Source organism: Enterococcus sp. MMGLQ5-1, from assembly GCF_013155265.1.
Taxonomy (GTDB): domain Bacteria; phylum Bacillota; class Bacilli; order Lactobacillales; family Streptococcaceae; genus MMGLQ5-1.
Window position 1 is genome coordinate 403,700 of record NZ_JABJXU010000001.1, and the last position, 84,444, is coordinate 488,143.

Annotated in this window: 66 protein-coding genes and 3 pseudogenes (1 of these 69 running past the window's edge); 58 read left to right on the forward strand and 11 right to left on the reverse strand. The window is 36.4% G+C overall.

Translation table 11 applies throughout. The features are described 5' to 3' along the window. The 6 genes and pseudogenes from HOY35_RS01810 to HOY35_RS01835 form a co-directional block, all read left to right on the forward strand. Positions 1–502: the 3' portion of a glycosyltransferase gene (locus HOY35_RS01810; protein WP_172210302.1), read on the forward strand. 482 nt of this gene lie to the left of the window's left edge; 502 of the gene's 984 nt are visible here — the last part of the coding sequence; its start codon lies off the left edge, out of view; its stop codon occupies positions 500–502. Beyond that, the gene (locus HOY35_RS01815; protein WP_172210303.1) at positions 489–2,597 is read left to right on the forward strand and encodes a hypothetical protein; all 2,109 of its coding nucleotides are present in this window, start codon (positions 489–491) and stop codon (positions 2,595–2,597) included. The genes HOY35_RS01810 and HOY35_RS01815 overlap by 14 nt, the downstream gene beginning before the upstream one ends. A 284-nt stretch (positions 2,598–2,881) precedes the next feature. Then, positions 2,882–4,195, forward strand: coding sequence for a histidine--tRNA ligase (gene hisS, locus HOY35_RS01820; RefSeq protein ID WP_172210304.1), 1,314 nt, complete (start codon positions 2,882–2,884; stop codon positions 4,193–4,195). Between the two features lie 21 nt (positions 4,196–4,216). Next, positions 4,217–5,989 carry an aspartate--tRNA ligase gene (aspS, locus tag HOY35_RS01825; RefSeq protein ID WP_172210305.1) on the forward strand — a complete coding sequence of 591 codons (1,773 nt, stop codon included), beginning with the start codon at positions 4,217–4,219 and terminating at the stop codon, positions 5,987–5,989. A 37-nt stretch (positions 5,990–6,026) separates the two neighbouring features. Further along, positions 6,027–6,881 (forward strand): annotated as a pseudogene (locus HOY35_RS01830) (YitT family protein); the annotation flags it as partial. A 348-nt stretch (positions 6,882–7,229) separates the two neighbouring features. Continuing rightward, complete coding sequence (locus HOY35_RS01835; protein WP_249641447.1) at positions 7,230–8,339, forward strand: 3D domain-containing protein; 1,110 nt, start codon at positions 7,230–7,232, stop codon at positions 8,337–8,339. A gap of 48 nt (positions 8,340–8,387) precedes the next feature. On the opposite strand, the gene HOY35_RS01840 is transcribed toward HOY35_RS01835, so the two are convergent. Further along, entirely contained in the window at positions 8,388–9,341 is a 954-nt protein-coding gene (locus HOY35_RS01840; RefSeq protein ID WP_172210308.1) for an AEC family transporter, read from the reverse strand. 269 nt (positions 9,342–9,610) lie between these two features. Here HOY35_RS01840 and HOY35_RS01845 point away from each other — a divergent pair, with 269 nt between their 5' ends. From HOY35_RS01845 to HOY35_RS01865, 5 genes are all read left to right on the forward strand, one after another. Next, the gene (locus tag HOY35_RS01845; RefSeq protein ID WP_172210309.1) at positions 9,611–11,053 is read left to right on the forward strand and encodes an NCS2 family permease; all 1,443 of its coding nucleotides are present in this window, start codon (positions 9,611–9,613) and stop codon (positions 11,051–11,053) included. 180 nt (positions 11,054–11,233) lie between these two features. After that, positions 11,234–11,977 (forward strand): trans-aconitate 2-methyltransferase, encoded by a 744-nt coding sequence (locus HOY35_RS01850; RefSeq protein WP_172210310.1) that lies wholly within the window; start codon positions 11,234–11,236, stop codon positions 11,975–11,977. 258 nt (positions 11,978–12,235) lie between these two features. Next, complete coding sequence (locus tag HOY35_RS01855; protein ID WP_172210311.1) at positions 12,236–12,715, forward strand: ribonuclease H; 480 nt, start codon at positions 12,236–12,238, stop codon at positions 12,713–12,715. A 33-nt stretch (positions 12,716–12,748) separates the two neighbouring features. After that, entirely contained in the window at positions 12,749–13,444 is a 696-nt protein-coding gene (locus tag HOY35_RS01860) for a metallophosphoesterase family protein (RefSeq protein WP_172210312.1), read from the forward strand. Positions 13,445–13,772: 328 nt separating this feature from the next. Further along, entirely contained in the window at positions 13,773–14,255 is a 483-nt protein-coding gene (locus HOY35_RS01865) for a PRC-barrel domain-containing protein (protein ID WP_172210313.1), read from the forward strand. Between the two features lie 1,290 nt (positions 14,256–15,545). Here the strand turns inward: HOY35_RS01865 and HOY35_RS01870 are convergent. Both HOY35_RS01870 and proB read right to left on the reverse strand, forming a co-directional pair. Beyond that, positions 15,546–16,793: a glutamate-5-semialdehyde dehydrogenase gene (locus HOY35_RS01870; protein ID WP_172210314.1), complete on the reverse strand. Its 1,248-nt coding sequence runs from the start codon at positions 16,791–16,793 to the stop codon at positions 15,546–15,548. Between the two features lie 26 nt (positions 16,794–16,819). Continuing rightward, positions 16,820–17,623: a glutamate 5-kinase gene (gene proB / locus HOY35_RS01875; protein ID WP_301538799.1), complete on the reverse strand. Its 804-nt coding sequence runs from the start codon at positions 17,621–17,623 to the stop codon at positions 16,820–16,822. Positions 17,624–17,786: 163 nt separating this feature from the next. On the opposite strand from proB, the gene HOY35_RS01880 reads away from it, so the two are divergent. The 8 genes from HOY35_RS01880 (at position 17,787) to HOY35_RS01915 (ending at position 25,325) form a co-directional block, all read left to right on the forward strand. Then, positions 17,787–18,149: a DUF3397 domain-containing protein gene (locus tag HOY35_RS01880; protein ID WP_172210316.1), complete on the forward strand. Its 363-nt coding sequence runs from the start codon at positions 17,787–17,789 to the stop codon at positions 18,147–18,149. Between the two features lie 150 nt (positions 18,150–18,299). Continuing rightward, a complete protein-coding gene (gene rpoE, locus HOY35_RS01885; RefSeq protein WP_172210317.1) occupies positions 18,300–18,899 on the forward strand; it encodes a DNA-directed RNA polymerase subunit delta in 600 nt (199 codons plus the stop codon). Positions 18,900–19,199: 300 nt separating this feature from the next. Next, complete coding sequence (locus HOY35_RS01890) at positions 19,200–20,804, forward strand: CTP synthase (RefSeq protein ID WP_172210318.1); 1,605 nt, start codon at positions 19,200–19,202, stop codon at positions 20,802–20,804. A 176-nt stretch (positions 20,805–20,980) separates the two neighbouring features. Further along, positions 20,981–21,202, forward strand: coding sequence for a hypothetical protein (locus HOY35_RS01895; protein WP_172210319.1), 222 nt, complete (start codon positions 20,981–20,983; stop codon positions 21,200–21,202). A gap of 1,056 nt (positions 21,203–22,258) precedes the next feature. Then, positions 22,259–23,035 carry a TatD family hydrolase gene (locus HOY35_RS01900; RefSeq protein ID WP_172210320.1) on the forward strand — a complete coding sequence of 259 codons (777 nt, stop codon included), beginning with the start codon at positions 22,259–22,261 and terminating at the stop codon, positions 23,033–23,035. 33 nt (positions 23,036–23,068) lie between these two features. Continuing rightward, positions 23,069–23,647, forward strand: coding sequence for a ribonuclease M5 (gene rnmV, locus HOY35_RS01905; RefSeq protein WP_172210321.1), 579 nt, complete (start codon positions 23,069–23,071; stop codon positions 23,645–23,647). Further along, positions 23,647–24,540, forward strand: a complete 894-nt coding sequence (gene rsmA / locus HOY35_RS01910) for a 16S rRNA (adenine(1518)-N(6)/adenine(1519)-N(6))-dimethyltransferase RsmA (protein ID WP_172210322.1) — start codon at positions 23,647–23,649, stop codon at positions 24,538–24,540. The genes rnmV and rsmA overlap by 1 nt, the downstream gene beginning before the upstream one ends. Before the next feature lie 203 nt (positions 24,541–24,743). Further along, positions 24,744–25,325 (forward strand): hypothetical protein, encoded by a 582-nt coding sequence (locus HOY35_RS01915; RefSeq protein ID WP_172210323.1) that lies wholly within the window; start codon positions 24,744–24,746, stop codon positions 25,323–25,325. Between the two features lie 99 nt (positions 25,326–25,424). Here HOY35_RS01915 and HOY35_RS01920 read toward each other — a convergent pair whose 3' ends face one another. After that, positions 25,425–25,700, reverse strand: coding sequence for an acylphosphatase (locus HOY35_RS01920; RefSeq protein WP_172210324.1), 276 nt, complete (start codon positions 25,698–25,700; stop codon positions 25,425–25,427). A 172-nt stretch (positions 25,701–25,872) separates the two neighbouring features. Here HOY35_RS01920 and rnc point away from each other — a divergent pair, with 172 nt between their 5' ends. From rnc to ftsY, 4 genes are all read left to right on the forward strand, one after another. Then, a complete protein-coding gene (gene rnc, locus HOY35_RS01925) occupies positions 25,873–26,565 on the forward strand; it encodes a ribonuclease III (protein ID WP_172210325.1) in 693 nt (230 codons plus the stop codon). Positions 26,566–26,631: 66 nt separating this feature from the next. Further along, complete coding sequence (gene smc / locus HOY35_RS01930; protein ID WP_172210326.1) at positions 26,632–30,183, forward strand: chromosome segregation protein SMC; 3,552 nt, start codon at positions 26,632–26,634, stop codon at positions 30,181–30,183. A 28-nt stretch (positions 30,184–30,211) separates the two neighbouring features. Continuing rightward, positions 30,212–31,012: a Cof-type HAD-IIB family hydrolase gene (locus HOY35_RS01935; RefSeq protein WP_172210327.1), complete on the forward strand. Its 801-nt coding sequence runs from the start codon at positions 30,212–30,214 to the stop codon at positions 31,010–31,012. Between the two features lie 22 nt (positions 31,013–31,034). After that, positions 31,035–32,294, forward strand: coding sequence for a signal recognition particle-docking protein FtsY (gene ftsY / locus HOY35_RS01940; protein WP_172210328.1), 1,260 nt, complete (start codon positions 31,035–31,037; stop codon positions 32,292–32,294). A gap of 51 nt (positions 32,295–32,345) precedes the next feature. Here the strand turns inward: ftsY and HOY35_RS01945 are convergent, their stop codons facing one another. Further along, positions 32,346–33,359, reverse strand: a complete 1,014-nt coding sequence (locus tag HOY35_RS01945) for a lactonase family protein (protein ID WP_172210329.1) — start codon at positions 33,357–33,359, stop codon at positions 32,346–32,348. A gap of 217 nt (positions 33,360–33,576) precedes the next feature. Between HOY35_RS01945 and HOY35_RS01950 the strand changes: the two genes are divergently transcribed. From HOY35_RS01950 to gyrB, 9 genes are all read left to right on the forward strand, one after another. Next, the gene (locus HOY35_RS01950) at positions 33,577–34,758 is read left to right on the forward strand and encodes an AI-2E family transporter (RefSeq protein WP_172210330.1); all 1,182 of its coding nucleotides are present in this window, start codon (positions 33,577–33,579) and stop codon (positions 34,756–34,758) included. After that, complete coding sequence (locus tag HOY35_RS01955) at positions 34,748–35,725, forward strand: hypothetical protein (RefSeq protein WP_172210331.1); 978 nt, start codon at positions 34,748–34,750, stop codon at positions 35,723–35,725. The genes HOY35_RS01950 and HOY35_RS01955 overlap by 11 nt, the downstream gene beginning before the upstream one ends. After that, positions 35,718–36,974: a tetratricopeptide repeat protein gene (locus tag HOY35_RS01960; protein ID WP_172210332.1), complete on the forward strand. Its 1,257-nt coding sequence runs from the start codon at positions 35,718–35,720 to the stop codon at positions 36,972–36,974. The genes HOY35_RS01955 and HOY35_RS01960 overlap by 8 nt, the downstream gene beginning before the upstream one ends. 24 nt (positions 36,975–36,998) lie before the next feature. Beyond that, positions 36,999–37,397 (forward strand): IDEAL domain-containing protein, encoded by a 399-nt coding sequence (locus tag HOY35_RS01965; protein ID WP_172210333.1) that lies wholly within the window; start codon positions 36,999–37,001, stop codon positions 37,395–37,397. 208 nt (positions 37,398–37,605) lie between these two features. Further along, the gene (gene alsS / locus HOY35_RS01970) at positions 37,606–39,267 is read left to right on the forward strand and encodes an acetolactate synthase AlsS (RefSeq protein ID WP_172210334.1); all 1,662 of its coding nucleotides are present in this window, start codon (positions 37,606–37,608) and stop codon (positions 39,265–39,267) included. A 25-nt stretch (positions 39,268–39,292) separates the two neighbouring features. Next, positions 39,293–40,009: an acetolactate decarboxylase gene (gene budA / locus HOY35_RS01975; RefSeq protein WP_172210335.1), complete on the forward strand. Its 717-nt coding sequence runs from the start codon at positions 39,293–39,295 to the stop codon at positions 40,007–40,009. A 128-nt stretch (positions 40,010–40,137) separates the two neighbouring features. Beyond that, complete coding sequence (gene dnaG, locus HOY35_RS01980) at positions 40,138–41,928, forward strand: DNA primase (protein WP_172210336.1); 1,791 nt, start codon at positions 40,138–40,140, stop codon at positions 41,926–41,928. A 13-nt stretch (positions 41,929–41,941) separates the two neighbouring features. Then, entirely contained in the window at positions 41,942–43,054 is a 1,113-nt protein-coding gene (gene rpoD, locus HOY35_RS01985; protein WP_172210337.1) for an RNA polymerase sigma factor RpoD, read from the forward strand. 214 nt (positions 43,055–43,268) lie between these two features. Then, positions 43,269–45,215, forward strand: a complete 1,947-nt coding sequence (gyrB, locus tag HOY35_RS01990) for a DNA topoisomerase (ATP-hydrolyzing) subunit B (protein WP_172210338.1) — start codon at positions 43,269–43,271, stop codon at positions 45,213–45,215. A gap of 51 nt (positions 45,216–45,266) precedes the next feature. Here gyrB and HOY35_RS01995 read toward each other — a convergent pair whose 3' ends face one another. From HOY35_RS01995 to HOY35_RS02005, 3 genes are all read right to left on the reverse strand, one after another. Continuing rightward, entirely contained in the window at positions 45,267–46,121 is an 855-nt protein-coding gene (locus tag HOY35_RS01995) for a DUF368 domain-containing protein (RefSeq protein WP_172210545.1), read from the reverse strand. Positions 46,122–46,230: 109 nt separating this feature from the next. Then, positions 46,231–47,196, reverse strand: coding sequence for a LacI family DNA-binding transcriptional regulator (locus HOY35_RS02000; protein WP_172210339.1), 966 nt, complete (start codon positions 47,194–47,196; stop codon positions 46,231–46,233). Next, the gene (locus HOY35_RS02005) at positions 47,197–48,639 is read right to left on the reverse strand and encodes a sucrose-6-phosphate hydrolase (protein ID WP_172210340.1); all 1,443 of its coding nucleotides are present in this window, start codon (positions 48,637–48,639) and stop codon (positions 47,197–47,199) included. It abuts the gene before it with no gap. A 217-nt stretch (positions 48,640–48,856) separates the two neighbouring features. Between HOY35_RS02005 and HOY35_RS02010 the strand changes: the two genes are divergently transcribed. From HOY35_RS02010 to rpsD, 3 genes are all read left to right on the forward strand, one after another. Further along, complete coding sequence (locus tag HOY35_RS02010) at positions 48,857–49,768, forward strand: LysR family transcriptional regulator (protein ID WP_172210341.1); 912 nt, start codon at positions 48,857–48,859, stop codon at positions 49,766–49,768. Positions 49,769–49,965: 197 nt separating this feature from the next. After that, entirely contained in the window at positions 49,966–51,246 is a 1,281-nt protein-coding gene (locus HOY35_RS02015) for an O-acetylhomoserine aminocarboxypropyltransferase/cysteine synthase family protein (protein WP_172210342.1), read from the forward strand. Positions 51,247–51,520: 274 nt separating this feature from the next. Continuing rightward, positions 51,521–52,132, forward strand: a complete 612-nt coding sequence (gene rpsD / locus HOY35_RS02020; protein WP_172210343.1) for a 30S ribosomal protein S4 — start codon at positions 51,521–51,523, stop codon at positions 52,130–52,132. A gap of 219 nt (positions 52,133–52,351) precedes the next feature. Here the strand turns inward: rpsD and HOY35_RS02025 are convergent. Further along, positions 52,352–52,489, reverse strand: a pseudogene (locus HOY35_RS02025) (site-specific integrase); the annotation flags it as partial. A gap of 146 nt (positions 52,490–52,635) precedes the next feature. Between HOY35_RS02025 and HOY35_RS02030 the strand changes: the two are divergent. The 11 genes from HOY35_RS02030 (at position 52,636) to HOY35_RS02080 (ending at position 61,515) form a co-directional block, all read left to right on the forward strand. Further along, positions 52,636–53,100, forward strand: coding sequence for a GNAT family N-acetyltransferase (locus HOY35_RS02030; protein ID WP_172210345.1), 465 nt, complete (start codon positions 52,636–52,638; stop codon positions 53,098–53,100). 1,487 nt (positions 53,101–54,587) lie between these two features. After that, positions 54,588–54,857, forward strand: coding sequence for a hypothetical protein (locus tag HOY35_RS02035; protein WP_172210346.1), 270 nt, complete (start codon positions 54,588–54,590; stop codon positions 54,855–54,857). Between the two features lies 1 nt (position 54,858). After that, positions 54,859–55,218 (forward strand): hypothetical protein, encoded by a 360-nt coding sequence (locus tag HOY35_RS02040; protein WP_172210347.1) that lies wholly within the window; start codon positions 54,859–54,861, stop codon positions 55,216–55,218. Next, a complete protein-coding gene (locus HOY35_RS02045; RefSeq protein WP_172210348.1) occupies positions 55,209–56,753 on the forward strand; it encodes a T7SS effector LXG polymorphic toxin in 1,545 nt (514 codons plus the stop codon). The genes HOY35_RS02040 and HOY35_RS02045 overlap by 10 nt, the downstream gene beginning before the upstream one ends. Further along, on the forward strand, positions 56,753–57,718 hold the full coding sequence (locus tag HOY35_RS02050) for a hypothetical protein (RefSeq protein WP_172210349.1): 966 nt from the start codon (positions 56,753–56,755) through the stop codon (positions 57,716–57,718). The genes HOY35_RS02045 and HOY35_RS02050 overlap by 1 nt, the downstream gene beginning before the upstream one ends. Positions 57,719–57,730: 12 nt before the next feature. After that, a complete protein-coding gene (locus HOY35_RS02055; RefSeq protein WP_172210350.1) occupies positions 57,731–58,171 on the forward strand; it encodes a hypothetical protein in 441 nt (146 codons plus the stop codon). 2 nt (positions 58,172–58,173) lie between these two features. Next, on the forward strand, positions 58,174–58,692 hold the full coding sequence (locus tag HOY35_RS02060) for a DUF5085 family protein (protein ID WP_172210546.1): 519 nt from the start codon (positions 58,174–58,176) through the stop codon (positions 58,690–58,692). Between the two features lie 352 nt (positions 58,693–59,044). Next, a complete protein-coding gene (locus HOY35_RS02065; protein WP_172210351.1) occupies positions 59,045–59,698 on the forward strand; it encodes a hypothetical protein in 654 nt (217 codons plus the stop codon). Positions 59,699–59,722: 24 nt separating this feature from the next. Then, positions 59,723–59,995 carry a DUF4176 domain-containing protein gene (locus HOY35_RS02070; protein WP_172210352.1) on the forward strand — a complete coding sequence of 91 codons (273 nt, stop codon included), beginning with the start codon at positions 59,723–59,725 and terminating at the stop codon, positions 59,993–59,995. Between the two features lie 53 nt (positions 59,996–60,048). Continuing rightward, a complete protein-coding gene (locus tag HOY35_RS02075; RefSeq protein WP_172210353.1) occupies positions 60,049–60,348 on the forward strand; it encodes a hypothetical protein in 300 nt (99 codons plus the stop codon). 663 nt (positions 60,349–61,011) lie between these two features. Next, complete coding sequence (locus tag HOY35_RS02080; protein WP_172210354.1) at positions 61,012–61,515, forward strand: isochorismatase family protein; 504 nt, start codon at positions 61,012–61,014, stop codon at positions 61,513–61,515. A 139-nt stretch (positions 61,516–61,654) separates the two neighbouring features. Here HOY35_RS02080 and HOY35_RS02085 read toward each other — a convergent pair whose 3' ends face one another. Next, the gene (locus tag HOY35_RS02085) at positions 61,655–62,014 is read right to left on the reverse strand and encodes a MerR family transcriptional regulator (protein ID WP_172210355.1); all 360 of its coding nucleotides are present in this window, start codon (positions 62,012–62,014) and stop codon (positions 61,655–61,657) included. Positions 62,015–62,128: 114 nt separating this feature from the next. Here HOY35_RS02085 and HOY35_RS02090 point away from each other — a divergent pair, with 114 nt between their 5' ends. The 12 genes and pseudogenes from HOY35_RS02090 to HOY35_RS13575 form a co-directional block, all read left to right on the forward strand. Then, a complete protein-coding gene (locus HOY35_RS02090) occupies positions 62,129–62,506 on the forward strand; it encodes a carboxymuconolactone decarboxylase family protein (protein ID WP_172210547.1) in 378 nt (125 codons plus the stop codon). A gap of 873 nt (positions 62,507–63,379) precedes the next feature. Further along, the gene (locus HOY35_RS02095) at positions 63,380–63,826 is read left to right on the forward strand and encodes a DUF523 domain-containing protein (protein ID WP_172210356.1); all 447 of its coding nucleotides are present in this window, start codon (positions 63,380–63,382) and stop codon (positions 63,824–63,826) included. 104 nt (positions 63,827–63,930) lie between these two features. Beyond that, positions 63,931–64,554, forward strand: a complete 624-nt coding sequence (locus tag HOY35_RS02100) for a sugar O-acetyltransferase (RefSeq protein WP_213173235.1) — start codon at positions 63,931–63,933, stop codon at positions 64,552–64,554. A gap of 187 nt (positions 64,555–64,741) precedes the next feature. Next, on the forward strand, positions 64,742–65,593 hold the full coding sequence (locus HOY35_RS02105) for a sulfite exporter TauE/SafE family protein (protein ID WP_172210549.1): 852 nt from the start codon (positions 64,742–64,744) through the stop codon (positions 65,591–65,593). Beyond that, positions 65,593–65,958: a DUF1634 domain-containing protein gene (locus HOY35_RS02110; RefSeq protein ID WP_172210357.1), complete on the forward strand. Its 366-nt coding sequence runs from the start codon at positions 65,593–65,595 to the stop codon at positions 65,956–65,958. Before HOY35_RS02105 ends, HOY35_RS02110 begins: the two co-directional genes overlap by 1 nt. A 238-nt stretch (positions 65,959–66,196) precedes the next feature. Next, on the forward strand, positions 66,197–67,897 hold the full coding sequence (ilvD, locus tag HOY35_RS02115) for a dihydroxy-acid dehydratase (RefSeq protein WP_172210358.1): 1,701 nt from the start codon (positions 66,197–66,199) through the stop codon (positions 67,895–67,897). A gap of 74 nt (positions 67,898–67,971) precedes the next feature. Next, positions 67,972–69,663 (forward strand): acetolactate synthase large subunit, encoded by a 1,692-nt coding sequence (locus tag HOY35_RS02120; RefSeq protein WP_172210359.1) that lies wholly within the window; start codon positions 67,972–67,974, stop codon positions 69,661–69,663. Continuing rightward, positions 69,664–70,140: an acetolactate synthase small subunit gene (ilvN, locus tag HOY35_RS02125; protein ID WP_172210360.1), complete on the forward strand. Its 477-nt coding sequence runs from the start codon at positions 69,664–69,666 to the stop codon at positions 70,138–70,140. It abuts the gene before it with no gap. Between the two features lie 188 nt (positions 70,141–70,328). Continuing rightward, positions 70,329–71,324: a ketol-acid reductoisomerase gene (ilvC, locus tag HOY35_RS02130; RefSeq protein ID WP_249641448.1), complete on the forward strand. Its 996-nt coding sequence runs from the start codon at positions 70,329–70,331 to the stop codon at positions 71,322–71,324. A 354-nt stretch (positions 71,325–71,678) separates the two neighbouring features. Then, positions 71,679–72,929, forward strand: coding sequence for a threonine ammonia-lyase IlvA (ilvA, locus tag HOY35_RS02135; protein ID WP_172210361.1), 1,251 nt, complete (start codon positions 71,679–71,681; stop codon positions 72,927–72,929). A 536-nt stretch (positions 72,930–73,465) separates the two neighbouring features. Further along, the gene (locus tag HOY35_RS02140; RefSeq protein ID WP_172210362.1) at positions 73,466–75,040 is read left to right on the forward strand and encodes a hypothetical protein; all 1,575 of its coding nucleotides are present in this window, start codon (positions 73,466–73,468) and stop codon (positions 75,038–75,040) included. Between the two features lie 29 nt (positions 75,041–75,069). Continuing rightward, positions 75,070–75,204, forward strand: a pseudogene (locus HOY35_RS13575) (KxYKxGKxW signal peptide domain-containing protein); the annotation flags it as partial. A gap of 2,804 nt (positions 75,205–78,008) precedes the next feature. On the opposite strand, the gene HOY35_RS13425 reads toward HOY35_RS13575, so the two are convergent. Continuing rightward, the coding region (locus HOY35_RS13425; protein WP_249666047.1) for a hypothetical protein at positions 78,009–84,444 on the reverse strand (6,436 nt) is incomplete at its 5' end.

The following is an 84,444-nucleotide window of genomic DNA, read 5'->3' on the forward strand; positions in this document are numbered from 1 at the left end:
TCAGAGTATCTATGTGCCAAAGAGTGCCAATAGAAAAACACGTAACGGTCTGTGTGAGGTTGTTTATTTTGGTAGTATTCTGCCGATGCAGGGTGTTGAGATTATTTTGGAGGCAGCGAATTTGTTACGGTCACAGAATAAATATCAGTTCACGATTGTTGGACCTGTTTTAAAAAAGATGAAGATTAGTCCTGCAAACTATCCGAATGTTAATTTTATAACATATCTACCTCAAGCTGAGCTGGCAATCTTACTGAATCATAGTGATTTAGCACTTGGTGGTCATTTTAATGGTAGCTTTGACAAAGCAAATCGTGTGATTCCCGGAAAAGTTTTTATTTATCAACTGATGCAATTACCGATTATTTTAGGGGATTCTACAGGAAATAGGGAATTATTTCCGAATGAAACAACATTTCTACATTATGTTGAACGTGGTAATGCGCAAGCACTAGCAAATAAAATTATAGAAATTGCGGAGAAGAAGCTTGAAAATAACTAAACAAATAAAGGTGCTACTAGCTACAGTTATTTTGCTTTTAGCTTTGGTTGTTGTGCTAATTAAAAAGCAGACACCAATTAACATTGCAATTACAGGTGATTTCACAGAGTCAGCAACGCTCATGGTAACCACATCAGATGCTCAAAATAAAAAAGCGCAGTTTACCTATCCTGCTCTTAAAGTTTCAAAGCAAATATATTTTATGGTGATGCCTTTTGATTTGACACATTTAACGGCTAACTCGGTTGACTTGATGACCACCAAAAAGTTGGTTGATGATCGTGTTCAAATTGGCTACCTTATCGAAAATAAAAATAGTGATCGAAATCCAGTTTTTCACGCTCAAAAATCACTTCGAATTAAGTACAAGTCTCAGCTGAATCAGCAGTTTATTTACCATATTTCTGAAAAACAGCTGAAAATGATTAGTCACTTAGTACAAAAGCAGTCATATTTAATCAAAATGCAACTTATTTTCATTTTCATGCTTTATTTTAGTTATTTATTTTCCTTAATCGGCTTTGCCAAAGGTAAAAAGGGATTATTATTGCTCTATGTTTTATTAGTCTATTTAGTGATGACCTTGGCTTTAACGAGTCAGATTTTACTGGGCTATTCAGTGATTATTCTATCATTAGCAACTCTAATGCTGTTTGTGGCTAGTTCAAGTTTAATCATTGCGCGGGTAAAAAATCGACAGTTTTTAGCCGTCTTGATATACGGGGCAGCAATCTTGATTGGTATTTTAAAATTTAATGTACTGAATCAAAATTATACCTATTATTATGATGAGCCGGCTCATCTTGGCTATGTCGATTACTTGGTTCAAAACAATTCTAATCCATTATTGCCTGATTATTCAAAAATGAAGACAGTTAATGAATTTGGTTTTATCTTTAATCATGATGAAAAAGAGATTGTAATTACTCAAAAAGAACGTGATAAAGGAGTTGTTAATTATTTAGGACATCCACCACTTTACTATCAAATTATGAAAATGATTGGTGCTCAAAAGCTTTCAGAAAATCGAACACAATTTGATTATCAAAAAATGTATTTATTTTCGATGCTATTTGTCTTTTCAGGCTTTCTAATTTATATCTATCTTGCAATCACACGACTTAAGCCAATTCTACCATTACATTTTTTTATTGCGACAGGTTTTGTCTCTCCGACCTTAATGCAGGCAGCGTTTAGTGGTATTAACAATGATACTCTAGCATTTTTGTCAACGGCAATTTTTGCTTTAGCTGCTTTTAGAGTGATTGAGGAAAAATATTCTTTTTCGACCTTTTTATTGCTCTTTATGAGTATCTCACTGGCTGTTTTAACAAAACTGACGGCTGGCTTAATGGTTGTTTCAGTTGCTATTTTATTGATGATAGTTAGCCTATTCCAAAAAAGAGAGCTGTCTTTTTTAAAATCTTGGATTTTTTGGGTTAATTCAATTTGGTTAGGTCCAGCTTTACTTTTTTACGGTAGTATTTATGCGAGATACCAAACTTTTTTCCCCACGATTGCTCAAACTAATCCGCTAGGCTATCGAAAGTTTATTCCGATTATTGCGGATGTAGTAAATGAACCTTTTCATACGATTGTTTTTTTTGTTAGCTCAGTCGCAAAACTTTTAATTGGTGAAGCGTCAGGGGATAGATATTTACTTTATGCCAAGGGATATTTGAGTGAAAGTTCTATTTTCCCAAATGTTTTTTATTCAATTTTAGTATTACTAGCCTTTGCAAGTATGCTTTTAATGTTAAAAAAGAGAATCAGGGTTGCTTTCAATGAGTGTTGCTTAATGGCAATTTACGCAGCATCATTTTTAGGCTCAGTGATTATTTTAATCTTTCAAATTTACGCATCTTCTTTTGCAACGGGTTATCTCACTGGCTATAATGCGAGATATTTATATCCTTATCTGCCAATTGCTTTTATTTCATTTGGATTAATTTATCAAATATTTATACAGCAGTCAGCACTTTGGTTTAATGATGAGTCAATTGAAAAAACGGTTGTGACAACGATATCAACAATTCTCTTAATGTTATCATTTGTCGTATTAATTGATCAATCAATTATCCGTTTTTTATCATAGATTGCTTGATAACCCCAAGCCTTACAGATAAATTTTCTAGCATTTCACAGCCAATTACGATATAATATCAATCGTGAGTAATCATTTTAAGCGAGATTGGATAGTGTGAGCAATCAATGATTTTTAGTGATGCTATTTCGTGAGATGAGCGTTAATCATAAAAGTGGAGGATACCTTGGTATCTTCAATTAAGGTGGCACCGCGCATAGGCGTCCTTAAGTTATGGCTTAGGGATGGTCTATGCTTTTTTGTTCATGATTAAAGATAATAATAAAGGAGTCTATATGAAGCTACAGAGACCAAAGGGCACGAATGATATTTTACCAATTCAGACCAATGAAAAGGATCAATTTAAGTCGAGCGACTGGCAATTTATTGAGGAAACAGCACGCTTAGTTTTTAATGATTATCAATATCAAGAAATTAGAACACCAATTTTCGAAAATTACGAGGTAATTTCGCGTTCAGTCGGCGACACGACAGACATTGTGACTAAGGAAATGTATGATTTTTATGACAAGGGTAATCGTCATATCACGTTAAGACCTGAAGGCACAGCACCCGTTGTCCGTGCTTATGTCGAGCATAAGCTTTTTGCGCCAGAGCATTTAAATCCAATCAAGCTTTTTTATCAAGGACCAATGTTTCGTTACGAAAGACCACAAGCAGGACGGCTGAGACAGTTTCATCAAATTGGTGCCGAATGCTTTGGCTCAAAAAATCCTGCCACTGATGCTGAGACAATGGCAATGGCAATGGCTTTCTTTGAGCAGCTTGGCTTGACGAATATCCGTCTGGTGATTAATTCACTTGGCGATAAGTCAAGTCGTTTGGCATATCGTCAAGCGTTAATAGACTATTTAGAGCCTTTGCAGGATCAGCTTTCTGAGGATTCTAAGCGTCGCTTACATGAAAATCCGCTTCGTGTACTTGACAGCAAGGATCGTCAGGACAAGCTGGTAGTTGCCAATGCGCCATCAATTTTGGATTATCTTAATGAGGACAGTCGTAGTCATTTTGAAACGGTCAAGGCAATGCTTGAAGCACTTGGTATTGAATATCAAATTGACAGTAATATGGTACGGGGTCTAGATTACTATAATCATACGATTTTTGAAATTATGAGCGATGCAACTGCCAATGCCCAAACCACCATTTGTGCGGGTGGTCGCTATGATGGGCTAGTTGAATATTTTGATGGTCCACAAACAGCTGGCTTTGGCTTTGCCCTTGGCATTGAGAGAGTACTTTTGACACTCAAAGCAGAAGGCGTTGAATTGCCAGCTAATCAGCCGATTAATGCCTATGTTGTTGTGCTTGGTGAACCGGCAAATCTGGAAGCGTTAAAGGTCGTACAAGCCATTCGTAGCCAAGGCTTTTCAGCAGAACGTGATATGCTTAATCGTAAGGCAAAGGCACAATTTAAAACCGCCGATAAGCTTAACAGCGAGCTAATCATTACAATTGGTGAAAACGAGCTTGAGGCGCAAAAAGTAAAAATTAAAAATGCAGCAACACGAGCAGAAAAAGAGTTTGAATTAAGTCAGCTTTATGCTAATTTTGCTAAAATATATGATGAATTAATAATTAATAATTAACAGATAAAGGATGTCTAAATTATGAAACGTTCAAATTACGCGGGTCGGGTTACTGAAGCGCTTTTAGGTGAAACAGTTGTTTTAAAAGGTTGGGTGGCCAAGCGTCGTAATCTTGGTGGTCTAATTTTTATTGATTTAAGAGATAGAGAAGGTATTGTTCAGCTAGTGATTAATCCAGAAAAGGCTGCTAAAGAGGTGGTCTCACTTGCTGAATCCTTACGTAGTGAATACGTCATTGAGGTAAAAGGTCAGGTCGTTGAAAGGGAAGTTGCTAATTCAAAAATGGTAACTGGTCAAATTGAAATAGAGGTTACAGCGCTTGTGCTTTTAAATAGCGCTAAAACACCACCCTTTGAAATTTCAGATGAACTGAATGCGAGTGACGATACACGTCTAAAATACCGCTATTTAGATTTACGTCGGTCATCAATGCTTAATAATTTTAAGCTACGCCACCAAGTGACTAAAAGTATCCGTCATTATTTAGATGATTTAGAGTTTATTGATGTTGAAACGCCCTATTTGGCAAAATCAACACCAGAGGGTGCTCGTGATTACTTAGTGCCAAGTCGGGTTTCTCAAGGTCATTTTTATGCCTTGCCCCAGTCACCTCAAATTACCAAGCAATTATTGATGAATGCTGGCTTTGATCGCTATTATCAAATTGTTAAATGCTTTCGTGATGAGGATTTACGTGGCGATCGTCAGCCAGAGTTTACGCAGGTTGACTTAGAAACCTCATTTTTAGATGAGCATGAAATTCAAGAAATTACCGAAGGTATGATTGCCAAAGTGATGAAGGAAGCGAAAGGGATTGAGGTAGCTTTACCGTTTCCTCGTATCAGCTATGATGAAGCGATGTCACGTTTTGGCTCAGATAAGCCGGATACCCGTTTTGCTATGGAGCTAATTGATTTATCTGAATTAGTAGCGAAGGTACCTTTTAAGGTTTTTGAGGGCGCTTTAGCGTCAGGCGGTCAGGTTAAGGCGATTAATGTTAAAGGTGCTGCCAATGCCTATTCACGTAAAAAATTGGATGAGCTAACGAAGTATGTCGAACAATTTGGTGCGAAGGGCTTAGCATGGCTCAAGGTGACTGCTGAAGGCTTTACAGGTCCAATTGCTAAATTTATAACAGAAATCGAAGGCGATTTAGCTACTGCTTTAGCGGCTGAGAGTGGTGATTTAATTCTTTTTGCAGCTGATCAAAAGGAGGTTGTGGCAGCAACATTGGGCGCTTTAAGAATGCGACTTGCTAAGGCGCTTGGTTTGATTGATGAGTCGAAATTTAACTTCCTCTGGGTCGTGGACTGGCCACTCTTTGAATATTCTGAAGAAGAAGGTCGCTATATGTCTGCGCACCATCCGTTCACTTTACCAACCGCTGAAACGCAAGATTTATTATTAAGCGCACCTGCTGATGTCCGTGCGGTCGCTTATGATATTGTGCTAAATGGTTATGAGCTGGGCGGTGGTAGCCTTAGGATTAATCACCGTGATTTACAGGAAAAAATGTTTGAAGCGCTTGGTTTTACGCCAGAGGCTGCTGATGAACAATTTGGTTTTTTATTGGAAGCAATGGATTATGGCTTTCCACCACATGGGGGAATTGCTCTAGGGCTAGATCGCTTTGTAATGCTGCTTGCAGGCAAGGACAATATTCGTGAAGTGATTGCCTTTCCAAAAAATGGGAAAGCAGCAGATCCAATGACTGAAGCTCCGAGCTTAGTTAGCAATCAACAGCTTTTTGAATTGTCACTTAAGATTAAGCCAAAAGAGGAAGGTAATGATTAATAAGGTAATAGACTTTTTTTCTAAGTCGTTCTCATTTCAAAAATTTTCACAAAAATTTACGGCAGCCTTAATCTATGCCTTTATGTCTAGCGTTGCCTTGAATCTATTTTTTCAGCCAGGGCACGTTTATTCAAGTGGGATTACAGGGTTAGCTCAAATTTTTACTACGCTTAGCGGACGCTGGTTTGGTTTTACCATTCCTGTATCTGCAACCTTGTATCTCTTAAATCTTCCATTATTTATAATTGCGTGGCGATATATTGGAAAAAGATTTACGGTTTATACTATTTTGACGGTCACCCTGAGCTCATTATTTATTCACTTTATGCCAGAAGTAACCTTGACAAGTGATCCAATCATGAATGCAATTTTTGGTGGGGTAGTTAATGGTGCAGGTATCGGCTATGCCCTGCGTAATAATATTTCAAGCGGTGGGACAGATATCATCTCAATTTCTGTTAGAAAGCAAACAGGTCATTCTGTTGGATCGATTTCACTAATTTTTAATGGCTGTATTATGATAATTGCCGGCTTGCTCTTTGGCTGGCAGTATATGTTTTATTCAATGCTAACTATTTTTATGAGCAGTCGGGTGACAGATGCTATTTTTACCAAGCAAAAGAAAATGCAGGTGATGATTGTTACCAAAAATCCTGAATTGGTGATAAGAGAGGTTCAATATGTCCTTCATCGAGGCGTGACAATTATCAACGAGGCAGAAGGTGGATATAGTCATGAGAAAAAGACGATTCTTTTTACAATTATTACCCGTTTTGAATATGCAGAATTTAAGCACATCATGGAAACGGTAGACCCCTCGGCATTTGTCTCAATCTCAGAAAATGTCAAAATTTTAGGTAATTTTTATAAAGAGCCAGGTGAGTTGAGCTAGTCAACTCGTTTCGCTGAAAGATGAATGTGAAAAATAATTTATGAGCTACGATAATTCATAAAGTTATTTCACATTTGTCTTTTTTTTATTGTAATTGTAATGTTTGTCATGAAATTGTCATCATTTTGTTTTGAATCTGTTCTTTTTAGCTTATAACAACAGATAAATATCGGCTATTTTGGGGCAATTTTTACTTCAATCCTTGAAATTTATGATTAATTTTTTTCGATTTAAAGTAATTGTTAAGTAATTTTAATATAATGCTTTGCTTTTTTTGATAAACTGTTGAAGGTGAACACGCAAATATAATGAATGATGTATTTATCGATAAAATTTGGGAGGGTTCTATTGAAATTTAAAAGTGGACTGATGATTGTATTAGCCTCTTTATTGGTTTCTCCAGCTTCAGCTTTTGCTGAATCAGTGGAAGATATAAATCAAAAAACGCAAGAAGTTCAAAGTGAAAATGCTGAATTATCAAATAATTTAAATGCTGTCTTTGATGAAGTAAACAATACTTATCAGCAGGTTGAATCCATTAAAGCTGAGCTTGAAACAGCAACAGCTCAACAGGAGAAAAATAAGCAGGCAATTGAGCAAACTCAAAATGATATTAAAAATCGGAAGGCATTAATGAATGAACAGCTAAGGGAGCTACAGGTCTCTCAGACTGCTGGAAATTCTTTTAGCTCATTGTTAAATTCTGCTAATCTTTCGGATTTTATTCGTCGTACAGTAGCATTGTCAACATTGAGGGAAGCCCAAAATGACAAAGTGGAGGAATTAAATCAATCTGAGGCAAAATTAAAAACATTAATTGCGCAGCAAGATGCACTTCAAGCGACCTTGCTAAAATCACAAGCCGAGTATGAAACGCAGGCGGTTAATTTAAATCAGCAGGTTGAAAATTTAACGGCAAAGGTATCAGAAAATGATGCTTTGATTAGCTCACTGGCTTCATCAAAGGCCGCTGAGGAGAAGCTAGCTGCCGACCAAGCCAAACAAGTAGCATTAGCTGCTCAGGCAAGTCAGTCATCTGAAAGCAGTAGCTCAGTGGCTGGAGGCACAGCTAGTCAGTCTAGTGAACCAGCAAGCAGTTCATCTGCTAATCATGCAGCTAATAATGAAGAGCAGACAAATACTGATAACGGTTCAGGTGGCTCAAATTCCTCTGGCGCGGCATTACAAATGTCATCAACAGCCTATTCTTATGCGCAACCAGGTATGGGCTATATTACAGCGACTGGTATCAATCTTAAAGACAATCCAAACGTGATTGCTGTTGATCCATCAGTTATTCCTCTAGGCTCTCTAGTTCAGGTCTCTGGCTATGGCTACGCTATTGCGGGTGATACAGGTGGTGCGATTAAAGGTAATATTATTGATGTTCATTTTCCAACAGAAGCACAATGTACTAGCTGGGGCAGAAAATCAGTGACTGTTACAATTTTAAGTTAAAAAAACTTTTAAAAGACTTTAAGTCTTTTAAAAGTTTTTTTTATAGCACTAGATATACGGTAAAATGGCTAATAGAATTGGGACAACTGCCAGATAGCTAAGGACGGTATAGCCTAAGGTAGAGGTAGCAAATTCTACGTCAGCATCATACATTCTTGCTAAGATTGGAACTGAATTTTGAATCGGCATTGAGGATTGGATAAAGAAGACCTTGGCCATCATGCTAGGTATCGGAATGATTCTTGTTAATAAAATAATAATGAGTGGTGAAATAATAAATCGTCCCACTAAAACAGCTACGATTGCTTTATTCAATTTAAGTGTTCTGACACCTAGATAGTAAACGGTAATCCCAATGATGAACATTGATAACGGTGTCGTTAGGTTGCCAAGATAATTAGCAAAGTTGGTAAATGAAATAGGAACCTTGATACCAGTTAGTAACCAAATAATACCAAATGAGAAGCCGAGTATTGCTGGATTCAAGATTTTTTTTAGACCGCTTTTAAAATCGTAATGAATTTTGGAATCATCACCACCAATAGCATTTGAGTCAGTCGCAATTTTATAGACACCCCAGGTCCAGAAAAAGGTTGTATTGGCAATGTAATAAATAAGTGCGTAGGGAATCGATTTTTCACCAAATATAGCAATATTAATTGGTAGACCAATAAAAATCGTGTTGGAGCAGGTAAACATAGTTGAGAAGGTTCCAAGCTGTCCTTGCTTTAGACCAATTAGCTGACCAACTAATTTTGAAATCCAGTAGGCAATAATCATTGAGAGAACTGGTACGATGATACTACCGATTAAATGGATAAATTCTGCTTTGGAAAATTTTTCAGTAATCGTGATAAACATCCCAAATGGCAATGAAATATTAAGTACCATTTTTGAAAAAACATCAGCGGTATGGTTGGTAAACCATTTTTTATAGCTTAGAAAATAGCCCACGAACATCAGGGCAAAAATTGCAAAAATATTTAAATATGCTAAGACCAATAGTCTGCCTCCTAGTTATTTTACTTAAAATGAATCGTATGCTATTTAGTTTAAACTTTTTTATTATATTTTTCTAGTGACTATAAGACGGTTGATAGCGCTGACCTATTATAAACTCAATTATCAAAATCCGAACTTTTGAATAAAAAAACTAAGGTTCTGTCGGATTAACGTGCATTATTTTTGGGATTTAGATAAAATTTTATAGGGATAGATTATAATTTTTTTATATTTTTAATTTATCAATAAAACATAAAGGAGATTATTAGGTGGAAAACTTTTTTAAATTGAAGAAAAATGGGACAACTGTTTCACGGGAATTATTTGCAGGATTAACAACCTTTTTTGCAATGAGCTATATTTTATTCGTTAATCCAACGATTCTTTCACAGACAGGTATGCCATTTCAAGGCGTCTTTTTAGCAACAATTATTGCTTCGGTTACTGGTACTTTAATCATGGGCTTATTTGCCAATGTGCCTTATGCCCAAGCACCAGGAATGGGTTTAAATGCTTTCTTTACTTATACAGTTGTTTTTTCTCTAGGCTATTCTTGGCAAGAGGCTCTAGCGATGGTATTTATTTGTGGGATTGTTAATATTATTATTACGGTAACTAAGCTTCGTAAAGCCATTATTCAGTCTATTCCACTAAGTGTTCAGCATGCAATCGGTGGTGGTATCGGTATTTTCGTTGCCTACGTTGGAATTAAATCGGCGGGCTTTTTGAAGTTTACCGCTGATCCGGGCACTTATTCAGTTTTAGGTGAGGGTGCAGATAAGGGTAAGGCAACCATTGAGGTAGGTGGTTCAATTGTACCTGCGCTTGCTAACTTTAATAATGCACCAATTATCTTGGCACTAATTGGGTTGATTTTAACAGCAATTTTGGTAATTAAAAATGTTAAGGGCGCCTTCTTTATCGGTATTATTATCACTACTATTATTGGTATTCCAATGGGTGTTGTTGATCTGTCTAGTGTTAATTTAGAGCAGAGCTCCTTAAGTGCCTCATTTAAGGATTTAGGCTCAATCTTTGGCGCTGCATTTTCTAGCGAAGGAATGGGTAGTCTTTTTTCAGATATTCATAAGTTGCCGCTTGCTTTAATGACGATTCTAGCCTTTAGCTTGTCAGATACCTTTGATACAATCGGTACATTTATTGGTACAGGTAAGAAAACAGGTATTTTTTCAGCAGAAGATGAAAAAGCGTTTAAAGAAGGTAAAACTGGCTTTAAATCAAAAATGGATAAGGCTTTGTTCGCAGATGCAATTGCGACTTCGATCGGTGCAGTCTTTGGTACGAGTAATACAACAACCTATGTTGAAAGCGCCGCAGGTATTGCTGCTGGTGGGCGTACAGGCTTAACTTCAGTTTTTGTTGCTATTTTCTTCTTATTAGCAACATTCTTTTCACCAATTATTGGTATCGTACCTTCACAAGCAACTGCACCTGCACTAATTATTGTTGGTATTATGATGCTCTCTTCATTTGCTGATATTAATTGGAGTAAATTAGAAGACGCCATTCCAGCCTTCTTTACTTCAATCTTTATGGGCTTATGTTATTCAATCTCATACGGTATCGCTGCAGGCTTTATCTTCTATACGATTACTAAAATCGTTACTGGTAAAATCAAAGAGGTCCATATTATTCTATGGGTAGTAGATATTTTATTTATTATTAACTTTATTATTTTAGCGGTATTATAGTATTGATTAAGCTAGGCTTATCACCTTATATATGATACTAAAAAGCACTTTTGTTTAATTCTTGAAGTAGCCTAAAGATTAGATTATTCATCTAATCTTTAACGGTTGCTTTAAATTAAAAGTGCTTTTTTGCTGTTGCTGATATATAATTTATTAAATTAGATGCAATGGAGGTATGCTATGAAATGGAATTCTAAGCTATATGATAGTAAACACGATTTTGTTTCGGAATATGGGAAAGGCTTATTAGAATTTATTCCTAATGATAAAAATCAGAAAATATTAGATTTAGGCTGTGGCACTGGTACATTAACGAATGAAATAGCTAGTTACTGTCAGTATGTTTTAGGTGTTGACGGTTCAAAAGAGATGATCGAGCAGGCAAAAATTACTTATCCAGAACTGGAATTTGAAGTTGGAAATGCTTTAAAAATGAGTTATGAAAGTCAGTGGGATATTGTTTTTTCAAATGCGGTTTTCCATTGGATTTTTGACCACAATCTGCTATTAGCGAATATTAAATCATCACTTAGAGGCTCCGGGCAGTTGATTTGTGAGTTTGGTGGGCACGGTAATATTGGAACTATTGAAACTGGCTTTAAAAATGTACTTAATTCTATGGGCTATGACTATATTTCAAAATTTAATTTTTCAACGACAGAAAAATTTGAAGCACTTTTAGAAAAAAATGGATTCACCATTGATGAATTGTTTATTTATGAACGCCCGACGATTCTAAAGGACGGTGAAAAAGGGTTATCGAATTGGGCAAAACAATTTTTTGCGTCTGATTTAGCTAATTTTAATAAAGCTGAACAGGAAAAAATATTACTTGAATTAGAAAAACAGGTCAAAAATATGCTCTGGGATGGTAGTAATTGGGTTGCCGACTATAAAAGATTAAGAGCAATTGCTCATATTTAAGTCTCGCTTAAGCTTTTGGCTTTATGATTAGTCTATCCCAAATAATAATCTTTTTCATAAATGCTTGCCACTATCAGATATGATGGTGGTTTTTAGTTTTTCTTAAAATATAAAGTTAATTTATTAATTGATAAATTGATTATAAGTTTATTTACGGTGATTGAAGGCCTTTCAATAATAATTATTTTTCTTTTTCCAATTTTTTTCGCTATAATATAAACGGAAAGCATTTAATAAGTAAGAGAAGCTGGAGTTGAAATGTCAGAAATAGTAGTATATACAGATGGTGGTTCTAGAAATACAGGTAATGTTAAAGGTGGGCAGGTTAAAGCTACAGACAAGGCTGCGTGGGCTTATTTGATCGAGTTGGACAACCAAAAAATCAGCGATTCAAAAGGCTTTTTGGGTGCAACCAATAATCAAATGGAGCTGACAGCTGTACTAGAAGCCTTAAGGCAACTTTATCGCTTAGGCTTAAATCAAGAAAGGATTATCTTGATTAGTGATTCTCAATACGTTTTAAAGGGTATTCAAGAATGGCTGGCAGGCTGGAAGGCGAAGGGCTGGCGGACTTCTAATAAAAAGCCAGTTAAAAATCTTGAATTGTGGCAGGCGATGGATCGTGCCTTACAGTATTTCCCGAATATTGATTATCGTTGGACAAAGGGGCATGCCGGTGATAGTGGCAATGAATTTGTCGATGAACTATTAAACCAAACAATGGATCAATTAAAATGAGATGACGGAGCTCAAGAAATGGAGTGAGGGCTTGTGAGTTATTTTGTAGTGAGTGATATTCACGGTAAAATTTTACTATTGGAGCAGCTCATAAAATTTAAACCTGATGATGCACAAATGATATTTTTAGGTGATTATGTGGATCGTGGCGAGGATAGTAAGGCGGTTTTGCAGTTTGTTAAATATTGGGTTGAAAATAAATCTGCTATTGCACTGAAAGGGAATCATGAGCAGTTATTAATTCAATTTCTTTATTTTCCAAATAAGCATTATCCAGCTTATTATTTAAATGGTGGTAAAGAAACAATTGAAAGTTTTCTGTATTATGGTGTAACCGATGAATTAAGTCCTTCAGAAATTGCCACCCGGATTTTAGAACAGTATGGTGAGTTAATTTCCTTTATCAATCAATTACCACTATATTACGAGACAAGGCATCATATTTTTGTGCATGCTGGTGTTGATTTGTCATTAGATGACTGGCATCAAACTGTTCCACATGATTTTATGTGGATTCGTGAAGGCTTCCATGAAGTCTATAATGGTACTGGTAAACAAATTATTTTTGGTCATACGCCAACACCTTATTTACACGGCGATGAAAATAACTTTGAATTGTGGCTTAAAGATAACAAGGTTGGGATTGATGGTGGAGCGGTCTATGGCGGTGTTTTACATGGCATTTTAATTGATGGCTCAAAGATTATTGATACAAAGCTTAAAGGCTAGAATGAGGATTAGACGGGGCAGAGATGCGCCGTCTTTTTTTATGACAATCGCTCTCAGGCATTGCGTGGCAGAAAAGTCTGCGTAGCTGGAAACAAGCTGCGCTAATCAACCAGTAAATATATTGGCACAAAATAGAAGAAATACCAAATATTTACCCAAAAATATTACTGACACTTCAGCTTATTCACCACCTCCTATAATGATAAAATAATTAAAGATAAATTATAAAATAATTTGACGAGCATTAGGTGGGTTTGGTATAATAGTAGTAACCCTTGTCGTAATAAATAACTAATTGTATTTAACTTTACATGAGATTGGAGAGAAGATGACGCTGATTAGTGAATTGAAAGAATTACCGGTTTTAAGTATTAAAGAAGCTGAGATTATTTCAAAAATTTCTAATGTTTATATAGATAAGACGACTAAAACAATTGCCTATTTAGTATTTGATAGAATTAATCAAAAAAGCATTCCGAATGCAATTAATTATGAGCTTATTTCTGAAATTGGTGATCATTTTATTATGATTCTAAACAAGAGTGACATTGAACAATTTATTCATAAAAAATCACTTAATCTAGAAGAAATGGTTGAGCCATTTGATTCAACGGTCATTCTTGATAAGGGGCATGAAATAGGGCGTGTAATAGATTTGGAATTTTCGGTAGAATCAGGGGAAATGACTAAATTGATTTTAGATACCAATAAGACCTTTACAAGTAAGCAGATTCTTGCAATTTCTGATCAGCATATTATTGTTACAAATCATCCCAAAGAGTATACCTTAGATACTGCTGAGGATGGTTAGTCAGCTATTAAAGCATTTTTCAACTTTGGCATTAAAAAATAGTAAATTAAGGCGTAATATCAAATTGGCTTGCTTTGACTAAAAGCGTAAAATAGATGTTTGGCAGCACCTTATGTGCTGCCTTTTGCCATTGCCACTTACCCTCTGACTTTTTTTGTGACTTTCGAAAAAGGAGGCAGTTATTTTAAAAGCTAAAATAGCTTGACCGACTCCGCTCTTGCGCTTTGCAAATCTAGCTTCAATGCCTAGAAAGTTTCACATAAGTACACTCTGCGCTCGGGCAAAGTCTGCCTGAGTAAATTAACGCAGAGTTAGCTTATGTTTCAACTTTCTGAGCAAGGCATTTCAGCATTTTAGATAAGCTCGCATACGCCTTTTTCCTAAATTTCTACAACAACAAGGTGTTAAATCAAATCTCTCAGAAAAGTGCAAGACGTACTTGTATCGCTACTTTTCTAGTTGATTTAACCCATTCATGCTAAACGGTCCTTTCAGCTTTTTAGCCAATCTAGCTTCAATGACCAGCGTTTAGGAAATTAGAGAAAAAGTACGCACAAACTGAAGTTTGTTTACGCCTTTTTCCTAAATTTCTACAACGCTAAACGGTCCTTTCAGCTTTTTAGCCAATCTAGCTTCAACGACCAGCGTTTAGGAAATTAGAGAAAAAGTACGCACAAACTGAAGTTTGTTTACGCCTTTTTCCTAAATTTCTACAACGCTAAACGGTCCTTTCAGCTTTTTAGCCAATCTAGCTTCAACGACCAGCGTTTAGGAAATTAGAGAAAAAGTACGCACAAACTGAAGTTTGTTTACGCCTTTTTCCTAAATTTCTACAACGCTAAACGGTCCTTTCAGCTTTTTAGATAATCTAGCTTCAACGGCTTGAAAGTATCGGCATAAGCTGAAAAAATAATTCGTGGCAACAATTGAACTAAACTTTTAAAGCTCTCCTTGGTCGCTTATAAAAGTAAGTTCAATTGCATACCTTGCCGACTAACTGCCTCAAATTTCATTCTGAAATTCTCGGAGAGTAAGTCGTCATGGCAAAGAACGCCTTTACTATTTTCCAGTCTTGTGCTCAACTTTCAAAGCAAGCCGTTTCAGCTTTTAAAAAAATATTCGGAAATTTGTCTATTTTCCTATGGCATTGGAGTTGTCGCTTTAGTGACTTACTGAAAAGCTAGTGGTAACATGCCTTAGCGGATTTTCCGCTTAGTCGTTGGCGCATTTTCCCCCGTAAATTACGGATAATACGAAAGGAGTTAGGACTTTTGTCCCAACTCCTATTGTTTACTTTCTGATTTGGCCATTACCGCGAATAACATATTTAGTAGTAGTTAATGCCTTTAAGCCCATTGGTCCGCGCGCATGTAATTTTTGCGTTGAGATACCAATTTCTGCACCAAAGCCAAACATAAAGCCATCGGTGAAGCGAGTAGAAGCATTGACGTAAACCGCCGCAGAATCAATTTCATTTAAGAATTTTTCAGAATTAGAATAGCTTTCAGTGATAATGGCATCCGAATGATGTGTACTGTTTTGATTAATGTGCGTAATCGCTTCATCTAAATAATCGACAGTTTTAATTGAAAGCTTGTAGTCTAAAAACTCGGCTGCAAAATCCTCATCAGTTGCTAAGGTTGCTGCTGTTAAGAACTGTGCAGCCCGTTCATCCGCAAGAAATTCGACCTGCCATGGTGCAAGCGCCTTTTCAGCTAAGGGTAAGAATTTTTCGGCAATTGCTGAATGAACAACAATACTTTCAACAGCATTGCAAACAGAAGGGCGTTGCGTTTTAGCGTTGACGAGTATTTCGACGGCTTCATCTAACTTAGCGCTTTCATCAATAAATAGGTGGCAATTTCCTGTGCCTGTCTCAATAATTGGTACGGTCGAGTTTTCTTTAACAGCATTGATAAGACCTGCACCACCACGAGGGATTAAGACATCTAAATATTGATTTAGTCGCATCATATCAGAAGCAGACTGTCTTGTTGTATCTGTAACTAGCTGAATCGCTTCTTTTGGTATTTTACGCTCCTCCAGGGCCTCTTGCATCACCTGAACTAGCGCAAAATTGGAATTAAAGGCTTCTTTACCACCACGTAAAATAATCGCATTTCCCGTTTTAAGCGCTAATGAAGCAGCATCGACAGTGACATTTGGACGGCTTTCATAAATCATGCCAATTATGCCAAGCGGTACCCGCTTTTGGTCAATTGAAAGGCTGTCCTCGGTAATAAAGCCAGTAATTACCTCACCAATTGGATCTTCTAGCTGTGCAACGCCGATCAATGAGTCAGCTAAAAATTGAAGTCGCGCTTCATTTAGCTCCAATCGATCAATCATTACCTCGTCAATCCCGTTGGCCTTGGCATTTTCAATATCCTTTTGGTTTTCAGCGATGATGAACTCGTTTTTTTCGATAATTTTATTAGCAATTGCTTGCAATGCCATATTTTTTTCAGGTGTAGTGAGGCGTGCGATTTGGTTGATCACTTGCTTTGCATTTTGACCTAATTGTGTTAATTCATTCATGTTCTGACCTCCGTTTGATAGGTAATTTATTTTGGACTGAAGAAGGTACCAATTTTTTTACCTTCTAGAATTTCAAAGATGATGTCTGGATTTTGACCGCTTGTTAAAACCATGCTTTGACCATCAGCAAATAGATGCTCGGCAGCCTTTAGCTTGCTGGTCATGCCTCCAGTGCCGAATTTTGAGCCAGCCCCGCCAGCTACTTTCATAATTTCTGGTGTAATCTCATGTAATTCAGAAATAATCTCAGCATCCTCATAGATATTTGGATTTTTATTATATAGCCCGTCAATATCAGACAGCATAATCAATAAGTCTGCCTCAACGAGCTGAGCAACAATTGCTGACAATTTGTCATTATCACCAAAGCGTGTTGCGTGGTCTAGCTCATCGACAGCAACAGAATCATTTTCATTAATGATTGGAATAATATTCATTTCAATTAAAGCGTTAATGGCATTGATTACATTTCGCCGGCTTTCAGGGAAGCTAGTGACATCCTGTGTTAGCAAGAGCTGTGCTGTGATTTGAGCGTAACGCTTGAACTGATGAACATAGAGATTCATCAATTGAACCTGACCAACACTGGCAATTGCTTGTTGCTTTGGAATTTCTTTCGGTCGTTCATTTAAGCCAAGCTCATTTAGTCCTACCCCGATAGCACCGCTTGAAACAAGAATCATTTCATAGCCACGATTATTGAGATCGCTTAAAACAAAGGCCAGACGATCAATGCATTTTAAGTTGAGCTTACCATTTGGCAAAAGTAGAGTTGAGGTGCCTACCTTTACAACAATTCGTTTTGCTTTCGTTACGTTTTTTCTCATCAAACATTTTCCTTACTAACATAATTGCCAAAATTGGCTTACAGATTTAAAAATATTCTAACATAATTTATGAAATAATAATATTATTGAAGGTTTCATGTTAAGATAAATAGTAGCTAAAGTGAAAAAAATGGTTATAAAAATAAATAAATAAAGGATTTTAGTGATGATTAAGATATTAACAATATTATTTTGGCTAATTTTCCCGATAATTGTCTTGGTTGCAAGTCAATTTCTGATTAAATTTTCGGGAATTAAAAAATACTTGTCAATAAATGCTGCTGATTTAGGCACCTTTTTTTTAATCTATGGCATTTTTGAGATGACAAGCAGACTTTTTACCAACTCAATTTTACCTAATTTTTGCTTATCGCTCCTTTTTATTGCCTTGACGGTGATTGGTTTTCAGATTTATCGCTATCAGGAATTTTATTATGGTAAATTTTTTAAGATGTTTTGGCGGTTAACCTTTTTATTTTCGATTTTTATTTACTTTGTTTGTTGGTTAGTACTTGTTGTCAGTATTTAATAGTTATTTTAAGCGTAATATAATAAAAAATTTTGACTAAATCTGCTTCTATCTCTATAATGGTAAAAGGACTGTAGCAGACAGATTGAATCGTTTTGTAAACGTGCCACTTTGAACTGATAAATGAAAATAGATGAAGGAGTGCCTTACTTGAAAATTAACGTATTTGAAGGACAAAACAGAGCAGAACTATCAATGATTGAGGTTGCCCATGCTTTATTAGAACAAAAAAATGAAGAGATGTATTTTAACGATCTCGTCAATGCTATTCAAGAATATTTAGGGAAAGCTGATACCGAGATAAAAGAAACATTATCACGTTTTTATACGGATTTGAATATTGATGGTAGTTTTATTTCTCTTGGAGATAATAAATGGGGCCTCCGTTCTTGGTACGCGATTGATGAAATCGATGAAGCAGTGACTCATTTAGAAGAGGATGATGAGGAAGAAACTGTTAAGCGTAAAAAGCGCAATGGTAAGGTAAACGCCTTTATTAATTCGCCAGATGACGATGTGATTGATTATAATGATGATGATCCAGAAGATGATGACGAATTTAATGATGAGGATGAGGATATCTCCGATAAGGCAATTGATGATGACGATGATGAAGAGATTGTCGCATATGATAGTGATTTAAAAGAAATCGTTGTAGATGCTGACGAAGAAGATGTTGAAATTGACGAAGAAGACGATGACGACGATGATTTAGACGATTTGGATGATGACGAAGAAGATGAAAATTAAGGGTTGACTATTCTTATTTTTTTCAGTAGTATAGTTTTCGGGCACCATGAACGGTTAAATCAAAGCTCCCTATCTTAGATAGGGGGCTTTCTTAATTTATAGCTATTCCCCTTGGTAATGTTGGTAATAATGGGTAGTAAGTTGGCTGATACAATTGGCTAAATTGAGTAAAACTGCTAAATAGATTAATTCTTTCTTTGTCTAGCTATGATTTAAATGGATGAATACAGAACGAGTCTATTTTCAATTTTCTGGCAATTCAGCTTAGATTTATCCCTAATTTTTTTAAAGGAGATTTGGATGACGAAGTATATTTTTGTAACAGGTGGCGTTGTTTCATCAATCGGTAAAGGGATTGTTGCGGCATCTCTTGGACGTTTATTAAAAAATAGAGGGTTAAAAGTAACAATTCAAAAATTCGATCCATACATTAATGTTGATCCCGGGACAATGAGTCCATATCAACATGGTGAAGTCTTCGTGACAGATGATGGTGCAGAAACAGATTTAGACTTAGGACATTATGAACGGTTTATTGATATTAATTTAAATAAATATTCAAACGTAACGACTGGTAAAATATATTCAGAAGTGATTCGTAAGGAACGTAAGGGTGAATATTTAGGTGCAACAGTCCAAGTGATTCCCCATATTACTAATGCTCTAAAGGAAAAAATTACCCGTGCAGCGACAACAACGGATAGTGACGTGATTATTACCGAAGTTGGAGGAACCGTTGGCGATATTGAATCATTACCATTTTTAGAGGCGCTTCGTCAAATGAAGGCAGATGTGGGTAGTGATAATGTGATGTATATCCATACAACCTTATTACCATACTTAAAAGCTGCTGGTGAAATGAAAACTAAACCAACCCAGCATTCCGTTAAGGAGCTCCGTGGCTTAGGGATACAACCAAATATGCTAGTGATTAGAACTGAACAGCCGGTTGAACAAGGCATTAAAAATAAATTGGCTCAATTTTGTGATGTGGCACCAGAAGCAGTTATTGAGTCATTAGATGTTGAGCATTTATACCAAATCCCTTTAAATTTGCAGGCTCAAAATATGGATCAAATTGTTTGTGATCATTTAAAAATTGATGGCCCTGCTGCTGATATGTCTGAATGGACAGCGATGGTTGATAAGGTCATGAATTTGAAAAAGACGGTTAAAATTGCCTTAGTTGGTAAGTATGTAGAATTACCAGATGCCTATTTATCAGTGGTTGAAGCCTTGAAGCACGCGGGCTATTCCAATGATGCTGAAATTGATTTGAAATGGGTTAACGCCAACGAGGTCAACGATCATAATGTTGCTGATTTAATGACCGATATTGATGGCATTATTGTGCCAGGCGGCTTTGGTCCACGTGGTACAGAAGGTAAGATTGCAGCCATTCGCTATGCCAGAGAAAATGATGTACCAATGCTTGGTATTTGCTTAGGTATGCAGTTAACCTGTGTTGAATTTGCCCGTAATGTCGCTGGTTTGAAAGGTGCCAATTCAGCAGAATTAAATCCTGAAACACCTTTTAACGTGATTGACTTGATGGCTGACCAACAAGATGTTGAAGATATGGGTGGTACCTTGCGTTTAGGACTATATCCTGCTAAGCTTAAAAAAGGTACGATTACAGCAGAGGCTTATGATAATGCTGAGGTTGTACAAAAACGTCATCGCCATCGTTATGAGTTTAATAATAAATTTAGAAAAGAATTTGAAGACTTAGGCTTAGTCTTTTCAGGTGTTTCACCAGACAATCGTTTGGTTGAAATAGTTGAGCTTTCTAATCATAAATTCTTTGTCGCTTGTCAGTATCACCCAGAATTAACTAGCCGACCAAATCGTTCTGAGGGTCTGTATACAGCGTTTATCAAAGCATCGGTTGAAAATAGTAAATAGTTTAAGAAAGCGGTCCAGATTTTTTATTCAAGGTTAAATCGGACTGATTTTACTAAAACGAGCAATATGATTGTTAGGCAGCCGTCTTCGGACGACTGCCCTTTTGCCATTGTCACTTACTCTCCGAAAATTGCTTGCAATTTGAGGCAGTTAGTGACAAAGGTATGCATTTGAACTTGTTTTTAGAAGCGACCAAAGGAAGCTTTAAAAACTTAGTTCAAAGGCTCAAAGAACACTTACTCTCCGAAAATTGCTTGCAATTTGAGGCAGTTAGTGACAAAGGTATGCATTTGAACTTGTTTTTAGAAGCGACCAAAGGAAGCTTTAAAAACTTAGTTCAAAGGCTCAAAGAACACTTACTCTCCGAAAATTGCTTGCAATTTGAGGCAGTTATCTAAGAAGCTGAAACGATTGTTTAGCATTGTAGAAATTTAGGAAAAAGGCGTAAGCGAGCGTCTGCTCGTGCGCACTTTTTATCTAATTTCCTAAATGCTGTTCGTTGAAGCTAGATTAGTGACAAAGGCTCAAAGAACACTTATCTTCCTCAAATAGCGCTTGCTTTGAATGTTGCTGTTTGCATGCGAAAACGGAATTGTTTCCGAGAAACAATCCCAAATTCACGCATCTTGTGCTGTTTATATGCGAAAACGGAATTGTTTCCGAGAAACAATCCCAAATTCACGCATCTTGCGCTGTTTACATGCGAAAACGGAATTGTTTCCGAGCAACAATCCCAAATTCACGCATCTTGCGCTGTTTATATGTGAAAACGGAATTGTTTCCGAGAAACAATCCCAAATTCACGCATCTTGCACTGTTTATATGCGAAAACGGAATTGTTTCCGAGAAACAATTCCAAATTCACGCATCTTGCGCTGTTTATATGTGAAAACGGAATTGTTTCCGAGCAACAATCCCAAATTCACGCATCTTGCGCTGTTTATATGTGAAAACGGAATTGTTTCCGAGAAACAATTCCAAATTCACGCATCTTGCGCTGTTTATATGTGAAAACGGAATTGTTTCCGAGAAACAATCCCAAATTCACGCATCTTGCGCTGTTTATATGTGAAAACGGAATTGTTTCCGAGCAACAATCCCAAATTCACGCATCTTGCACTGTTTATATGCGAAAACGGAATTGTTTCCGAGAAACAATCCCAAATTCACGCATCTTGCACTGTTTGCATGCGAAAACGGAATTGTTTCCGAGAAACAATCCCAAATTCACGCATCTTGCACTGTTTATGTGTGAAAACGGAATTGTTTCCGAGAAACAACCCAAAATTCACGCATCTTGCGCTGTTTTGGACAGATTTCCCGATGTTTCCCGGAAAGATTGGATTATGTGTAAATAAAAGTGGAATTTGCGGTAAATTTCTTACTGGTCGCAAATCATCATTTGCTCTATAATATAAGGATAAGTAGTAATTGGAAGGCGGTAGAGTTGAAGCATGCTATTTGATACACATACGCATTTAAACGTTGAACAATTTGCAGGGATTGAGGCAGAAAAAATTGAGAATGCCAAGGCACTAGAGGTGACTGAAATGGCAATCGTTGGCTTTGATCAGGCAACGATTGAAAAAAGCTTAGCATTATCAGAGCGCTTTACGAATTTGTATAGTATTATTGGCTGGCATCCGACGGAAGCTGGTAGCTACAGTGAAGCGGTAGAAACATATTTAATCCGTCACCTCAAGGATCAAAAGGTTGTGGCACTTGGTGAAATTGGCTTAGATTATCACTGGATGACGGCAAGTGAGCAAATTCAAGAGCAGGTGTTTCGCCGACAAATTCAGTTAGCGAAGCAGTTTGATTTGCCAATTGTCATTCATACGCGCGATGCTATAGAGGATACCTATCGAATTTTAAAGAGCGAAGGCTTACCTAAGGCAGGCGGGATTATGCACAGCTTTTCTGGTGATATTGAAGCTGCGCAAAAATTTCTTGATTTGGATATGTATCTTTCATTTAGCGGTGTTGTAACGTTTAAAAATGCACCTGAGCTGAGAGAGGTTGCCAAAATGGTTCCGCTGAATCGAATTTTAGTGGAAACGGATGCGCCCTATTTGGCGCCAATGCCTTATCGTGGTAAGCAAAATGAGCCTGCTTATACATATTATACGGCGAAGCGAATTGCTGAAGAACGCGCGATGAATTTTGAGCTATTTGCGAAGCAAACAACAGAAAATGCGCATCGCATTTTTAAAATTGAAAATGATTCATAATAAATATCTAAATTTTGACTGGAAAAGGAGCATATGGACAAAATAAAAATTGACGAGGTGGTTGTTGTGGAGGGTCATGATGATACTGTCCGTTTAAAGCAATTTTTTGATTTAAATACAATCCAAACGGGCGGCTCTGGTGTTAGTCTAGCGACGATTGAACAGATTAGGCGTGCTAATGCGCTTCACGGTGTGATTGTCTTTACTGATCCAGATGCTTCTGGAGAACAAATCCGCCGTGAAATCACAAGACAGGTACCTGATGTGCGCCATGCATTTTTAACGAGAGCAGAAGCGACACCTCGCTCTAAATCAAAGGGAAAATCTCTTGGCATTGAGCACGCCGATTTCAAAGCTCTAAAATCTGCTTTGGCAAAGGTTTATACAATTAGTAAGACAAATCCGACAAATTTTGAAGTTGATCAGCAGCTTTTAAATCGTTTAGGCTTAACGCTTGGAGCAGATGCCAAGCAGCGCCGAATCTTCTTGGGGGATCGAATGAGAATAGGCTATGTTAATGCAAAGCAGCTTAAAAAGCGTCTTGCCTTATTCCAAATTACTTCTGCCGAGCTTGAAAGTATCATGAAAGATTATGAGGAAAAAAATAAATAATGAGAATTGCAAATCCAACACGTACGCAGGCAATTTTAAAAAAACACGGCTTTACCTTTAAAAAAAGCTTTGGGCAAAATTTTCTACAAGATAGCAATGTCTTAGCTAAAATAGTAGCCACCGCTAAGCTTGATAAAACAGTCAATGTCATTGAAATTGGGCCGGGTATTGGCGCCTTAACTGAATTTTTAGCTGAAGCGGCAGCCGAAGTCAAGGCCTTTGAGATTGATCGCCGTTTAATACCAATTCTTGCAGATACCTTAAGTGATTTTGATAATATTGAGATTATTAATCAGGATATTTTAAAGGCAGATTTAAAAGCGGTGATTCAAACATTTAGCAATCCAAAGCTACCCTTAAAGGTTGTTGCTAATTTACCCTATTACATCACGACGCCGATTATTATGTCCTTGCTTGAGACAGATATCCCGATTGCCGAATTTGTGGTAATGATGCAAAAGGAGGTTGCTGACCGAATCTCTGCTAAGCCGTCAACTAAAAATTATGGCTCATTATCGATTGCAGCGCAATATTATACGGAGGCAAAGGTGGCTTTTATCGTACCTAGAACCGTTTTTGTACCTCAGCCTAATGTTGATTCTGCAATTTTACAATTAATTCGATTGAATCAGCCTCGTGCACAGGTCCAAGACGAAAAATTTTTCTTTGAATGTACACGAGCTGCCTTTGTACATCGCCGTAAAACACTTTGGAATAATTATGTTTCACATTTTGGTAAAACTGTTGAAGCTAAAGCTTGGCTAGAAGCAGGTTTTCAAAAAGCAGCACTTGCTCAAAATAGACGTGGCGAAAGCTTAAGCATTGAAGAATTTGCTAATCTAGCCAATCAGCTGTTTGAAACAAAATCAACTTTTAATGAACTAAATAATTGATTTATAATTTATTGATAACTAAAAAACGTTATTCTTAATTGGATAACGTTTTTTACTATTTATAAATAGTGCTTAGCTCAAATATAAAAAAAATTCATTATAGGGTTGACGAAACCTTAAAAGTATTATAGCTTTTGAAATCAAAGGTGCTAGGCAATCAATGCTAGTAATTCAGCCTTCATGATGAATAGGAGATGTTTAAATTGAAACAGACAGTCAATTTACAAAAATTAACAATTACTGCAATTTTAATTGCACTAGGTATTTTAATTCCGATGATTATGCCTAAAATTACCATTCCACCTGCTTCATTTACTTTAGCCTCACACGTACCTGTTATGATTGCGATGTTTATTTCGCCTGTAGTCGCTATTTTAGTTGCACTAGGCACTAGTTTGGGATTTTTTCTTACTGGTTTACCTGTTGTTATTGCCTTACGTGCTTTATCACATGTCATTTTTGCTTTTATTGGTGCTATTTATATTCAAAAACACGGCAATCAGCTTGAACCAGGTAAAAAAATTTTTCCAAATTGGCGTTTTCAATTTTTTAATTTCTGGATTGGCTTGATCCATGCTGGTGTTGAGAGTATCGTCGTTTTAGTGTTTTACCTAGGACAGCCTAATCCAGTCGATGTGAATTTTTATTATTATGTTTTTGTTCTAATCGGTGGCGGTGGCTTAATTCATAGTTTAGTTGACTTTAACATTGCCTATTTCGTGGTTATTAAGCTGAAACAAATTATGCCAAATTCGGTATTTGTCAAGCTAAAAAAAGAAGCATAGCTTAATATAATAAAAAAGTGATTAAGATATAGAGAATTACCGTTAGAGTAATAGCTTTAATTCTGATCACTTTTTTATTGTAAAAATACCTGAATAAAATCAATTTCTAATTTCAAAGCTATTAACCTCTAAAATTTTTGGATTGGTGGTAATTTTTAATTCATCTACCTTTCCCCATGGCGCTGGTGATTGCTTTAAGACCTCCAAAAAGGTTGCCATTGGTTCATTTTCACCAATTGCTTCAACGCCAACAGAGCCATCCTCACAATTCCAGACGCCACCACGGATGCCGAGCTTATCAGCAGCCATCTTTGTTGAATAGCGAAAACCAACACCCTGAACTCTACCAGTTACTTTTATGGTCAATTTTTTCATTTATTTTCCTTTCGTCAATGCTAATAATATCAATAATTAAACAAATAGCCATATGGTTGACTGACCTTAACACTCCAAAGATATTATAGCTGAAATTCAGCATAAATGCCTTAATTTAGTGTATAATAATGAATAGCTGAATTTTATATAATATAGCATTTGGGGGGCTAAGATGAATCAAAGTCTAATTTATGAATTAAAGGATCATTTTAATATTATTTTTTCAGATATTACTACTCTAGAAACAGCATTTACACATTCTAGCTATGTCAATGAGCATCGTTTCTTAAACATTTCAGATAATGAACGTTTGGAATTTTTAGGTGACGCTGTCTTACAACTGATTATTTCTCGCTACCTTTTTGAAAAATATCCGGCTGAACCAGAGGGTGTTTTATCCAGAAAAAGAAGCTCGATTGTCCGTGAAGAAAGTCTTGCGGGCTTTACAAGGGATTGTCATTTTGATCAGTATGTGAAATTAGGCAAGGGAGAAGAGGCGACAGGTGGTCGAACTAGAAATTCGCTTTTGTGTGATTTATTTGAATCGTTTTTAGGCGCGCTCCTAATTGATCAGGGCTATGAAAAGGTTGAACAATTTATTAATCAGGTGATGATACCAAAAGTAGAAAACGATGCTTATGAACGAGTGATTGATTACAAAACACAGCTTCAAGAAGTTTTGCAGCAAAATGGTGAAATCATCATTCAATATCAGGAAGAACGGCAGATTGGTCCGGCGCATGAACGCATTTTTGAAATGAGTGTTTCGGCAGATGGTCAGATAATCGGTATTGGCTCTGGCAAATCCAAGAAAACAGCAGAACAAAGTGCTGCTAAAAATGCACTAGACAAGTTGATGCAATAAACAGGTAATTGTTAATTATTAATTGCTAATTATTAATTGTTAATTGTTAATTGTTAAAGGAGTATTATGTATTTAAAAAAAATTGAAATTAATGGTTTTAAATCCTTTGCAAATCAAACTCAAATTGATTTAGAAATGGGAGTCACTGGCATAGTAGGTCCGAATGGCTCTGGCAAAAGTAATATTACAGAAAGTCTACGCTGGGTTTTGGGGGAACAGTCTGCTAAGAGTTTAAGAGGGGCTAAAATGCCTGATATTATTTTTGCTGGTAGCGGTACGCGTAAACCACTGGGGATGGCAGAGGTTACCTTAACCTTGGAAAATTCAGATCGATATTTAGCAATTGACCATGATGAAATTGTAATTACTAGACGCCTATTTAAAACAGGTGATTCAGAATTTTTAATTAATCAAAAAAAGGTACGCTTGAAGGATATTCAAGGTCTTTTTATGGATACAGGCTTGGGAAGAGATTCTTTTTCAATCATTTCGCAGGGCAAGGTTGAAGCTATTTTTAATTCAAAGCCAGAGGAAAGACGTGGTATCTTTGAAGAAGCGGCTGGTGTTTTGAAATATAAGGTTCGGAAAAAGGAAGCTGCTCAAAAAATATTAGAAACGAACGAAAACATTGATCGTTTGGCTGATATTATTTATGAATTAAATCAGCAATTGGCACCTCTGAAAGTGCAAAGTGAGAAGGCACAACGTTATTTGACATTATTTGAACAGTTTAAGACAAAGGATATTCAATTAAATATTCAACTAATTCACCAATATAAATCAAGCCTTGAGCATAAAAGGGAACTGGTCAATGAATTGAACGCTGAATTACTGGCGCTTAGCACACAATTTGAGCAAAATGATCAGCATTTTTTAGAATTAAAGCAGAGCCGTCGTCAATTAGAGACTGTGATAGAGGAAAATCAAAATCAGCTTTTAATCACTTCTCAGCTAATTTCAGAGCTTGAAAATCAAATTCAGCTGACTGAGGCAAGTAAAAATTTTAATTTACAGAATTTATCGGAAAAAGAAGACCAAAGGGCTGAAAAAATGGCTGAAAAAGCGCAGCTTGAGCTCGAATTAGGGGCTAGCCTTGAGTCAGAAAAGATTTTTAAAGCACAGCTTGAGCGAATAAAAAGTGATTTGACACAAATAGAAGCTGAGATGACTCAGTTTGCGCAAACACCAGAGGCGATTTTGAAGACACTTCGTGCTGATTATTTAAAGACTGTTCAAGAGGAGGCTGAGCTAGGCAACCAAAGATCATTATTAGAGCAAAAACTGACCACGGCAGAAAAAGAACAAGGTGTACAGGCTGAAAAAATGCAGGCTTTAAGCCAGAATCAAAATTCCATTGAGCTTGAGTCTAAAGCCTTGGTTCATGAAATTGCAGCACAAAATCAGCTTTTGCAAGCTTCAATTAAAAGCTATCAGTCAGCTGAGAAAAGTCTTTCCGATGAAAAGGTACATTTTTCAGAGATACAAACAGCATATTTTAAAAAATTAGATGAAAAGCGCATAACGCAATCAAAGCTAGAAAGCTTAAAGTCAATTCAAGACAATCATTCTAATTATTATCGAGGCGTAAAGGAATTATTGAATCGTAAATCAACGATTGACGGTTTGATTGGAACAGTTGCAGACCTAATTGATTTTGATTCTAAAATTGAGCTTGCAGTCGAGGTAGCGATTGGTGGCGTTGCTCAACAGCTAGTTGTTAATGATGAAAAAGTTGCTGCAAAGTGTATTCAATTTCTGAAGGATAACAAGCTTGGTCGTGCGACCTTTCTACCTCTAACTACGATTAAACCGAGAAGCCTAAATCCTGCAACGCAGGCTCAGCTAGAAAAAGTCGAGGGCTTTATCGGAATTTTGTCTGAAATGATTCATTATGATGCCAAATTAAGCCCTGTTTTTGCTAATTTAGTAGGTACAACGGTGCTTGCTAAGGATTTTAAGACAGCGAATCAATTGGCAAAAATTGCTCGCTTTCAAGTAAGAATTGTGACCTTAACAGGTGAATTGATTGCGCCAGGTGGTTCAATGTCTGGTGGTTCACGAAATAAACAGACTAATTTCTTTACAAAGAATGAAATTGCAGGACTGTCACAAAAAGTAAAAGAAAATGAATCACAAATTGCAGCGTTTGAGCTTGACTTAAAGGCTATTCAGACTAAAATCGAACAAATGACTGCCAAGCTTGAAGCTAAGCGTAATCAAGGGGAAAAGGCCCGGCTTAAGCAAAGTGAGCTGCAGTTTCAAGCAGCTCAGCTTCAAACACAGCTTGAGCATTTGGCTAACGAGCGCTTAATATTAAATGGTGCAATTGAGGCCATTGATTTAACCAATATTGAAGCTAAAATTCAAGGCATTTCAGAGTCGATTAATCTAATTTCAACTAAAAAAGAAGCTATTGATAAAGAGGTAACTGCGATTTCTGCTTCACAAGAGGCAGTTGCTCAAAAACGGCAAGCAATTGAGCAGCGCTTTCATCAAGCTAAATCTGATTTGCAGGTGACGGAAATTAAGTTAAATCAGGCGACGCAATTAATTGAGACGAACAGGAAAAAAATTGCAGACGTTGAGCAAGCGATTGACCAATTTGATAGTCTTAAGCGTTCTCTTGAGCATTCGGAGCTTGAGAAGACAAGCTCAATTCAGGACTTATCGGGTGAGCTTTCTGTTGCAACAGAAAAGCGTGAGGAGCTGGAAACAAAGCAAATTCAATTGAAATTTCAGCGTGAGGATTTTGAAGCACAGCAGGATGAATTGTCACAAGTGATTAATCAAGTCCGACAAGCAATTCAAAAACAGGAAACGGCAAAGACTAAACTAGAGCTAGAAATAAAGCAGATTCAGTCCAAGCTTAATGAACAATTAGTTTATTTAGCAGAGGAATATCAGCTTAATAATCAGCAATTAGAGCGCATGACAATCGATGATCAGACCGATTTCGCTGAATTGAAGCAGTCGGTTAGTCAATTACGTCAACAAATCAAAGGCTTAGGACCAGTTAATTTAGAAGCAATCGAGCAGTTTGAGACAATCAATCAGCGCTATGAATTTTTAACACAACAAAGAGAAGATTTAGAACGGGCGAAGGCCTTGCTTGAAACAACGATTAACGAAATGGATGGGGAGGTCAAGGCCCGCTTTTTATCAACCTTTGAGGCAATTAGACTAGCGTTTAAGCAAACCTTTCCTCAAATGTTTAATGGTGGTGTTGCTGAGTTAATCCTAACCAATCCTGAGGATTTGCTAAATACTGGAATTGAAATTGAGGTGGAACCACCGGGAAAAAAAATTCAGAGCTTAAATTTGATGAGTGGGGGCGAAAAAGCTTTAACTGCTCTTGCCCTTCTTTTTGCGATTATTAAAGTGCGCACGATACCTTTTGTCGTCTTAGATGAGGTGGAGGCGGCTTTAGATGAAGCTAATGTGGCTCGCTTTGGGAATTATTTGCAAACCTTTGAGAACAAAAATCAATTTATTGTGGTGACACATCGAAAAGGGACGATGGAGGCCTGTGATGTGCTTTATGGTGTCACGATGCATGAGTCAGGCGTTTCCAAATTAGTTTCGGTGAAGCTAAAAAAGGCTGAGGCCTTAGTCAAATAAGAATTAATAATAGAAAAATGAGGTAGTGATGATTAAGCTAATCGGAATCGATTTAGATGGTACTTTATTGGATGATAAAAAGACAATTTCAGATCGTAATTTTCAAGCAATCGCACAAGCTAAAGCTAAAGGGGTTAAGGTAGTGATTACAACCGGTCGTCCCTTAAAAGCGATTGAGCATCTGTTAGAAGCGCTTGATTTATATGATGATGAAGATTTTAGCATTACTTTTAATGGTGGCTTAGTTCAAAAAAATCAAACAGGTGATATTTTAGCTAAAACACCGATGAAATTTGAGCAGCTAGAAGTGCTAAATAATTTAACAAAGGCGTTAGGTATTCCGCTTGATGTAATCAGTGATGGTACTGTCTACCAAATTCAAGGCAATCATCAATCATGGTATCAGCGCGCTAATCCAATTTTAAGCTTTACCCCAATTACTTTTGAACAGCTAGACCAAAATTTAGTATACAATAAAGCAATTTCAGCCTATGATGCTAAAATTTTAGATCAAAGTATTGCAAAAATTTCAGATTTTTATTACGAGCATTTTGAGATTATTAAATCAAGAGATATTTTACTTGAATTTATGCCTAAGGACGTAACGAAGGCAAGCGGCTTAGCTCAGCTAGCAGATTTACTGAACATCAAGCAAGATGAAGTGATGACAATTGGTGATGAAGAGAATGATTTATCAATGATTGAATGGGCTGGCTTGGGCGTTGCAATGGGCAACGCGGTTGAACTGATTCGCTCGGCAAGTAATGTAACAACTTTAGATAATAACCACGATGGTGTTGCCTTGGCAATTGAAAAATATGTTTTATGACTGCAATTAGAGGAGTACAATAATGGGATTATTTGATAAATTAAAAAAAGCTTTTACTAAACCGGATGACTATGTTGCGCCGCTAGATTCTACCGAAGCACCGCTTAGTGAAGCTCATTCTGAGGTTGAGGTAACTGAAAAGAACGCGGCCGAGCTTGATTTACCGCTTGACGAGGTTACTGAGGGTGAACAGGAGGGCGTTATCGATGACGAGGCTGCTGAAGAAGCGAGTGATGAAACAACAATAACTTTGAGTGAGCCTAAATCGGCTGATTTAGATACTAAGCAGGCTGAGATAGTCATTGAAGCGCAGGCTTCTGCTTCGTTAGTGCCTGAAACGAAATCGATTATTCAAGAAAAATACGAGAAGGGGCTCAAAAAGACACGAAAAACCTTCGGAGAGCGCCTAAATGAATTATTTGCCAATTTTCGTAGTGTTGATGAGGATTTCTTTGAAGAGCTTGAAGAAGCCTTGATTGGCGCCGACGTCGGTTTTGAAGTCTCATTAAAGATTTCTGAAGCTCTACGTCAGGAAGTTAAGCTAAAAAATGCTAAAAATAAAGCACAAATTCGCAATACGATTATTGAGAAAATGGTTTCTCTTTATGAGGCAGATGGTATTGATGAAAATAATGATTTAAATCTGCAATCTGGCTTAACAGTTATGCTCTTTGTTGGTGTTAATGGTGTGGGCAAAACAACGTCAATTGGCAAATTAGCGCATACCTTTAAACAGCAAGGTAAAAAGGTGATGCTAGCCGCAGCAGATACTTTTCGTGCCGGCGCCATTAATCAATTAGTTGAATGGGGTAATCGGGCTGATGTTGAGGTTGTCCGTGGTCCAGAGGGGGGGGATCCTGCCGCAGTAGTTTTTGACGCTATTGAGAGCGCTAAGGCTGAACAGGTGGATATTCTATTAATTGATACTGCTGGACGTTTACAAAATAAGGTTAACCTCATGAAAGAGCTGGAAAAAATTAATCGCGTAATTCAACGTGAGTTGCCAGATGCGCCTCATGAAACGCTTTTAGTTTTAGATGCCACAACTGGACAAAATGCGATTGAGCAAGCGAAGCAATTTAAAGAGGTCACTGGTTTGACTGGACTAGTATTATCTAAATTAGACGGTACAGCAAAGGGTGGGATTGTCTTAGCGATTCGTAGCTCGCTTCATTTACCTGTTAAGTTAGTTGGACTAGGTGAAGGTATTAATGATTTAGAAGCCTTTAATCCAGAAAACTTTATTATTGGGTTATTTAAAGATTTATTGGTTGTTGAATAATAAAAAAACATTATTGATAAGCTAAAAAGTTATCAATAATGTTTTTTATTTTTAATCGATTTTTGGTAGGACACAAACAGCTTCAGGCACAAAAATATCTTTTTGTAGAAGCTCAAGTAGACCGGTGTGTGAGTCACGTGCAAATAAGGTAACATTATCACTATCTTGGTTTGCAACGATGAGATAGGCTTCATCTGTACTAAAGTTAAAATCACGTGGGATTCGACCCTCAGTACTGACATATTCTACTAAGCTGAGCTTGCCTACAGCATCCGTTTTGAAAATTGCAATTGAGTCGTGACCACGATTAGAGGCATAAACATATTTGCCATCACTAGAAATACGAATGGCCGCACCACCATTAAAATCAGTATGTTCAGCAGGAATTGTACTAATTTTTTGGAAGAGCTCAAAATCACCATAGCCATCATAAATTAAAACCTCGATTGTTGAATCTAATTCGCAAAATAGATAAGCAATTTTCATATTAGGACTAAAAACGAGATGGCGAGGGCCTGCTCCAGCAGTCGCATGGTAATTACCAATTTTTATTAATTTATTATTTTGAATATCATAAGTTGTCACATTATCAGTACCTAGATCGCATGAAACTAAGTATTTATCTGGTGTCAAATCAGTGAAATGGACATGAGGCGCCGCTTGATTCTCGTGTGGTCCACTACCTTGGTGGCGGACCTTATCTACCAAATTAAGACTGCCGTCACCTTGTCTTTGATAAACTAGTATTTCACCCTTATGATAATTAGCGCCATAGACTAGGTCTCGCTTTTCATCAACAGCTAGATAGCATAGTGGCGCACCATCTTCAACAACATGATTGATTAGATTAAAGCTAGCATCGTAGGCCGCAATACCACCCTTTTTGTCAATTGAGCCAACGGTATAAAGATGGTTACTTGAATCAAAGGCAAGATAGGTTGGACTTGGTTCCTTAACGATCAATTCTAAATTTTCAAGCTGATTTGTTTCTGTATTTAGTTCGAGACTGTAAATCCCCTCACTCACACGTCTTGTATAAGTTCCAAAAAATATTTTTTCGCTCATTAATGTTTCATTCCCTTCACACACTTAATACACAAATATTCAAAATACAACATAGCATAAAATCCTTAAAAATTAAAATAAAAAGGCTTACAATTATTAATTATTAATTATTTCAGTTTGCTGTCTAAATACATAATTAAGAAATGTTTAGATAGTAGCTGATTAATTATACATTATTATTTTTATGATATAATTAAAGGCGTTATGGGAGGCGTTTATGATAAAAAAAAATATTAATGAAAACAGTACAAAATCTAATAAAACTTGGTTTTATCGTTTGATTTTTGATAGTAAGGCAGTTACTAGTCTATTTATCATTCTTTTATTTCTTTTGATTATTTTAGTATTAACAAAAGTAGCTTATATTTTTCAACCAATTGGTCAATTTTTGACTGTAATTGGTTTACCTGTCATTATGGCTGCTGTATTTTATTATTTACTGAAACCAATTGTTGATTTTGCAGATAAAAAGGGTGTACCGCGAATGGTTTCAACAATTGTCCTTTTTATTGTTTTGGTCGCATTAATGGCATGGGGCTTAATTGTACTAATTCCAAATATTGAAAAGCAAATTACAAGCTTCATGAATAATGTGCCGAATTATGTCAATATTATTGATGAAAAAGTTCAGGATTTCTTAACGAATCCAATGTATGACTCATTGCGTCCACAGGTTGATGAATTTACGAATAATATCAATCAAAAAATTGTTGAATATGCCAAGGATTTTTCAACCAATGCCTTTGTTGGTGTAAGCTCCTTTGTTGGCAAAATTACGAGTGTTTTAGTTGGTATCATTACGATGCCCTTTATCCTGTATTATCTTCTAACAGATGGTGAAAAGCTAGTGCCCTATGTTGTTAGCTTCTTACCAGTCAAATGGCGTAAGCAAACAGCTACAGTTTTAAAAGAGGTTGATTCTCAAATTTCTTCATACATCAGAGGACAGATTATCGTTGCAATTTGTGTTGCTATTTTATTTATTATTGGCTTTAATATCATAGGTTTAGATTATGCGATTACATTAGGTATTGTCGCTGGTATATTAAATATGATTCCTTATCTGGGTTCATTTTTAGCAATGGTGCCCGCAATTATTTTAGGGATTGTGGCAGGACCTGTGATGCTAGTCAAGGTAATTGTTGTTTTTGTGATTGAACAGACGTTAGAGGGTCGTGTTATTTCACCACAGGTATTGGGTTCACAGCTTAAAATTCATCCAATAACGATTATTTTCGTATTGCTAACCAGTGGCAAATTATTTGGTGTGTTAGGTGTCATCATCGGTATTCCGGTTTACGCTTCGGCCAAAGTAGTTATTTCACATTTCTTCAATTGGTATCGAAATATTTCTGGCTTGTATGAAAATGAGCACGATGAGGTAAATGATGAAGGCTAATCATCAGTCAGTCAATTTTTACTATGGCGAAACAATCTATCAGCGTCTTTTTGAGCTTCAAGATCAAGCAGTTTTAATATATAGTGAATTGTCGATTTATGAGCAATTTCAGACGAAGCTTGATAGTAGCTTGAAGGCTGAGTGGCTGCTGGCAGCAGAATCGCTTGATGATTGGACGCTTTTAAAAGAATTGAGTGTTTGGTTAGCGTCAAGAAATTGTCGATACCTATTAATCATTGGTAATCAAAAAGTGATGAATATTGGCTTATTTGTGGCTGCTAATACTGATTTAGAGGCAGTTTACCTTTTCCCAACAGAATTTGAAATGCTTAATCACTTGACAATGGGGGTAGGGCAAATTTTTGAGGGCTATCATCCAGTGTTGAAAGGGCACGCTCAAGTGACTTGGACGTCCTTTGATTTTACCTTTTTTGAACAAGGCTCACCGGATATTTTAGAGGTCTTTGAAACATTGGTTGAATACTATTATTTTCAGGAAGATAAAAATTTAAATTTTTTATATTTGGATTTCAGAGGTCGTGAATTGATTAATCATCATAACCTTTATCCATTTGCCTCAGAAGTTGCTTTTTTTTCGGATTATCCAGAGGACTATTTTCGTTTGAAACGTTTTTTGCTGGAATATTTTAGTCGTGTGATGTCAGTAAAGGATATTAAAATGACTGCTTTTTTACTTTATCTATTCTTATCGCAGAAATACTATCAGACGGAGCTTAAGCTAGATAATTTAGTAAAATGGCTTACTTATTTAGGGTATCGTCTTGAGATGCCAGATAATTTGAGCTTAACACGCTTAATTGATCAGTTAAGCGTGGCATTTAATAATCAAATTGAACTTTGGTCAATGACTGATGGGCAATCAAAACTGATTAGAATTGAAAAGCTAGAAATGTTAACGATTTTTAATCAGTATAAAGAGTTAGTTCAAGGAGTAATCGATGAATAGTCAAAAGGTGATTGATGAGATTTTAAAACAGGATTTAGCTTCAGCTGAAATTAGCTTAGAATTAGCATTGCAGGCTGATTCAATTGATTCAATTGAAGAATTGGGAGATGCCCTAATGCGTTTAGGTTTTATTCAATGGGCGCAGCGCGTGTATGAAAAAATCCTAGAAATTGATAGTAAAAATAGTCATGTTAAGCTATCCTTGGCAGAAATTGCCATTGAGGACGGACAGTCAGAAAAGGCACTTGACTATTTACTGGCTGTCCCTGAGACAGATGAGGCGTATGCCACAGCGCTGATGCTACAAGCGGATTTATATCAGGCGGAAGGACTGTTAGATGTTGCCGAATTAAAAATAGCTGCTGCGGTCAAATTGACCGATGAGCCATTAGTTAAATTGGGCTTGGCAGAAATTTTATTTGAAGCAGGCAAGTTTTCACAAGCGATTAAAAATTATGCTACCTTAGATGCAACCGAAATATTAGAAGAAACAAGGATTTCCATCTTTGAGCGAATCGGTACTTGTTATGCTTACTTGGGCAAATATGAACACGCCATTTCTTTTTTTGAAAAGGCGCTCGAGATTGAGATGACTGGTCAGTCCTTATGGGAATTAGCAAATCTATATTATTCGCTTGCCGAATATGATAAGGCAAATATTTATTTTAATCAATTAGCGATGTTTGAACCAGATTTTGAGGACTATCAATACTTGTACGCTAAATCCTTAATGGCTGAGGAGCTATTGCCAGAAGCGGCGGCAGTTATCAAGGATGGTCTCAGTAGAAATCAGTACCAGCCAAAATTGTTGCATTTGGCCTCTGAAAATAGCTATCGTTTACATCAATTTGATTTAGCTGAGAGCTATTTATGGGAAGCATTAAAGCTACCTGAATTAAATGACGAAACTGTTCGACGTTTAGCAAATTTATTAATTGAACGCAATCAATTTGCGACTGTCAAACAGCTATTGACAGAAAATCGAAAAATTAATGAGCTAGATTCAATCAGTCTTTGGAATTTAGCAAAGGCCTATCAAGGCTTAGATGAGATTTCTTCTGCTGTGGAAATTTATCAATTAGCGAGTGAAGCCTTGCAGGCTGATCCAGAATTTTTAAAGGACTATGCGCTTTTCGCTAGAGAAAATGCCCTCTCTCTTCTAAAGCCACTTCAGCTGCTTGAGGCATATTTAGAAAATTATCCAAACGATAGTGCGATGTTTGATTTATTTTCAAGCTTTAATGACTAATTATAATTTTAAAGAGGTGATTAAATGATTCGAGAACAATTACTTGAGGTTAGACGAGAGTTTAACTTTCATAAGCGTGAAATTTATTTTATTATTGATTATTTAATTGATCACCCAGCAATTTTAGAGCATGCTATGCCAGCTAGTGAAAATTTAACAAAACCATATCTCTTGATTCAAGAGGCACTACCACAGATTGTTTATGAGAATGAGCAAGAGAGGATAGTTGAAGATATTCGAATGATTTGGCGTTTACAAAAACATTTTAATCAGCCTTTTGATTTGGTAATTGTCAATGAAGCCTATCAACAAATGCAGGAAAAGACTTTGAATCATTTAATGCAAGAGATTAATCAGGCAATCGATCAGCAAGACGAGCGGTTATTTAATGAACTTACAGAAAAAATTCACAAACTTATTTGATAAATACGTTTAATCACAAGGCTCTATATATTTTAAGCAATATATTTCACAAAATAAAATAACAGTGTTATGATAATAGCTATAAGAAAGTCCCGCATCGCTCTAAGGATTCATGTAAATGAATTCACCTAGTAGTTTGGTGCGGGTTAAAATCGCCTAAAAATGCGAAGGCGAATAGTGAAATGACTAAATATTAAGGGTGGAAAAAATGGCTGAAGAATATTTTACTGGTGCGGATTTGATTGTAGAAAGCTTAGTTAATCACCATGTTGACTATGTTTTTGGAATTCCAGGGGCTAAAATAGATCGTGTTTTTGATAGTTTGTCTGATAAGGGACCTGAGTTAATTGTGGCGCGCCACGAGCAAAATGCTGCTTTTATGGCACAAGGAATTGGGAGAATTACTGGTGTACCTGGTGTTGTCATTGCAACCAGTGGTCCAGGAGCATCAAATTTGGCAACTGGCTTAGTAACAGCAACCGCTGAAGGTGATCCAGTCGTCGCAATTGGTGGTCAGGTCAAACGAAGTGATTTATTAAAGCGGACACACCAAAGTATGAATAATGCTGCTCTATTTGAACCAATCACTAAATATTCTGTCGAGGTTCAGGATGGCGAGATTCTTTCAGAAATTATTGCCAATGCATTTAGGCAGGCGAAATCAGGCAAATCGGGTGCAAGTTTTATATCAGTACCGCAGGACGTAGTTGACTCAAATGTTACTAAAAAGGCAATTCAGCCATTAAATGATCCCAAATTGGGTTCGGCATCAATTCCAGATATTAACTATTTAGCACAGGCGATTCGCAATGCCCAATTACCAGTTTTATTATTAGGTAATGGTGCTTCTAGTGCGCGTGTTACAAAAGCAATTCGCAGTCTATTGACTCATGTCAGCTTGCCTGTTGTGGAAACATTCCAAGGTGCTGGCATTGTTTCTCGTAAATTAGAGCATACCTTCTTTGGTAGAGTTGGTCTTTTCCGCAATCAGCCGGGTGATATGCTTTTGAAGCGTGCTGATTTAGTCGTCGCAATTGGTTATGATCCAATTGAATACGAAGCACGAAACTGGAACGCTGAAATCGATGCAAGAGTCATTGTGATTGATAATACGCCTGCCGAGATAGATACCTATTTCCAACCTGAAAGGGAGCTAATTGGTGACATCGCTGAAACGCTAGAAAGTTTGCTACCAGCAGTGCATGGCTATCGTTTGTCGGAGTCATCCATTGAATATTTAGATGGTTTGCGCGAAAAATTACAGGCATCAGATGATTTGCCAGCTTCCAAAGAAGGTCTATTGCACCCTTTAGAAGTGATTCAGGCTTTACAGAATAATGTCACAGATGAGATGACGGTAACAGTTGATGTGGGCTCACACTACATCTGGATGGCTCGAAATTTCAGAAGCTATGAGCCGCGTCATTTATTATTTTCTAATGGGATGCAAACCTTGGGTGTTGCTTTACCTTGGGCAATATCAGCTAGTCTTGTTCGACCAAATACCAAGATAATTTCTGTTTCAGGCGACGGTGGCTTCTTATTTTCCTCACAGGAGCTTGAAACTGCCGTCCGCTTAAATTTACCAATTATTCACCTAATTTGGAATGATGGTCATTATAATATGGTAGAATTTCAAGAGGAGATGAAATATGGTCGAAGTAGTGGCGTTGATTTCGGACCAGTTGATTTTGTGAAATATGCAGAAAGCTTTGGCGCCAAAGGCTACCGTGTTTCTAATGCTTCTGAGCTAGCAACCACTTTTAAGAAGGCGCTGACTGAGAGTGGTCCAGTAATTATTGATATTCCTATTGACTATAAAGACAATATTAAGTTAGGGCAAACGATTTTACCAGACGAATTTTACTAATGGCAAAGAATGAGAGGGATGTACTGTGACACAGGTTGTTAAATTATTTCAGCATAATACACTAGGTGCATTGATGGCGGGCCTTTATGAGGGCTCAATTACGATAGGTGAATTATTAAAGCATGGTGATTTGGGGATTGGGACACTAGACGATCTTGATGGGGAGTTGGTTGTTTTAGATGGTAAGGCATATCAAGCGCGCCAAGATAAAAAAATAATCGAATTGGATGATGACGTGCGGATTCCTTATGGTGCAGTTGTGCCACATCAGGCAGAGGTTGTTTTTCGCCAAAGATATGAGGTGACTGACGAAGAGCTTAAAAAAAGAATGGAATCCTACTACGATGGTGAAAATTTATTCCGTTCAGTTAAAATACATGGTCTTTTCAAGCGTGTTCATGTCAGAATGGTACCTAAACAGACACGTCCATACGATAAATCCTTTGCAGAAGTGGCAGCTAATCAACCAGAATATATTGAAGAGCATGTTTATGGTACGATTGTTGGTATTTGGACACCAGAAATGTTTCATGGCGTATCGGTTGCAGGCTATCATTTACATTTTATCAGCGATGATCATACGTTTGGTGGTCATGTGATTGATTTTATTATCACTGAGGGTGTGATTGAGGTTGGTGCTGTTGACCAGCTAGACCAGCATTTTCCAGTTCAGGATCGTAAATATTTATTTGCAAAGCTAGACATGGAAACATTAAAGGATGATATTTCAAAAAGTGAATAATTTTACAGAATTATCTTTTAAAACAAACAGAATGTTGTGAATCGTGTTATAATATTATTAAATGAAATAGCTAGTGTTTACTGGCTATTTTTTCATCGTTTAGTTATTTTAAAAAGGAGGTGTTTCAAATGGCAAGAAGATTGACTGAAGAAGAGCTAGAGCAGATTAAAGGCTCTGTCGATTTGGTTGAATTGATTGGTCAAGATATCGCCTTAACTAAGCGTGGCAAAAATTATTTAGGGCTATGCCCCTTCCATAATGAAAAAACACCTTCGTTTAATGTCAGTCCTGACAAGCAGTTTTTCCATTGCTTTGGCTGTGGCAAATCAGGAACAGTTTTTAATTATTTAATGTTTCAGAAAAATATTGACTTTATGTCAGCAGTTAAGGAAATTGCTGAAATTGGGAATGTCAAAATTGATGGACTTGAAGAAGAAAGAACATTTGAAAAGCCGCACCAGCGACTTTATGATATCCATCATGAAGCAGCAACCTTTTTTCACCATCTTTTAGTCAATACAGAATATGGTAGAGAACCCTTGGCGTATTTAAAAGAACGAGGTATCGATGAGCAAATTATTGAACATTTTAAGATTGGCTTGAGTCCTAAGGGACAGGAAAGCTTATTACATAAATTATTAATTGGCAAGGGCTATCAGGAAAATGAGCTCGTTGAATCAGGACTGTTTGTCCGAAATGAGCAAGGTAATCTCCGAGCAACTTTTTTCAATCGAATTATTTTTCCATTAACTGATGAGTATAATCATGTCATTGCTTTCTCAGGTCGGACAATGGATGCCCATCATCCAGCTAAATATTTAAATTCGCCTCAAACCAAGCTCTTTAATAAAAGTCATGAGCTGTTTCATTTGGCAGAAGCGAAACCGGTCATTCGTAAAACCAAAGAGGTTTTTGTGATGGAAGGTTTTATGGATGTGATTGCAGCCTATCGTGTTGGTATTTTAAATACTGTTGCTTCAATGGGAACTAGCTTAACAGGCGATCATCTTGATCGATTATCAAAATTGTCCAAAAAAATTATTTTTGCCTTTGATGGCGATTCGGCAGGCCAGAATGCAATCTATAAGGCTTTACAATTAGTTAATCAAGCGATTCAAACTGAGGTTGTTATTTTTCCAGAAAAATTAGATCCAGATGATTATTTAAAAAAATATGGTAATGAAGCCTTAGAAAATTTAATGCAGCATGCTCGTAGCTCGCAGGTAAGCTTCCTGATTGATTTTACAAAATCACAATATAATTTATCAAATGAAGCAGAGCAGCTTGACTTTGTTCAAAAAATGTTACCAGTGATTAGTAAGGTTAAGAGTATCGTTGCCCAAGATGTTTACCTAACACAGCTGACTAAGCTTGCACCTTTAGTTTCTAAAGAAGCTTTAATTCAAGAATTAAGTCAAAGACAGCCTCTAAATAATAATGGAATTGTTCCAAAGCCACAGCAAAGGCAACAAACGGGACAAAAAAATTTAATTCGATTATCACAACTGGAGCATGCTGAGCGCCAATTATTAGCAAGAGCGATTGAAAAACCAGCTGTTTTGCAGGAATTAATTGATAATCAAAAATTTAATTTTAAGCATCCAATCTATCAAAAAATATATGTTCAAATTATCGCATATTTTTTGAGACATGATATAATAAAGGTTACAGATATTTTGGCATCGCTAGAAAATGAAGAACGTTCTGTTCTATTTGAAATTAGCAGTCTAGAGCTTGATGATGAAATAACTGATGGAGAAATCAAAGATTTAGTTGCAATAATTGAAAAGCAATCCCTAGTAGATCAGCTGAATGACCTAATTCAGCGTCAAAGAGAGGCGAAGGTGAATGGCAATTTTGAAGCAGAGCTAAATTTAGGTTTAGAAATCATTCAACTACAGCAAGAAATTCAGAAATAAAGAGGAGTAAAATATGCCAAACACACAAAAGGATGTAACAACATTTGATGTTGCCGTTGCGGATTATATTAGAGCCAATAAGGCGAACGGACAAGTGGTAATTGATGATTTAACAGATAAGCTTGTCACTCCTTTTACTTTAGATGCAACTGGAATGGAAAAATTATACCAAAAGGTTCAGGATGCTGGCATTAGCATCGTAGACAAAGAAGGTAATCCGAGCGCAGAGGTCTTAAAGCTAGACGAAGCAAATGAGAAAAAAGCCAATGTTGAGGATCTGTCTGCCCCGACAGGCGTCAAGATTAACGATCCAGTAAGGATGTATTTAAAAGAAATTGGACGTGTCCCATTGTTAAATGGTGATGAAGAAGTAGAGCTTGCAATTGCAATCACAGAGGGTGATGAAATCGCTAAGCAAAGATTGGCTGAGGCCAACTTACGTCTGGTAGTTAGTATTGCAAAACGCTATGTTGGGCGTGGCATGATGTTTCTTGATTTAATCCAAGAAGGCAATATGGGCTTAATGAAAGCCGTTGAAAAATTTGATCATACCAAGGGCTTTAAATTTTCTACCTATGCAACCTGGTGGATTCGTCAAGCAATCACGCGTGCGATTGCTGACCAAGCAAGAACAATTCGTATTCCAGTACATATGGTTGAAACGATCAATAAATTAATTCGGATTCAACGCCAATTATTGCAAGACTTAGGACGCGAACCTACGCCAGAAGAGATTGGTGAAGAGATGGATTTGCCAGTTGAAAAAGTGCGAGAAATTTTAAAAATCGCACAAGAGCCTGTTTCACTAGAAACACCAATTGGTGAAGAGGATGATTCACACTTAGGTGATTTTATTGAGGATGATAATGCAACGAGTCCAGCTGATCATGCGACCTATCAAATGTTAAAGGAACAGCTCGAAGAAGTTTTAGATACCCTAACAGATCGGGAAGAAAACGTACTTCGTCTACGCTTTGGCTTAGACGATGGTCGAACACGCACGCTCGAAGAGGTTGGTAAAGTCTTTAATGTAACACGTGAACGGATTCGTCAAATCGAGGCGAAGGCCTTACGCAAATTAAGACACCCTAGTCGTTCAAAACAATTAAAGGATTTTCTCGAATAATTTTATCATCATAGCTAGCTATCCGAGTGGTAGCTAGCTTTTTTTCTGCTCAATTATTATTACGTAAAAATGCTTCAAAAAGTGTAATAGGTTTATAAAATTTATCCATATAAAATTGAGTGACAGACTTGATTTATAAGTAAGTTGACATCGCAAATCTGCTAATAAAATGGTATAATATTAATTATGTGAAACCGTTTAAGGAGGAATCATTTTGTCTGAAGATAAAAAAACGCAAAAGGAATTAGCTCAGGAATATAATGCGAGTCAGATTCAGGTTCTGGAAGGACTTGAGGCTGTTAGAATGCGTCCCGGGATGTATATTGGTTCGACGAGTAGTGAGGGGTTACATCACCTTGTTTGGGAAATTGTGGATAATTCAATTGATGAGGCATTGGCAGGCTTTGCAACTCATATTGAAGTTTTTATTGAACCAGACAATTCAATCACAGTTGTTGATGATGGTCGTGGAATTCCAGTCGATATTCAAGAAAAAACGGGTCGTCCAGCGGTTGAAACTGTCTTTACTGTTTTGCATGCCGGTGGTAAATTTGGCGGTGGCGGCTATAAGGTATCTGGTGGTCTGCATGGTGTTGGTTCATCGGTCGTTAATGCTTTATCAACAAGCCTGAAAGTTAATGTTTACAAGGATGGTACAGAGTATTATCAAGAATATCGCCGTGGTATCGTGGTAGATGATTTAAAGACAATTGGTAAGACTGAAAAGCATGGCACGAAGGTTCAATTTGTACCCGATACAGAAATTTTTACTGAAACAACGACTTTTGATTTTGATAAGCTGGCTAAACGGGTGAGAGAGCTTGCCTTTTTAAACCGAGGCCTTCGCATTTCAATCACTGATTTACGTGAGGAAACGGCTAAGGAACTTCATTACCATTATGAAGGTGGGATTCAAAGCTACGTTGAATTTATCAATGAAAAGAAAACAGTTCTCTTTGAGCCAGCCATTTATACAGACGGTGAAATGGAAGATATCATTGTTGAAGTTGCGATGCAGTATACGAATGATTATCATAATACTGTTTTGAGTTTTGCAAATAACATCAATACGCATGAAGGTGGTACGCACGAACAAGGCTTTCGGACGGCATTAACTCGTGTCATTAATGATTACGCCAAGAAGAATAAAATCCTTAAGGAAAACGAAGAAAATTTAACAGGTGATGACGTTAGAGAGGGCTTGACGGCAGTTATTTCAGTTAAGCATCCTAATCCACAGTTTGAGGGACAAACCAAAACCAAGCTTGGTAACTCAGAGGTTGTCAGGATCACTAACCGCTTGTTTAGCGATGCTTTTACCAAATTTTTATTGGAAAATCCAAAAACAGCACGTAAAATTGTTGAAAAGGGTATTTTAGCAAGTAAAGCTCGGATTGCTGCTAAAAAAGCACGTGAGGTGACACGTAAAAAATCAGGTCTTGAGATTTCTAATTTACCCGGTAAATTAGCGGATTGCTCAAGCAATGATCCATCACAAACGGAACTATTTGTCGTCGAAGGCGATTCGGCGGGAGGGTCTGCCAAATCAGGTCGTAATCGGGAATTTCAGGCAATCCTGCCGATTCGCGGTAAAATTTTAAATGTCGAAAAGGCAACCATGGATAAAATTTTAGCGAACGAAGAAATTAGATCGCTCTTTACGGCAATGGGCACTGGCTTTGGCGCTGATTTTGATGTTTCAAAGGCACGTTACCATAAATTAGTCATCATGACAGATGCCGATGTTGATGGTGCGCATATCCGAACACTCTTACTCACCCTCTTTTATCGCTATATGAGACCGCTTGTTGAAGCAGGCTACGTTTACATTGCACAACCACCAATTTATGGTGTAAAGCAAGGTAAAAATATTACTTATATTCAGCCAGGTGATAAGCAAGAGGAAGCATTGAAAGAAGTTTTAAGTTCATTAGCAAATAATCCCAAGCCAACGGTACAACGATATAAAGGACTTGGTGAGATGGATGATCATCAGCTCTGGGATACAACAATGGATCCTGAGCATCGGACAATGGCAAGAGTGCACGTAGAAGACGCGAAGGAAGCAAATGATATCTTTGAAATGTTGATGGGGGATCGGGTCGAACCACGACGAGACTTTATTGAGGCTAACGCGAAATATTCAACAATTGATATTTAGTTAAATCAAAAAACTTTTAAAAGACTAATAGCTTTTAAAAGTTTTTTGATATTATTTATATTTTTCTTCTAATTTACTCATCCACAGGCCAAGCCAAGTACCAAGGCCAAAAAAGATTAGGCTAATAATGACAGTAATTGGTGTTGCTCCTGAATAAGAGATACTTTCCGAGCCAGCAGGATTCGGAATTAAGATTAGTAATGTCGATGCAATCACTAGGCCAATAATGAAGTGATAGACTCTGGAATGCTGCGTGTTTAGTAAATATTCCATCGCTTTAGAAAAGATCAGCATTGCTGCTAAGCCACCAATCGCAATTGGTAAGAAGACACCAAGTAAATCAAAATTTTTGAAGCCAATGAGCATCGGGGAATACAGCCCTAGGATTAATAATAAATTGGACGGACTTAGGCCGGGGACTAATACACCAAGTGCAATTAAAGCACCAGCTAAGATAAAGGTCCCAAAGTTAGCAGGAATCGTACCGAAAATTTTAGGTAAGAAATATAAGAACAAGCCACCGATAATTAAAGTGCCAACTAACCAAGTAATATCAATACCATCACGTTTCTTTTTTTGCTCGGATTCTTTAAACAGGGCAGGCAGTGTTCCAATGATAGCACCCGCAAATGCCCAAAGTACAATAATCTGAAAATGTTTTAGTAAATATTCAAGTGGTGCTGATAATAAACCAATCCCAACAACCCCACCAATGCCGACAGGTAGAAAATAAAGTATATTTTCCTTGAAATTCTTCGATAGATGGGCCATAAAGCTGAGCATTCTTTCGTATAGACCGAAAATTGCTGCTAATACCCCACCAGAAACACCCGGTAAAATAAAGCCTAAACCTATGACAGCACCTTTAATAAAGCGTAGAAACCAATCATTTTTTTTCGCCAAAATAAACTCCTTTAATCAAAATTATCCCTCATGCCTCGAAAAGCAGAAGTTAACATCTGTAAAATTCTACCAAAAAAAAGAACTCAAGGGAAGCCTTTAAGGTAAAGCTTAATTATTCTTTACCTTGTAGCAATTGAACAGGTAAAATGATATTTTGATCTAAAAATTCATCTGGCTGCTTAATTCTTGTAATTAAGCAGTCAATTAATACTTCGGCAATCTCATCGATTGGTTGAATAATTGTTGTCAAATTTGGAAAAATTCTTTGGGCAAGCTTTGTGCCATCGTAACCGACGACCTTGAAATTAGGTTTATTGAGCGAGTGGGCAACCTTAAGTACCAAATCCGCAGTTAAATCATCACTAGCAAAAATCGCCTCTAAATGCTCATCTAAAATAAACTTTTTTATTTTATTGATTTTTAAATTATGAGTTGTATCCCGAGGTAATAATAGTGTATGGGGTGTAAGTCCTTTGTCCTTAATCACCTCTAGATAGCCTTGATTTCTAAGATTAGTTGGTGAGCTTGAACTCAAGCTACCAGAAATCATCCCAATTTGCTGGCAGCCATTCATAATTAGATGATTTGTTGCAATCTTGCCGCCTGAAAAGTTATCCGAGGAAACGATTGTAATATTCGGGCTCAATGCACGGTCAAAAGAAATAATGGGTAAATCGATATTTTCATATTCAACGATGCCTAAATTATGGCTACCGGCAATTATGCCATCGACTTGGTTGGCTGCCAACATTTTTAAGTAAGCTCTCTCTTTTTCCGAATCATGCTCAGCATTGCAAAGAATTGTTTTATAGCCTCGCTCGAAAAGCTTCCGTTCAATTGTTTCAATCAACTCGCCAAAAAAGGGGTCTGAAACGGATGGAAAAATCAGACCAATGAGATTAGTTTTTTTACCCTGCAAAGAACGTGCTAAATTATTTGGTTGATAATTTAGTGTTTCCATTGCCTCATGTACCTTGCGTATTGTTTTCTCACTAAGGTAGCCGTAATTATTAATGACTCGACTAACTGTAGTAGGTGAAACACCAGCTAGCTTTGCGACATCTGTTAATTTTACCATTTAAAGTCCTAACTTATAGATTGTTTTTGTCTGAATACCTTTGAATTCAAGACCGGTTTGGTCCTCTGCTGGAAAGACGCGAGCAGTTAATACTTTTTCACCATTATTAATAAAAATTTCAATCACTGATTGATCAACAAAGGCGTTAATAATTATTTCTTTATTTGCATTAACCTGAACGCTTCTAGTGGTGCCAAAGGCTTCCGCAAAAGTTTGTCCAGCTCGACTGCGGTCTAATGTTATTATACCATTATTTGTAATTGAAAGCTTAAGCCCATTTGTTTTTGAAGCGTAAAAATTAATTTCAGCGCTCTGATTCGCTGCAATTTTAAATTCGGCCTCATAGCTGTTATTTTTAGGTGTCTCAATAATTTCCTGACGACAGCTTAGCATTTCTTTAACTGGGTATTGGTGCAATTTACCATCTACTAGTGTCAATTCCTTGACTAAGCTTAATGTACTTGCCCAGCCTTCAGCATCAGTCGGATAACTGATATCTGGTAAACCAATCCAGCTGACTGATAGTACGCGACCATCAGGTGCATTAAAGGCTTGTGTGGCATAAACATCAAACCCTTCGTCTAAATCATAAATTTCAGATGGATTAACTAATTCCGCTTTTTCAGGATTGAAGCTTTCAGCCGTCACATAGGTATTAGGAAAAATATTTTGATAGCTCAAATCATTTTTTGAAAGACCCTGCGGGCAAAAGAGCAAGACTGGTTTTTGATTAATAAAGACCAGATTCGGACATTCAACCATAAAGCCAAGTGCTTTATCGGTAAATTTTAATTGATTAAGCAATTTGAATTGCTTAATATCCTTATTTTCCGCTTTGTAAAGTAAAACGTGACCATTTTCAGCCAAATCCTGCGCACCAATGACCATATAAAGTTCGCTTTGATATTCAAAAATCATTGGATCTCTAAAATGATCTGTATAGCCGGCAGGGTGGTCAATTAAAGGCTGCTCTAATTTGGTGATTTCGCCATCTTTTGACAACCAAGCGCCATTTTGAAAGGCAAAACGCTCCCAGTTTTCATTTCTTACATTACCTGTGTAAAATAAAAATAATTGGTCATCAATTTCTAACGCACTGCCTGAATAGACACCATGTGAGTCTAGTGGAGAGTCTGGTAATAAGGTCAAGCCTTCATATTGCCAATGAACTAGGTCATCAGAGGTCGCTTTTGCCCAAGATTTTAGACCATGACTTGCACCATAAGGAAACGCTTGGTAAAAAAGATGCCACTTGCCATTAAAATAGGAAAAGCCATTTGGATCGTTCAGCAGACCGGTTTCTGGGTCTAAGTGAAAATGATTCCGCCATTTTGACCCTTTAACGGTTTTTTTTAATAATTTAATGTAATCCTTGTCGCTTTCCCATTCTTGATATGGTCGATAGCGTTCTTCTCTTGTCCAATCGGTAATTATTTCTGTCATGATTTCAATTCAATCCTTTATTATAAATTTTGAAAGCCTATTCAACACTATTTTATCAGTAATCGAATATATGTCAAACGATTATCATATTTTGTTGAATTTTCAATGCAATCCCTAAAATAACGACGTATTTAGTGTTGTTTAAGTGTATAATTTGAATAAAATTGTATTATTAATCACTCAAAGTATCCGTAGTGATACTCAAAAGGAGTTTATGATGAATTTTCAACAGTTTAAATATATTGATGCGATTGAAAAAACAGGCTCAATTAACGCTGCTGCGCAATCTTTATTTGTAACAGCCTCAACCATCTCTAGTGCTCTAAAAGGCTTAGAGGCGGAGCTTGGGCTTCAGATTTTTACGCGTTCAAAGAAGGGAATGGTAGCAACCCATCTAGGTGCTGATTTTATAAGGAGTATACGTGGCGTACTCTCTCAAATGACGGAAATTGAAGCTGCCTACCTGAATCATTCGAGCCATAAAAAAGTTTTATCAATCACAAGTCAGCATTACGACTTTGCCTCGGTTGCCTTTGCCAACTTAATTCAAACAATTGATACCGAAAGCTATACGTTCCGTTTTTTAGAAACGGATACAAAGCAGGTGATATCTGATGTTAAGCATAATATTAGTCAAATTGGTCTAATCTACTTAAGTGCCTTTAATTCAAAGATATTAAATCGCGTTTTGGAGCAGGAAGGTCTTTCCTTTCATCCATTATTCAGCTTCCAGCCTCATGTCTTTTTAGGGAAAACACATCCCCTAGCACAGCAAGATGAAATAAGCTATGACCAATTGGATAAATATCCTGCGATTACTTTTGAACAGGCAGAGGATTCCCCTATTTATTTTTCAGAGGAGCCTCAAATGAGTCAAAATTCGGCTAAAAAAATTATTGTTGGCGATCGTGCGAGTGCGATTAATATTTTGATTCATTCGGAGAGCTATTTAATTGGTTCAGGCATTATGAGTAGCAATATTACCAAAAATGAATTGATAGTTATTCCAATAGCGACACCATTTCAAGATACGATTGGGTGGCTACAAAATAAGGATAGTCAGCTATTACCAGAAATTGCCACCTTTTTGCAATTTTTACGGGCAGAAATCACAGATCGACTAATATAGTAATTATTTAGCTTAATCATTCGTTTTTTTCGATGATATGTGTTCAAATTTTTTCGCTAGCTGCTGTCTTTTTTTAATGTTAAGATAATTTCACTATCATTGTAGTAGTTGACGGTAGTTTAGAAAATAGCGTAATAAATATTTATAAGAGTATTAACAATTAATAATTAATAGTATAAACATTGAGGAGGGATTTTATGACTAATCACAATTTAGGCTTTGATACGTTGCAGGTACATGCAGGTCAGGTACCTGATCCGACAACTGGGGCTAGAGCAGTGCCAATTTATCAAACAACATCATATGTTTTTAAGGATACCGAGGAAGCGGAAGGTCGGTTTGCTTTAACAAATGCAGGAAATATCTATAGTCGACTGACTAACCCAACAACTGATGTTTTTGAACAAAGAATTGCTGCATTAGAAGGTGGGACAGCGGCACTTGCTGTTGCTTCTGGCTCTGCTGCGGTAACCTATGCCATTTTAAATATTGCCAATGCAGGTGATAACATTGTTTCTGCAAGCACTCTATATGGTGGTACTTATAGTTTATTTGCTAACACATTACCAAAGTATGGCATTAAGGCTCATTTTGTCAATCCAGATCAGCCAGCCAATTTTGAGGCAGCTATTGATGAAAAAACGAAAGCCATATACTATGAAACGCTTGGTAATCCTAGTAACAGCATTATTGATTACGATGAGGTTGCTAAGATTGCTCAAAAGCATCATTTACCGATTATTGTCGATGCAACCTTTTCAACACCTTATTTATTTAAACCATTTGAGCATGGCGCAAATGTTATTGTTCATTCGGCAACCAAGTTTATTGGCGGGCATGGGACTTCAATTGGTGGGGTAATTGTTGAAGGTGGCAATTTTGATTGGACTAATGGTAAGTTTCCCGGCTTCACTGAGCCAGATGAATCATATCATGGCATCAAATTTGCAGATTTAGGTGGCGCAGCCTTTGCGACTAAGATTCGTGCACAGCTATTACGTGATACTGGCGCAGCCTTATCACCATTTCATTCATGGTTATTTATCCAGGGCTTAGAGACTTTATCTTTGCGGGTGCAACGTCATGTTGATAATACTGAGAAAATTGTTGATTTTTTATTGCAGCATCCGAAGGTTGGCAAGGTTGATCATCCTTATGCCAAAACAAGCCCATATCATCAATTAGCAGAAAAATATTATCCTAAAGGCGCAGGCTCAATTTTTACCTTTTCTCTAAAGGATCAATCTGTTCAAAAGAGTCGTGATTTAATTGATGCCTTGGAAATCTTTTCTCAATTAGCCAATGTTGCCGATACCAAGTCTTTAGTGATTCATCCAGCAACAACCACGCATCAACAGCTATCACCTGAGGAACAAATTGCCGCTGGCTTTGGTCCAGAGGTGATTCGTCTGTCCATAGGCTTAGAGGATGTGAATGATTTAATTGCTGATTTAACACAGGCACTTAATAAGATTTAGTGAAAGCAATTTTTGTTAGAGGTTGAGTCATTAATCGTTTAATTATGTGAAAAGTTCTTGACAGACTAACTTACTTTCAGTATGATGGTAGGAGTGTAAAATACGTGCAGCATAGTTGTAGAGGTCACGTCAACAGTTTTGAACATGGAGCTAGTAACCGCGGCTGCAAAGGTGAACGTTAGTCAAAACTGCACGTCCTCGGGCAATTTAAGTCACTATTTTACTCCAAAATAGGTCGATTAGACCAAACTTATTATATTGGAGGAATTTATTAATGTCTCGTTACACAGGACCATCATGGAAAGTATCACGTCGTTTAGGTATTTCATTAACTGGATCAGGCAAGGAATTAGCTCGCCGTCCATACGTTCCCGGTCAACATGGACCAAACAATCGTGGTAAGCTTTCAGAATACGGTTTACAATTAGCTGAAAAGCAAAAATTACGTCATACTTATGGCTTAAATGAACGTCAATTCCGTAATTTATTTGTGCAAGCTTCAAAAATTAAAGAAGGTACACTTGGTTTCAACTTCATGGTGTTATTAGAACGTCGTTTAGACAATGTTGTTTTCCGTTTAGGTCTTGCAACTACTCGTCGTCAAGCACGTCAATTTGTTAACCATGGTCATATTTTAGTTGACGGCAAACGTGTGGATATCCCTTCATACCGTGTTGAAGTAGGTCAAGTAATTACTGTTCGTGAAAAATCTCAAAATGTACCAGCTATCAAAGAAGCTGTTGAAGCAATCTTAGGTCGTCCAGCATTTGTTACTTTTGATACTGAAAAATTAGAAGGTTCATTAACTCGTTTACCAGAGCGTGATGAAATTAACCCAGAAATCAACGAAGCACTTATCGTTGAATACTATAACAAACAAATGTAATCGAAGTCGTAAAGACAATTTATTTTCTTTACAGCGGAGTGTCGTTTGTTTGAGGGCACTTTGTTGTTTGCGTAGCAAACCATGCTAAGCATTTTTGGGATTTATCCAAAAGACAAAGTGCCAGTCAAACAAATGTAATCTTACAAGCCTTGTATCCCTTGTTTATCAAGTGGTTCAAGGCTTTTTCTTTGCCTAAAATAGTGAAAAATAGCAAAAATATCAGAAACTTAGATTATTCGGCTTATCAACTAAGTCATTTTTCATATTTTTAGTAACGTGAGTATAGACAGATATTGTCATTCTTTCTTCTGCATGTCCGACACGATCCGCAATCACTTTTATCGGAATATTGTTTTCTAGTGCCCACTCCATGAGACTGAATCAAATGTCAGTGGCGAAATGAAGCTGAGCCTACCAAATGAATAAGAGCGTTACGATTAATTTCGTAGCGAATTTTTATTGAAAATGGTATAATGACGTAATTTAAATGAATGGGTGGTTAAATGGAAATTAAACAAGTCTCAAATAATTATATTGATTTTGTAAATCTAACCCAACAATTGGATAAACATTTACATGAACTTGGCGCAGAAGAAGCTGAAGATGAGCGTGAAAAATACGATGCACTTAATCAAGTAGACAATATTTCGTGGGCATTAATTGCTTATGATGATAATTTGGCAATTGGTTGTGCAGCAATAAAGCGATTTGATGATAAAACTGTGGAGGTTAAAAGAGTTTTTGTTGATGATAAATATCGCGGTAGAGGGATAGCTAGAAAACTGATTCATGAACTAGAAGAAAAAGTTAAGAGCGAAGGTTATCAAGAATTAGTTTTGGAAACGGGAAAAAATAATTTGGCAGCAATTACAATGTATCAAAAATTCAATTACCAATTCATCGATAATTATCCACCTTATGAGAATATGTCAGATTCAGTTTGCATGAAAAAAATCTTATTTGTTTGATTATCAACTCAAATTAATCCCAGACGTTTTTGATTTTTAAAGTCCAATTAAAGATTGCCGTTTTATGATTAGCTCATCCCAAATAAATAGATTATGAGTAAAATTGAACTTGTTGGTTGGGTAAATGTAATTTTATTATTATTTGGTGTGCTTAAATGCATTTTCGCTAATATAAAATGACATAATTGTCATTTGCTTAATATAATCGGAGCGATGACTATTGCTTTTCTTCTTTTAGGAAAAAGATTTTCAGTCTGTTATCCTTAATTTTATTTGGCCATCGTAGGTTTTTTAAGTATCGTATTAGCCTATATTTAAAATTCACCTCAGGGTTTTAGTGGATTAATAATTATAAATTTAGTAGACCCTAATAAGTTAGCCTCGACATTATTTCGAGCAGGAAAGTTTTAACCTGCTAATAGTGAGCGGGTTAATGTTAGGAGGAAATATCATGCAAATGAATAAATTATGGAATCCGGTTGTAAAACCTCAATATTTTAATCTTATAACGAAATTCCTTCGGGGATGGATTCAGGGACTGAAGAAATGCTCCCACTATATCATTATAGCGAGCTAAATCCTTAAGAAAATCTTGCCATTAATTTATATATTATTGGCGAAACTGACTAGTGGGATAAAAATATTAACAATATTCAACCAGTATTTTCATGGTATGAATTTTCAATTTTTGACTATGTTTTAAATAAAGTCGCTGTATTGCATGATTTGCTAAATTCAAAAGATGATTATCAAGAACGTGATTTTTACACTCCTGAACTATTGAACTTTGCAATGCTAAAAACTGAATAGGATATTCTTGCTCTCATAATCGATAGGCGCATTTTTATATAAGATTTTTTTATTTTAAGAGGTTATTGCATGTTAATAATGATTAGAACAGTTTTTTTTAGGATATAATTGATTTTCAAAAATGGCTATATCTCAGGGTTTAATAGAGCTTCTATCATTAATAGGTAGCGCTGGCAATGAAACTTTAGATATTGTGATTAAAAGCTTAAACTCAAAATAAAAAGGATGACACTAAATTTAGTGTAATTGATATAAAATAAGTTAATAAACTCACTCTTAGTTTTTCATTTAATTATTGAGTGAGTTTTTTATGTAGGAATAATATTTTGAATAGTGTTCATGATATAATTGCAGCTAAGAGATTGATAACTTGCGGTGTAGTTAAGCGTAAAAACCTTATCTCATTCTTGCAGTTGCAATCTGAAGTAAATAATAGTATAAGTATAAAACGCAATGTCATTATAACGTAGATACAGCATAATATTTCATATAGAATGTAACTATACTGACGATACGAAAGCGAAATTAGCTATTTACTAAAGTTGAGCTCAAAATTGGTTTTCAGTGCTGTTATTTCTTATAAATTACTTGTCTTTAAAAAAATGCTGTGATAATCTTATTATAAATTATTAAAAATGTTATTTATTAAATTTATTAATAGATTTGAGGGATTATTAATGGCTAAAGTTGCATCTGATTATGGTGTCGCCGTAGGCGCTGCTGCTGGCATTGCGGGCGTTCAAGCAGATACGAGTAAAAAAACAGTTACGCTAAGTGAAAGTAACATCCAAAGTATGAAGGACGGCGCGAGTGTTAACAATCAGCTTTTGTCTGATTTGAGTCAATTAGTGAGCTGTGTTCAAGCACAGGCAGACAAGTTTCCACAGTTAGCTGAAAAAATTGCCTTGCGTGATAGTCAGGCTAGCTTTAATGCTGGGGGCAATTAAATTGAAAGATATTAATGGCAATGAACGTTTATTATACAATCAAAAAATTACGGAAAAAGAGCGGGAAATGGAAGAAATTTCCGCTCAAAAGCGCCAAATTGAGCAGGTGTTATTTAACCTAGAAGAAGATCTGGCGAATCATCATCAACAGCTAATCAATCTCAATGATGAGCTGGTTGTTAAAGGTGCTGATGATTATCGGCTGAATCAGGAAAATGAAACCATTCAGCACTATCAATTTAAGCGCATTATCAGCGCGCAATCCGAACAATTAAATCACGCATTTAAACAATCAATTAACGAATTAGAAAATGAGCGTGAGGCACTTTATCGGGAAAGGAATGAGTTAGCTTGGGATTAAAATATGCAAGTGGTGAATCGTCAGAATTAATTTCTGGTTTGACCACCAATTTAGAAAGTGCGCATTCAACGATTGAGTCGCTAAAGTCAGGCTGTCAGCAGCTGACTGCCGCTGTTGATGGCAATACCTTATCTGGTGCTGCCTATACAGCAGGTAAAGGTCTGTTTCAAGAATTAATTATACCAACGATTACGCGAGTCACCGAGGCAACGGATGATGTCAAAGCCGATTTATCTAAATACAGTTCAGCCAATGATATCGTATCGGATGAATCGCTATTAGATGAGGCTAACTTAAAGCAACAAATTGCGATTAAAAAAGCTTCAAAGGCTGTGGTAGACGCAGCAAGCTATTCAATTCGCTTACAAGCCATTTCTAATCCGCTTGTTAAGCTCGCAGATGCCTTATTCGATGCTCAAAATCGATTAAATGGGATTTCTGACGATTTACAGGATGGCATTGATAAATTACAAAAGAAGCTAGATAAACTACAGGCATTTTCAAGTGCAGTCAGTGGTTTATTTAGCGATAGCTTAAATAATTTCAAGATTGCGATGCAAGGCGTTACTGTTTTAAACGATACGACGGTTAATAGTGATGGTACTTATTCATTACCAGAAGGCACTGATAAGAGCTGGTTTACGGATTTTAAGAAAAAAACAGTTAATGAATCAGCGATGGAAGCAGAGTTAAAAAATATGCCTGATAACCTAACTGAAGAAGAAACAGAATTATGGTTTAGTAAAAATATTTCAAAATACGGCATAGATTTTTTAAAAACAGCTAAAACTTGGGTATCTAGAGGTTATAAAGGGTTAGATGCATATATTAAATATAAAAATGGAAAAGTCTTTTTTAAGGGCGTAGCGATTACGCAAGATGCAGCTGGCGTTTTAAAGTGGGGTAATAAATTTTTATATGATCCAACCAAAGGCTTGGGTGCAACTACGAAAAATTTATTTAAACCTAATAAATTTGATGGTACTTTTAGAACAGGAAAAGAATTTAAAGATGCAAGCAAAATTGATTTAGCGAAATATAATTATGCTAAGTTACCAAATGGGAAAATAGATGTTAAAGCATTGACTCGTGCTGGAGTTAGTAAATTTAAAGAATCAGTAAATCCAGCCAATGACTTCAAGGGCTGGAAAGATGCCGGTAAATTAGGCAAATTCGGTAAGGGATTAGGTCTTTTCTCTACTGGAATGACGATTACCACTAATTTTAGTAAATATGTCGACTTAAGTGATGGTTTACAAACTGAGGAAGCTACAAACTTTGTGGTCGATACTACAGTAGATGTTGGGAGTGCTGCAGCCGCTTCTGCCACAGGTGCAGCGTTTGGCTCATTATTTTTACCGCCTTTAGGAACTGTAGTTGGGGCTGCAGCAGGAATAGGAGTTAGCATGGTAATAAATCATAAATATGGTAATCCTCCAAAAAGTGCAGTGGATCATGTTAAAGATGGTGCTAAAAAAGTTGTAAATGGAATAGGTAATGCAATAGGAAAAGGATTAAAATCTGTGTTTGGATAATGGTTAATTTAAATAAAATTAAAACAACTCAAGAATTAAATGAGCAATATTTTTTAGCATTATCAGTTACTAGAGGTTCACTTAGTATGTTGAAAACAAGTTTTTTTGGTGTTTTCTTGTCATTGATATGTTTGTATCCATCATATATTATAGAAAAAACAGTAAACCAGTCTAATCCATGGGTGATACCAATTAATCTTTTACTAGTATCTATATTAATTTTTATGAGTATATTAGCATTTATTACTTTAACAACGGATATTTCATATAAATATCAAAAAGTGTTTTCAATACTTTTAGTTATATATATACTATTATTAGCTAATATTTTAGTCTATTTAGGATATATTATTTCAGTTTATACGGAAACTAATTTAAATTGGAATTCTAATTCATCAAATTTATTTATAATGACTGTAATAATTATGTGGCTCGTTACAATTTCCTATAATATACACTGGTTACAAAAAAATCTTAAACACGGTTTTTCAGAAAACAGAGCTAAATTAAATTATAAAGCCAAAGCAAGCGTCTATAACTCTAAAACATTATGGATTATATTTGGACTAACTTTTCTAGGTGGGATAGTTACTCAAAAAATTAATTTTATATTTGGATTAGGGTTAGCAATTTTGATGATAGTAGCTTTTTCCAGACTAATAATTGAACTTGCATATCTAGCATTTCTAAAAATAAAAGATAAAAAATATTGGGAATTAGTTCCTGAAAAAGAGGAATTAACTAACAAAGAGAAACAAATAAAATATAAAAAAATATTCAAATGGGTGAATGTTAGTTTAAGTATATTATTTTTATGTATAATTCCTCAGATAATTGAAAAATATCATATATTAGGTAAGTTAAACATAGTATTAACGACAGTTTTTTGGTTAAGTTTACTAAATTTAATTATTATAATGTTGATAAAACTTGTTTCTAAAATAAGAAATAAGTGGTTTAAGTAAGGGGAGAGAAAAATGGAATTTAAAAAAAGAGAACTTAGTCTAAATAATTTGATAGGCTTAACAGCTCCACTTAATTCTGACGATGATGTTTTCAATCAAGTTGAAAGAATTGGTCAAGAATTGAAAAGACAGCTTATTGAAAATGAATATTATACAAATGGTCCAATAATTTTTAAATATAACCCTTTTAAAGATCAAGAAATATCTATTTTTACTACTATAGGTAATCAAGTAAACATTATTGGAGAAAATGAGCTCTCTATAGAATTTTTTCAACATTTTGATTTAGAAACGAACTATTACTACAGACATTATGATGAAACTGAAGCAATTCCGTATAGTGAAATAAAAAATAAAATTAATGAATCAGGTAAAATTCTTAAAACGATTTATCATGTGATTTTAGATTTTTATAATGAAACTATACTAGATTTATACTGTGAGGTAGAGTGACAATGGTTAGTACTGTGATACCTGTTGAAAAAATTAGTTATCAAAATGTCGTAAGTCGTCGAAAGAAAATATATTATGAAGATTTAGATAAATTCTATATTGAATTTGTGCAGGATATATTGGATGCAAATTATACTTTAAGAGGACCGTTTTTTTATAGTTTAAATAATGTCCCTAAGGATGAAATAATAGATATAGAGCTATTTTTTCCAATATATGAAAATCAATTTACTAAAGAAAACTATAAATTTTCGAGTTATTTTTTAGTAGATAATTTATTGAAAACTGTGGTATTTAATAAATATAATGTTTTGACAGAAAAAGCATATAGTGATTTATTGTTAACATTGGAAAATAGTGAGTTAGAAATAAATACTCCTTTTTTTCATATAATGCCAATGACTACTTATGATTATGTGGAGATATTAATAGGATATAAAGATGTTGACCAACAATTAAACAAATATGAGGAATCCGCTATAGAGCATGATGACTTGGATACACAAGGTTTTATTTTTTAATCAATCAAAATAATATTTAAGAGGCTGGGACATAAGTCATAAATCAGGACCTATTTTGCTCAATCTGAAAAACAAAATGCATAATACCAATGTTTGTATCCATCGCTATTATGCGTTTTTTGCGTTATTTAGACTTATGTCCCAAGCTTGTCTATTTTTGATGTTAAAATAGGAATAAAAAGCACTTTTCGCCAAGTAAAAGTGTGGTTTTTAATGTTGGATATCTACTCATAGTGATACAAGGTAATATGCACGAATTCAAATGTTCATATTTTGGAGAGATATTCAAGATTGATGAAGCTAGTTGTGCCGATATTTTAAATCCAATGGCTGTTTTTAAGGGAGCTTTTGGATGGTAGAAAAAAAATATGACCGATATGTAATAGAAAAATTAAATCGAATAAATACGAGATATTTTTTTGCAAAAATTCATGAAAGGTCGTATATAATTGATTATTTTAATATTTTAGATTTTAGAAATTATTTTCCATTTCGTATGTTTAGTTCTAATAGAAAAAAATCTTGGAAAATATATGATGTTACTGGTAAAGAATTAATTTATAAAACCACCTCTTTAAATCAAATCTCATTTTCTTATTGGTTTATTGTGTCTATGCCATTAATGAATCTCATTTTTTCTTTTCTTACTAGTGAGCATCATTATTTTGTATTATTTCTACTATTATTCAGTTATATAACGATGTTAATTACACTTTTTAATATTTTTAATAAACAAAAATACTCTTTTAATAAGTTTAAAACATTAAAATTGGAAATCATAAAAAATAAAATATCTAGAACATTTGAAGAAAAATTGGAGACATTATGGCAAACTTTAATTAAAATTTTATGGTTCGTTGTATTTCTATTTTTAATCTATTTATCATTACAAGGATTAGCAAATTTTTTTAATGCATTATTTTATATATCATTATTTTCGGCAATAGGTAATGTTTATGGTAATCGCAGTTTAGACCAGATGTCTCAAAAAAATATCAAATTTTAAAAGGAGAATAGATTATGTTACTAATTGGAAGTATCGTTTATTTATCCAGAGGGATTAGATCCAGAACAAGTATATTATTTTAATGATAATGATATTGATGAAGTAATTTTTAAAGGTTATATAGATGACGATGAAAAGCGTTTTATTGAACTATTTACTCAATGGAAAGAAAAAAATTCTGAAATCGTACCTAAGGGTGACGTCGACATCAATGATGAAAAAATAATAACTAATCTTTTCATAAACGCCTTGTCACTGTCAGAGATGATGGTGGCTTTTGTTTGTTATATTATCTAATTAAGAATACAATCTACAGTAAGTATGACTAATCAAAAAGAGGTGTGTTTAAAATGAATAAAAATAATATTGAAATTACAATAATAGAATTGCTAAAAAAATCAATCGAAAAAGCCAAGCAGTTAAGCTACAATCAATTGGAACTGTTATTGTCTAATTCATTAACTCAGATTAAAAATTCGGATGTAAAAAACGTTGTTCCTGAATTAAATGAAACATTAATGCTGTACTTAGCAGCTCATCCAAGTCATGGTTTTAATGAAATTAGTCAACTCATTAAAATACTTGGAAGTTATTCAGGCTCAATAAATTATGGTAAATGGTCTGGACTGGGACAACTGGGTTATCATTAGTCATCAGCAACTCTCACGGGATGGAAATTGTTCTCTGTGTTATAATATCAATCAATTTTATTGTAATTTGATAAGGCTCTCTTGTTTTCAAGTGACACTTTGTTGTTGGCATCTCAAACAATGTCGACTTTTTTTGAATTTATCAAAAGGCAAACTGCCAGTCAAACTAATGTCATTTCATAAGCCTTATTTCCCTTGTCTACAAGTGATAAAAGGCTTTTTGTTTGTGTAGAAAAGTGAAAAGTAGCAAGAACGGGGGAGAGATATTTAAAAAGCTATTTTTCTAATTTGCTTAATAATTTATTTCTCATATTTAAACTGAATATGTTTATAGTGATGTTAATTTTGTAAAAGTATAATTGAAAAAGTTTAAAAAATAATTTATTTTTTTTTAGATAAGAAAAGGGTGCTTAGCAAAATTAATAAACTAATGCCAAAAATAATATTATCTGTAAGGATACCGAAAATGATACTTGCGAATATAGTGGCGATAATATAAAAAATGTGTTTTCTCGAATTATTCAAAAAATCAATCCTTTCTATTAATTTAAGCGTAACATTTTAAAAATTGAGATTAAAGAAAATCGCTTATTCAAAATTAATGATTTTTGATGTGATATGATATAAAAAAATATGTAATCTAAAATTGAAAAGAGTAGAAAAATGGCAGAGACGTCAGATGCCTTAGTAATTATTGACCTTCAAAATGGTGTGTGTAAGTCTGAAGAATTGATTTATAATTTTCACGAACTCGTGCGCTTAGTTAATCATCGAGTTGCGCAATACCAGAAAGATAATAAAGCAATTATTATCATCCAGCATTGTGATGAGACTTTATTACAAGGGAGCTATGAGTGGGAAGTTGTGCCTGAATTAAATATACCAACAAATGTTCATAAAGTTATAAAAACACATGCCGATTCATTTTTTAAAACCAATTTTCAAAGTTTATTAAAAAAATTAAAAGTTACTGAAATGGAAATTTGTGGAGCACAAACCGAATATTGCATTGATACAACAATAAAAGTGGCTCATGCTTTAGGTTATCATATTCAAATGCAGCATGGAGCGACTACAACCTATGATAATCCTTATATGCATGCTCAAGCCACAATTAATTTTTATGAAGGTATCTGGCATCAAAGATTTGTAACATTTATTAATTGATATTGTTATTATTTTAAATAAAATAGATATATTTTTGATTTGTGACGTAAAATTGATTCTATAAAATATATCTCTTGTTATGAAGACAAGTCAGAAATTATACAAGGGATTATTGAATATATAAAAATGATTTTAAAAGCTATAAAGTCATTTTTTTATAAATTTCAATCTTATCTTCAATAAATTCAATATTTTGAGAAATCTCAGTTTGCTTTACTTTTAATATTTCTAATTGTTCAAAGAGTAATTTTAAGCGATTTGAAATGGTTGAATCACCTTGATATCTTAATTTGGCGTACTCTTTAATATTTTTGATTGTCATACCAGTTTTTTTGAGTCTCAAAATAAAAAGTAACCATTCATAATCTGCCTCAAGATAATATCTTCTGTTATTTGAGTCCCGTTGACTAAAAATAATCGCTTCTTTTTCGTAATAGCGCAGAGTATCGATTGATAAACCAGATTTTTTCGCGAATTGTCCAATTGAATATTGTGTCATTTTTAATCTCCTTTTTAAAATAAGTGCTTGATATGGAGTTAACTCTAGCATGTAGAATAAATAGTGTCAAAGTGATTTGAATAATTAAAATTTTAAAACGGAGGCATTAAAATGATGAAAGAAAAAAGTCGATACCAAAGTGGTTTTGAAAAATTAAAAGAAATTGATGGTCAGGCAGGAGAAAATGTAATTGAATCATTAGCTGGAATGACAGAGGATATCGGTAAATATATTCTTGAATTTGCTTTTGGAGATATCTACAATCGAAAGGGTTTAGATATTAGGCAAAGAGAATTAATTACGCTGGCGAGTTTGATTTCGCAAGGTGATACTGGTCCTCAGTTAGAAGTTCATTTTAAAGCATCATTAAATGTCGGGATTACGCAAGAAGAAATTGTAGAGACATTGATTCAATGTATTCCTTATGTTGGCTTTCCAAGAGTATTAAATGCGACTTTTATTGCCAAAAAAATCTTCTCGAATGAACAATGAGACTAACAAGAAAGAAATGCTTTAAGATAATTTTAGATAGTATGAATTAAGTTTATTATAAGCTTTAACGAATCTGGTGTGGAGAATAGCCTAGCGATATGTCGAATAGTGCTAGAGTAGGAGCAGAAGGTATAAAAATTTATTTATTTCTGAAAGTGGTGAATCGTATTAATTTTAAAATGAGGCAATCAGCCTCTTTTTTTTGTGATTGTCACTTACCTCCCGAAAATTGCTTGCAATTTGAGGCGGTTATTTAAAAAGCTGAAATGACCGATTAGCAACGTACAAACTTAGAAAAATGATGTAAGCGAGCTATCGCTCGTGCGTACTTTTTCACTAGTTTGCTAGGTGCTGGTCAATGAAGCTAGATTATCTAAAAAGTTGAAATAGCTTGGTCTGACAACTGCGAACGGTAGGCGAAATTTGAAAGTGTCGTTCTCAGACCCGTCAAATTTTGACTCGAAAGCATGTTGTCAAGCCGTTGAAGCTAGATTAGTGGCATCATCGAAAGTAATTTCGCTCACCAGAATTAGAGGTATTATCAATTTATCGCTAAAGTATGGTCGAAAATTGTTAGCGTTGTAATAATTAATTATTTAAAAGGTCTTCTAATTCTTTATTTACTACGCTCTTTCGCCTCTTCTCACAAAGATGATGTTTGGCAAAAATCGCCAAATTTTTCATTTTTGTAAGGACTTTAATTCAAGCAACTAAAGGGCGCTTTAAAACCTTAGTTCAAAGGATCAAATCCGAAAGTTATTAATTTATTTATCTATAAAAATTATTATTAATATTAAAAGCTTTCAAAAATTTGTTAAGCTTAGTTTGAGCTAATAAATTATAAAAATTGAATCAATAAACTAAGGAGCGTTGATGAAAGTAATCGTAAGCAGTTGTATATTAGGTAAATATTGTAGATATAACGGTAGTAATGCCATTAATCCTTCGGTTATTGAATGGCTAAAGGATCACGAAGCTGTTTCGCTTTGCCCAGAAGTATTGGCAGGCTTAGGAACACCAAGACCAAGTGCCGAATTAAATAATGGTAGGGTCAAGGAAGTGACTGGTGATGATGTGACAGAGCTTTATCAGAAAGGTGTCCAGTTAGCGATGTCTGACATTAATGAATCAGAAATTGATTTGGCAATTTTACAATCCAGAAGTCCGACCTGTGGCGTTAACCAAATCTATAATGGCAATTTTGATGGGCAATTGATTGAAGGTCAGGGTATCTTTGCTCAGTATTTAATAAGCAAGGGTATCAGGGTAATTGATGTCGCGGATTTTGACCGAATGATTTTAAAGCATCACCTTGAATAAAATAATAACAATTTAAATATTTATATCTTTTTTTCTATGAATGATCAATTATCAGTGTGATAAAATAATAGTAATTGAAATATAAAGAAAGGAATTACTAGACTGTGAAAACACAAAAAGAAAGAATGCTTAATGGGGAATTATATTTGGCCAGCGATGAAACGCTTCGCAAAGAGTCTCAGCGTGCTAAAAAGCTACTCCGTCAAATTAATCAGGCAACTGATGAAGAAGTTTTGCAACGTACAGAGCTATTTAAGAAACTATTAGGTCAAACAGCAGAGAGCTTTTACATTGAGCCACCATTTTATTGCGATTATGGCTCCAATATTCAACTGGGAGCCAATTTTTATGCTAATACTGATAGCGTCATGCTAGATGTTGCAAAAATTGTGATTGGTGACAATGTGATGTTTGGGCCAAGGGTGAGTTTGTTTACTGCAAGTCACCCAATCGATCCTTTAACAAGAATTAGCGGTCCAGAATTAGGTTACGAAATTTTGGTTGGTGACAATGTTTGGATAGGTGGTGGATCAATTATTAATCCAGGCATCACAATCGGAAAAAATACGATAATCGGCTCAGGTTCAGTAGTGACTAAGGATATGCCAGCTAATGTAATTGCAGCGGGTAATCCTTGCCGAGTAATTCGACCAATAACAACTGAGGATAAGGAAAAATGGCGTGGTTTACATCGCCAATTAATTGCTGAGATGACTGAAAATAATTAATGTCGCAAGGGCTATTAAATTATAATTCAGGTAATCATATGGAACGGATAGGATGGCTTTTTCTGTTGCTGTGCCTGTCCGTTTTTTTGAAGCTGAGGCAGGGGTGTTTTAAAAATTCAAGAAATAAATTAAATTTTGTTTTATACTTAATAACAGCGTTTTCTAAGGAGTGGAAAAAATGTATGGAATGGATTTATCATTGTTTATTTTTATAATGCTAATCACTGGTGTGCTGGCGGGCTTTATTGGCTCAATTTTAGGTCTTGGTGGTGGCTTAGTTGTGACCCCAATTTTAACTTTAATTTTCGGAGTTGATATTAAAATTGCAATAGGTACTAGTATTGTTGCTGTTATTGCGACAAGTACAGGTGGCACAATTGCTTATTTAAAGGATGATTTACTCAATTTAAGGCTGGCAATGTTTTTAGAAATTTTCACGGCAATAGGTGGTCTAATCGGTGCTTTATTAGCTGGCTTATTTAATGCAACCTTCCTTTTTTTCTTGTTTGGTGGTCTGCTTATTTTTCAATCTTGGAATATGTATCGCAAGCTAAAGCAGGGTGAGCAAATAATTACTACTGGTAAAGAGGATAAAATTGCGCATCAGCTAAAACTAAATTCAAGCTATTATGATAAGGCCTTGGCGCAAAGAATTCATTATCAGGTTGAAAAGGTGCCATTAGGTGCCAGTATTATGCTAGGTGCTGGTGTTGCTTCAGGACTTCTAGGTATCGGTAGTGGTGCATTTAAGGTGATGGCAATGGACTCGGCAATGAAGATGCCACTAAAGCCCTCAAGTGCAACTAGTAATTTAATGATGGGTGTGACAGCTGCCGCTTCAGCAACAGTTTATTTTTTCAATGGTTCAATTCAACCGATGCTGGCGGTGCCAATATGTCTCGGCATTGTTATCGGTTCAACCATGGGCAGTAAGGTGATGCCTAAATTACCCGCAAGCACCCTAAGGCTTATTTTTATACCAGTTATCGCCTTAGTTGCAATTCAAATGCTCTTAAAAGGACTGGGGTGGATGAGTTGATGAAATCAACCAAAGATGAAATGCTAGATGTTGAAAAAATAATTGGACAGCTGTTAAGAATTGGCGTTTTTATTAGTGTAATAATTATGGTTATTGGTATGATTTTATTATTTGCAACTGGCAAAAGTGGCTATCCTGCAAATAGCTATCCAGTCGGTCTAAGTGATATTATCGATGGCTGCCTTAGCTTAAAACCATTTGCCTTAATGATGCTAGGGTTATTTTGTTTAATTTTAACACCTGTTTTGCGTGTCTTAGCGTCAATTATTGCTTTTGCAATTGAAAAGGATTATTTGTATGTTGCCATTACGATTTTGGTTTTGCTTATCCTAGTAGTTGCGATTTTTGTTGGGCATCATTACTAAATCGGGTATCAATTTTTTTGAAATGCTCTGGAAGCAGAATTATCATTAAGAATTGGCGAAATTTTCTGATAATTCTATTGACTTTGTGACATTGGGTGTTAGAATAGAAAAAACTATCATTTTATGATAGTCGTTTTGTAGTATCAACATTAGATAAATAAAATATTTTGCTTATTTTATTTAAATGAAAAACTACAAAATGAATAAAATGTATTTAATAGATTAAGAGGGGCTTTTCATGAGAAGTGACAAAATTAAGGTTGGTGTTGCACAAGCACCAGCTCGAGGCCTGTTGTATGCGACAGGACAAGTAAAAAGTGCAAAAGATATGAAGAAACCATTTATTGCAATTTGTAATTCTTACACAGATATCGTGCCTGGACACGTCCATCTTCGAGAGTTAGCCCAGGTTGCAAAGCAAGCAATCAAAGAAGCAGGTGGTATTCCTTTTGAATTCAATACCATTGGTGTGGATGATGGCATTGCGATGGGTCATATTGGGATGCGGTATAGCTTACCTTCTCGTGAATTAATTGCAGATGCAGCAGAAACAATGATTAACGCGCATTGGTTTGATGGGGTTTTTTATATGCCAAACTGCGATAAAATTACTCCGGGTATGATTTTAGCAAGTGTCAGAACCAATGTGCCGGGTATTTTTTGCTCTGGTGGACCGATGAAGGCCGGTGTGGATATGCATGGTCATCAAGCAACGCTCTCAACCTTGTTTGAGGCAGTTGGCGCTAGAAAAGAAGGTCAAATTGATGAATCAGAATTAGAATTTATGGAACAAAATGCATGTCCAAGCTGTGGTTCGTGTGCGGGAATGTTTACAGCAAATTCGATGAATACCTTAATGGAAATTCTAGGTATTGCCTTGCCCGGTAACGGAACAGCCTTAGCCGTCTCTGAAGAACGTAAGGATTTGGTTTATCAGGCAGCAAAACATCTTATGCGATTAGTAAAAGAAGATATTAAGCCTAAAGACATTATTACAAAAGAAGCGATTGACGATGCCTTTGCTTTAGATATGGCAATGGGTGGCTCAACTAATACGGTTTTACACACACTAGCGATTGCCAGTGAAGCGGGTATTGAATATGATTTAGCTGATATCAATGAAATTGCCAAGCGTGTACCGTACTTATCTAAAATTGCACCTAGCTCTATTTATTCAATGCATGATGTGCACGAAGCAGGTGGCGTTTCAGCAATTATTAAGGAGCTAATTAAATGCAATGCCATTCATCCAAATCGTCTAACGGTAACAGGCAAAACGATTGCTGAAAATGTTGCAGATGCATCAATAAAAAATCCAGAAGTCATTCACCCATTAGAAAATGCTTATTCTAAGGTTGGTGGTTTGTCGATTCTTTATGGGAATATTGCTCAAAATGGCTCAGTGATTAAGGTTGGTGGGGTTGATCCAGACATTCGTTATTTTAAGGGGAAGGCAATCTGCTTCAATTCGCATGATGAGGCTGTAGAAGGTATTGATACACATAAGGTTCAAAAGGGTCATGTTGTCGTCATTCGCTACGAAGGGCCTAAGGGTGGACCAGGAATGCCTGAAATGCTTGCACCAACCTCCTCCATTGTCGGTCGTGGCTTAGGAAGAGATGTTGCGTTAATCACAGATGGTCGATTTTCTGGTGCGAGTCGTGGTATTTCAATTGGTCACGTTTCGCCAGAGGCTGCTGAAGGTGGTGAAATTGCCTTAATTCAAGACGGTGACGAAATCATTATTGATTTAACGAATCGAACGCTTAATTTGTCAGTTTCTGATGAAGAGCTAGCTCGTCGTCGTCAAGGCTTACCAAAATTTAAGGCTAAAGTTAAAACAGGCTGGTTGGCACGCTATACCGCAATGGTAACAAGTGCTAATACCGGGGCAATCCTTAAATTACCAAAAGAATTACAAGATTTATTAGAGGATTAAATTAGCTATTGATTAATAATTGATGCTATTATAAATTAATAATACTAACTATTCAGAGTAGAGGAGGCGGACCTTTGAAAAAAATGAAACTAGATCAACCGACTTCTGGATCGATGCTACTCCTAGAGACCTTGAAAAAACTAGGTGTTGAAAAGATTTTTGGTTATCCAGGAGGCGCAGTTTTACCATTATATGATGCAATTTATGATTTTGACATTCAGCATATCTTGGCTCGTCACGAACAAGGTGCTGTAACCGCAGCCGAGGGCTATGCCAAGTCAACTGGCAAGCCTGGCGTTGCTGTTGTGACAAGCGGACCAGGGGCGACTAATGCCGTTACGGCAATTGCGGATGCTTTTAGTGATTCTGTACCAATGATTGTCTTTACAGGACAGGTGGCAACACCGGGGATTGGTAAGGATGCCTTTCAAGAAGCAGATATGGTTGGCATTACGATGCCGATTACAAAATATAATTATCAGGTACGTGATACTGAAGATATTCCACGAATTATTATGGAAGCCTTTCACATTGCAACGACTGGTCGTAAAGGTCCGGTAGTGATTGATTTACCGAAGAATATTTCAGTTAATCAGGTTTCTGAAATTAATGATACGACGATTGATATTGCGAGTTATCAACCAACAACAGAGCCGAATGGCAAGCAGCTCAGAAAAATTATTGATGCGCTTGCAGCCTCCAAGAAGCCTTTAATTCTAGCTGGTGGTGGGCTTAACTATGCGCACGCAGGTCAAGAATTTGTTGATTTTGTTGAAAAATACCAAATTCCTGTGGTTAATACACTTTTAGGTCTCGGTAGTATTCCAACGACCAATCCACTATTTTTAGGTATGGGTGGGATGCATGGCTCTTATGCAGCCAATATGGCACTAACAGAATGTGATTTTTTAATTAATCTTGGCTCACGCTTTGATGATCGACTAGCAAGTAGTCCCTCAACCTTTGCGCCGGAAGCTAAGATTGCGCATATCGATATTGATCCAGCAGAAATTGGTAAAATTATTCGAACGCAAATTCCTGTTGTAAGTGACCTTAAAAATGCTCTAGTTGAGTTATTGAAAATCGAGGGTCAAAAACCTCAGAATGAAGATTGGGTGGCCCACGTTTCAGCAAATAAAGCAAAACACCCTTTTAAATATGCGCACTCTGAAACTGAAATTAAGCCACAGCGTGTCATTGAAATTATTGGTAAACTGACGAAGGGCGATGCAATTATCGTAACTGATGTTGGTCAGCATCAAATGTGGACTGCTCAATTTTATCCATTTAAATTTCCAAATCAATTGGTTACAAGTGGTGGTTTAGGGACGATGGGCTTCGGGATTCCAGCAGCAATCGGAGCGAAGCTTGCCCATCCAGAAAAGGAGGTCGTTCTTTTTGTAGGTGATGGTGGCTTTCAGATGACCAATCAAGAATTGGCAATTTTAAATATTTATAATGTACCGATTAAGATTGTGATGCTAAATAATCATTCCTTAGGTATGGTTCGGCAATGGCAGGAAGCCTTCTTTAATGAACGCCGTAGTGAGTCGGTCTTGGATCAGCAGCCAGATTTTCAATTACTTGCAAAGGCGTATGGCATCAATCATGTCCTTTTAACTGATGCACAGACAATTGAAAAGGATCTTGAAGTAATTAATGATGCTGGGCCGGCATTTATTGAAGTCCATATCCCATTCTCCGAAATCGTAACACCAATGGTGCCAGCAGGCAAATCAAACTTTGAAATGTTGGGGGTGGACTAAATGAGAAGAATGCTAACAGCGAAATTAAATAATACCTCCGGCGTCCTTAATCGATTTACTGGGGTATTATCGAGAAGACAGGTTAATATTGAAAGTATTTCAGTTGGACCAACGGACCAACCACACTTATCTCGAATTACGATTGTGATTGATGTGGAAACCCTTAATGAAGTTGAGCTTGTCGTGAAGCAGCTTAATCGCATGATTGATGTGGTAAGGGTACGTGATATTACAGATGTACCACATTTGGAGCGTGAGGTAGCATTGATTAAAATTAATGCGCCTGCTAATGTTCGGGCTGAAATTTTTGCAATGATTCAGCCGTTTAGAGCGAGTGTGATTGATGTGTCACCTAAAACAATTACGATTCAATCCACAGGATCGAGCGATAAAATTGACGCTTTGCTAAAAATTGTCATTCCATATGGGATTAAAAATTTAGCGAGAACTGGTGTCACAGGCTTCAGCAGAGGCTAAAAAAGTTATTTTTGATTAAAAGAATAACTGGAAATTTGGTTTAGTTTTGAATTGTCAAAATATTTTGAATTATGTTACAATAATGAATGTACTAATTAAAAGACCATTAAAACTTAAAGTATTGAGTTTTGATAATAAATTTAATGTGTAAATCTCACATTGAAAATTGATAAGGAGCGTATTTAACAATGGCAAAAATGTATTATGAAGCAGACGTAACAACACCAGCACTTGATGGTAAAAAAATCGCAGTCGTAGGCTATGGCTCACAGGGACATGCGCATTCACAAAATTTACGTGACACAGGTCATGATGTTATTATCGGTGTTCGCCCAGGTAAATCATTTGATGCTGCAAAAGAGGATGGCTTTGAGGTCTACCCAGTTGCTGAAGCGGTTAAAAAAGCTGATGTGATTATGATTTTAGCACCAGATGAAATTCAAGGTGATTTGTATGAGGCAGAGATTGCGCCTAACTTAGAATCTGGTAATGCCATTGGCTTTGGTCATGGTTTCAATATTCATTTTGATGTCATTGTCCCACCTAAAGATGTTGATGTTTTCATGGTTGCGCCTAAGGGACCAGGACACCTAGTACGTCGTACCTTTGTAGAAGGCTTTGGTGTACCAGCATTATTCGTTTCACATCAGGATGCAACAGGTAATGCTCGTGATATCGCTTTGGATTGGGCTAAAGGAATTGGTGCAGCTCGCGTTGGCTTGCTTGAAACAACCTTTAAAGAAGAAACTGAAGAAGATTTATTCGGTGAACAAGCTGTATTATGTGGTGGTTTGACCGCATTGATTGAAACAGGCTTTGAAGTTTTAGTTGAAGGTGGCTATACACCTGAATTAGCTTATTTTGAAGTTTTACATGAAATGAAATTGATTGTTGACTTGATTTATGAGGGTGGCTTCGATAAAATGCGTAAATCAATTTCTAATACTGCAGAGTTTGGTGACTATACAGCGGGACCTCGCGTAATTACTGAAGATGTTAAGGAAAATATGCGTGGTGTACTTAAAGATATCCAATCTGGTAAATTTGCTAAAGACTTTACGGATGATTATAAGGCAGGTTTCCCTAAATTTAAAGAATACCGTGAAAAAGCTTCTGGTCTTCAAATTGAAAAGGTTGGAGCAGAATTACGTAAGATGATGCCTTTTGTAAACGAAAAAGACTAGAATATTTTAATCGACGGGCTACATTTAATGATTTTCACAGCTTGATGTTGGCTCTATATTCGATAGACATCAGTTTGCTAAGTGTTTAAATCTTATTCAATAATGAGTAGGCAAGCCTTTGATTAGATGAATTTGAAAAGAGGTGGGGCAAAAGACGGTTGACGATGTAGAAAATTAGAAATTGATGGCATTTGCTTGCGAATGTTCGGAAATTTGTCTGCTTTCCTAGTCGCTGTCGCATTGTCCCCCTTAAATTACGAACATCAAGAAAGGGGTTAGGACTTTTGTCCCAACCCCTATTTTTTTAATTTAAGATAAAGTTATTGATTTGAAGCTTTTCAGAAAGGGTTATTTATGGTAAGCAAGGAAAGTATTTTATATGCAAATTTTATTTTAAAGGATTTGGTTACACATACACCATTACAGCATGATCGTTACTTATCTGAAAAATACAAGGCTAATATTTATCTGAAGCGCGAAGATTTACAAAAGGTACGTTCGTTTAAACTACGAGGTGCTGCCTTTGCAATTAAAAATCTACCTAAAGAAAAATTAGCGGATGGTGTGGTTTGCGCCAGTGCTGGTAATCATGCACAGGGGGTGGCGTATACTTGTGCTGAATTGAAGATTCCTGCCTTTATTTTTATGCCAACAACAACGCCGCACCAAAAGATTTCTCAGGTTGAATTTTTTGGAGGTCCTGATGTTGAAGTCATCTTGACAGGGGATACCTTTGACCAGTCAGCGAGTGCAGCACAAGCTTTCGCTGAAAAGGAAAACAAAACCTTTATTGCACCCTTTGATGATGAGGATGTAATTAGCGGTCAAGGTACTGTTGCGCTTGAGGTATTTGAGGATGCTGAAAGAAAAGGGATTCAGATTGATGAAATCATTACGGCTATTGGTGGTGGCGGCTTGATTTCTGGCATTGCTACCTACACAAAGGAAACACATCCAGAGGTTAAGGTCATTGGGACAGAGCCCTTAGGCGCATTATCAATGAAAGCGGCTTTTGATGCTGGGCGACCAATTAAACTGGAAGAAATTGATAAATTTGCGGATGGCGTAGCCGTTCAAAAGGTTGGTGCTAAAACCTTTAAAATTGCTCAAAAGTATGTAGATGAGCTAGTTGGTGTTGATGAGGGTCAAATTGCCTCAACAATTATTGAATTATATACTAAGCAAGCGATTGTTGTTGAACCAGCCGGTGCTTTGTCAGTAGCAACTTTAGAAACGATTAAAGATCAAATTGAGGGTAAAACGATTGTCTGTGTTATTTCGGGCGGTAATAATGATATTAACCGAATGAACGAAATTGAAGAGCGTGCCTTGATTTTTGAGGGGCTTAAGCATTATTTTGTGGTTAACTTTCCACAGCGTCCAGGGGCCTTAAGAGAATTGGTAAGTGATATACTAGGACCAAATGATGACATTACTCGTTTTGAATATATAAAGAAAAATGATCGTGGTAAAGGACCAGCCTTAGTTGGTGTTTTGCTAAAAAGCAATGAGGATTATGCACTACTGGTTGATAGAATGCGTGGATTTGATCCTAAATTTATTGATTTGAATAAAGATGAAACCCTCTATTCTCTATTGGTTTAATATAAATTTAACTTTGAGCTACCTATAATTTCGATAGGTTGCTTTTTTTATTTTAAAATTAAAATATTGAGTAAACGGATTGCAATTCTTTCTCTGAAGAGAAAAATTAGTTCATTTTAATATATCATTATTCATGATAATTTTTATTTTATAGAAATAATTAATAAATATAATTAGAGAACTCTTGTTAATTTTAAAGCGCTTATTAATAAGCGCTTTTTTTTATTGTTTTTTTATAAAACAATAAATTTTTTTTAAAAACATGCCTTAAAGCCTTTTGTATAGGCTGTTTTGAGCTTTTGATAGTTGCAAGACTAAAAAATTAATTAATATATGTTTAATGTTATAATTACTTAGAATTCAGGTATATTAAATAGATTAATCATATTTAATTAAGTTTTTTTAATAAATAACATGTTTTATTTGAATTATTCTATTTTGAAAAAATGAATTTCAAAGCTATCTTTTATAATTTTTAATATTAATTTATCCAAAATTATAATAGTGAAAATGAGGCGGAAGAAAGGTTGAAATTAATGAAAATAATAGCATTAGATATTGATCAGTATCGGGTTGGGATATCTACTCCTAGCTATGAGGCTGTTTTCAGTTCTCAATACTCAGAGGTAACTAATAATAATTGGAAATTTCATCTATTAAAGCATGTCTTAACTGATCAAGAATTAACCGAGATTCAGTTAACTGAAGCAAGTGAAGTAATGAATTGGGGTAATAAGAAGCTCACCAGTAAAAGAGTTGAGACCTATAAAGATTTTGGAGATGTTTTAGCTAATTTAGGCAGTTTAGAAACCGTAAATTTGATTCGTACGGTTATTTCCTATTTAGCAAGACGCCAACGAGAATTATTTGATGTGCAGGACGATTATAATTTGAAATGTGCTCTAGCGATAGCGGTTTCATCAGAAAAGCTTTCTGAGTTAAAGGGACTTGAGGCGCAATTTAGAGGTGGATTTAGTGTAAAGATTAATGGTCTTCAATATCAGATTGATATCGAGGCGGTTACCTTTGTACCCAAAACGTTTAGTGCTTTATTAGAAACAGCTAATCCAACTTATTTTATCCAAGAGGATGAGCTTAGCGTGTTAGATGGTATCAATTATATTGTTGATTTTAATGATCATTATCTTGACCTCAATGTTTATGATAACGGAGAACTAATTAATAATACTCATTTTTCAGATGGTTTATACGAATTTGCATCACAGGTTAATAAGAAGTATCGCAGTGAGGCTGAGCGAGCAAATTTACAAATCGTTGAAATTGATAATGATATGATTTATCAATTGATTGTGAACCAGAATTCTAATGATCAATATATTCTTTCTATTAATGAAAAGCAAAAGGTGGATCTGTCAGAGGCGATTGGTGAGGTTTCTCAACAATTAACAAAGAAAATCCTTTCATATTTAAATCAGGACTCGGACATTCATTTAGCAAATTTATTTTTAATTAGAGATTTGAATAAAGGCTTAATAATCCAAGATATATTGGATGATTTTTTACAGCAATTTAAATTAAAAAGTAAAAAAATGAATAATAAGGATGCTAGAGGTGCTTATTTATTCGGACTTTTATACTTAGGTGATAAGCAAAATCATTCAGCAGAAACAATAGAGGAGACTTCGCAAGCAGTATCTGAACTAAATCCAGATTCTAAATTGGCGACCGCTGAAGCGGGTAACGATAATGAATTAGGTAAAGATAGCGAAGAGAAGGCGATAGATTTGGAAGCTGCTTCGTTAAGGGCTAGTGATGATATAGAAGTAAATCGTGATGATTTATCAGCTGATCAAAGCAATAATGAAATCGTATTATCTGAATCGGATTTAGAGGTTGCTGACACAAATGCTGAAGAGTCTGAAGCGCTGATAATTAAGGCAGAACAGAGTGATATCTCAGTATTGGAAGCCGATATTTTTGAATATAGCGAGAACCTTTCCACCAGTGCAAATGTTAGTGAAGGTTTGAAGTCAACATCTGAAATAGATGCTGAGGTAGATGTTATTAATACATCTGAAATTGAAGAAGTATTAGTGAAGCAATCAGAATTTTTGAACACGATACTTTTTGATTCGGATGAACTGAACTAATGAAATAGTGAAAAAAGGAGATTGAATTAGTGAGTAAGAAAAATGTCTTGAAAAATTTATTTAATTCAAACAAACGCGAGCATTACAAGATGCATAAGAGCGGGAAACAATGGGTTTTCACAATGATTACGGCGTCTAGTGGTATCCTTGGAGGTTACGCAGTTAGTGCTGAGGATGCTGGGAGTGATCAGTTAAATCAAACTAAAGAGGCTAGCGATGAGGATGTCTTAGCCACTCAGGATCAGGCAACGATCCCTTCCACTACACAAACAACAGATGATTCTTCTGGTAATGAGAAATCTAATGATTTTATCAATCAATATATGTCACTTAGAGCAGGTGATATTTCACAGATTAATGTGGCTACTGATCCTGATGCAGGGCGGAGTGATTTTGATAGTGCTATTAATAATGATACTCCAGTTCAAACTCCAACTTCAGTTCAAGTTGCTACACCTGATCAAGTTACTAACAAGCTAAATTACAAACAGCAGGCAATTGCGAATGGTACATATGCTAATGTTACTGATTGGGCAACTTTAAAAACTGCTTACAGCAATAATGCCATTACTTACATTGACATAACAAGTGATTTTTCGGCTGCAACGAATGTTGCAACACGTGACTTGGGATGGCGTCAAAATCCTGTAATAATTGATGGTAATGGTCATACAGTTAATATGGCGGGCGCTGCATTTAATGTTGGAACGTCTTCAACTGCTCGTGGCTCTGTATTTACAATTACTGATATTAATTTAGTACATTGGCAAAGCGGTACTTTGTCTGGTGATTCAGGAGCTGGTAATGCTGATGGTGTAATTGACTCACGTAACGCAACAGGTGGCTATGGCTACTGGACTTATAATATCAATAATGTAGTTTTAAATGGACGTGATGGGGTTTCGGGTACTGATGACGCTTATCAACCACGTCGTCTATTAGATGCGGAAGACAGTAATGTTGTGTTCTCAGGTACAGTAATTGCTAACTGTAAACAAGAGTTGACTCAGATTGGTAAAGTTAATATTGCTAATGGTGCGCACGTTGAATTAAACCGTACTGTGGGTACAACGGGCTATTCCATGTTCTATTTCATGGCAATTCGAGGGGATAATGCCAGTGATACAGGTTATGATCATTTATTTACAGTTGGTGATGGCGCTGAAATTGTAGGTAATGAGTTAAGCACCTATACTGGTAATAATTATCCATTAGTATACTACGGCTTCAATGGAATAAATGTAGGTGATAATGTCAACTGGAAACAAGATGGATTCCAAATGCTCTTGGATTTCAGTCGATATGCTGGTTCACAATCCAGTAATCGTACAGCAACTTTTGGCCAGAATTTAAATATGACAGCTACACGTACAGTTGGAGCAAATTCTTTAACTGCAGCAAATAGTTCTACTGTAACTTTTAATGCAGGAACTGTACTGGATCTACAACAATGGAATAATAACTCAGTTGTAAATGTGACCACTGGTTCTACTGTTCAATTTGTTTCGCCTAAAAAACTTCATATTGCCCGTTTAGCAGCTAATACTGGTGCAGTTGTAGGTGGAAACATATTTAGTATTGCTGGAACTGGTAAGTTTACGATGAATAATTCATTGATTTCGACTTGGTCAGGTACAGATAGTCAAGCTGCCAATCCTTCTGGAACAAATACAGCCAAATTTACTAAATTGTCTGTTGGTAGCAGTGCTGCCAATACGACTATCACAGATACAGCCGGTAATACCACATCTTCTCCGGCCATTATTCAATTTGGCGGCTCTGGAACACGAGAATTATCAACCAATGCAATTGATCCAGGCACAGTTAAGCTAAATTATATTAATCAAAATGGAGACAAGATTAAAACCATTGACTTGCCAATTGACAAAGAGAATAACTACATTGGACAATTTATTCAGTTGAAAGATAAAGCTTATGCAGTTGATAATATGCCAGCAAATTATATGTGGGCGCTCGCGAGTCAGGTTCTTCCTTCTGCTAAAACTGATGCACAAAGTGGTGGAGATTCTACAACTACTAATGACAACGGTGATGAGTATGGACAAGCCAATGTAGCAATTGTGCCGATGGAGGGTACAGAATTTACATATAATATTTATGTATATGGTGTGGCTAACTCGAATGTGAAGTATCAATACGTTGATACTAAAACCGGGAATGTTGTTGCCTCTGATTATGTAGATGCAGGTAAAGAAGCTTCTGGAACAGAATTAGAACCAGCAAACTATGGTAATACGATTGATTGGACAGATAAATATTATACTGAAACTGTCGTTCCTTCGGGTTATCGTTATGTTACAGGAAGTGATTTAGATGGTAAAACTCAGCCAACTAATACGACGGTTGGTACTGATGCCGTACTAGAAACAATCTATGTAACTGGTGCTGTTCAAACTGTTAATGTTACTTTTGAGAATGCAGATGGGACACCGTTAGTTGACCAAGTTGCTACTGCTTCTATCAACAGAACATCGGGTGATTCGATGACTCAAGCAGAGCTTGTTGAAGGTTTAATCACTCAAAAGGGTTATCACGCAAGTTCTAGTCTTGATGATGCGTTTACGTTTGACTCCACAGACAATGGTCAGTCAGCAACGGACAGTGAACCTCAAAGCTTAACTGTTAAGCTTTATCCAGATTATCAATTGGCGGGTGTTATTTCAGATAATTCACCAACCACTAATCCATCAGACGGTTCAAGCTATACGCAGTTACCAGCAACGGTTACAGAAGGCTCATTTGCTACTGCGGGTGTTTCTAATGGCACGTTAGCGTTACCAGTTTCTGATGCTGATTTAGCAAGAAATGGCTTTATCTACACTGTTCAAGGTCCTGATGGTAAAAACTATGCTAATTTAGCAGATGCGCTTGCAGCAAATAGTAAATATGATACAACAAGTAATGGCCCATCAACGACAGATAGTTCACCTCAAGGCTTTAAGGTAATTTATGAGGAAGATCCAGTATCTGCATCAACATCAACATCAACATCAGAATCTATTTCTACATCAACATCAATCTCTGATTCTACTAGTGGCAGTATTAGTACTTCAACTTCGGAAAGTATCTCTAATAGTACAAGTATTAGTGATTCAGATAGTATAAGTATTAGTGATTCTATTTCAAATAGTGGGTCACAAAGTACTAGTACGAGTGTTTCGGATAGTGATAGTGTAAGTGTTTCAGATAGTATTTCTAATTCCGATTCTCTTTCGATTTCGGTAAGTGACAGTGTTTCTAACTCAGAATCATTATCGATTTCTGTTTCAGAAAGTGATAGTCGTTCTATTTCAGAAGATAGTTCCAATGAAAGTGAAAGTGAAAGCAAGAGTAAGAGTACAAGTGAATCGAATTCGACAAGTACAAGCACAAGTGAAAGTGAGAGTATAAGCGAATCTATTTCAACAAGCACTAGCGATAGTACGAGTGCAAGTGAAAGTACGAGCACAAGTGAATCGACTTCAACGAGCGATAGCGATAGTACGAGCGCAAGTGAAAGCAACAGCACAAGTGAATCGACTTCAACAAGTGATAGCGATAGTACTAGCATAAGTGAAAGTACGAGCACAAGTGAATCGACTTCAACAAGTGATAGCGATAGTACGAGCATAAGTGAAAGTACGAGCACAAGTGAATCGACTTCAACGAGCGATAGCGATAGTACAAGCGCAAGTGAAAGTACGAGCACAAGTGAATCGACCTCAACGAGCGATAGCGATAGTACGAGTGCAAGTGAAAGTACGAGCACAAGTGAATCGACTTCAACGAGCGATAGCGATAGTACGAGTGCAAGTGAAAGTACGAGCACAAGTGAATCGAGCTCAACGAGCGATAGCGATAGTACGAGCATAAGTGAAAGCAACAGCACAAGTGAATCGACTTCAACAAGTGATAGCGATTCCGCTTCAACCAGCACAAGCATCAGTAATAGCGAAAGCACAAGCTTAAGTACGAGTGTGAGTGATTCGTCATCAATTAGTACAAGTACAAGCGATAGTGCTGCGTCAGAAAGTACAAGTATTAGTAATAGCGAAAGCTCGAGTGCCAGTGCCAGTGATTCCGCTTCAACCAGTGCAAGCATTAGTACAAGTACAAGCGATAGTGATTCCGCTTCAACCAGCACAAGCATCAGTAACAGTGATAGCTCAAGTGTCAGTGGTAGTGATTCTGCTTCGACTAGCTCAAGTATTAGTACAAGTACGAGCGTAAGTACAAGCGATAGCGATTCCGCTTCAACCAGTACAAGCATCAGTAACAGTGATAGCTCAAGTGTCAGTGGTAGTGATTCTGCTTCAACCAGTGCAAGTATTAGTACAAGTACGAGCGTAAGTACAAGTGATAGCGATTCCGCTTCAACTAGCACAAGCATCAGCAATAGTGATAGCTCAAGTGTCAGTGGTAGTGATTCCGCTTCGACTAGCTCAAGTGTAAGCGAAAGCTCGAGTGCCAGTGCCAGCGATTCCACTTCAACTAGCTCAAGTATTAGTACAAGTACGAGCGTAAGTACAAGTGTGAGTGATTCCGCTTCAACTAGCACAAGCATCAGCAATAGTGATAGCTCAAGTGTCAGTGGTAGTGATTCTGCTTCAACAAGCGCAAGTGTCAGCGAAAGCTCGAGTGCTAGTGCCAGCGATTCCGCTTCAACTAGCGCAAGTATTAGTACAAGTACAAGCGTAAGTACAAGTGTGAGTGATTCCGCTTCAACCAGCACCAGCATCAGTAATAGTGATAGCTCAAGTCTTAGTGGAAGTGATTCTGCTTCGACAAGCGCAAGTGTCAGCGAAAGCTCGAGTGCTAGTGCCAGCGATTCCGCTTCAACAAGCGCAAGTATTAGTACAAGTACAAGCGTAAGTACAAGTGTGAGTGATTCCGCTTCAACTAGCACAAGCATCAGTAATAGTGATAGCTCAAGTGTCAGTGGAAGTGATTCCGCTTCGACTAGCTCAAGTATTAGTACAAGTACGAGCGTAAGTACAAGCGATAGCGATTCCGCTTCAAACAGCACAAGCATCAGTAATAGCGAAAGCTCGAGTGCCAGTGCCAGTGATTCCGCTTCAACCAGTGCAAGTATTAGTACAAGTACAAGCGTAAGCACAAGTGTGAGTGATTCGTCATCAATTAGTACAAGTACAAGCGATAGTGCTGCGTCAGAAAGTACAAGTATTAGTAATAGCGAAAGCTCGAGTGCCAGTGCCAGCGATTCTGCTTCAACCAGTTCAAGTATTAGTACAAGTACGAGCGTAAGTACAAGTGTGAGTGATTCCGCTTCAACCAGCACAAGCATCAGTAATAGTGATAGCTCAAGTGTCAGTGGTAGTGATTCTGCTTCAACTAGCTCAAGTATTAGTACAAGTACAAGCTTAAGTACGAGTGTGAGTGATTCGTCATCAATTAGTACAAGTACAAGCGATAGTGCTGCGTCAGAAAGTACAAGTATTAGTAATAGCGAAAGCACAAGCTTAAGTACAAGTGTGAGTGATTCATCATCAATCAGCACAAGCATTAGTAATAGTGATAGCTCAAGTGTTAGTGGTAGTGATTCCACTTCAACAAGTGCAAGCATTAGTACAAGCACAAGCTTAAGTACAAGTGTGAGTGATTCGTCATCAATCAGCACAAGTATCAGTAACAGCGAAAGCACAAGCTTAAGCACAAGTATTAGTGATTCCGCTTCAACCAGCACAAGCATCAGCAATAGTGATAGCTCAAGTGTTAGTGTTAGTGATTCTGCTTCGACTAGCGCAAGTGTAAGCGAAAGCTCGAGTGCTAGTGCCAGCGATTCCGCTTCAACTAGCGCAAGTATTAGTACAAGTACAAGCGTAAGTACAAGTGTGAGTGATTCCGCTTCAACCAGCACAAGCATCAGCAATAGTGATAGCTCAAGTGTCAGTGGTAGTGATTCTGCTTCAACTAGCGCAAGTATTAGTACAAGCACAAGCTTAAGTACAAGCGTGAGTGATTCGTCATCAATTAGTACAAGCAATAGTAATAGTGACAGTTCAAGTGTTAGTGGTAGTGATTCTGCTTCAACTAGCGCAAGTATTAGTACAAGCACAAGCGTAAGTACAAGTGTTAGTGATTCGTCATCAATTAGCACAAGCATCAGTAATAGCGATAGCTCAAGTGTCAGTGGTAGTGATTCCGCTTCAACTAGCGCAAGTATTAGTACAAGTACAAGCGTAAGTACAAGTGTGAGTGATTCCGCTTCAACCAGCACAAGCATCAGCAATAGTGATAGCTCAAGTGTTAGTGGTAGTGATTCTGCTTCGACAAGTGCAAGCATTAGTACAAGCACAAGCGTAAGTACGAGTGTGAGTGATTCTGCTTCAACAAGTACGAGCGTAAGCAACAGTGCTGCGTCAGAAAGTACAAGTATTAGTAATAGCGAAAGCACAAGCTTAAGTACAAGTATTAGTGATTCGTCATCAATTAGCACGAGCATCAGTAATAGTGATAGCTCGAGTGTTAGTGGAAGTGATTCTGCTTCAACTAGCGCAAGTATTAGTACAAGTACAAGCTTAAGTACAAGTGTGAGTGATTCCGCTTCAACCAGCACAATCATCAGCAATAGTGATAGCTCAAGTCTTAGTGGAAGTGATTCTGCTTCAACTAGCTCAAGTATTAGTACAAGTACGAGCGTAAGTACAAGTGATAGCGATTCCGCTTCAACGAGCACAAGCATCAGTAATAGTGATAGCTCAAGTGTCAGTGGTAGTGATTCTGCTTCAACTAGTTCAAGTATTAGTACAAGTACGAGCGTAAGTACAAGTGTGAGTGATTCCGCTTCAACCAGCACAAGCATCAGTAATAGTGATAGCTCAAGTGTTAGTGGTAGTGATTCTGCTTCAACTAGCTCAAGTATTAGTACAAGTACAAGCGTAAGTACAAGTGTGAGTGATTCCGCTTCAACCAGCACGAGCATCAGTAATAGTGATAGCTCAAGTGTCAGTGGTAGTGATTCCGCTTCGACTAGCTCAAGTGTAAGCGAAAGCTCGAGTGCCAGTGCCAGCGATTCCGCTTCAACTAGCTCAAGTATTAGTACAAGTACGAGCGTAAGTACAAGTGTGAGTGATTCCGCTTCAACCAGCACAAGCATCAGTAATAGCGAAAGCACAAGCTTAAGTACAAGTATTAGTGATTCGTCATCAATTAGCACAAGTATCAGTAATAGTGATAGCTCAAGTCTAAGTGGTAGTGATTCCGCTTCGACAAGTGCAAGTATTAGTACAAGCACAAGCTTAAGTACAAGTGGTAGTGATTCTGCTTCAACAAGTACGAGCGTAAGCAACAGTGCTGCGTCAGAAAGTACAAGTATTAGTAATAGCGCAAGCACAAGCTTAAGTACAAGTGGTAGTGATTCGTCATCAACAAGTACGAGCGTAAGCAACAGTGCTGCATCAGAAAGTACAAGTATTAGTAATAGCGCAAGCACAAGCTTAAGTACGAGTGTGAGTGATTCGTCATCAATTAGCACAAGCATCAGTAATAGTGATAGCTCAAGTCTTAGTGGTAGTGATTCTGCTTCGACAAGTGCAAGTATCAGTACAAGTACGAGTGTAAGTACGAGTGTGAGTGATTCATCATCAATCAGCACAAGCATCAGTAATAGCGAGAGCTCAAGTGTCAGTGGTAGTGACTCTGCTTCAACTAGCGCAAGTATTAGTACAAGTACAAGCGTAAGTACAAGTGTGAGTGATTCGTCATCAATTAGCACAAGCATCAGTAATAGTGATAGCTCAAGTCTAAGTGGAAGTGATTCTGCTTCAACTAGCGCAAGTATTAGTACAAGTACAAGCGTAAGTACAAGTGTGAGTGATTCGTCATCAATTAGCACAAGCATCAGTAATAGTGATAGCTCAAGTCTTAGTGGTAGTGATTCTGCTTCGACAAGTGCAAGTATCAGTACAAGTACGAGTGTAAGTACGAGTGTGAGTGATTCATCATCAACAAGTACGAGCGTAAGCAACAGTGCTGCATCAGAAAGTACAAGTATTAGTAATAGCGAAAGCACAAGCTTAAGTACAAGTATTAGTGATTCGTCATCAATTAGTACAAGCAATAGTAATAGTGACAGCTCAAGTGTTAGTGGTAGTGACTCTGCTTCAACTAGCGCAAGTATTAGTACAAGCACTAGCGTAAGTACAAGTGTGAGTGATTCGTCATCAATTAGTACAAGCAATAGTAACAGCAATAGCACAAGCTTAAGCACAAGTGTGAGTGATTCATCATCAGCAAGTACAAGCATCAGTAATAGTGATAGCTCAAGTCTAAGTGGTAGTGATTCTGCTTCAACTAGCGCAAGTATTAGTACAAGTACAAGCTTAAGTACAAGTGTGAGTGATTCATCATCAATCAGCACAAGCATCAGTAATAGCGATAGCTCAAGTGTCAGTGGTAGTGACTCTGCTTCAACTAGCGCAAGTATTAGTACAAGTACAAGCGTAAGTACAAGTGTGAGTGATTCGTCATCAACAAGTACGAGCGTAAGCAACAGTGCTGCATCAGAAAGTACAAGTATTAGTAATAGCGAAAGCACAAGCTTAAGCACAAGTATTAGTGATTCATCATCAATCAGCACAAGCATCAGTAATAGTGATAGCTCAAGTCTAAGTGGTAGTGATTCTGCTTCGACAAGTGCAAGTATCAGTACAAGTACGAGCGTAAGTACGAGTGTGAGTGATTCGTCATCAATCAGTACAAGCAATAGTAACAGCGAAAGCACAAGCTTAAGTACAAGTATTAGTGATTCATCATCAACAAGTACGAGCGTAAGCAACAGTGCTGCATCAGAAAGTACAAGTATTAGTAATAGCGAAAGCACAAGCTTAAGTACAAGTGTGAGTGATTCGTCATCAATTAGTACAAGCAATAGTAACAGCGATAGCACAAGCTTAAGCACAAGTATTAGTGATTCATCATCAATCAGCACAAGCATCAGTAATAGTGATAGCTCAAGTCTAAGTGGAAGTGATTCTGCTTCAACTAGCGCAAGTATTAGTACAAGTACAAGCTTAAGTACAAGTGTGAGTGATTCGTCATCAATCAGTACAAGCAATAGTAACAGCGAAAGCACAAGCTTAAGTACAAGTATTAGTGATTCATCATCAACAAGTACGAGCGTAAGCAACAGTGCTGCATCAGAAAGTACAAGTATTAGTAATAGCGAAAGCACAAGCTTAAGTACGAGTGTGAGTGATTCGTCATCAATCAGTACAAGCAATAGTAACAGCGAAAGCACAAGCTTAAGTACAAGTATTAGTGATTCATCATCAACAAGTACGAGCGTAAGCAACAGTGCTGCATCAGAAAGTACAAGTATTAGTAATAGCGAAAGCACAAGCTTAAGTACGAGTGTGAGTGATTCGTCATCAATTAGTACAAGC

Coding starts and splice junctions, on each gene's coding strand:
- HOY35_RS01890 (WP_172210318.1), top strand. CDS start 19,200: ATGACGAAGTATATTTTTGTAACAGGTGGCGTTGTTTCATCAATCGGT.
- HOY35_RS02080 (WP_172210354.1), top strand. CDS start 61,012: ATGGCAGAGACGTCAGATGCCTTAGTAATTATTGACCTTCAAAATGGT.
- ilvA (WP_172210361.1), top strand. CDS start 71,679: ATGGTAAGCAAGGAAAGTATTTTATATGCAAATTTTATTTTAAAGGAT.
- rnmV (WP_172210321.1), top strand. CDS start 23,069: ATGGACAAAATAAAAATTGACGAGGTGGTTGTTGTGGAGGGTCATGAT.
- HOY35_RS01920 (WP_172210324.1), bottom strand. CDS start 25,700: ATGAAAAAATTGACCATAAAAGTAACTGGTAGAGTTCAGGGTGTTGGT.
- HOY35_RS01935 (WP_172210327.1), top strand. CDS start 30,212: ATGATTAAGCTAATCGGAATCGATTTAGATGGTACTTTATTGGATGAT.
- dnaG (WP_172210336.1), top strand. CDS start 40,138: ATGGCAAGAAGATTGACTGAAGAAGAGCTAGAGCAGATTAAAGGCTCT.
- HOY35_RS02090 (WP_172210547.1), top strand. CDS start 62,129: ATGAAAGAAAAAAGTCGATACCAAAGTGGTTTTGAAAAATTAAAAGAA.
- HOY35_RS02000 (WP_172210339.1), bottom strand. CDS start 47,196: ATGGTAAAATTAACAGATGTCGCAAAGCTAGCTGGTGTTTCACCTACT.
- HOY35_RS02030 (WP_172210345.1), top strand. CDS start 52,636: ATGGAAATTAAACAAGTCTCAAATAATTATATTGATTTTGTAAATCTA.
- HOY35_RS02050 (WP_172210349.1), top strand. CDS start 56,753: ATGGTTAATTTAAATAAAATTAAAACAACTCAAGAATTAAATGAGCAA.
- HOY35_RS01900 (WP_172210320.1), top strand. CDS start 22,259: ATGCTATTTGATACACATACGCATTTAAACGTTGAACAATTTGCAGGG.
- HOY35_RS02010 (WP_172210341.1), top strand. CDS start 48,857: ATGAATTTTCAACAGTTTAAATATATTGATGCGATTGAAAAAACAGGC.
- HOY35_RS02110 (WP_172210357.1), top strand. CDS start 65,593: ATGAAATCAACCAAAGATGAAATGCTAGATGTTGAAAAAATAATTGGA.
- rpoD (WP_172210337.1), top strand. CDS start 41,942: ATGCCAAACACACAAAAGGATGTAACAACATTTGATGTTGCCGTTGCG.
- rpsD (WP_172210343.1), top strand. CDS start 51,521: ATGTCTCGTTACACAGGACCATCATGGAAAGTATCACGTCGTTTAGGT.
- HOY35_RS02075 (WP_172210353.1), top strand. CDS start 60,049: ATGAATAAAAATAATATTGAAATTACAATAATAGAATTGCTAAAAAAA.
- HOY35_RS01955 (WP_172210331.1), top strand. CDS start 34,748: ATGAAGGCTAATCATCAGTCAGTCAATTTTTACTATGGCGAAACAATC.
- HOY35_RS02035 (WP_172210346.1), top strand. CDS start 54,588: ATGGCTAAAGTTGCATCTGATTATGGTGTCGCCGTAGGCGCTGCTGCT.
- HOY35_RS02105 (WP_172210549.1), top strand. CDS start 64,742: ATGGATTTATCATTGTTTATTTTTATAATGCTAATCACTGGTGTGCTG.
- hisS (WP_172210304.1), top strand. CDS start 2,882: ATGAAGCTACAGAGACCAAAGGGCACGAATGATATTTTACCAATTCAG.
- HOY35_RS02085 (WP_172210355.1), bottom strand. CDS start 62,014: ATGACACAATATTCAATTGGACAATTCGCGAAAAAATCTGGTTTATCA.
- aspS (WP_172210305.1), top strand. CDS start 4,217: ATGAAACGTTCAAATTACGCGGGTCGGGTTACTGAAGCGCTTTTAGGT.
- rnc (WP_172210325.1), top strand. CDS start 25,873: ATGAATCAAAGTCTAATTTATGAATTAAAGGATCATTTTAATATTATT.
- HOY35_RS01855 (WP_172210311.1), top strand. CDS start 12,236: ATGTCAGAAATAGTAGTATATACAGATGGTGGTTCTAGAAATACAGGT.
- HOY35_RS02140 (WP_172210362.1), top strand. CDS start 73,466: ATGAAAATAATAGCATTAGATATTGATCAGTATCGGGTTGGGATATCT.
- HOY35_RS02015 (WP_172210342.1), top strand. CDS start 49,966: ATGACTAATCACAATTTAGGCTTTGATACGTTGCAGGTACATGCAGGT.
- HOY35_RS01950 (WP_172210330.1), top strand. CDS start 33,577: ATGATAAAAAAAAATATTAATGAAAACAGTACAAAATCTAATAAAACT.
- rsmA (WP_172210322.1), top strand. CDS start 23,647: ATGAGAATTGCAAATCCAACACGTACGCAGGCAATTTTAAAAAAACAC.
- HOY35_RS01965 (WP_172210333.1), top strand. CDS start 36,999: ATGATTCGAGAACAATTACTTGAGGTTAGACGAGAGTTTAACTTTCAT.
- HOY35_RS01865 (WP_172210313.1), top strand. CDS start 13,773: ATGACGCTGATTAGTGAATTGAAAGAATTACCGGTTTTAAGTATTAAA.
- ftsY (WP_172210328.1), top strand. CDS start 31,035: ATGGGATTATTTGATAAATTAAAAAAAGCTTTTACTAAACCGGATGAC.
- HOY35_RS02095 (WP_172210356.1), top strand. CDS start 63,380: ATGAAAGTAATCGTAAGCAGTTGTATATTAGGTAAATATTGTAGATAT.
- ilvD (WP_172210358.1), top strand. CDS start 66,197: ATGAGAAGTGACAAAATTAAGGTTGGTGTTGCACAAGCACCAGCTCGA.
- HOY35_RS01945 (WP_172210329.1), bottom strand. CDS start 33,359: ATGAGCGAAAAAATATTTTTTGGAACTTATACAAGACGTGTGAGTGAG.
- HOY35_RS02005 (WP_172210340.1), bottom strand. CDS start 48,639: ATGACAGAAATAATTACCGATTGGACAAGAGAAGAACGCTATCGACCA.
- HOY35_RS02060 (WP_172210546.1), top strand. CDS start 58,174: ATGGTTAGTACTGTGATACCTGTTGAAAAAATTAGTTATCAAAATGTC.
- alsS (WP_172210334.1), top strand. CDS start 37,606: ATGGCTGAAGAATATTTTACTGGTGCGGATTTGATTGTAGAAAGCTTA.
- HOY35_RS01870 (WP_172210314.1), bottom strand. CDS start 16,793: ATGAATGAATTAACACAATTAGGTCAAAATGCAAAGCAAGTGATCAAC.
- ilvN (WP_172210360.1), top strand. CDS start 69,664: ATGAGAAGAATGCTAACAGCGAAATTAAATAATACCTCCGGCGTCCTT.
- HOY35_RS01960 (WP_172210332.1), top strand. CDS start 35,718: ATGAATAGTCAAAAGGTGATTGATGAGATTTTAAAACAGGATTTAGCT.
- HOY35_RS01880 (WP_172210316.1), top strand. CDS start 17,787: ATGATTAAGATATTAACAATATTATTTTGGCTAATTTTCCCGATAATT.
- smc (WP_172210326.1), top strand. CDS start 26,632: ATGTATTTAAAAAAAATTGAAATTAATGGTTTTAAATCCTTTGCAAAT.
- HOY35_RS02065 (WP_172210351.1), top strand. CDS start 59,045: ATGGTAGAAAAAAAATATGACCGATATGTAATAGAAAAATTAAATCGA.
- HOY35_RS02055 (WP_172210350.1), top strand. CDS start 57,731: ATGGAATTTAAAAAAAGAGAACTTAGTCTAAATAATTTGATAGGCTTA.
- ilvC (WP_249641448.1), top strand. CDS start 70,329: ATGGCAAAAATGTATTATGAAGCAGACGTAACAACACCAGCACTTGAT.
- HOY35_RS01850 (WP_172210310.1), top strand. CDS start 11,234: ATGAAATGGAATTCTAAGCTATATGATAGTAAACACGATTTTGTTTCG.